This is a genomic window from Sphingomonas sp. CFBP 8765, from assembly GCF_014841445.1.
GTDB lineage: Bacteria > Pseudomonadota > Alphaproteobacteria > Sphingomonadales > Sphingomonadaceae > Sphingomonas > Sphingomonas aerolata.
Window position 1 is genome coordinate 1 of record NZ_JACYTY010000007.1, and the last position, 115,343, is coordinate 115,343.

General features: G+C 67.0%; 90 protein-coding genes, 1 tRNA gene and 2 pseudogenes (1 of these 93 running past the window's edge). 53 read left to right on the forward strand and 40 right to left on the reverse strand.

Annotated features, from left to right (window positions below; translation table 11 throughout):
• The coding region (locus tag IFT87_RS20205; RefSeq protein ID WP_206757235.1) for a hypothetical protein at positions 1-184 on the forward strand (184 nt) is incomplete at its 5' end.
• Positions 185-252: 68 nt separating this feature from the next.
• On the forward strand, positions 253-2,856 hold the full coding sequence (locus IFT87_RS16195) for a glycoside hydrolase family 3 protein (RefSeq protein ID WP_192191250.1): 2,604 nt from the start codon (positions 253-255) through the stop codon (positions 2,854-2,856).
• Between the two features lie 22 nt (positions 2,857-2,878).
• On the opposite strand, the gene IFT87_RS16200 is transcribed toward IFT87_RS16195, so the two are convergent.
• Positions 2,879-4,405 carry a hypothetical protein gene (locus IFT87_RS16200; protein ID WP_031441830.1) on the reverse strand — a complete coding sequence of 509 codons (1,527 nt, stop codon included), beginning with the start codon at positions 4,403-4,405 and terminating at the stop codon, positions 2,879-2,881.
• Between the two features lie 43 nt (positions 4,406-4,448).
• Here IFT87_RS16200 and IFT87_RS16205 point away from each other — a divergent pair, with 43 nt between their 5' ends.
• Positions 4,449-4,586 carry a hypothetical protein gene (locus IFT87_RS16205; RefSeq protein WP_192191251.1) on the forward strand — a complete coding sequence of 46 codons (138 nt, stop codon included), beginning with the start codon at positions 4,449-4,451 and terminating at the stop codon, positions 4,584-4,586.
• Between the two features lie 262 nt (positions 4,587-4,848).
• On the opposite strand, the gene IFT87_RS16210 is transcribed toward IFT87_RS16205, so the two are convergent.
• Complete coding sequence (locus IFT87_RS16210; RefSeq protein WP_156363498.1) at positions 4,849-5,019, reverse strand: hypothetical protein; 171 nt, start codon at positions 5,017-5,019, stop codon at positions 4,849-4,851.
• 274 nt (positions 5,020-5,293) lie between these two features.
• On the opposite strand from IFT87_RS16210, the gene paoA reads away from it, so the two are divergent.
• From paoA to IFT87_RS16230, 4 genes are all read left to right on the forward strand, one after another.
• Positions 5,294-5,935 (forward strand): aldehyde dehydrogenase iron-sulfur subunit PaoA, encoded by a 642-nt coding sequence (gene paoA / locus IFT87_RS16215; protein ID WP_037529025.1) that lies wholly within the window; start codon positions 5,294-5,296, stop codon positions 5,933-5,935.
• Complete coding sequence (locus tag IFT87_RS16220; protein ID WP_031441828.1) at positions 5,932-6,882, forward strand: FAD binding domain-containing protein; 951 nt, start codon at positions 5,932-5,934, stop codon at positions 6,880-6,882. The genes paoA and IFT87_RS16220 overlap by 4 nt, the downstream gene beginning before the upstream one ends.
• A gap of 5 nt (positions 6,883-6,887) precedes the next feature.
• A complete protein-coding gene (gene paoC, locus IFT87_RS16225) occupies positions 6,888-9,089 on the forward strand; it encodes an aldehyde oxidoreductase molybdenum-binding subunit PaoC (protein ID WP_031441827.1) in 2,202 nt (733 codons plus the stop codon).
• A 140-nt stretch (positions 9,090-9,229) separates the two neighbouring features.
• A complete protein-coding gene (locus tag IFT87_RS16230; protein WP_192191252.1) occupies positions 9,230-9,754 on the forward strand; it encodes a gamma carbonic anhydrase family protein in 525 nt (174 codons plus the stop codon).
• A gap of 49 nt (positions 9,755-9,803) precedes the next feature.
• Here the strand turns inward: IFT87_RS16230 and IFT87_RS16235 are convergent, their stop codons facing one another.
• Positions 9,804-12,389 (reverse strand): M1 family metallopeptidase, encoded by a 2,586-nt coding sequence (locus IFT87_RS16235; RefSeq protein ID WP_031441825.1) that lies wholly within the window; start codon positions 12,387-12,389, stop codon positions 9,804-9,806.
• Positions 12,390-12,517: 128 nt separating this feature from the next.
• Between IFT87_RS16235 and IFT87_RS16240 the strand changes: the two genes are divergently transcribed.
• On the forward strand, positions 12,518-13,492 hold the full coding sequence (locus tag IFT87_RS16240; protein WP_037529031.1) for an NAD(P)H-dependent flavin oxidoreductase: 975 nt from the start codon (positions 12,518-12,520) through the stop codon (positions 13,490-13,492).
• 36 nt (positions 13,493-13,528) lie between these two features.
• Here the strand turns inward: IFT87_RS16240 and IFT87_RS16245 are convergent, their stop codons facing one another.
• Positions 13,529-13,990, reverse strand: coding sequence for a DUF1465 family protein (locus IFT87_RS16245; RefSeq protein WP_192191253.1), 462 nt, complete (start codon positions 13,988-13,990; stop codon positions 13,529-13,531).
• Between the two features lie 168 nt (positions 13,991-14,158).
• Positions 14,159-14,356 carry a YdcH family protein gene (locus IFT87_RS16250; protein WP_031393918.1) on the reverse strand — a complete coding sequence of 66 codons (198 nt, stop codon included), beginning with the start codon at positions 14,354-14,356 and terminating at the stop codon, positions 14,159-14,161.
• Between the two features lie 221 nt (positions 14,357-14,577).
• On the opposite strand from IFT87_RS16250, the gene IFT87_RS16255 reads away from it, so the two are divergent.
• Positions 14,578-14,733, forward strand: a complete 156-nt coding sequence (locus IFT87_RS16255) for a YdcH family protein (protein WP_081874429.1) — start codon at positions 14,578-14,580, stop codon at positions 14,731-14,733.
• A 185-nt stretch (positions 14,734-14,918) separates the two neighbouring features.
• Here the strand turns inward: IFT87_RS16255 and IFT87_RS16260 are convergent, their stop codons facing one another.
• Together IFT87_RS16260 and dksA are read right to left on the reverse strand one after the other, a co-directional pair.
• Positions 14,919-15,341 carry a PilZ domain-containing protein gene (locus tag IFT87_RS16260; RefSeq protein ID WP_243845892.1) on the reverse strand — a complete coding sequence of 141 codons (423 nt, stop codon included), beginning with the start codon at positions 15,339-15,341 and terminating at the stop codon, positions 14,919-14,921.
• Between the two features lie 87 nt (positions 15,342-15,428).
• Entirely contained in the window at positions 15,429-15,890 is a 462-nt protein-coding gene (gene dksA, locus IFT87_RS16265; RefSeq protein ID WP_192191254.1) for an RNA polymerase-binding protein DksA, read from the reverse strand.
• 536 nt (positions 15,891-16,426) lie between these two features.
• On the opposite strand from dksA, the gene IFT87_RS16270 reads away from it, so the two are divergent.
• The gene (locus IFT87_RS16270; protein ID WP_192191255.1) at positions 16,427-17,314 is read left to right on the forward strand and encodes a PEP-CTERM sorting domain-containing protein; all 888 of its coding nucleotides are present in this window, start codon (positions 16,427-16,429) and stop codon (positions 17,312-17,314) included.
• A 77-nt stretch (positions 17,315-17,391) separates the two neighbouring features.
• On the opposite strand, the gene IFT87_RS16275 is transcribed toward IFT87_RS16270, so the two are convergent.
• Positions 17,392-17,832, reverse strand: a complete 441-nt coding sequence (locus IFT87_RS16275; RefSeq protein ID WP_031396300.1) for a host attachment family protein — start codon at positions 17,830-17,832, stop codon at positions 17,392-17,394.
• 97 nt (positions 17,833-17,929) lie between these two features.
• On the opposite strand from IFT87_RS16275, the gene serS reads away from it, so the two are divergent.
• The 5 genes from serS (at position 17,930) to IFT87_RS16300 (ending at position 23,043) form a co-directional block, all read left to right on the forward strand.
• Positions 17,930-19,210: a serine--tRNA ligase gene (serS, locus tag IFT87_RS16280; protein ID WP_037531572.1), complete on the forward strand. Its 1,281-nt coding sequence runs from the start codon at positions 17,930-17,932 to the stop codon at positions 19,208-19,210.
• Positions 19,210-19,974 (forward strand): 5'/3'-nucleotidase SurE, encoded by a 765-nt coding sequence (gene surE, locus IFT87_RS16285; RefSeq protein WP_037531574.1) that lies wholly within the window; start codon positions 19,210-19,212, stop codon positions 19,972-19,974. The genes serS and surE overlap by 1 nt, the downstream gene beginning before the upstream one ends.
• A complete protein-coding gene (locus IFT87_RS16290) occupies positions 19,971-21,191 on the forward strand; it encodes a peptidoglycan DD-metalloendopeptidase family protein (protein WP_342211176.1) in 1,221 nt (406 codons plus the stop codon). Before surE ends, IFT87_RS16290 begins: the two co-directional genes overlap by 4 nt.
• A 205-nt stretch (positions 21,192-21,396) precedes the next feature.
• Positions 21,397-22,620 (forward strand): tyrosine--tRNA ligase, encoded by a 1,224-nt coding sequence (gene tyrS / locus IFT87_RS16295; protein ID WP_031439642.1) that lies wholly within the window; start codon positions 21,397-21,399, stop codon positions 22,618-22,620.
• 105 nt (positions 22,621-22,725) lie between these two features.
• The gene (locus IFT87_RS16300) at positions 22,726-23,043 is read left to right on the forward strand and encodes a PilZ domain-containing protein (protein ID WP_031439643.1); all 318 of its coding nucleotides are present in this window, start codon (positions 22,726-22,728) and stop codon (positions 23,041-23,043) included.
• A 12-nt stretch (positions 23,044-23,055) separates the two neighbouring features.
• Here the strand turns inward: IFT87_RS16300 and recG are convergent, their stop codons facing one another.
• Positions 23,056-25,107, reverse strand: coding sequence for an ATP-dependent DNA helicase RecG (gene recG, locus IFT87_RS16305; RefSeq protein ID WP_037528820.1), 2,052 nt, complete (start codon positions 25,105-25,107; stop codon positions 23,056-23,058).
• Positions 25,108-25,180: 73 nt separating this feature from the next.
• Here recG and IFT87_RS16310 point away from each other — a divergent pair, with 73 nt between their 5' ends.
• Complete coding sequence (locus IFT87_RS16310; RefSeq protein WP_031395519.1) at positions 25,181-25,447, forward strand: FAD assembly factor SdhE; 267 nt, start codon at positions 25,181-25,183, stop codon at positions 25,445-25,447.
• A 128-nt stretch (positions 25,448-25,575) separates the two neighbouring features.
• Positions 25,576-29,046: a transcription-repair coupling factor gene (mfd, locus tag IFT87_RS16315; RefSeq protein WP_192191256.1), complete on the forward strand. Its 3,471-nt coding sequence runs from the start codon at positions 25,576-25,578 to the stop codon at positions 29,044-29,046.
• A 12-nt stretch (positions 29,047-29,058) separates the two neighbouring features.
• Here mfd and IFT87_RS16320 read toward each other — a convergent pair whose 3' ends face one another.
• Positions 29,059-29,481: a YybH family protein gene (locus tag IFT87_RS16320; protein ID WP_084215058.1), complete on the reverse strand. Its 423-nt coding sequence runs from the start codon at positions 29,479-29,481 to the stop codon at positions 29,059-29,061.
• Positions 29,482-29,498: 17 nt separating this feature from the next.
• Complete coding sequence (locus IFT87_RS16325; protein WP_249403399.1) at positions 29,499-31,184, reverse strand: EAL domain-containing protein; 1,686 nt, start codon at positions 31,182-31,184, stop codon at positions 29,499-29,501.
• 115 nt (positions 31,185-31,299) lie between these two features.
• Between IFT87_RS16325 and moaA the strand changes: the two genes are divergently transcribed.
• From moaA to IFT87_RS16355, 6 genes are all read left to right on the forward strand, one after another.
• Positions 31,300-32,328: a GTP 3',8-cyclase MoaA gene (gene moaA, locus IFT87_RS16330; protein WP_052149209.1), complete on the forward strand. Its 1,029-nt coding sequence runs from the start codon at positions 31,300-31,302 to the stop codon at positions 32,326-32,328.
• Positions 32,325-33,104: an NAD kinase gene (locus IFT87_RS16335; protein WP_037530723.1), complete on the forward strand. Its 780-nt coding sequence runs from the start codon at positions 32,325-32,327 to the stop codon at positions 33,102-33,104. The genes moaA and IFT87_RS16335 overlap by 4 nt, the downstream gene beginning before the upstream one ends.
• A 90-nt stretch (positions 33,105-33,194) precedes the next feature.
• Positions 33,195-33,269 (forward strand) — tRNA-Asn (locus tag IFT87_RS16340).
• A gap of 155 nt (positions 33,270-33,424) precedes the next feature.
• Positions 33,425-34,255: an aldo/keto reductase gene (locus IFT87_RS16345; protein ID WP_084215215.1), complete on the forward strand. Its 831-nt coding sequence runs from the start codon at positions 33,425-33,427 to the stop codon at positions 34,253-34,255.
• Positions 34,256-34,262: 7 nt separating this feature from the next.
• Complete coding sequence (locus tag IFT87_RS16350; protein ID WP_192191257.1) at positions 34,263-34,607, forward strand: hypothetical protein; 345 nt, start codon at positions 34,263-34,265, stop codon at positions 34,605-34,607.
• A 37-nt stretch (positions 34,608-34,644) separates the two neighbouring features.
• Positions 34,645-36,300 carry a L,D-transpeptidase family protein gene (locus tag IFT87_RS16355; protein WP_342211177.1) on the forward strand — a complete coding sequence of 552 codons (1,656 nt, stop codon included), beginning with the start codon at positions 34,645-34,647 and terminating at the stop codon, positions 36,298-36,300.
• Positions 36,301-36,313: 13 nt separating this feature from the next.
• Here the strand turns inward: IFT87_RS16355 and IFT87_RS16360 are convergent, their stop codons facing one another.
• Positions 36,314-38,143 carry a DUF885 domain-containing protein gene (locus tag IFT87_RS16360; RefSeq protein WP_192191258.1) on the reverse strand — a complete coding sequence of 610 codons (1,830 nt, stop codon included), beginning with the start codon at positions 38,141-38,143 and terminating at the stop codon, positions 36,314-36,316.
• Positions 38,144-38,253: 110 nt separating this feature from the next.
• Between IFT87_RS16360 and IFT87_RS16365 the strand changes: the two genes are divergently transcribed.
• Entirely contained in the window at positions 38,254-39,207 is a 954-nt protein-coding gene (locus IFT87_RS16365; protein WP_192191259.1) for a LacI family DNA-binding transcriptional regulator, read from the forward strand.
• Positions 39,208-39,210: 3 nt separating this feature from the next.
• On the opposite strand, the gene IFT87_RS16370 is transcribed toward IFT87_RS16365, so the two are convergent.
• Both IFT87_RS16370 and IFT87_RS16375 read right to left on the reverse strand, forming a co-directional pair.
• Complete coding sequence (locus IFT87_RS16370) at positions 39,211-40,680, reverse strand: sugar porter family MFS transporter (protein WP_197975322.1); 1,470 nt, start codon at positions 40,678-40,680, stop codon at positions 39,211-39,213.
• Positions 40,681-40,714: 34 nt separating this feature from the next.
• Positions 40,715-41,650, reverse strand: coding sequence for a DMT family transporter (locus tag IFT87_RS16375; RefSeq protein WP_197975323.1), 936 nt, complete (start codon positions 41,648-41,650; stop codon positions 40,715-40,717).
• 284 nt (positions 41,651-41,934) lie between these two features.
• Between IFT87_RS16375 and IFT87_RS16380 the strand changes: the two genes are divergently transcribed.
• From IFT87_RS16380 to IFT87_RS16400, 5 genes are all read left to right on the forward strand, one after another.
• On the forward strand, positions 41,935-42,918 hold the full coding sequence (locus tag IFT87_RS16380; protein WP_037529183.1) for a LacI family DNA-binding transcriptional regulator: 984 nt from the start codon (positions 41,935-41,937) through the stop codon (positions 42,916-42,918).
• A 125-nt stretch (positions 42,919-43,043) separates the two neighbouring features.
• On the forward strand, positions 43,044-45,578 hold the full coding sequence (locus tag IFT87_RS16385) for a TonB-dependent receptor domain-containing protein (protein ID WP_192191260.1): 2,535 nt from the start codon (positions 43,044-43,046) through the stop codon (positions 45,576-45,578).
• Positions 45,579-45,591: 13 nt separating this feature from the next.
• A complete protein-coding gene (locus IFT87_RS16390; RefSeq protein WP_192191261.1) occupies positions 45,592-47,394 on the forward strand; it encodes an alpha-amylase family glycosyl hydrolase in 1,803 nt (600 codons plus the stop codon).
• On the forward strand, positions 47,391-48,284 hold the full coding sequence (locus tag IFT87_RS16395; protein WP_037531221.1) for an ROK family protein: 894 nt from the start codon (positions 47,391-47,393) through the stop codon (positions 48,282-48,284). Before IFT87_RS16390 ends, IFT87_RS16395 begins: the two co-directional genes overlap by 4 nt.
• Entirely contained in the window at positions 48,281-49,597 is a 1,317-nt protein-coding gene (locus IFT87_RS16400) for an MFS transporter (protein ID WP_192191262.1), read from the forward strand. Before IFT87_RS16395 ends, IFT87_RS16400 begins: the two co-directional genes overlap by 4 nt.
• Before the next feature lie 15 nt (positions 49,598-49,612).
• Here IFT87_RS16400 and IFT87_RS16405 read toward each other — a convergent pair whose 3' ends face one another.
• Positions 49,613-50,731 carry an ROK family transcriptional regulator gene (locus IFT87_RS16405; protein WP_192191263.1) on the reverse strand — a complete coding sequence of 373 codons (1,119 nt, stop codon included), beginning with the start codon at positions 50,729-50,731 and terminating at the stop codon, positions 49,613-49,615.
• A gap of 117 nt (positions 50,732-50,848) precedes the next feature.
• Between IFT87_RS16405 and IFT87_RS16410 the strand changes: the two genes are divergently transcribed.
• The 5 genes from IFT87_RS16410 (at position 50,849) to IFT87_RS16430 (ending at position 59,067) form a co-directional block, all read left to right on the forward strand.
• Positions 50,849-53,413, forward strand: coding sequence for a TonB-dependent receptor (locus IFT87_RS16410; protein ID WP_192191264.1), 2,565 nt, complete (start codon positions 50,849-50,851; stop codon positions 53,411-53,413).
• On the forward strand, positions 53,410-54,639 hold the full coding sequence (locus IFT87_RS16415) for an ElyC/SanA/YdcF family protein (protein WP_192191265.1): 1,230 nt from the start codon (positions 53,410-53,412) through the stop codon (positions 54,637-54,639). The genes IFT87_RS16410 and IFT87_RS16415 overlap by 4 nt, the downstream gene beginning before the upstream one ends.
• 104 nt (positions 54,640-54,743) lie before the next feature.
• Positions 54,744-56,930 (forward strand): glycoside hydrolase domain-containing protein, encoded by a 2,187-nt coding sequence (locus IFT87_RS16420; RefSeq protein ID WP_249403400.1) that lies wholly within the window; start codon positions 54,744-54,746, stop codon positions 56,928-56,930.
• On the forward strand, positions 56,908-58,260 hold the full coding sequence (locus IFT87_RS16425) for an MFS transporter (RefSeq protein WP_192191267.1): 1,353 nt from the start codon (positions 56,908-56,910) through the stop codon (positions 58,258-58,260). Before IFT87_RS16420 ends, IFT87_RS16425 begins: the two co-directional genes overlap by 23 nt.
• Positions 58,261-58,506: 246 nt before the next feature.
• Positions 58,507-59,067, forward strand: a complete 561-nt coding sequence (locus tag IFT87_RS16430; RefSeq protein ID WP_192191268.1) for a c-type cytochrome — start codon at positions 58,507-58,509, stop codon at positions 59,065-59,067.
• A gap of 159 nt (positions 59,068-59,226) precedes the next feature.
• Here the strand turns inward: IFT87_RS16430 and IFT87_RS16435 are convergent, their stop codons facing one another.
• From IFT87_RS16435 to IFT87_RS16465, 7 genes and pseudogenes are all read right to left on the reverse strand, one after another.
• The gene (locus IFT87_RS16435) at positions 59,227-59,436 is read right to left on the reverse strand and encodes a hypothetical protein (RefSeq protein ID WP_192191361.1); all 210 of its coding nucleotides are present in this window, start codon (positions 59,434-59,436) and stop codon (positions 59,227-59,229) included.
• Between the two features lie 35 nt (positions 59,437-59,471).
• Positions 59,472-59,954: a TspO/MBR family protein gene (locus IFT87_RS16440; protein ID WP_192191269.1), complete on the reverse strand. Its 483-nt coding sequence runs from the start codon at positions 59,952-59,954 to the stop codon at positions 59,472-59,474.
• 6 nt (positions 59,955-59,960) lie between these two features.
• The gene (locus IFT87_RS21050; RefSeq protein WP_446740634.1) at positions 59,961-61,205 is read right to left on the reverse strand and encodes a geranylgeranyl diphosphate reductase; all 1,245 of its coding nucleotides are present in this window, start codon (positions 61,203-61,205) and stop codon (positions 59,961-59,963) included.
• 57 nt (positions 61,206-61,262) lie between these two features.
• A pseudogene (locus tag IFT87_RS21055) lies at positions 61,263-62,430 on the reverse strand (BCD family MFS transporter); the annotation flags it as partial.
• A 71-nt stretch (positions 62,431-62,501) separates the two neighbouring features.
• Entirely contained in the window at positions 62,502-63,410 is a 909-nt protein-coding gene (gene chlG / locus IFT87_RS16455) for a chlorophyll synthase ChlG (RefSeq protein ID WP_192191270.1), read from the reverse strand.
• 72 nt (positions 63,411-63,482) lie between these two features.
• Positions 63,483-64,913: a transcriptional regulator PpsR gene (gene ppsR, locus IFT87_RS16460; RefSeq protein ID WP_192191271.1), complete on the reverse strand. Its 1,431-nt coding sequence runs from the start codon at positions 64,911-64,913 to the stop codon at positions 63,483-63,485.
• 30 nt (positions 64,914-64,943) lie between these two features.
• Positions 64,944-65,849 (reverse strand): cobalamin B12-binding domain-containing protein, encoded by a 906-nt coding sequence (locus IFT87_RS16465; RefSeq protein WP_192191272.1) that lies wholly within the window; start codon positions 65,847-65,849, stop codon positions 64,944-64,946.
• A gap of 223 nt (positions 65,850-66,072) precedes the next feature.
• Here IFT87_RS16465 and bchF point away from each other — a divergent pair, with 223 nt between their 5' ends.
• The 4 genes and pseudogenes from bchF to IFT87_RS16485 form a co-directional block, all read left to right on the forward strand.
• Positions 66,073-66,612 carry a 2-vinyl bacteriochlorophyllide hydratase gene (gene bchF, locus IFT87_RS16470; RefSeq protein WP_192191273.1) on the forward strand — a complete coding sequence of 180 codons (540 nt, stop codon included), beginning with the start codon at positions 66,073-66,075 and terminating at the stop codon, positions 66,610-66,612.
• The gene (locus tag IFT87_RS16475) at positions 66,609-67,925 is read left to right on the forward strand and encodes a ferredoxin:protochlorophyllide reductase (ATP-dependent) subunit N (RefSeq protein ID WP_192191274.1); all 1,317 of its coding nucleotides are present in this window, start codon (positions 66,609-66,611) and stop codon (positions 67,923-67,925) included. Before bchF ends, IFT87_RS16475 begins: the two co-directional genes overlap by 4 nt.
• On the forward strand, positions 67,925-69,478 hold the full coding sequence (bchB, locus tag IFT87_RS16480) for a ferredoxin:protochlorophyllide reductase (ATP-dependent) subunit B (protein WP_192191347.1): 1,554 nt from the start codon (positions 67,925-67,927) through the stop codon (positions 69,476-69,478). The genes IFT87_RS16475 and bchB overlap by 1 nt, the downstream gene beginning before the upstream one ends.
• Positions 69,468-70,382 (forward strand): annotated as a pseudogene (locus IFT87_RS16485) (DUF3479 domain-containing protein); the annotation flags it as partial. The gene bchB and the pseudogene IFT87_RS16485, both read left to right, overlap by 11 nt.
• Before the next feature lie 262 nt (positions 70,383-70,644).
• Here IFT87_RS16485 and IFT87_RS16490 read toward each other — a convergent pair.
• Positions 70,645-71,610 carry an ATP-binding protein gene (locus tag IFT87_RS16490; protein ID WP_192191275.1) on the reverse strand — a complete coding sequence of 322 codons (966 nt, stop codon included), beginning with the start codon at positions 71,608-71,610 and terminating at the stop codon, positions 70,645-70,647.
• A gap of 47 nt (positions 71,611-71,657) precedes the next feature.
• On the opposite strand from IFT87_RS16490, the gene IFT87_RS16495 reads away from it, so the two are divergent.
• Together IFT87_RS16495 and IFT87_RS16500 are read left to right on the forward strand one after the other, a co-directional pair.
• The gene (locus tag IFT87_RS16495; protein WP_183937347.1) at positions 71,658-72,152 is read left to right on the forward strand and encodes a TspO/MBR family protein; all 495 of its coding nucleotides are present in this window, start codon (positions 71,658-71,660) and stop codon (positions 72,150-72,152) included.
• A 37-nt stretch (positions 72,153-72,189) separates the two neighbouring features.
• Entirely contained in the window at positions 72,190-72,981 is a 792-nt protein-coding gene (locus IFT87_RS16500; RefSeq protein ID WP_192191276.1) for a DUF2189 domain-containing protein, read from the forward strand.
• Between the two features lie 47 nt (positions 72,982-73,028).
• On the opposite strand, the gene IFT87_RS16505 is transcribed toward IFT87_RS16500, so the two are convergent.
• From IFT87_RS16505 to IFT87_RS16525, 5 genes are all read right to left on the reverse strand, one after another.
• Complete coding sequence (locus tag IFT87_RS16505; protein WP_192191277.1) at positions 73,029-75,371, reverse strand: GH92 family glycosyl hydrolase; 2,343 nt, start codon at positions 75,369-75,371, stop codon at positions 73,029-73,031.
• Between the two features lie 22 nt (positions 75,372-75,393).
• Positions 75,394-76,839: a glycoside hydrolase family 125 protein gene (locus IFT87_RS16510; protein WP_249403401.1), complete on the reverse strand. Its 1,446-nt coding sequence runs from the start codon at positions 76,837-76,839 to the stop codon at positions 75,394-75,396.
• A complete protein-coding gene (locus tag IFT87_RS16515; RefSeq protein ID WP_192191348.1) occupies positions 76,836-79,121 on the reverse strand; it encodes a GH92 family glycosyl hydrolase in 2,286 nt (761 codons plus the stop codon). Before IFT87_RS16515 ends, IFT87_RS16510 begins: the two co-directional genes overlap by 4 nt.
• A 68-nt stretch (positions 79,122-79,189) precedes the next feature.
• Complete coding sequence (locus IFT87_RS16520; protein ID WP_342211180.1) at positions 79,190-80,332, reverse strand: glycoside hydrolase family 43 protein; 1,143 nt, start codon at positions 80,330-80,332, stop codon at positions 79,190-79,192.
• Between the two features lie 29 nt (positions 80,333-80,361).
• The gene (locus IFT87_RS16525; protein WP_192191280.1) at positions 80,362-83,442 is read right to left on the reverse strand and encodes a TonB-dependent receptor; all 3,081 of its coding nucleotides are present in this window, start codon (positions 83,440-83,442) and stop codon (positions 80,362-80,364) included.
• A gap of 404 nt (positions 83,443-83,846) precedes the next feature.
• Between IFT87_RS16525 and IFT87_RS16530 the strand changes: the two genes are divergently transcribed.
• Positions 83,847-86,195 carry a GH92 family glycosyl hydrolase gene (locus IFT87_RS16530; protein ID WP_249403402.1) on the forward strand — a complete coding sequence of 783 codons (2,349 nt, stop codon included), beginning with the start codon at positions 83,847-83,849 and terminating at the stop codon, positions 86,193-86,195.
• Here IFT87_RS16530 and rsgA read toward each other — a convergent pair.
• The 3 genes from rsgA to IFT87_RS16545 all read right to left on the reverse strand — a co-directional run bounded on the left by rsgA (position 86,192) and on the right by IFT87_RS16545 (position 88,611).
• Complete coding sequence (gene rsgA, locus IFT87_RS16535; protein WP_037533030.1) at positions 86,192-87,190, reverse strand: ribosome small subunit-dependent GTPase A; 999 nt, start codon at positions 87,188-87,190, stop codon at positions 86,192-86,194. The genes IFT87_RS16530 and rsgA overlap by 4 nt on opposite strands.
• Positions 87,191-87,385: 195 nt before the next feature.
• Positions 87,386-88,078 (reverse strand): VIT1/CCC1 transporter family protein, encoded by a 693-nt coding sequence (locus tag IFT87_RS16540; RefSeq protein ID WP_192191281.1) that lies wholly within the window; start codon positions 88,076-88,078, stop codon positions 87,386-87,388.
• On the reverse strand, positions 88,075-88,611 hold the full coding sequence (locus IFT87_RS16545; RefSeq protein ID WP_052149385.1) for a DUF3833 family protein: 537 nt from the start codon (positions 88,609-88,611) through the stop codon (positions 88,075-88,077). The genes IFT87_RS16540 and IFT87_RS16545 overlap by 4 nt, the downstream gene beginning before the upstream one ends.
• Positions 88,612-88,885: 274 nt before the next feature.
• Here IFT87_RS16545 and IFT87_RS16550 point away from each other — a divergent pair, with 274 nt between their 5' ends.
• The 6 genes from IFT87_RS16550 (at position 88,886) to IFT87_RS16575 (ending at position 98,989) form a co-directional block, all read left to right on the forward strand.
• Positions 88,886-89,356, forward strand: a complete 471-nt coding sequence (locus IFT87_RS16550; protein ID WP_197975324.1) for an RNA polymerase sigma factor — start codon at positions 88,886-88,888, stop codon at positions 89,354-89,356.
• Positions 89,356-90,378, forward strand: coding sequence for a FecR family protein (locus tag IFT87_RS16555; RefSeq protein WP_042466348.1), 1,023 nt, complete (start codon positions 89,356-89,358; stop codon positions 90,376-90,378). The genes IFT87_RS16550 and IFT87_RS16555 overlap by 1 nt, the downstream gene beginning before the upstream one ends.
• Before the next feature lie 139 nt (positions 90,379-90,517).
• Positions 90,518-93,736 carry a TonB-dependent receptor gene (locus tag IFT87_RS16560; protein ID WP_031439197.1) on the forward strand — a complete coding sequence of 1,073 codons (3,219 nt, stop codon included), beginning with the start codon at positions 90,518-90,520 and terminating at the stop codon, positions 93,734-93,736.
• 57 nt (positions 93,737-93,793) lie between these two features.
• A complete protein-coding gene (locus IFT87_RS16565; RefSeq protein ID WP_192191282.1) occupies positions 93,794-96,355 on the forward strand; it encodes a glycoside hydrolase family 95 protein in 2,562 nt (853 codons plus the stop codon).
• Positions 96,356-96,378: 23 nt separating this feature from the next.
• Positions 96,379-98,304 (forward strand): alpha-L-fucosidase, encoded by a 1,926-nt coding sequence (locus IFT87_RS16570; RefSeq protein WP_192191283.1) that lies wholly within the window; start codon positions 96,379-96,381, stop codon positions 98,302-98,304.
• A gap of 127 nt (positions 98,305-98,431) precedes the next feature.
• Positions 98,432-98,989 carry a hypothetical protein gene (locus IFT87_RS16575; protein WP_192191284.1) on the forward strand — a complete coding sequence of 186 codons (558 nt, stop codon included), beginning with the start codon at positions 98,432-98,434 and terminating at the stop codon, positions 98,987-98,989.
• A 98-nt stretch (positions 98,990-99,087) separates the two neighbouring features.
• Here IFT87_RS16575 and IFT87_RS16580 read toward each other — a convergent pair whose 3' ends face one another.
• Together IFT87_RS16580 and IFT87_RS16585 are read right to left on the reverse strand one after the other, a co-directional pair.
• Positions 99,088-99,354, reverse strand: coding sequence for a hypothetical protein (locus IFT87_RS16580; RefSeq protein WP_031439200.1), 267 nt, complete (start codon positions 99,352-99,354; stop codon positions 99,088-99,090).
• A 63-nt stretch (positions 99,355-99,417) separates the two neighbouring features.
• Positions 99,418-99,933, reverse strand: a complete 516-nt coding sequence (locus IFT87_RS16585) for a YciE/YciF ferroxidase family protein (protein ID WP_031393879.1) — start codon at positions 99,931-99,933, stop codon at positions 99,418-99,420.
• Positions 99,934-100,157: 224 nt separating this feature from the next.
• On the opposite strand from IFT87_RS16585, the gene IFT87_RS16590 reads away from it, so the two are divergent.
• Positions 100,158-100,967 (forward strand): SirB1 family protein, encoded by an 810-nt coding sequence (locus tag IFT87_RS16590; protein WP_192191285.1) that lies wholly within the window; start codon positions 100,158-100,160, stop codon positions 100,965-100,967.
• An 83-nt stretch (positions 100,968-101,050) separates the two neighbouring features.
• Here the strand turns inward: IFT87_RS16590 and IFT87_RS16595 are convergent, their stop codons facing one another.
• The 3 genes from IFT87_RS16595 to IFT87_RS16605 form a co-directional block, all read right to left on the reverse strand.
• Entirely contained in the window at positions 101,051-101,413 is a 363-nt protein-coding gene (locus IFT87_RS16595) for a hypothetical protein (protein WP_192191286.1), read from the reverse strand.
• Positions 101,414-101,599: 186 nt separating this feature from the next.
• The gene (locus IFT87_RS16600; protein ID WP_052149332.1) at positions 101,600-102,118 is read right to left on the reverse strand and encodes a general stress protein; all 519 of its coding nucleotides are present in this window, start codon (positions 102,116-102,118) and stop codon (positions 101,600-101,602) included.
• A gap of 161 nt (positions 102,119-102,279) precedes the next feature.
• On the reverse strand, positions 102,280-102,846 hold the full coding sequence (locus IFT87_RS16605; protein ID WP_192191287.1) for a hypothetical protein: 567 nt from the start codon (positions 102,844-102,846) through the stop codon (positions 102,280-102,282).
• A 480-nt stretch (positions 102,847-103,326) separates the two neighbouring features.
• Here IFT87_RS16605 and IFT87_RS16610 point away from each other — a divergent pair, with 480 nt between their 5' ends.
• From IFT87_RS16610 to IFT87_RS16620, 3 genes are all read left to right on the forward strand, one after another.
• The gene (locus IFT87_RS16610; RefSeq protein WP_192191288.1) at positions 103,327-105,252 is read left to right on the forward strand and encodes a S9 family peptidase; all 1,926 of its coding nucleotides are present in this window, start codon (positions 103,327-103,329) and stop codon (positions 105,250-105,252) included.
• A 664-nt stretch (positions 105,253-105,916) separates the two neighbouring features.
• Entirely contained in the window at positions 105,917-107,422 is a 1,506-nt protein-coding gene (locus tag IFT87_RS16615) for an MASE1 domain-containing protein (RefSeq protein ID WP_192191289.1), read from the forward strand.
• On the forward strand, positions 107,353-107,718 hold the full coding sequence (locus tag IFT87_RS16620) for a GGDEF domain-containing protein (RefSeq protein WP_192191290.1): 366 nt from the start codon (positions 107,353-107,355) through the stop codon (positions 107,716-107,718). Before IFT87_RS16615 ends, IFT87_RS16620 begins: the two co-directional genes overlap by 70 nt.
• A gap of 889 nt (positions 107,719-108,607) precedes the next feature.
• Here the strand turns inward: IFT87_RS16620 and IFT87_RS16625 are convergent.
• The 3 genes from IFT87_RS16625 to IFT87_RS16635 form a co-directional block, all read right to left on the reverse strand.
• Positions 108,608-110,074: a S41 family peptidase gene (locus IFT87_RS16625; RefSeq protein WP_037527874.1), complete on the reverse strand. Its 1,467-nt coding sequence runs from the start codon at positions 110,072-110,074 to the stop codon at positions 108,608-108,610.
• Positions 110,075-110,156: 82 nt separating this feature from the next.
• A complete protein-coding gene (locus IFT87_RS16630; protein ID WP_197975325.1) occupies positions 110,157-111,254 on the reverse strand; it encodes a helix-turn-helix domain-containing protein in 1,098 nt (365 codons plus the stop codon).
• Positions 111,255-111,659: 405 nt separating this feature from the next.
• Entirely contained in the window at positions 111,660-112,388 is a 729-nt protein-coding gene (locus IFT87_RS16635) for a glycine-rich domain-containing protein (RefSeq protein ID WP_192191291.1), read from the reverse strand.
• A 177-nt stretch (positions 112,389-112,565) separates the two neighbouring features.
• Here IFT87_RS16635 and IFT87_RS21060 point away from each other — a divergent pair, with 177 nt between their 5' ends.
• Positions 112,566-112,766 (forward strand): DUF938 domain-containing protein, encoded by a 201-nt coding sequence (locus IFT87_RS21060; protein WP_426291239.1) that lies wholly within the window; start codon positions 112,566-112,568, stop codon positions 112,764-112,766.
• Positions 112,767-113,121: 355 nt separating this feature from the next.
• Here the strand turns inward: IFT87_RS21060 and IFT87_RS16645 are convergent, their stop codons facing one another.
• Positions 113,122-114,015, reverse strand: a complete 894-nt coding sequence (locus IFT87_RS16645) for a Gfo/Idh/MocA family protein (RefSeq protein WP_037529740.1) — start codon at positions 114,013-114,015, stop codon at positions 113,122-113,124.
• A gap of 252 nt (positions 114,016-114,267) precedes the next feature.
• On the opposite strand from IFT87_RS16645, the gene IFT87_RS16650 reads away from it, so the two are divergent.
• Positions 114,268-115,343, forward strand: partial view of a TonB-dependent receptor gene (locus IFT87_RS16650; RefSeq protein ID WP_197975326.1) — the 5' end (the start) only. It continues 1,207 nt past the right edge of the window; only the first 1,076 of its 2,283 coding nucleotides appear in the window; its start codon is at positions 114,268-114,270; its stop codon lies beyond the right edge, outside the window.

The following is a 115,343-nucleotide window of genomic DNA, read 5'->3' on the forward strand; positions in this document are numbered from 1 at the left end:
AATCCCGTCAAACGCAAATTTCACTTTTATGGCAATTTTTGCGAACTGGCGCGTTCTGCGCCCCCGTGACGCTTATAGCCGGCTTTCCGAACGGTGGCAGACAGCACCGGAGTTCGGATGTGAGCTCGATCCTTCACTTGCTTGTAACGTAAATGATTTGCCCGACGCCCCGCTGCGGCGATAGCAGGGTGGCAATGCCCGGGGGCGTCGGCATCAGTCGGAGAGCTTCGAACCGGGATCAGGGAGATAAAGATGTCGACGGGTTTCTCATCGGTGACGATCGCACTGCTGCTACAGACCGCGGCCGCGCCGATCGCGTCGCGACCGCCGGCCTCGCCGCCCCCTGCCCCTGCCCCGACATCTGCCCCAATATCTGCCGCGCCGGGCGGGAGCCAGACATCCACGCCGCTTTCGGCGGTCGCGAATCCAGATCTCTGGCCGACCGCCAAGGCCATGCCTTTGCGCGACGCGAAGATCGAAGCGCGGCTCGACGCGATCGTCGCGCGCATGTCGATCGAGGACAAGGTCGGCCAGCTGATCCAGGTCGACATCGCCAGCATCACCCCCGCCGACCTGCGCACCTACAAGCTCGGCTCGATTCTTAACGGGGGCAATTCGGGGCCGAACGGCGACGATCTTGCGCCGCCGATCGAGTGGCTGAAGCTCGCGGATGCCTTTTACGATGCGTCGATGGCGCGAAGCGACGGTCGGCCCGCCATTCCGGTGATCTGGGGCACCGACGCGGTGCACGGCAACAACAACATCCCCGGTGCGACGCTCTTCCCGCACAATATCGGCCTCGGTGCGACGCGCGACCGTGACCTGATGCGCGAGATCGGCCATGTGACCGCGATCGAGACCGCCGCAGCCGGGATCGACTGGACCTTCGCGCCGACGCTCGCGGTGGTTCGCGACGATCGCTGGGGCCGCACCTATGAAAGCTATTCGGAAGAGCCTGCGGTCCAGGCCGATTACGCCGGCGCGGTGATCGAGGGCGTGCAGGGCAAGGTCGGTACCAGGGATTTCCTTGCCCCCGACCGCGTGATCGCGACGACCAAGCATTTCCTCGGCGACGGCGGCACCGGCGGGCGCGACCAGGGCGATGCGCTGATCCCCGAAACGGCGTTGCGCGACATCCATCTCGGTGGCTACCCCGCCGCGATCGAGGCCGGCACCCAGTCGGTGATGGCGAGCTTCTCGAGCTGGAACGGCGCCAAGATGCACGGCAACAAGAGCCTGCTGACCGGCGTGCTCAAGGACCGGCTCCATTTCGACGGCTTCGTCGTCGGTGACTGGAACGGCCACGGCCAAGTCGAGGGCTGTTCGAACGAGAGCTGCGCCGCTGCGATCAACGCGGGGCTCGACATGTTCATGTATTCGGGCAGCGGCTGGAAGACGCTCTACGCCAACACGCTGAAACAGGCGCAGTCGGGCGAGATCTCCGCCGCTCGGCTCGACGACGCGGTCCGCCGCATCCTCCGCGTCAAGCTGCGCGCCGGCACATTTGATCGCGGTCGCCCGTCGTCACGCGCGCTCGCGGGCAAGATGGAGCGGATCGGCGCGGCCGACCATCGTGCGATCGCACGGCGGGCGGTGCGCGAATCGCTGGTACTGCTCAAGAACCAAGGCGGGCTGTTGCCGCTCAAGCCCTCGGCCAACATCCTGGTCGCGGGCGGCGGTGCCGACGATATCGCGCAACAGGCGGGCGGCTGGTCGCTGACCTGGCAGGGTAGCGGCCTCACCAATGCGAACTTCCCCAATGCCCAGTCGATCTGGTCGGGCATCGACGCGGCGGTCAAGGCGGCGGGCGGCACCGCGACGCTGTCGGCGAACGGCGGCTTCGCGAAGAAACCCGATGCGGCGATCGTCGTGTTCGGCGAACAGCCCTATGCCGAGTTCAAGGGCGACCGCCCGACGCTCGACTATAGCCCCGACGACAAGGCCGATCTCGCGCTGCTGCGCAAGCTCAAGGCGGCGGGCGTGCCGGTGGTGGCGGTATTCCTCTCCGGCCGGCCGCTCTGGGTGAACGCCGAGCTCAACGCCGCCGATGCGTTCGTCGCGGCGTTCCTGCCGGGCAGCGAGGGCGGCGGCGTCGCCGACGTGCTGTTCCGCACCAAGGACGGGCGCATCGCGAACGACTTTCGCGGCAAGCTCAGCTTCTCCTGGCCCAAACGCCCCGATCAATATGTGCTCAACCGCGCGGACCCCGGCTATGATCCGCTGTTCGCCTATGGCTATGGGTTGAGCTACGCGAAGCCGGGCACCGTCCCGAAGCTCGACGAGACGCGCCCCGCCGGACTCGCCGTGGCATCGAGCGGCATCGTGTTCGGCAAGGGTCGCGTCCCCGAAGGCTGGTCGCTCGTCCTCGCCGAACAGGGACAGTCGAAGGTCCGCCTCCTTGGCGTCAATGCGACGACGACGAACCGGCGGCTCACCGCCTCGGCGGTCGACCGCCGCCGCCAGGAGGATGCACGCAGCCTCGTCTGGTCGGGCGGTGCGGCCGAGGCACGCATCGAGGCGGATCGTCCGCTCGATCTCACGCGGGAGAGCAATGGCGAGTTGAGCCTCGTCGTCGACCTGCGCGTCGATCGCGCCGCCAGCGCACCCGTCACGATCGGCATGGTCAGCCATGACGGTGCCGTGGTGAGCGTCCCGATCACCAGGACGCTCGCGACCGGTACGCCGGGCGAATGGCGCCAGGTCGTCGTGCCGCTGCAATGCTTTGCCAAGCGCGGTGTCGACATGGCGGATGTCACCGCACCCTTCGTGCTCGCGACCGACGGCGCGCTTGGGGTGTCGGTATCCGACGTGAGGATCGATTCGGCGCCGGTGCCGATGACCCAGTGCGGCGACTGAGGTCGATCGGCGTCGCGGCCGCCTAGACGGCGTTCGCGTCCAGCGGCGTCGTCCGCGGTTGGAGGCGGAACGGATCGAACCCCTGCGGCAGCCCGACGCTGACGGGATTCGGCAGGATCCGCCCTACCCGCGTCGCCGCGGCGACGACGTCGGGCGCGGTCCGGACCGCGTCGTCGACCGGGTCCGTCAACCGGTCGAGCGGCGTCGTCGTTGCGGAGCCGGTCGGCTGGACATAGCGCAGCGCCCAGTCGCGGGTCGTCTCGTCAGCGAGCCGGCGGATGACGAGCGCGCGCGCCGCGGCCTGGTCGCCCCGACAGACATACATCTGCATCGCGGCGCCCGGCACCAGCGCTTCGTCCAACAGCACCTCTGCGGTGACGGGTTCGGCGGCAGCGCTCTGTCCAGTCCGGGCGAGCGCACAGGCCTGCCAGGCTTTGACGAGCAGGACGGACGCGCGGTTGACGTTGCTCCCGTATCGTTTCGCCCGATCGAGAAAGACGTCGGCGCGCGTGAGGACCTGCGGCCAGTCGGTCTCCATCGCCGCCAGCTGCAGATAGGCGCCGTCGAGATTGAGGCCATTGCCCTGGTCGTCGGCCGGCACGGTCGTCGCGACCCTGGCCAGCAATGCCTGCGCCTCGTCATAGCGCCCCTGATGCGCCAGCGCCCTGGCGACGATCGGCGCGAGGAACACGCCCTCGCCCCGCGGCGCGCCCGCGGCACGCGCCTCCACTGGCACCGCCGCTCCGGTGTCGATCCCGTCGAACATTGGCAGGAACAGGCCGAGCACCGCGGGATACGCCTCGAGGCGGGAAAGGCGACGCGCATAGGGCGTAGCGGTGTCGAAATCGGCAGCCGCCGCCCAGTCGCCGCGCAGCTCGTCGAGGTAGCGCCGCGACTGGGCAGCGAGATCGGCCCCGGCCCATTCCGCGATCCGCGGCCAGAGCGGCGCATAGCGTCGGTCGATATAGAGTGTGAGCAGATCGTCCGGATCGCCGATCGTCGTGACGAGGTTTGCCGCCTCGTCAGTCGATGCGCCTGTCGACATCCGCATCGCCTCGCGCGTGCGGGACAAGGCTGCGGTCGAGCGTTCGGGCGCGAGCCCCGAACTGAAGCCGATCTCGCCAAGCCGGGCGTTGAGCCGGTCTGCCCGGCTCCGGTCGCCGATCTCGGTCAAACGCCCCGTCAACGCCATGACGACGTAGCGGTCGAAATGCCGCGTCATCTCCGGCGCAAGCCGGCTGGCCTGGAGGAGGAGATCCGCGGCGCGCTGCGGCGAACCGGAAAACGTATAGATTCCCGTCGCGACGAGTTTCGGCCGCGGATCATCCGGCAGAAGCCGCAGCGCCTCCTCGATCGCCGCGACCGCGGGGCCGGTCGCCTGCGCGCTTGCGAGAACACCGGCCCGCACCGTCTGCACCATGCCGCGCAGCGGCGTCGGCCGCGGCAGTTTGGCAAGGACCGCATCGAGCCGGGCGATGTCGGGCGATCGTCCGGCAATCGCCGACGCTGCCTCCGCCATCACCTCGCGATCTGCGGGATCGGTCGTCATCGCTAGGGGATCTGCGACCTGGGCGCGAGCCACCCCTGGGGTCATGCCAAAAGCCATCGTCACGGCGACCGCGGTCAGCGCCATTTTAGATCTGAAAACCGGTCTCATGCTGTTCCCCTCTGCACAGATCCGAGCACAGGGGGCGCAGACTGTCCATCGCTCCACCTCCGACTTTTTTTGACGTCGAGTCGCGGCACCGATGAAAGCGCGAGGATGCGGACTGCGCGCGCGCTGCGGCAACCGGCAGCGCGTACAGTCAGGGCGAGCGACGCTGTTCACGGATCGCCGCCGTTATCGGCCGCCTTAACTGGCATCGGCCGCGCGCGAGCGGATCGAACGCCGAGACGGATCATGCCCGGACGGTCCAGCTGGCGATCCTCTAGAACGGGACCTTTCCCCGGCGCCACGACTGACGTGGTTTCGACTCGCCGAGCGCCAGCCCCTCAGGCGGGGTCCGCGCTGCCCTGTTCGGTGATCGGATGGAGCGCGGCGCGCACGTTGACCGACGTCAGCTCCTGTTCGATCCAGTCGACACAATCGCTGATCTTCGCCCCGACCAGCGCGTTGCCGCCCTCGTCAGCGATGCGCAACGCCTCCTCAAGGAGGAAAGCCATCGACCTCAGTCGAGCAACCGTCTGCGCGTAACTCTGCATCGCTCAATCCCTTGATCGTGATCATGACGATATCAGAATTGCGTGCGATTTGAAGGGTCAATGACGGTGTCGGATTGGGACTTTTGGCTTAGACCGTCAATTATCTCGGTCCCGCCCTATGGCGCGGCAGCCGCCTGATACCTATTTTTTCCGAGTTAGGGCGGATTCCGGCGTGGCGACGCAACCGGTTCCGTGGCGATCCGTTCGTTAGCGGATCAGGGAGCTTTAGATCTTTATGAACAGCAATGACGGATTTCCCGTATCGCGCCGTGGCGTGATCGCGGGTGGCGTAGCGACCGCGACCCTGACCGGGACCCCGGTGGGTGCGCAGGTGGCGGCACCGCAACAGACCCCGCCGACGACGATGCCGGTGACGCTCAAGGTCAATGGCCGCAATACCCTGATCGAGGTCGATACGCGGACGACCCTGCTCGACGCGCTGCGCGAGACGATGAAGCTGACGGGCACGAAGAAGGGCTGCGATCACGGCCAGTGCGGCGCCTGCACGGTCATCGTCGAAGGCCGGCGGATCAACAGCTGTCTGACGCTCGCAGTGATGCACGAGGGCGACTCGATCACCACGATTGAGGGTCTGGGCACGCCGGAGAAGCTGCACGCGATGCAGGCCGCCTTCGTCAAGCATGACGGCTATCAGTGCGGCTATTGCACGCCAGGCCAGATCTGCTCCGCGGTCGCGACGCTCAACGAGATCAAGGAAGGCATCCCCAGCCATGCCACCGGCGACATCGCCGCCAAGCCGAAGGTGACGACCGCCGAACTTCAGGAGCGGATGAGCGGCAATATCTGTCGCTGTGGCGCCTATTCGAACATCATCGACGCGATCCACGACGTCGCCGGCACGGAGCGCATGGCATGAAGGCCTTTACCTTCGAACGCGCCAAGACCGCGAGCGCCGCCGCGGCAGCGGCGGTCCGTACGCCTGGCGCCAAGTTCATCGCGGGCGGGACCAACCTGCTCGACCTGATGAAGCTGCAGATCGAGACGCCGCAGCATCTGATCGACGTCAACGGCCTCGATCTCGATACGATCGCACCAACCAGCGACGGCGGCCTGCGGATCGGTGCGCTGGTTCGCAACACCGACCTCGCCGCCGACGCCCGCGTCCGCAAGGACTACGGCGTGCTCAGCCGGGCACTCGTGTCAGGCGCGTCCGGCCAGTTGCGCAACAAGGCGACCACCGCGGGCAATCTGCTGCAACGGACCCGCTGCCCCTATTTCTACGATACCACCAAGCCCTGCAACAAACGCCAGCCGGGCAGCGGCTGCGCGGCGATCGGCGGCTTCAACCGCAATCTCGCGGTCATGGGGACCAGCGATGCGTGCATCGCGACGCACCCGAGCGACATGGCGGTCGCGATGCGAGTGCTCGATGCGACCGTAGAGACGGTCAATTCGGCCGGCCAGACACGCGCCATCCCGATCGCCGACTTCCACCGGCTGCCGGGCACGACGCCGCATATCGAGACCGCGCTCGCCGCGGGTGAGCTGATCACCGCGGTCACGTTGCCAAAGCCGATTGGCGGCACGCACATCTACCAGAAGGTGCGTGACCGTGCCTCCTACGCGTTCGCTTTGGTGTCGGTCGCGGCGGTCATCCAGCCCGATGGCCGCGGGCGCCTTGCCTTTGGCGGCCTCGCGCACAAGCCGTGGCGGGTCGAAGCTGCCGAGGCGCAACTGCCCAAGGGCGCCAAGGCCACGGCCGCGGCCGTTCTGGCTGGTGCCCGCACGACGTCGCAAAATGCATTCAAGCTGCCGCTGATCGAACGCACGATCCACGCAGTGCTCGAAGAAGCGAAGGCCTGATCGCCATGAAGTTCGACACTCCCGCAACGACCAACCCGATCGACCGCATGAAGGTCGTCGGCCAACCGGTCGACCGCATCGACGGCAAGCGCAAGACCACCGGAACCGCGCGCTATGCCTATGAACGCAACGACGCCGCACCGAGCGCGGTCTATGGCTATATCGTCGGCGCGGCGATCGCCAAGGGCCGGATCGAGCGGATCGATTTCGCCGAAGCCAAGGCTGCACCAGGCGTCCTCGCCGTCGTCACGCATGAAAATGCCGGTACGGTGGCCAAGGCGCAGGCGCATACCGCCCGCATGCTCGCGGGCCCCGACGTCCAGCATTTCGATCAGGCGGTCGCGATCGTGGTCGCATCGACATTCGAACAGGCGCGCGCAGCGGCGAAGCTGGTCCGCGTCACCTATGCCCGCAGCGCCGGGAAATTCGACCTCGCCGCGGAGAAATCCGCCGCGGTGAAGCCGAAGGACGGCAAGCCCGATACCGCGATCGGCGACTTCGCCGGCGCCTTTGCCAAGGCCCCGGTCAAGCTCGACCAGACCTATACCACGCCCGATCAGAGCCATGCGATGATGGAGCCGCACGCGACGACCGCTGCGTGGACGGGGTCGAAGCTGACGCTGTGGACCTCGAACCAGATGCTCAACTGGGCGGTGCGCGACATGAGCGAGACGCTCGGCATTCCCAAGGAGGACATCCACGTCTTGTCGCCCTTCGTCGGCGGCGGCTTCGGGTCGAAGCTCTGGATCCGCAGCGATGCGGTGATGGCCGCGCTCGCCTCGCGGGCGATCGGCGGCAAGCCGGTCAAGGTCGCGCTGACCCGTCCGCAGATCATGAACAACACCACGCACCGTCCGGCGACGATCCAGCGGCTCCGGATCGGCGCGCGCAAGGACGGCACGATCACCGCGATCGCGCATGAAAGCTGGTCGGGCGATCTCCCCGGTGGCGGACCCGAGACCGCGCCGAACGTCACCCGGCTGCTCTATGCGGGCGCGAACCGGATGACCGCGACGCGGCTCGCGACGCTCGACCTTCCTGAGGGCAACGCGATGCGCGCCCCCGGCGAGGCGGTCGGGCTGCTCGCGCTCGAGGCGGCGATGGACGAGCTTGCCGAGACGCTGAAAATGGATCCGGTCCAGCTGCGCATCGTCAACGATACGCAGGTCGATCCCGAATCGCCCAAGCGCGCCTTCTCGCACCGCGATCTCGTCGGCTGTCTCAGGACGGGCGCGGAGCGGTTCGGCTGGAACAAGCGCAATCCCGTGCCGGGCCAGGTCCGCGAAGGCCGCTGGCTCATCGGCATGGGCATGGCGTCCGCCTTCCGCGACAATGTCACGATGAAGTCCGGCGCGCGCGTCGGGATCGACAAGAAAGGCGTCGTCACCGTCGCCACCGACATGACCGACATCGGCACCGGCAGCTACACGATCATCGCGCAGACCGCGGCCGAGATGATGGGCGTGCCGCTCGACAAGGTGATCGTCCTGCTCGGTGACAGCAGCTTCCCCGTCTCGTCCGGTTCGGGCGGCCAATGGGGCGGCAACAGCTCGACCGCGGGCGTCTATGCGGCCTGTTCGGCACTGCGCGACAGCGTCGCACGCAAGCTCGGCTTCGACCCGACCGACATCGTCTTCGAGGACGGCAAGGTGAAGTCGGGCAACCGCAGCGTATCGCTCGCCGAGGCGGCGGGCGATGCGGGCCTGTCGGCGGAGGACTCGATCGAGTTCGGCGATCTGACCAAGACTTATGCGCAGTCGACCTTCGGCGCCCATTTCGTCGAGGTCGCGGTTGATTCGGCGACCGGCGAGGTTCGGGTACGCCGGATGAGCGGTGCGTTTGCCGCCGGGCGAATCCTTAACCCCAAGTCGGCGCGCAGCCAGGTCATCGGCGCGATGACCATGGGCGTCGGTGCGGCGCTGATGGAAGACGCGGTCGTCGACAAAAGGTTCGGCTATTTCGTCAATCACGACATGGCCGAATATCATGTCCCGGTGCATGCCGACGTCCCCTATCAGGACGTGTTCTTCATGGACGAGACCGACGCCAAGTCGTCGCCGATGAAGGCCAAGGGCGTCGGCGAGCTCGGCATCTGCGGCGTCGGCGCCGCGGTCGCGAATGCGGTCTACAATGCCTGCGGCGTCCGGATCCGCGAATATCCGCTGACGCTCGACAAGGTGATCAAGGGCATGCCGCCCGTCGCCTGAAATACCGTCGCCTGACGGCCTGTCCTGCCGCCCTTGCAGACGATCCCGCCGTATCGCAGACATCGAACCGATGATCTGCGGTGCGGCGGTGTCGTTTCGGGCTTCGTCGCAGCCCGCGGGTTCGACGGAGAGACCTTGCGATGCCGCTTTATGCCCTGGGCGACAAACGCCCCACCTGCCACCCGACCGCCTGGGTCGCGCCAAGCGCCGATCTGATCGCCGATGTCCAGCTGGGCGAGGCGGCGAGCGTGTGGTTCGGTGCGGTCGTCCGCGCGGACAATACGCCGATCGTCATCGGCGCGCGCAGCAACATCCAGGAGGGCGCGATGCTCCATTCGGATCCCGGCGCGCCGCTTCGGATCGGCGAGGATTGCACGATCGGCCATCACGCCATCCTCCACGGCTGCACGGTCGGCGACCGGTCGCTGATCGGCATGGGGGCGATCCTGCTCAACCATGCGGTGATCCCGGATGACTGCATCGTCGGCGCCGGCGCGCTCGTCACCGAGGGCAAGACCTTTCCCGCGGGCAGCCTGATCATCGGCAGCCCGGCGCGTGCGGTCCGGCAGCTCGATGAACAGGCGATCGCGGCGCTCCGCATTTCCGCCCAGCATTATGTCGAGAAGGCCCGCGCCTGCGCAACCGGACTGACCCGTATCGACTAGCCATGCGCGCCGGACCCCGGGACATCGCCCGGGAAACGGCGCCGTTGTGTCAGCCGGCGACCCACTTGGTGACGGCGGGACGCAGCTGGTCGGCGGCGGCCTTGCGGACCGCGATCGTCGACAGCGACCGCGTCACGCCGCCTCGCGACGAGGCGGGCAGATATTTGTCCGCAAAGGCGCTGATCTTGCCCGGCATCGCCGGATCGTTCGAGCCCGCGCCGAGCCCGACGATATAACCCGATCGCGTGCTCGCCTCGAGGAAGCTCTCGACCAGCTCACGGTTCGCGACTGCCCAGTCGAACGCCAGGTCGGGATGCGCCCCCGCGACGGCGCGGAGCAGCCCGGCCTTTTGCGGCGCGGAGATTGTGTCGGTCTTGAGCAGCGCGAGCGCCCGCCCCGCAGTTGCGGGGTCGCGCGCGGCCCCGAGCAGCGTCACGAACCGGTTCTTGGCAACCGGGCTCTTCTCCGCCTTGGCGAGCGCAAGCAGCGCGTCCCATTCCGCCGGGGTCGCGTTGACGGCATAGGTCGACAGGATCGGCTGGCGGATCGCCGGCGGGATCGCGGTCGGATCGGTCGCCAGCGCCGCGACATAGCGCCGCGCACGGTCCGCGACGCCCGTATCGCCATTGGTGCCGAGCCGCCCGACCAGCGTCTCGCGCAAATTGCTCGTCAGCGGCGATTCGCCCGGTTTAGCCTCGAAGCCGATCCGCGCGAGCACGGGGCCAAGGATCGCGACCGACCGCGCGCGCAGCGGCGCCTCGAGCGGGGTGTCGTCGTACAGCCCGGTGATCCGGCCGAGCGCGCCTGCGACCGACGACCATTCGAGCGGATCGGCGTCCGGCCCGACCTTGTCCATCACCGCGAAATAACGCGACAGGTCCTGATAGCCGCCCGCCGCCAGTGCGAAATCATCGCCCAGCGTGCCCAGCCGGTCGGCGAGGTCTAGTCTGGCATAGTCGCGGACGATCGCGGCATGGCCCGCATCGTCGTACATCACGCGGGTATAGCTGCCCTTGCCGCGGTTGAGGACGACCGTACCGCATCCCCGGATCGTGACTCGCGACGGCGCTGCGCCCGTGACGATCGTCGCCGTCTGCGCACCGCCGAGATTGCCCACGACCAGCGGCACGTGCCAGGTCTGCGGCGTCTTCGATGCCGCATCCAGCCCGAACCGGCCCTGCGTCAGCATGGCGGTGGTAACGCCGCCGTTGCAGGTCGCGCCCGTCATCGTCACCAGCGGCACGCCGCCCTGCAAGGTGAAGTCGTGCGCGATCTCTGCGACCGGCTTGCCCGCGGCTGCGGACAATTCGGCCCAGAGCTGTTCGGTGACCGTGTTGCCGTATTTATACTTGGCCATGTAGCTGCGGATGCCCTTGCGGAACACGTCGGGGCCGAGCGTCGATTCGAGCATGCCAATCACGGCCTGCCCCTTCGAATAGGTGATGCCGTCGAACGCTTCGCCAATCTGGTCGACGGTCTCGACCTTGCGGATGATCGGGTGCGTCGCGGACGTTGCGTCGATCCCCATCGCCCCCTCGCGCTCGCCCGACACCGCGGCCGCCTCGGATTTCCACGCTGGCACGAGTACGCCGCTCGACTTGCCCTCCATCCACGAGGCGAACCCCTCGTTCAGCCACAGATCGTCCCACCACGCCATGGTGACGAGGTCGCCGAACCACTGGTGCGCCATTTCATGCGCGACAACGGTATAAATGCGCTGCTTCGCGCTTTCGGTCGCGCGCTTCGGGTCGAACAGCAATTCGTTCTCGAAATAGAAGATCGCGCCCCAATTCTCCATCGCGCCGAAAAACTGGCTCGATCCCGGCCCCGCGATCATGTCCATCTTGGGCAGCGGATAGGGCTGGCCGAAATAGTCGTTGTAATAGGCAAGCAGGTCCTTCGCGGCGGCGAGCGCATAGTCGCCCTGATCGACGACTCCCTTGCGGCTGATGATGCCGATCTCGGTCTTGCCCGCCATCAGCGTCTTGCGCTCCATGTCCCCCATGCCGAGGAACAGCAGATAACTCGACATCAGCGGCGTCTCGCCGAACTTGTAGAGCTGCGTGCCGTCCGCCTGCTTCGTGATCGCCGTGGCAGGCATGTTCGAGAAGGCCAGCTGAGCGCCCGGCGCGACCGCGGACAGGCGGAACTTCGCCTTGAACGCGGGCTCGTCCCACATCGGTGCGAACCGGCGCGCGTCGGGGGCCTCGAACTGGGTCGCGAGCATCCGCGACGACGACCCGTCGGCATTGGCATAGTCGATCGCGAACAGCCCGGACGCGGACTGGTTGATCTTGCCCGTCCAGGCAAAGGCCAGGCTGTGCCGCCCGACGCTCACCGCCGCGGGCAGCGTCACCGTAAGCAGCTGTGCTGCGGCGTCCGCCTTTACGGTGGCGGGGCGGCCGTCGAACGTCGCCGACGTGATGTTCAAATCCGCCGCGTTCAACTGGATCGTCCGGGTCGCCTGCTTGACGTCGATGGTCACCGTCTCGGTCCCGCTGAACGTCATCGCCTTCGCATCCGGGCGTACCTGGATATCGTACAGGATCGGCACGACACTGCGCGGCAACTGCCCTGCGGCAAGCGCGGGCGCAGACACGGACAGCGCCAGCAAGGCGGCAACGGCAAACTTCATGGCGGCACATCTCCGGAACATTCTATGCCGACCGCTCTAAGCATTTGCGGTCACATGGCAATCACACGTGACTGCCGCTCTAACCAGAGTGCTGGCGCAGCCGTTTCGGCTGCGCTATGAAACGCGCCATGACCGTACCCGCTATTCTAAAGAGCCTGCGCCTGCCCGTGATCGGGTCGCCGCTGTTCATCATTTCCGGACCCGATCTGGTGATCGCCCAGTGCAAGGCGGGCATCGTCGGATCCTTCCCGGCGCTCAATGCGCGACCGCAGGCGATGCTCGACGAATGGCTCCACCGGATCACCGAGGAACTGAGCGCGCACAACCGCGCCAATCCCGACCGTCCGGCGGCACCGTTCGCCGTCAATCAGATCGTCCACAAGTCGAACGACCGGCTCGAACGCGATCTCGAAACCTGTGCCAAATGGCAGGTGCCGATCGTGATCACCTCGCTCGGCGCGCGTGAGGATCTGAACACCGCGGTGCATGGCTGGGGCGGGATCACGCTGCACGACGTCATCGACGACCGGTTCGCGCGCAAGGCGATCGAAAAGGGTGCCGATGGCCTGATCGCTGTCGCCGCGGGCGCCGGCGGCCATGCCGGACGACTGTCGCCCTTTGCGATCATCCAGGAGATTCGCCAGTGGTTCGACGGTCCGCTCGCGCTGTCGGGCGCGATCGCGACCGGCGACGCGGTGCTCGCGGCGCAGGCAATGGGGGCGAACTTCGGCTATATCGGCTCGCCCTTCATCGCGACCGTCGAGGCGAATGCCGACCAGGCCTATAAGGACGGCATCGTCGCGGGGCGCGCGGCGGACATCGTCTATTCGAACCTGTTCACCGGCGTGCACGGCAATTACCTGCGCGCGTCGATCGTCGCGGCGGGGATGGATCCCGATGCGCTGCCCGAGGGTGATCTGAAGACGATGAACTTCGGGGCCGGCGCCAATGCCGAGGGTGGATCGAAGCCCAAGGCGTGGAAGGATATCTGGGGATCGGGCCAGGGGATCGGCGCGGTCACCGCGGTCGAGAGCGTCGCCGACCGGGTCGACCGGCTCGAGCGCGAATATCGCGCGGCACGCACCCGGCTCGGCCTCGCCTAGGCCGGGCCCGCATAGCGGGACGCCCCGCCAGCGGCGCTAGAGCACGCGGGCGAGGCGATCCTGCATCGACAAGGCGGGGCTCGCGGCGGGCCGTGGCGCATCGAGCGCGGCGTCGAGCAGCGCGACGCGCCGGTGTAGGTGCATGCTCGCGGTGATCAACGCCCTCGCGCTGGGCGGAAACGCCGCCAGCATCGCGTCATCGGTCACCGGCGCCTCGCCGAGCCGCCGCGCCGGATCCAGCGCCTCGCCCCGCGTGAGTTCACCCGCCTGGACCGCGCGCTGCGTCAGCAACCACGCGAGGACATGGAGCAACCGGGTCGTGACCTTGAGCGATTCACAGCTCAGGCTGACGCGGACGAGCGGTTCGAGCCCGTCCCGGTCGGTCCGTCCCGTATCGTCGAAATAGTTCCGCGCCTCTTCGGCCAGCCGCATCGCCTCACGGTACAGTGCACCGATCATGCGGTCTTGCAGGGGCAGTTCGGGCGGTCGTCCAATCATTCTGCTCGACTGCCATAGCCGCAACGCCGCGCCCATCGCGAAAACGCACCGATGCGCCGGGATGTGTCCCGAAACGCGCCGCTCCGATCGACCGCTTGATCAATATTATGTCGTGATTTGAAGGCGCTGTCCGAAATCACGCCCCGCATTCGTGCCTGCCCGGACGTATCAGGCGATGATGTCGGGGATCAACTGGTCCTCGAACGCGGCGATTTCGTCGCGCAACCGCAGCTTGCGCTTCTTGAGCCGGGCGATCTGCAATTGGTCGGGAACGGTGAGTGACCAGAGCGCGGCGATCGCCGAATCGAGGTCGCGATGCTCGGTCCGGATTTCGTCCAGCCGGACCCTGATCTGTGCCTCGTCCACCATCATGCCCTTCGCCCACCCCTGCTACGCGGTCCTTAGCAAATGCATGGCATTGCGCGAGCACCAAAAACTACCCGGCGCGCGCCGTCGGGGGCCACAGGACTCGGCCCGTCGCACGCGACGGCTCGCCCGGTCGATTCACCAATCTTCGTTAAAGACTTTTTGGTGGGGCGATGGTTTACTCGGGACCCCAACACGAATGCAGAAGGAGTTTTTCCACCATGCAAACGACGCACCAGGCTGCGCTGGAAACCAAGCATCAAATGCTCGACCGCCGGATTTCCGAAGAGGTACACCGGCCCATGCCCGACGCGCTGGCGCTCGCAGGATTGAAGAAGCAGAAGCTTCGCCTGAAGGAAGAACTCGCCAACCTTTAGACCCCACGCCGTTCGTGGCGGCGGGCGATCGGCCTGTCGTCACGCGGTTCCGGCTTTTCCGATTCCTTCCCCCTCGGGAAAGCCGGACTGGCGGGGTGCCGGCCACGCCACCACCGCCTCTTCAGTCAGCCCCTCTATTCAACCGTCACCGACAACCTAACGCTGCCCCGCTCTACCGGACGACGTCACCGCGATCGCGGCTCCCGGAACACGATCGGCTTGGCGAAGGTCGGCGTCGTCTGCCCCTGCCCGACCGACTTGCGCGCCTTCATCGGGTCGATCGTCTCGTCGAGCGCGATTCCCAGACGGCCCTGCGTGCACCACGCCACCCGTCCGGTAACTTCACCAATCCCGCGCAGGTCGATCGTGACCGGCGTATCGACGGCGAGCGGCCGATCGAACTCGATCATCAGCCCGCCTTCGGACAGGTTGCGGACCCGCACCTCGTACACACCCGCACCGTCGGCATAGCTGAACCGAGCGATCATCAGCAGACTGTCACGGACCGGCCGGTTCTGGCCCAGGTCTGCGCTATCCTCGACGGACTCCCCGGCGCCGGCCCCTGCCGCACCCTCGGCGCCCAACGACCCTTGGTTTCTCATGTCCATCCGTGTTCCTGTGTCCCGACGTCGAGATATGCGTCGCATATATCAGAAGGCGGACCACGTGCCTATGCGCTGTTCGCCGCCCCGGTATCAGTCCTCGCGGGAGATTTTTTCGTTGCGCTCGTGGCGTTCCTGCGCCTCCACGGTCATCGTCGCGATCGGCCGCGCCTCGAGGCGTGCCAGGCTGATCGGTTCGCCCGTGACTTCGCAATAGCCATATTCGCCATCGTCGATGCGGCGGATCGCCGCCTCGATCTTCGAGACGAGCTTGCGCTGGCGATCCCGGGTCCGCAGTTCGATCGACCAGTCGGTTTCGCTCGACGCCCGGTCGGTCAGATCCGCCTCGCGCAGCGAATCGATCTGGAGCTGCGATAAGGTTTCCTGCGATTCCCGCAGGATAGCGTCCTTCCATTGCTGCAGCTTTTGCCGGAAATAGGCCTGCTGACGCAGGCTCATGAACGGCTCGTCGGCCGTCGGTCGATAGCCATCGGCATCATTGGCTGCTGCAAGATTGGTACCGTGCTCGTCTACGCGATTCATTACCGTTGCCATACCACTCTCCCTCTGGCCGGTCGGCGCGAAAAGCCGCGTCTCGAAGCCACCCCCAAATGGTGAAAGGGCCTATAGTCTTACGTGTTCCGGACCACAAGCGAGCAGACTTGCGCTTGGATCGATAATGAAGACACATTCTTGCGTACCGATGCATCCGGGTTACACCGCCCGCCGACGGCCTAAGCGAGTCCCGCGAACGGGCCCGTCGCCATGATCCTGGATGCGACAACTGTCCCGCCACGGCACGGTCTGCGTATTGAGCGCCCCGCCCGTCGCGATATTGTAAGAATGACCACCAGATCACGTCATGGGCGCTTGCGCTTAACGCTTTGTTTTGCGCTTTGTGCGAACACGGCGTCCGAGTGCCGTGAACGCGATCCGACGTCGTCTGCGCGTCGGCAACGAGAGAGACTTTGAGTATGTCGGTGCGGATGGCCTTGGCCAAATTATGCGCGTGTGCCTGCGGAGGCGCGATCATCGGAGGCGGCGCCGTCCATGTCGCCGAGCGTCCGAAGCGCGCGATCCAGACCAAGACGATGACCAAGCGCGTTGTCCCCCGCCAGATCGGCGCCGTCGCCCGTCCCCGCATCCGTCGCGTCGTCACCACACGCACCACCGCCTGCGCGCCAGCCATGGTGACGGTCGCCAACGCGCCCCCGGTCCCCGTGGGGTTCGCCGACCCGTTCGTGGGCGGCGCCGGCAGCCCGACCGCCGTGCCGGTAAACAGCGGCGGCGGCTTTTTCGGCGGCGGTGGCCCGGGTGGCGGCTTTGGCGGCGGCGGCTTTGGCGGCGGTTTCTTCGGCGGCGGCGGCTCTGGCGGCAGCATCGTCATCTCGTCGACCTCAAGCGGAGGCTCGTCGAGCACGAGCGGCGGTTCATCGAGCACGAGTGGCGGCTCGACCTCGAGCGGTGGCGTCAGCACCACCTCGTCGACCGGCGGATCGTCGTCCAGCACCGGCGGCGCGTCGGTGTCGAGCACCTCGTCGTCCGCCAGCGGCGGGAGCAGCGGTAACGTATCGTCCTCGTCGAGCGGTAACGTATCGTCGTCGTCCAGCGGTAACGTGTCCTCCTCGTCCAGTGGCAACGTATCGTCGTCGTCGAGCGGGAACATCTCCTCCTCGTCAAGCGGCAACGTTTCGTCGTCGACCAGCACCAGCTCGGGCGGCAACGTGTCGTCGACCAGCAGCGGATCAAGTTCGACCTCGTCGTCGAGCTATGGATCGAGCAGCGCAGGCTGGAGCAGCAACGGCGGCTGGAGCTCGAACGGCGGCTGGCATGGCTCGAATGGCGGCGGCAATGGCAGCACCGGCTCGAGCGGCGGGCCACCCGCCCCCGTTCCGGCACCCCCGATGGTGCTGCTGTTCGGCGCTGCGGCCGCGGCCCTCGTTGCCCGCCGGCGGTTCGCGAAGCGCGCCGCCGACTGATCCTGCATAAATCTCGGACATGAAAAAAGGCCCGCAACAACGGGTTGCGGGCCTTTTCAACTATCGCGTGGCAACGATCAGGCGTTCTTGAGCGCCGTCTCGATGTCGGCAATCGGATGCCCGGTGAGATCCTTTGCGAGCTCACCCGCGAGCCTGCTGCTGACCGCCTTGTGATAATGTTTGCGCATCTCCCCCAGCGTCCTAGGCGGCGCGACGATGACGAGCGAATCGAAATCGTTCTTCAACGCACGCGTCTTGAGCAGCTCGGCCGCGTCGGCCGCGAACCGGTCTTCCTCGATCTGATGGAAATCGGTGGGTTCGACCGAGCTCTGCGCGGCACCCTGCGGGGACGAGGCGCGGCCGGCCGAGTCGGTCGCCTGGTCACGCGTCGCGGGGTTCTCCTGCTCGACCGCCTCTTCGACGACGAGGTTCGGAAAGGCGGCATCGCCCTCATTGCGCAGGAACAGCATCTTGCGGCCATCGGCGACCATGACGACGGACTTGTGCGGAAGATCCACGGGCTTTCTCCTCTTTGATCTGTGCCTCTGCCCTCCCCAACGTCCCGCAGGCGCACCGGGTTGCGCGCGCTTGCCGGCCTCGGCATAGCCTAGCGCCATGCATGATATCCGTCTGATCCGTGAAAACCCCGCCGCGTTCGACGCAGCTCTCGCCCGCCGCGGCGCTGCCCCCGCCAGCGATCGGCTCGTCGCCCTCGACGAGCGCCGCCGTACGACGATCGCCGAAGCGCAGGCCGCGCAGACCCGCCGCAACGAGCTGTCCAAGGCGATCGGCCAGGCCAAGGCGCAGAAGGACGAACCGCGCGCGCAGGCGTTGATGGCGGAAGTTGCCGCGCTGAAGGCCGCGCTGCCGACGCTCGAGGCCGACGAGGCGGCGCTGACCGCCGAGCTCGATGCGGCGCTCGCGGCGATCCCCAATCTGCCCGCATCGGACGTCCCTGCGGGCGTCGACGAGAGCGGGAATGTGCTCGTCCATGCACGCGGGACGAAGCCCGACTTCGCCTTCGCCCCGCGCGAGCATGACGTCGTCGGCCCGGCGATCGGGCTCGATTTCGAGACGGGCGTTGCGATGTCCGGTGCGCGTTTCACGCTGGTCCGCGGCCCCGCCGCCCGGCTGCAACGCGCGCTCGGTCAGTTCATGCTCGACCGGCTGACGCGCGATCACGGTTTCGAGGAAGTCGCGCCGCCGCTGCTGGTGCGCGACGAGGCGGTGTTCGGCACGGGCCAGCTGCCCAAGTTTGCCGAGGACCTGTTCCGCACCACCGACGGCCGCTGGCTGATCCCGACCGCAGAGGTCAGCCTGACCAACATCGTGCGCGAACGGATCCTGACCGACGGCGAACTGCCGCTCCGCTTTGCGGCGCTGACGCCGTGTTTCCGCTCGGAGGCCGGGTCGGCCGGTCGCGACACCCGCGGCTATATCCGCCAGCACCAGTTCGACAAGGTCGAGATGGTCGCGATCGTCACGCCGGATGAGTCGGAGGCCGAGCACGAGCGGATGACGCAGTGCGCCGAGGGCGTGCTCGACGCGTTGCAGCTTCCGTTCAGGCGGATGCTCCTATGCGGTGGCGATATGGGCTTCACCGCGGCGCGCACCTATGATCTGGAAGTCTGGCTCCCCGGCCAGGCGCAGTATCGCGAGATCTCCAGCATCTCGACCTGTACCGATTTCCAGGCGCGTCGCATGAACGCGCGCTATCGCCCCGAGGGGGAGAAGGCGACTCGGTTCGTCCACACGCTCAACGGTTCCAGCCTCGCGGTCGGTCGCACGCTCGTCGCGGTGATCGAGAATTATCAGCAGGCGGATGGCGCGGTCGCGGTACCAACCGCGCTCCAGCCCTATCTGGGCGGCCTCACCCTGCTCGAGCCCGCTGCCTGATGCGGATCCTGCTGACCAATGACGACGGTTATCATGCGCGCGGGCTGAAGGTGCTCGAGGCGATCGCCGCGACGCTGTCCGACGATGTCTGGGTGGTGGCGCCGGCGGAGGAACAGTCGGGCGCGGGCCATTCGCTGACGCTGTCGCGACCGCTGCGCGTGCGCAAGTTCGCCGAGAAGCGCTATGCCGTCGCTGGCACGCCGACCGATGCGGTGATGATGGCGCTTGCCCGCATCATGAAGGACAGCCCCCCCGACCTAATCCTCTCGGGGGTCAATCGCGGCGCCAACCTCGCCGAGGACGTGACCTATTCGGGCACCGTCTCCGCCGCGATGGAGGGTGCGCTGGCCGGGGTCCGGTCGATCGCGCTGAGCCAGGTCTATAGCCGCGAAGGCATGGGCGATTCGGTCCCGTTCGAGGTCGCCGCCGCCTGGGGCGAACGCGTCCTGCGCCCGCTGCTCGACGCGCCGCTCGCCCCCCGGACGCTCGTCAACGTCAACTTCCCCGTCGGTGCGGCCGATGCGGTGCGCGGCATTCGCGTCGTCGGCCAGGGCCTGCGCGACTATGGCCGGTTGCAGATCGTCACCAACACCGACCCGCGCGGCTATGAGTATCACTGGTTCGCGCTGAGCGGCGCGGTCGAGACGCCGCTTCACTCGACCGATCTGGAGGCGATTGCGGACGGCTATATTTCGGTCACACCGCTGCATCTCGATCTGACGCATGCCGAGTCGCTGGACATGCTGGGACGCGCCTACGCGTGACGCGCGCCGCCGCGATCCTGGGCGCGGCGCTGGCTCTCGCCGGGTGCATCCCGAGCGTCGACACGCCGGTCCGGTCCGACCGCGGGCCGCCGCCACAGTCGCTCGAACGGATCCAGCGCCTCCCACCCGCCGACCCGCAGGACCGCTCCGCGAACGACGCGCGCGATCGCAGCATCGCCGCCCGATCCGACACCTATGACGCTCCGCCGCGTCGGCGCACCTATCCGCGCCGCGTGGAGCGGCAGGACGCCAGCCCTGCCCCCTCACCCGTCCGGCGCGCCGATCGCACCCCCGTGCCCGTCTCGACGCTGCCGGCGCCGCGCCCCGCCTGGGAGGAGCGCCCGGTCGCAGCGGATGCGCAACGCGTCGATCAATCACTCTATACGGTCCGCCCCGGCGATACGCTGCTCGCCATCGCCGAACGCTCGGGGGCGAGCAGCGAGGCGATCGCACGCGCCAACGCGATCGAACCGCCCTTCACGATCCAGGCGGGACAGCGACTGACCATCCCGGCAGGCCGCTATCACCTGGTCCGGCGCGGCGAGACCGGAATCGCGATCGCCCGCGCCTATGGGGTCGCCTGGTCGCGCATCGTCACCGTCAACGCGCTGCTCGAACCCTATGTGCTGCGTGCGGGCCAGCGCATCGTCATCCCCGACACCGAAGGCGGCACCAGCCTTGCCGATCGGGCGGCGGCGTTCACGCTCGACGTCGACGACATCCTGACCGGCGGCGAGCCTGCGCTTGCGAGCAACCAGGCGCCGGTCCGCCCGACCCCGACCCCGCGACGCGTCCTGCCGCCAAGCGCGGTCGTCACCGCCCCGGTACGGCTCGCGGGCGGCGGTTTCCTCTGGCCGGTCGATGGCCGCGTCGTGAAGCGGTTCGGTCACGGCGCCAGCGGCGAACGCAACGACGGCATCAAGATCGCCATTCCCGTTTCGACCCCGATCCGCGCCACCGCCGACGGCGTCGTCGCCTATGTCGGCGACGGCATTGCCGCGCTTGGCGGGCTGGTGATCGTCAAGCATGGCGGCGGCTGGACCAGCGTCTATGGCCATGCCTCGAAACTCCTGGTCCAGCGCGGCCAGAGCGTGAAGCGCGGCCAGACGATCGCGCTCTCAGGCGACACCGGATTCGCCGACCGGCCCGAACTCCATTTCGAACTCCGCAAGGGCCGCACCCCGGTCGACCCGTCGTCGCAACTGCCGCGGATGTAATCGGCGCGTACGTTGCCACGGACTTACCGTGCCAAAATCCGTCATCCTGACGAAAGTCAGGATCCAGAGCCATGAGCGCCAGGACCTGTAACCCTGGATCCTGACTTTCGTCAGGATGACGGTTGAGAATGCGATGACGTCGGGCCGTGACGACGACCGCGCAGCCGGGATGACGGACCGCACAACCGCTGCTAGTGGCTCCTCCATGACCTACCAGTCCGACCTGCTCACCACGCTGACCGCGCGCGGTTATGTCCACCAGATGACCGACGCCGCCGCGCTCGACGCGCTCGCGGGCAAGCAGGTCGTACCTGGCTATATCGGCTTCGACCCGACCGCGCCGTCGCTGCACGTCGGCAGCCTCGTCCAAATCATGCTGCTCCGCCGGCTTCAGCAGACCGGCCACAAGCCAATCGTCCTGATGGGCGGCGGCACCGGCAAAATCGGCGATCCGAGCTTCAAGGACGAGGCGCGCAAGCTGCTCGGCGAAGACGGCATCAAGGCCAACGTTGCCTCGATCCGCCGCATCTTCGAACGCTTCCTGACGTTCGGCGACGGCCCCACGGACGCGGTGATGCTCGACAATGCCGAGTGGCTCGACGCGCTCGAATATATCCCGTTCCTGCGCGACGTCGGCCAGCATTTCTCGGTCAACCGGATGCTCGCCTTCGATTCGGTGAAGCTCCGCCTCGACCGCGAACAGTCGCTGAGCTTCCTCGAATTCAACTACATGATCCTCCAGGCCTACGACTTTCTCGAACTGTCGCGCCGCGCCGGATGCCGGCTGCAGATGGGCGGCTCGGACCAGTGGGGCAACATCGTCAACGGCATCGAGCTCTCGCGCCGGATGGACAGCACCGAAGTGTACGGCGTCACCACCCCGCTGATCACGACCGCGGACGGCGGCAAGATGGGCAAGACGATGTCGGGCGCGGTCTGGCTGCACGAGGATCAGCTGCCGCATTTCGATTACTGGCAGTTCTGGCGCAACACCGACGACCGCGACGTCGGCCGGTTCCTGCGGCTGTTCACCGACCTGCCGCTCGACGAGATCGCGCGTCTCGAGGCGCTCGAAGGCGCGGAGATCAACGCCGCGAAGGTCGTGCTCGCCAACGAGGCAACCGCGATGTGCCGCGGCCGCGACGCCGCCGAGCAGGCGGCCGAGACCGCGCGCAAGACCTTCGCGGAAGGCGCGTCGGGCGACGCCCTGCCGAGCCTGACCTGCACCGGGACCGGCATCGGCGTCGTCGAGGCGCTGGTCGGGCTCGGCTTCGTCGCATCGAATGGCGAGGCGCGACGCAAGATCGGCGAAGGCGCGGTACGCGTCGACGGCGAACCGCTGCGCGACCCCGCCGCCACGATCCCCGTCGCCGCGCCGGTCCGCCTCAGCCTCGGCAAGAAGCGTCACGGAATGCTGCTGCCCGGCTGACCCGCCGGACCGGCACGGTCATGAACACTGCGTTAGGGATGCTTGGTGGCACGGGCTTCATGATGTCGGCCTAGCCCTCGACCGGGGCACAGCGGGGACTGACCAATGCCGAACCAAGCGACGTCTAGGCACGAGACGCGGTCTGAGCCGCGCGACGAAGTGATGCACCGCACGCGTGCGGCAGACAGCGCAGGCACCGAATTGAGGCTTACGTTGGTCAACGTCTCGCCAAGCGGCCTCATGGCGCGTTGCGACGGCGATCTGGACGCCGGCGAGCGGCTCCACGTCCGCATGCCGATCGTCGGTGACATCCTTGCGCACGTCCGCTGGTCGCTCGGCGGACGGATCGGCTGCGCGTTCGACCGGACGATCCCGCCCAAGGCCTATTACGGCATGCTCGCGGCGATGCTCCGGACCGGCTGACCGGACCGCCCGTCAGCCCGATCGCAGCAACGCGACCCCGGCATCGCGGTCGAACAGGTACAGCGCGGTGCGTGCCGCCTGCCCCCGCGGTCCCTCCAGCCCGCCGTCGCGATCGATCAGCAGCCGCGCATCGTCATGCGCGCATTGCAGCAGGTCGGCCATCATGTCGGGCGTCGCGAGCCGGAACGCCATCTCGCCCGACTGCTTCGTGCCGAGCAGTTCGCCCGCGCCGCGCAACCGCAGATCCTCCTCGGCGATCCGGAACCCGTCATTGGTCTCGCGCATCAAAGCCAGCCGCGCGCGCGACGTCTCGCTGAGCGAGCTCCCACGCATCAGCAGGCAGATCGACCGCCCGCTCCCGCGCCCGACCCGACCGCGCAGCTGGTGGAGCTGCGCCAGGCCGAAGCGGTCGGCATGCTCGATCACGATCAGCGTCGCATTGGGCACGTCGACGCCGACCTCGATCACCGTCGTAGCGACCAGCACGGCGGTGCGCGCGGCGGAGAATTCGGCCATCACCGCGTCCTTCTCGGCGGGCTTCATCCGGCCATGGACGAGCGCCACCTTGTCGCCGAACCGCGCACGCAGCGTCTCCGCGCGCATCTCCGCGGCCGCGAGGTCGCTCTTCTCGCTCTCCTCGACCAGCGGACACACCCAATAGGCCTGCCCGCCGTCGGCGAGATGCCGGCCGAGCGCATTGACCACGTCGTCGAGCCGATCCTCCGAAATCACCCGTGTCTCGATCGGCTGGCGGCCCGGCGGCATCTCGTCGAGCCGGCTGACGTCCATTTCGCCATATTGCGCCAGCGTCAGCGTGCGCGGGATCGGCGTCGCGGTCATCGCCAGCAGATGCGGCGGCGCGATCCCCTTGGCCTGGAGCGTCATCCGTTGCGCGACGCCGAACCGATGCTGCTCGTCGACCACCACCAGCGCAAGGTCCTTATAGGCGACCGCATCCTGGAAGATCGCGTGCGTGCCGACGAGGATATCGATCTCGCCGCTCGCCAGCGCCATCAGCGTCGCCTCTCGCACGCGCCCCTTGTCGCGCCCGGTCAGCACGCCGACCTCGATCGGCAGCCCGGCGAGCGTCTTCCTGAGCGTCTCGTAATGCTGGCGCGCGAGAATCTCGGTTGGTGCGAGCATCGCCGCCTGCGCCCCCGCCTCGACCGCGATCAGCATCGCCATCGCCGCGACCAAAGTCTTGCCGGAGCCGACATCACCCTGCAGCAGCCGCAGCATCGGCGCGGTCTGCGCAAGATCACCCTCGATCTCCCCCACCGTCCGCGATTGCGCGCCGGTCAGCGTGTAGGGCAGCTTTAGCATGCCCCGCAGCCGCCCGTCGCCATGCAGCGCACGCCCCCGCCGCTTGCGGGTATCAGCCCGGACGAGCGTCATCGCGAGCTGGTTGGCGAACACCTCGTCATAGGCCAGCCGCTCGCGCGCCTTGGCATCCGACGGGTCGGCGTGGATCCGCGCGAGCGATTCGTGCCAGCCCGGCCATTCGCGTTTCGCCTTCAGCCCCGGCTCGATCCACTCGGCCAGATCGGGCGCCCGCGCGACCGCCTGCGTCGTCAGCGCCGCCAGCCGCCGCGATGTCAGCCCCTCCGACAGCGGATAGATCGGCTCGCGCTCGCGCAACTCCTCGTCCTGCTCGACGATATCGGGATGGACGATCTGCAGTTCCTGGCCATATTCGTCGAGCCGCCCCGACACGCGCTTCGCCTCGCCGATCGGGAGGAGCTTCTTCGCCCAGCCCGAACTGCCGCCGAAAAAGACGAGGCTGACATAGTTGCCATGCTCGTCGGTCGCCTGCACCCGCGTCGGGCCACGCCCCGCGCTGACGCGATACTCGCGCGCGGTCAGCGTGATGACGATGATCCGCCCGGCATCGCTCGACATCAGCTCGGTGCGGGGCACCCGATCGACATAGCCGGTCGGCAGATGGAAGGCGACGTCGACGACACGCGCGAGCCCGAGCCGGTCGAGCGGCTTGGCGAGCGCAGGCCCCACCCCTTTCAGGACGAGGGTTTCGGCGAACAGCGGATTGAGGATTTCGGGTCGCATGACTATCTGCCCCCTATAGCCCAGCCGACGCCCGCCGCCAGCGGGTCGCCGGTCAATCGGCGTTGGAGATATGATGGACCACGAAACCCGCCTCAAGCGCCTCGGCTTCCGCAGCTCGCACCGCGGCACGCGCGAAGCCGACATGATGATCGGCGGCTTCTTCGAAACCTATGGCCGCAGCTGGACGCCCGAGCAGCTCGACTGGTTCGAGGCACTGCTCGAACAGCAGGACGTCGACATCATGGGCTGGGCGATCGGCTCGATTCCCTGCCCGCCCGAATGGGACGGCCCGATGATGCAGGCGATGCGCGACATCAACTACGTCACGGTCGTGAAGTAACGCCGAGACACTGTTCCCCGGCAAAGGCCGGGGCCCAGTTGGGGGACGTCAATGATTGACGTCAAAACCTGTTTTACGATTGCCTTCCCAACTGGGCCCCGGCCTTCGCCGGGGAACGAGAAGCGAATATGCCAGATCTGAACACGATCCTCTCCGCGACCACCCCGCTCACCTTGTCGGGCGTGCCATCGGGGTTCCAGCCGTCGCTGCTCGCCGACCTCGCCCGCGCCGCGAAGACGCGCGCGGTGTTCATCGCGCCCGATGATGCGGCGATGCGCGCGATCGCCTCGACCGCGGCCTATTTCGCGCCCGATCTCGAAGTGCTGAGCTTCCCCGCCTGGGATTGCCTTCCCTACGACCGCGCCTCGCCGACCCTGCGGATCATGGCCGAGCGAGTCGCCGCGCTGCACCGCCTGCAGGCCAAGCCCAAGGGCCCGCAACTCCTGCTCACCACGGTCAACGCGGCGACCCAGCGCGTCCTGACCCCGTTCCGCGTCCGCCAGCTCGTCGCCCGCCTCGCGCCCGGCGAACGGATCGGCCGTGATACGCTCGCCACGTTGCTTCAGGCGAACGGCTATGTCCGCACCGACACCGTCCACGACCAGGGCGAATATGCGGTCCGCGGCGGGATCGTCGATCTCTACCCGTCGGGCGAGGACCATGCGCTGCGCCTCGACTTCTTCGGCGACGAGATCGAGAGCGTCCGCACCTTCGACGCCGCCGACCAGCGCACCACCGGCCGGATCGACGGCTTCGTCCTGCTCCCCGCCTCCGAAGCCTTGCTCGACGAGGAGTCGATCAAGCGCTTCCGCACGCGCTACCGCGACGCGTTCGGCGCGACCGCGACGGGCGATCCGATGTATCAGGCGATCTCGGACGGCCGCCGCATCGCCGGCATGGAGCATTGGCTGCCGCTGTTCGAGGACAAGATGGCGACGCTGTTCGACCATCTCGGCGGTGACGACGTCGTCGTCCGCGACAGCGGGGTCGGCGCCGCGGCGGAGAGCCGGTTCGAATCGATCACCGATTACTATGCGAATCGCCGGCGCGCCGAAGCCGCGCAGCCCGGCAGCTATCGCCCGCTGGGTGCGACCGCGCTCTATCTCGACGCGCCGCACTGGTCCGTCGCGCTCGACGCCGCCACCGCGCATGTCGTCACGCCTTTTCACGAGCCGACCAGCGCCACCGTGCTCGACTTCGACGTCGACGGCCCGCGCGATTTCGGCCCCGAACGCGCCGCACAGGCGAACATCTACGAAGCCGTCGCCGATCACGTCGAGAAACTACGCAAGCAGGGCCGCAAGCCGATCCTCGCCAGCTACTCGATCGGCGCACGCGAACGTCTGGGAAGCCTGCTCGCCGATCACGGACTGAAAGGCGGCAAGCACGCCGAAACCTGGCAGGAGGCGCTCGGCGTCGCGGATACCGCGAAAAGCTTCGGCGTCGCGCTGGTCGTCCTCCCGCTCGACCACGGCTTCACCGCGCCCGGTGTCGCCGTCCTCACCGAGCAGGACATGCTCGGCGACCGCCTCGTCCACCGCAAGAAGCGCAAGAAATCCGCCGACGCGTTCCTCGCCGAACTGGCGACGCTGACGCCCGGCGATCTCGTCGTCCATACCGAACACGGCATCGGCCGGTACGAGGGGCTGACCTCGATCCCCGTCGGCCAGAGCCCGCACGACTGCGTCGCACTGAGCTATGCCGGCGGCGACAAGCTCTACGTGCCGGTCGAGAATATCGACGTCCTCTCGCGCTACGGCTCGTCGGAGGAAGGCGCATCGCTCGACAAGCTGGGCGGCGAAGGCTGGCAGCGTCGCAAGTCGAAGATGAAGGAGCGGATCTGCGAGATTGCGGGCGAGCTCATCGCGACCGCCGCCGAGCGCGCGCTCCATCCCGGCGACGTGCTCGAACCCGACGCCAGCGGCTATCCCAGCTTCGTCGATCGCTTCCCCTATGAGGAGACCGAGGATCAGGACCGCGCGATCGAGGAGGTTCTCGCCGATCTGTCCGCGGGCAAGCCGATGGACCGGCTCGTCGTCGGCGATGTCGGCTTCGGCAAGACCGAGGTCGCGCTGCGCGCCGCGTTCGTCGCGGCGATGGGCGGCAAGCAGGTCGCGATCGTCTGCCCGACGACATTGCTCGCGCGCCAGCATTACAACAACTTCGTCAGCCGGTTCGAAGGCTTCCCGATGAACATGGGCCGCCTCTCGCGGCTCGTCACCGCGAGCGAGGCGAAGGCGACCAAGGAGGGGCTGGCGAACGGCACGATCGACGTCGTCATCGGCACGCACGCGCTGCTGGCGAAGAATATCGACTTCAAGCGGCTGGGCCTTGTCGTCGTCGACGAGGAGCAGCGGTTCGGCGTCACGCACAAGGAGCGGCTGAAGGCGCTCCGGGCCGACGTCCACATGCTGACGCTGACCGCGACGCCGATCCCGCGCACGCTGCAGATGGCGATGTCGGGCATCCGCGAGCTGTCGGTGATCCAGACCCCGCCGGTCGATCGCCTCGCGGTGCGCACCTACATCATGCCGTTCGACCCCGTCGTCCTGCGCGAGGCGCTGCTGCGCGAACATTATCGCGGCGGGCAGAGCTTCGTCGTCACCCCGCGCGTCGCCGACCTGCCCGAGATCGAGGAGTTCCTGCGCGAACAGGTGCCCGAGATCCGTTTCGTCGTCGCGCACGGCCAGATGTCGCCGACCGAGGTCGAGGAGCGCATGTCCGCCTTCTACGACAAAAAGTTCGAGGTGCTGGTCTCGACCACGATCATCGAGAGCGGAATCGACATCGCGTCCGCCAACACGATGATCGTCCACCGCGCCGACCGCTTCGGCCTCGCCCAGCTATACCAGCTACGCGGGCGCGTCGGCCGCTCGAAGACGCGCGCCTATGCCTATCTGGTCACCCCGCCCGAGCGGCAGATGACAGTGACCGCCGAGAAGCGGCTGAAGGTGCTGTCCGATCTCGATTCGCTCGGCGCCGGGTTCCAGCTGGCGAGCCACGATCTCGATATCCGCGGGGCCGGCAACATGCTCGGCGACGAGCAGACCGGGCACATCAAGGAGGTCGGCTTCGAACTCTACCAGGCGATGCTCGAGGAGGCGATCATGGACGCCAAGTCCGGCGGTCTCGCCTCCGCACGCCCGAAGGACTTCTCGCCGCAGATCACGGTCGACGCACCGATCCTCATCCCCGAGGAGTATGTCCCCGATCTAGACCTCCGCATGGGGCTGTATCGCCGCCTGAACGAGCTCGAGGAGGGTCAGGAGATCGAGGCGTTCGCCGCCGAGATGATCGATCGCTTCGGCCCGCTGCCCGACGCGACCGAGAACCTGATCAAGGTCATCGAGATAAAGCTGAACGCGAAACGTGCCTGCGTGTCGAAGATCGACGTCGGTCCGCGCGGCGTGCTCGTGTCGTTCCACAACGACACCCCGCCCAATATCGACAAGCTGCTCGCCTATGTCGAACGGCTCAACGGCGTCGCGCGGCTGCGGCCCGACAGCAAGCTGGTGCTCCAGCGCGCCTGGGGCGATCCCAAGGCACGGCTGCACGGCGCGCTGCAATTGTCGAAGGGGCTGGCAAAGGCGGCGGGCTGAGCGCCGCCGCGCTCAGCTGCTGTGATCGGCGACGATCTTCCATGCGTCGCCGCGCCGCTCGAACAGCAAGGTCGTCATCCCCGTCTCGGTCGAGGTCGCGCCGGTCAGCGTCCAGCGCGCGACCAGCAGGGCGTGGGTCGGATCGATCCCGCGCAGCTCGGCCGGGACGAAGCTCAGCTGCCCCCGGGTATTGCCACCGCCCGTGAAGCTCGGCGCATAGCGCGCTGTTATCGCGGCCTTTCCGCGTACCAGACCCTTGGGCGTCACGAAGACCGCATCCTCGGCATAGACCGCGACGAACCGGGCGAGGTCGCCCGCATTCCACCCCGCCGCGCTCGCCGCCATCGCCTCCCGGATCGCCACCGACGCGGGTGCCCGGTCGGGCGCGGCCAGTACGGGCGTGACGGCCGTCGCTGCGGCAACCGCGACGATCATCGCGGATCCTGCCCGGCTCATGTCCGGGTCACCAGTTCGAGCAAGGCCGCGTCGCCGACCGGTTCGGACAGCAGGAAGCCCTGATACAGGCTGGCCCCGCACGCCGCGAGCAGCTCCAGCTGCTCGCGTGTCTCGACCCCCTCGGCGATCACGGACAGGCCCAGCGACCGCGCCATCGTGATTGCGCCGGCGACGACGACCCGGTCGCGCGGGCTGCCGCCAATGTCGTGGACCAGCGCCTTGTCGATCTTCACATAATCGAGCGGCAGGTCCTTGAGATAAGCGAGGCTCGAATAGCCCGTGCCGAAATCGTCGATCGCGACGCGGCACCCCGCCCCGCGCAATTCGGTGAGCAGCGTCGACGCGCTGGCGAGATCCGCGATCAGCCCGGTCTCGGTGATCTCCACGGTCAGGCGCCCGCGCGGAAAGCCGCTATCGTCGACCCGCGCGAGGAACAGCGTGGCGAAGCCGGGCCGCGCGATATCCGCCGCGGTGAGGTTGAGCGACACGCGCAGCGTCGCCAGCGCCTCGGGCCATGCCAGCGCGCGTGCCAGGACCAGCCGCTGGATATGGTCGGACAGCGCGATCCCCAGATCGGCGCGGTCCGCGGCCGCAAACAGCGCATCCGCGCCCAGCGGCCCGAGCTTGCGGTGATCCCAGCGCGCGAGCGCCTCGACGCCCGTGATCCGTCCGCTCGCAATCTCGACCTGCGGCTGGAAGCGGATGTCGATCTCGTCGAGCTCGATCGCGTGGTGCAGGTCGATCGCCAGCGCATCGAGCGACATGTCGTGCGCCGCCGATGCGATCTGCAGCATCGCGCCGTCGCTGGTCTTGGCCTTGGCGAGCGCACCGAACGCGCGCCGCATCAGAGTCGCGGCACCGTCCGCCGGATCGCTGGGATCCCCCGGCTGGTGGCTCGCGACACCGAACCGGCAGCCGAGCACCGCCAGCGCGTTGGCGACCGCGAACGGCCGCGCCAGCGCCTCGTCGAGCGCGGCGATCAGCGCGGCGATGTCCGCGGCCCCGGCCCCGACCACGAGCGCGAGATCCGCGCCGCCGAGACGCGCGACGCGCGCCGCGCCCGCCATCGCCTCGGCCGCGACCGCCTCCGCCCGCTCGACGGCGACCTCGATCAGCGAATCGACCGCGGGCCGACCATGCGCGGCGTTGACGATGTCGAGCCGCGACAGCGAGACGAGCACGACGGAAACCGGCTGTGCGTCGCCGATCCGCGCCGCGATCCACTGCTGCGCCAGGTTCGGATCGCGGCCGAAGCGTGCGCCGGCCATCGCGTCGCGGCGGTCGACGATGCCCGGCCTGCCTGGCGCGCGCGTCACATGACGCGCCGCGAAGCGCAGCGACTGGATCAGTTCGCCGTCGCTCGCCGGATCGATCAGGAAATGCGTAGCCCCCAGCTCGAACACGCGGTCGAGCGCCGTACAGTCGCGGCGCGACAGCACGAACAGCAGCGCCCCGCCATCCTCGGCGACCCGGGGGGCGATCGTCTGCGCCGCCGCCAGCCCCTGCGCGATCGCCCCGCGCGCATCGATCAGCACGACCGGTGCGCCGCTTTCGACATAGGCCGGGTCGATACCGCTGGCGGTTGCAGTGACCACCGCATCCCAGCCGCAAGCCACCGCAATATCAGCGATCTCCGCGAAGTGACGGAACGAGCATGCGAACAGCATCGTTCTGTTCAGCATGTCCTTTGTATCCAGTGTGGCCGGTGTCATCGCCGACAACCTAGCCACCCCATCGCCCGTCGCCAATCCTGGAACGCACTTGCCGCTCGACACTGCACCACCTAGCTCTGTTGCTATGGCGTCTCACTCCCCTTCGAGCCACTCCGCAACCGTCGATCGTCCGCTGGTCGATCGGCATCAGCGGACGATCAAATATCTGCGGATATCGGTCACCGACCGCTGCGATCTGCGGTGCCGCTATTGCATGTCCGAGGCGATGACCTTCCTGCCGCGCGCCAAGCTGTTGAGCCTCGAAGAGATCGCGATCATCGCCGAGCGGTTCATCGCGCGCGGCGTGACCAAGATCCGCCTATCGGGCGGCGAGCCGCTCGTCCGCCGCGACGTCGGCGATCTCGTCAAGCGACTGGGTGGCAATCTCGGCCGCGGGCTTGAGGAGCTGACGATGACCACCAACGGCACGCGGCTGGCGGAGCATGCGCCGGCGATGGTCGATGCGGGCATCCGACGCGTCAATGTCAGCATGGACAGCCGCGATCCCGAAAGATTCCGCTACATCACCCGGCACGGCGACGTCGCGCAGGTGATCGGCGGCATCATGGCAGCGCGCGATGCGGGGCTCGCGATCAAGATCAATATGGTCGCGCTCAAGGGCTTCAACGAGGACGAGATCGCACCGATGCTCGCCTGGTGCCGCGACGAGGGCTTCGACCTGTCCCTGATCGAGACGATGCCGCTCGGCGCGATCGACGAGGATCGCACCGATCGCTTCCTCCCGCTAACCGGCGTGTTCCGCGATCTCGAGACCCGGTTCCGGCTCGAACGGGACGCGTACAAGACCGGCGGGCCGGCACGCTACTGGAACGTCGACGGTACCGGGACGCGTCTTGGGCTCATCTCGCCGCTGACCGCCAATTTCTGCGAAGGCTGCAACCGCGTCCGCCTCACCACCGAGGGCAAACTGTATCTGTGCCTCGGGCATGACGATCAGGTCGACCTCAAGGGTGCGCTGCGCGACGGCGGCATCGCCGGGCTCGACGAGGCGATCGACGCTGGCCTCTACGCCAAACCCAAGCGGCACGACTTCCGCATCGGCGAGGGCGAGGGCCCCGCTGTCGCGCGTCACATGAGCGTCACCGGCGGGTGACCGACTATGTCCGCCGGGCGCTGGTAGCCTCCGCCACCCCGCCGGCACAGGCCGCCGCCGCCCAGCTTGCCGATCTGGGCGACTGGGTCGAGCCCGAGGAGGCGGATGTCGTCATCGCGCTCGGCGGTGACGGGTTCATGTTGCAGACGCTCCATGCGATGCTCGAACGGCGCAAGCCCGCGGTCCCGGTCTTCGGAATGAACCTGGGTACCGTCGGCTTCCTGATGAACGAGTGGCGGCATCACGGCCTCGAAGACCGGCTTTCGCGCGCCAAGCCCTTCAAGGTCACGCCGCTCAGCATGACCGCGACCGGGCTCGACGGACGCACCCTCACCCTCCCCGCGATCAACGAGGTCTCGCTGCTTCGCGAGACGCGTCAGACCGCCAAGCTCGAGGTGACGGTCAACGACCGCGTCGTGCTCGCCGAACTGGCCTGTGACGGCATCCTCGTCGCGACCCCCGCGGGATCGACCGCCTACAACCTGTCCGCGCAGGGCCCGATCCTGCCGCTCGGTTCGGGCATGGTCGCGCTGACGCCGATCAGCCCGTTCCGCCCGCGGCGCTGGCGCGGTGCGATCCTGCCCGACAAGGCCCGGATCGGCATCCGCGTGCTCGACCCCGGCAAGCGCCCCGTCTCCGCGGTCGCCGACCAGCGCGAGATCCGCGACGTGGCACAGGTCGACATCTGCATGGACCGTGCACGCGAGCTTACCCTGCTCTTCGATCCCGAGCACGCGCTCGACGACCGCATCACGATGGAACAGTTCGCAGCATAGCCCCGACCCCGGCGCAATTTGTTGCGGAAATCGACAAAAACCGGGTTGCATCGTCCAACTGGCCGTTTATAGAGCCGCCTCCGGCAACGTTCCCTGATAGCTCAGCGGTAGAGCTCTCGACTGTTAATCGAGTGGCCGTAGGTTCGAATCCTACTCAGGGAGCCATTTTCAAGCCGCGAAATCTCGCTTCTGTCGAGACGTCCCGCGTCAGACCGCGGCAAGATCCCCCGATACACTATTTGCAATATAACCCTCGCGGCACGCATCCCGCGCGTCCGACCGGCGTTGACCCCTGACGACCAGAGCGATTGGGGCAGACGATGAAATCGGTGATTCTCCCGGGCGGCGAGACGGTGCCAGCCCTGGGCCAGGGAAGCTGGATGATGGGCGAGCGCGCCGATCGTCGCGAGGCCGAGACCGCAGCGTTGCGCGCAGGCGTCGAGTGCGGGATGACGCTGATCGACACGGCGGAGATGTATGGCGACGGCGCCGCCGAGACGCTGATCGGTGATGCGCTCCACGATGTCCGCGACACGCTGTTCCTCGTCAGCAAGGCCTATCCCCAAAACGCCTCGCGCGACCGCCTCACGGCCGCGTGTGAGGCGAGCCTTGGGCGGCTGAGGACCGACCGGCTCGACCTGTATCTGCTGCACTGGCGTGGGTCGGTACCGCTCGCCGAGACGGTCGAGGCGATGGAACGGCTCAAGACCGCGGGCAAGATCCGCCATTGGGGCGTCAGCAATCTCGATACCCAGGACATGGCCGAACTGCATGCGGCGGGCGGACAGGACTGCGCGACCGACCAGATCCTGTACAATTTGACGCGGCGTGGTCCCGAGCATGACCTCCTCCCCTGGCTCGACCGTCACGACATTCCCGTCATGGCCTATAGTCCGGTCGAACAGGGCCGGCTCCTCGCCGATCCGGCACTGGCGCGGATCGCGCGCGACATCGGCGCGACGCCCGCGCAGGTCGCGCTCGCCTGGGTGCTGCAACGTCCCGCGACGATTGCAATCCCGAAGGCCGCGAGCGTGGCGCATGTCAGCGAAAACCGGGCAGCCGCCGATCTCGTGCTGTCGGCCGAGGATCTTGCCGCGCTCGACACGGCGTTTCCCCGCCCGCGGTCGCCACAACCGCTCGAGATGCTCTGAGCGCGGCATGGCCGGCAGCACGCCCCCCAAGGCCTATCCGGCGACCCCCGACGGCCGCTATTTCGTCGTCCGCGGCCGATTGTGGCGGTGCGCGGATCCGTCGCTGCCCGAAGCCGATCGTGCCGAGTTGGTGCGGGCACTGATGGCGGCGCGACGCGCGGTCGGCTTGGCCCGACGTCGGGACGATGCCGACGCGGTCGCCGCTGCACGTGCTGACGTCGACGCGGCCAAGCATGCGCTGGGCGAACGCGGCCCGGTCTGGTGGCATGACGGGTCGCCCGACTATAATCGCCACATGGCCGCCAACACCCCCTATGCGGCATGGTTCGCGGGAATCTCGCCGTCGATCTGAGCCGATGCGGCGACTGGTACGTTGAACAGGGATGACAGTGAAGACCCTGCGAGCCCGGCTCGCGTCCGGCGCGATGCCGCTTGCACTCCTCCTGACGAACGGCGCCGCCGGTGCCCAGCCCGCCCAGACAGCGCCGAGACGCGCGGTGCCCCCTGCCAAGCCGAGCGCTGCAGCCGCTGCGATCGGCGGCGTCGTCATCAGCCGGCAGGCGGTGACGGACGCGACCGTCCGCGCGGTCTACACCAAGGCGAAGTGGCGGGCGCTCTGGTCGGATGCAGACGTCGCGGCGCTCAACACTGCGCTCGGCGACCGCAGCCGTCACGGGCTCGATCACGTCGCCTTCCTGCCCGACCTGCCCGCCGACGCGGCCCCGGCGGATATCGACGTCGCCCGCACGCGTGTCGCGCTCGCCTATGCCGGTGCACTGGCAAGGGGCCGTGTCGATCCGGCGACGCTGCATCAGGTCTATACCCTGCCGCGACCCAGCGTCGACCTCGCCACCGGGCTGGTCGCCGCGATCGCGCGGCACAAGGTCGACGACTGGCTTGAAAGCTTGGCGCCGCAGGATGCCGACTATCGCCTGCTGTCCGATGCCTATCGCGTCTTCAGCGAGAAGGCGCTCACCGCACCAGCCGGCCCCGCACCGCTCGAGGCGCCCGCCCAGACGGGCGCTGCCGCGCTGATCCGCGTCGGCACCCGCGATCCGCGCGTTGCGACGATCGTCGAACAGCTGGTCGAGAGCGGTTATCTCCTGACGCCCGGCCCCGGCCCCGTCACCGCGCCGACGCTGGCGCAATCCGCCTCGACCATCGCCGGCCTCCAGCCGGCCACCCCGTCTAGCGCCCCGGTCTATACGCAGGCAATCGCCGACGCGATGAAGGGGCTGCAGACCGATTACGGCATCGCCGCGGACGGGATCGTCGGGCCGGAGACTCTGAAGGTCCTCAATCTCGGACCAGGTGATCGCGCGCGCGCGCTCGCGGTGGCGCTGGAGCGGCGGCGCTGGCTCGAACGGACGCCCCCGGCGACGCGGATCGACGTCAACACCGCCGCCTCGCAACTGCGCTACTACCGCGATGGCGTGCTCGTCGATCAGCGCAAGGTGATCGTCGGCGAACCCGGTCGCGAGACGCCGGCCTTGTCCTCACCGATCTATCGCCTCGTCGCCAACCCGACCTGGACCGTGCCGAAGTCGATCCAGAACGGCGAGATGGCCAATGTCGACGACGCCTATCTGCAGGAGCACAACATGGTCCTGCGCGACGGCTGGATCGTCCAGCAGCCCGGCCCGAGCAATGCGCTCGGCCTCGTCAAGTTCGACATGGCGAACGACCAGGCGATCTATCTGCACGACACGTCCGCCCCCGGGCTGTTCGACCGCAGCCAGCGGCATCTGAGCCATGGCTGCGTCCGCGTCGAGGATGCGATCGGCTTCGCGCAGATGCTCGCCGACGACCAGGGCGTTACCGAGGCATGGCAGACCGCGCAGGCGTCGGGCGAGATGCAGTTTGTCCCGCTGCCGCGCCGCATCCCGGTGCGGCTGCTGTACGAGAATGTCTATGTCGGCGACGCCGGCAAGGTCGCCTTCCGTACCGAACCCTATGGCTGGAACGATCCCGTCGCCGAACAACTCGGTTTCGAGCGATCGGCGGCGCGGCGTGCCGAGGCCCGCGACATCGATATCGGCCCGTGAGCGTGAGGCGCGACTAGCCCCTGCGCGCGGCGATGTACCGCGTGACATTGCCGGTCAGCACGTCGAGCGGGACGTTGCCGCCAGCCAGCACCGCCTGGTTGAAGTCCCGCACGTCGAACCGGGTACCCAATTCGGCCTTGGCGCGGGTCCGCTGCGCGACGATCTCGGTCTGGCCGATCTTGTAGCCACAGGCCTGACCCGGCCAGGCGCAATAGCGCTCGACCTCGCTCACCGCGTTGCTCATCGGCAGTCCGGTCGCGGCGACGAATTCGCGCAACGCCTGCTCGCGCGTCCAGCCCATCGCATGGATCCCGGTGTCGACCACCAGCCGCACCGCGCGCCAAGACAGCCCCATGAAATAACCGAGCCGCCCCGCCGCATCGCCGTCATAGAGCCCGAGCTCGTCGGCGAGCTGTTCGGCGTAGAGCGCCCAGCCCTCGGTATAGGCGTTGAACGCCAGCACCGATCGGATCAGCGGCAGCTGCTGCGCATATTCCCCCTGCCAGACATGCCCGGGAATGCCCTCGTGGAACACCAGATCGGGGATCGTGACGCGGTTGTGGATCGTGGGATCGCCCAGATTCACCCAGATCTTGCCCGGGATCGATCCGTCGAGCGCGCCCGGCCCGCCATAGGCGGCGGGCGCCCCCGCCTCCTGCGCGAGCGGCATCCGCCGGATCTCGAGCCTGGCGGTCACCAGCGTGCGGAACGCCTTGGGCAGGCGCGGCCGGATCGCATCGATCCGGCCCTGCATATAGGCGACGATCTGCTTCCTACCGGCATCGTCGTTGGGGAAGGCGATGTCCGGCCGACGCTGCAATTCGGCCGCGCGCTCCGCCACGGTCCCCTTGGTCAGCCCGAAGCCCTTGAGGATCCTGTCCATCTGCGCCTGAAGCTCGACGAGCTGCGCACGCCCCAGCGCATGGATCTCCGCCGGGCTCCGTCGCGTCGTCGTCCCCGCACGCAGCCCCCAGCCATACCAGGCCGCGCCATGCGGGCGCGATCCCAGCCCGGCGACGTCAGTTGCGACCGCGCGCTGCGCGGTGAGTTCGGCGATCTGCCGCTCGAGCGCGGGGATGACCGCATCGCGGACGATCTGCGTAGAACGCCGGGTCCAGTCACCGGGGATCGCCTGCGTCTTGCGCGCGAGCGGCCCGATCAGTGGACCATCGACCGCTGCCGCCTCGGCCAGCGTGCGTCGCATCCCGGCCAGCGTCTTGTCGAGCAGGAAGCTGGGCGGCACCAAGCCCTGCTCGCGCGCGGTGCGCACCCTGCCCGTCTCGTCATCGAGCTGTTTCGCCATCGCCGCCACGCGCGCGAGATAGGCCTCGGCATCCGCCGCCGTGCGCAGCGGCTGATCGCCGTCGAGCAGCTGCGGCACGTCCAGCCACGCGCCGACATTCTGGATGACGGCATAGGGCGTGTTGCGCCAGTCGCCGATCGTCGCGACGCCGTAGGGCAGCGCCAATCCGTCCAGCGCGGTCTGGAACGCGCTCTGCGTCACGGCGATGCTGGTCAGCGTCGCCTGGTCGATCCCGTCGCGCGGCAACCGGCCGAGCGCAGCCAGCCCGTCGGTCAGGACGCGTCGCCGCGCGGCGATGCCCGCCGGCGACCGGTCGTCGAGCTGCCCCCGCAACGCCGCATGCGCGCCGGTGTCGAGGCCGAGCCCGGTCGCCTTGCCGGGATCGAGCGTCAGCAACTGCCACGCGAGCCGGTCGAGCAAGGTCGCCGCGTCGGCGGATGCCGGCGAGCGGCTGGCAGTCTGTGCGGAGACGGGTGCGGCGGCGAGCGTGGCCGCGATGCCGATAAGCGCGTCGCGGCGGCGGAACAGGGGTTGGTTCATCCGCGAAACATGGACTCGCCATCCGCCGCGGTCAAACGCGCCGCCCTGCCATCACGGTGGACAAACACCCGCCGCCGCCTAGAGGTCGGCGGGGAAAAGGGCTGAGGCACGTGACGATCGGACTGAAGGACATCGCTGCACGCGCCGGCGTCTCGATCGCGACGGTGTCGCGCGTCCTGTCGGGCAAGCCCGTCCGCCCCGCCTATCGCAGCCGCGTCGACGACGCGCTAGCCGCGCTCGACTATCGCCCCAATCTGGCGGCGCGGCGGCTGCGTTCGACGCGCGCGAGCGTGATCGGGCTGATCGTGCCCGATATCGGCAACCCCTTCTTCGTCGCCTTCGTCCAGGCGGTCGAGGGCTATGCCTGGCGCGAGGGGCTGCGCGTCATCCTGTGCAACAGTGGCGAGGATCCCGCGCGAGAACGCCACTACCTGCAGCTGCTCGAGGACGAGCGCGTATCGGGCATCATCCTCGCCCCGACCCGGGCCGGCGGCGTGGCCGACACCGCGACGCCGCTCGTGCTGGTCGATCGCGTCGAGGGAACGCCGCAGGTCGACAGCGTCAAGCTCGACAATGCCGGCGCGGCGGGCGCGCTGGTCGACGCGCTGCACGCATCCGGCTGTCGGCGGATCGTCGGCCTGTTCGGCGAGCGCGGCAGCACCGCGGTCGACCGCCGTCACGGCTATGCGGCGGCGCTCGACCGCCACGCGCTTCCAGCCCGGATCATCGACGTCCCGCACGAGCCCGCGGCGCGCGCGGCCTGCGTGCGGACCGCGCTCGCCGACACCGCCTGCGACGCGGTGCTGGTCGGCGACACGTTCCTGATGCTCGAGGCGGCGGTCGTGTTGCGCGCCCGACCCGATCCGCAGGCATCGCCCGTCCGGCTCGCAGGGTTCGACGACGCCGCCTGGCTGCGCCTGCTCGACGCCGCGCCGATCGTCGTCGAGCAGCCGGTCGACGAGATGGCGCATGCCGCGCTGGCGCTGCTCGTCGAACGGATGAGTGGTGCGCAGCGCGACGCTGTCCGGCTAGTCTTCAACGGGACGATCGTCAGCCCCGCCTGAGCTTCAGGCGGCGGCGGCGATCGCGGTGTGGCCGCGCGTCGGGCGGAACCGGCCGCTGCGCAGCGCGGTCTCGATATCCTCGAGGCTCGCGCCCGCGGTTTCCGGCACGAACAGCAGCACGAACACGAACGACGCCAGATTGACCCCGGCATAGACCCACATCGTTGAACCCAGCCCGATCGCATGGACCAGCGACAGCGCGGTGCCCGTGACGATCAGGTTGCTGCCCCACAGCATCGCCGCGTGCAGCGCGGTCGCGGGGCCGCGCATCGCCAGCGGAAACATCTCCGCACCCAGCAGCCAGCCGCACACCTGGATGCCACCCGAATTGAAGAGCATGAACGCCAGCAGGAAGCCGATCGTCAGCCAGCCCTGCCACCCGCCATGCGCGCCGCTGGCGAACATGATGCCAAGCCCGATCAGGCTGACGACCGATCCCGGGATCATCACCAGCATCAGCCGCCGTCGCCCGATCCGGTCGACGAACAGACAGCCGAGCAATGTCATCACCGCATAAACGATCGCGACGCCGAGGCTGGCGAGCAGCGCCGACTCCTTGCCGAAGCCGACCCCCGACAGGAAGGTCGGCGCATAATAGATCATCATCTCCAGCCCGCCGCACTGGGTGAAGAACGCGACGCCCAGCGCCGCGATCAGCGCAGGCCGTGCCCAGGCCTGGCGAATGCCGCGCCAGCCGCTATCGGCCGGATCCGCGTCGGTCGTCGCATCGCGGATCTGGGTGACTTCATGGCGAATCTCGCGGCGTGTGGTCCGCACGCGGCGCAGCACGTCGATCGCCGCGTGGATGCCGATATTCTCCGCGGCCCAGCGCGGGCTGCGCGGCATGAACGCCATCGCGACGAAGACGATCGCGGCGGGGATCGCGGCGACCGCGACCATCGTCCGCCAGCTCCAGACGTCGTGCAGGCCGAACCCGACGATGCTGGCGAGCAGGATGCCGACGCCGATGGCGACGTTGAACATCGTCACCAGATTGCCGCGACGATGCTGCGGCGCGAGTTCGGAGATGTACATCGGCACGACCTGGGTCGATCCGCCGACCGCCATGCCCAGGAACACCCGCGCGGTGATCAGCGCGCCGACGCTCGGCGCCATCGCACAGGCGATCGCACCCAGCGTGAACAGCGCGCTGACCCCCATCACCGACAGCTTGCGGCCGATCCGTTCGGACAGCCAGCTCGTCGCCAGCGCACCGATCACCGCGCCCGCCAGGATCGCCGCGGTGACGATCTCCTGCATGCGGTGATCCAGCCCGAACTCGTCGGTGATCGACAGCAGCGCCCCCGATATGATCCCCGTGTCATAGCCATAGAGCGCCCCGCATACCGCGGCGACGAACGCTGCGGTTCGCAGCACCCGGCCGCCATTGGCATAGGGTTCGGGAATTCTCGGCTCGTTGCGCGCCGTCAGGCTGCGCCGCGTCAGGGATGGGGCGATGCTGTGATCTGTCAAAACGTGGAGGACTCCGTGGTTGTCGAAAGGCTGTTCAGCGGGGGCGCAGCGCGAAGCGGCGACGCCAGGACGGCAGGCGGATCTGCTCGCGCGCCCAGGTCAGCAGACCGGCGCCGATGATGACGGCGATGCCGGCAAAGGTCGGCAGGTCGACGCTCTGGTGAAACACGGTGTAACTGAGCGCGACCGCCCAGATCATCTGGCTGTATTGCGGTGGTGCGATCCGGCTGACCGCGACGCGTTGCGCCGCCAGCATCAGCAGCGCCTGGCCGAGGATCGCGAGCAGGCCATAACCGGCGAGCAGGACCATCTCGGCCCCGTCCGGCCAGCGAAACGCCTGCAGCCACAGCAGCGCCGCGCCGTTGATCACCAGCGGCCCGATCAGCCCCGCACCGAGCATCGACACACGCTTCTCGCCCGCACCACCGGCTCGAAACAGCACGATGACGATCGCGCTCGACAATGCGCACAGCATCGCCGCGCCATGGCCCAGATCGAACGCGCGCAGCCCCGGACGCAGCACCATCAGCACGCCGACGAACCCGATCGCCACCGCCGCCCAGCGCCAGGCACCGACCTGTTCCTTCAGGAACAGCATCGACAGCAACGTCACCAGCATCGGCATCAGGAAGATCAGCGCGAATGCCTCGGGCATCGGCAGCCGCGTGAAGGCGACGACGCTCGACAGGCCGCTGATCGACGATCCGATTGCGCGCGCCAGCCATAGCGAGCGTCGCGTCGCGCTGAACACGTCAAGCAGACGATCGCCCGGCGTGCGCACGAAGGGCAAGGCGACCAGGCCGAGCAGCGCACCGGTGAACGTCACCTGGAACGGGCTGAACGCGCCTTCGAGCAGCCGTACCGACGCGTCGCTGAACGCGAAGGCCGCATAAGCCAGGAACGCCAGCGGCACGCCGCCGATGGCTGCCAGACGCGCGCCATGGCTCTGAATGGTAAGATCGATGCTCAATTGCGTCTCTCGGGCTGGCGTGGACGGTGACGACTCTCCGGAGCCGCGGGCACGAGCGAACGCCGCCACCGCCCCGACGTCACCTTATGGCGGGGCGGCAAACAGCTCTGTCTCTTTGCGTATCCCGCTCCTACCGACAGCAGGTGCAGGACGCAACAGAAAACGTTTTCTGTTTTGACCCCGCACGTCTTGGCTCCTGCGCTTCGGCCGCGCGCAATTGCGGCTTGGCGCGGCTGACGGTACGACCGGGCGATCACCCGTGACGATGAGGATATCCTATCGCAATGAAGCTCGCCGATCTGGCCGTGCTCGCCGGCGTTTCGACTGCAACCGTGTCACGCGCTTTGGCCGGGCATTCGTCCGTCAATGCGCAGACCCGCGCACGCATCCAGGCGCTGGCGCAGGAACATGACGTCCGTCCCAACCAGCTCGCGCGCAACCTGCGGCTGAAGAGCACCGGCGCGATCGGACTCGTCCTGCCGCTCGGCCATGCCCGCACGCAGCATCTCACCGATCCGTTCTTCCTGACCTTGCTCGGGCTGCTCGCCGATCTGCTGGTCGAGCGCGGCTATGACATCCTGTTGTCGCGGGTCATCCCCGACGGCGACGACTGGCTCGACCGGCTGGTCGACAGCGGCCGCATCGACGGCCTGCTCCTCGTCGGCCAGTCCGACCAGGGGGCGGTGATCGAACGCGTGTCGCACCGCTATGCGCCGCTGGTCGTGTGGGGCGCGTACCGGGCGGACCAGAACCATCTGACGATCGGCTCCGACAATATCGCGGGGGGCCGACTCGCGGGCCGCCGCATGATCGACCAGGGCCGGTCGCGGCTGATGTTCGTCGGCGACCCCGCCCCGCCCGAATTCGCCGATCGCTACGCGGGATTCGCCGCCGCCGCTGCGGAGGCGGGGCTCGCCTGCGAGCTGCTCGAAACGCCGATGACCCCGGAGGCCGTGCACACGGCGTTGGCACAGCGGCTCGCCGCCGCGCCGCCCCCCGACGGCATCTTCGCCGCGTCCGACGTCGCCGCAATGAGCGTGCTGCGCGCGCTCGCCGAAGCCGGGATCGACGTCCCCGCCACCACCGCGGTGATCGGCTATGACGACGTCACCTTGGCCGCGCACACGTCACCCGCGCTCACGACCATCCGCCAGGATCTCGCCGAGGGCGCCGCGCTGATGGTCGATCGCCTGATGCAGCGGATCGCGGGCCATGCGACCGGGTCCGCGATCGTCACCCCCGTCCTGATCGAACGCCAGTCCGCCTGAACCGCTCCGCCTGAGCTACATTCAACGTTTCGCAATCGATTGCATAACACGTCTTGCAATCGATTGCGAAAAGCGTATGAGGCGATTCTGGGCTTCATAGAAAGCCACCGCGCAGGGAGGATATCATGAAAGCACGTTACGTTTTGCTCGCCGGAATCGCCGCCACGTCCTTCGCGACGGTGGCCGCAGCGCAGACCACGCCAGTCCCGGACGCGCCCGTTCAGGCCGCACCCGCGCCGGGCGAGCAGCCCGCCGACACCGCCGCGACGCCAGCGCCGATCGCCGGCCAGGACGACATCGTCGTCACTGCGGTCGCGCGCGGCACCAACCGCCTCAACACCTCGATCACGACCAGCTCGATCGGCTCGGACGCGCTGATCCAGCTCGCGCCACGTACCTCGGGCGAGCTGCTGCGCAACCTGCCCGGCATTCGCGTCGAAGCTTCGGGCGGTGACGGCAACGCCAACATCTCGGTCCGCGGCTTGCCGGTCGCGTCGGGCGGCTCGAAGTTCCTCCAGCTCCAGGAAGACGGTCTCCCGATCCTCGAATTCGGCGACATCACCTTCGGCAATGCCGACATCTTCCTGCGCGCCGATTTCAACGTCCGCACGGTCGAGTCGGTCCGCGGCGGCTCCGCCTCGACCTTCGCGTCCAACTCGCCGGGCGGCGTGATCAACTTCATCTCGAAGACCGGCGAACAGGAAGGCGGCGCGTTCCAGCTGTCGAGCGGGCTCGACTACCGCGAATTCCGCGTCGATTTCGACCAGGGCGGCAAGCTCTCGGACAGCGTCACCTATCATGTCGGCGGCTTCTACCGGATCGGCGACGGCCAGCGCGAAGTCGGCTTCGACGGCGTCAAGGGCGGCCAGCTCAAGGCGAACATTACCAAGTCGTTCGACAATGGCGGCTATGTCCGGCTCTACGGCAAGTATCTCGACGACCGCGCGATCGGCTATCTCCCCAACCCGGTCCGCGTCACGGGCAGCAACAGCGACCCCGATTACAGCAGCATCGCCAATTTCTCGATCAACAACGGGACGCTGCACAGCGCCAACATCCGTACCGCGCAGACGCTCGACGGCAACAACCGGCTGACCACGCGCTCGATCCGTGACGGCCAGCACCCGGTCGTCTATTCGGCGGGCCTCGAGACGCAGATCCCGCTCGCGGACGACTGGAACATCGTCGAGCGGTTCCGCTACGCCGACATCTCGGGCGGCTTCACCTCGCCCTTCCCCGCCAGCGTCGATTCGGCGCAGTCGATCGCCAACGGCATCGGCGGCGCGGGCGCCCAGCTCTTCTACGCCAGCGGCGCGCAGGCGGGTCAGCGCATCGGCGACCCCGCCTCGCTCAACGGCAACGGCCTGCTCGCCAACATCGTGCTGTTCGACGTCGACCTGAAGAGCCTCAATAACATCACCAACGACATCCGCCTGAACGGCTCGCTGCCGTTCGCCGGCGGGTCGCTCGCGGTCACCGGCGGCTTCTATGCCTCGCGGCAGGACATCAAGAGCGACTGGCTGTGGACCTCGTCCGTTCAGACCGTCGCGGACAATGGCCGCTCGGAACTCGTCGACGTCCGCACCGCGGCGGGCGTGCCCGTCACGCAGAACGGCGTCCCCGGCTATTCGGCGAGCTTCTTCGGCAATTGCTGCCGCCGCTCCTATGACCTCGACTACACGACCTACGCACCGTTCGCGCAGCTCGGGCTCGAGCTCGGCCGGTTCAACATCGACGGGTCGCTGCGCTATGATTTCGGTCGCGCGCGCGGCAGCGTCGCCGGCTCCGATCTCGGCGCCGCCTTCGGCAGCGGCATCACGACGTTCGACATCAACGGCGACGGCGTGATCTCGGCCGCCGAGCGTCAGGTCGCGGTGATCCCCAACGCCCGCTCGCCGCTCGACTATAACTATGATTACCTGTCCTATTCGGGTGGCGTGAACTTCCGCCTGACCGACAGCACCGCGGTGTTCGGTCGCTACAGCCGCGGCGGGCGTGCCAATGCCGATCGCCTGTTGTTCGGCCCCTCGATCAACACCGCGACGGGCGGGCTGACCGACCAGGGCGCAGCGGTCGATTTCGTCCGCCAGCTCGAGGGCGGGTTCAAGTTCCGCCAGGGCGGCGTCTCGCTCTACGCCACCGGCTTCTGGGCGCGCACCGAGGAACAGAATTTCGAGGCGACGACGCAGCGCTTCTTCAACCGCGAATATGACGCCAAGGGCGTCGAGATCGAGGGCCGGATCGCACGCGGACCCTTCTCGCTCTCGGCCGGCGGCACCTATACCGATGCCGAGATCACCCGCGACGTGCTCAACCCCGGGGTCGAGGGCAACCGTCCGCGTCGCCAGGCCAAGTTCATCTATCAGGCGACGCCACAGGTCGATTTCGACCGCGTGACGATCGGCGCGAACGTGATCGGCACGACCGACAGCTATGCGCAGGACAACAACGTCCTCAAGATGCCGGGCTATACGCAGGTCAACGCGTTCGTCTCGATCCGCCCGGCGGACAATGTGACCGTGTCGGTTAACGGCAACAACCTGTTCGACGTGAAGGGCATCACCGAGGCCGAGGAGGGTGCGATCCCGACCAACGGCATCGTCCGCGCCCGGTCGATCACCGGTCGCACGATCTCCGCCGCCGTCCGCTTCGGCTTCTGATCGGCCGACCCAGGTGCGCGTATCCTCCCCCACCGAGCGTCGCCTCGCGGCGCTCGGTCCCCGCCTGCGCCGCCAGCTCGAACGCCTGTATGGCAGTACCGGGCTGGCGATCTGGCCGCGGCTCGAGGCGATCCTGCGCGAGCGGGCCGCCGAACGCCCCGCCGCGATGGCTGCCCTCGACGAGGCGCGGCTCGCCGACCCCGACTGGTTCGTCGCGCCCGACATGCTCGGCTATTCGACCTATGTCGACCGGTTCGCCGGGACGGTCGAGGGTCTGATCGGGCATGTCGACCATCTCGAATCGCTCGGTGTCCGCTATCTCCACCTGCTCGCGCTGTTGAAGGCGCGCGAGGGCGACAGCGATGGCGGCTTCGCGGTCGCCGACTATCTGTCGGTCGAGCCACGACTGGGGACGATGGCCGATGTCGAGCGGCTCGCCGCACGGCTGCGCGAGGGGCGGATCAGCCTGTGCGTCGATCTCGCGCTCAACCATACCGCCGACGATCATGCCTGGGCGCAGGCGGCCCGCGACGGCGATCCGCATTATCGCGCCTTCTACCACGTCCTTGGCGACGACGAGGCGCAGGCCTATGAGGCCGATCTGCTGCAGGTCTTCCCGACCACCGCACCGGGCAATTTCACGCATGTCCCGGCGATGGGCGGACAGGTCTGGACGACCTTCTACCCGTTCCAGTGGGACCTGAACTGGGCCAATCCGGAGGTCATGCTCGCGATCGTCGACACGATGCTGCGGCTCGCCAATCACGGGTTCGAGGCGTTCCGGCTCGACTCGATCGCGTTCCTCTGGAAGCAGCTCGGTACCGACTGCCGCAACCGGCCGCAGGCGCATTACATCGTCCGCGCACTGCGCGCCGCGCTCGACATCGTCGCCCCCGCGACCTTGCTCAAGGCCGAGGCGATCGTCCCGACCGCGCTGGTCCCGCCCTATTTCGGCGCGGACGAGGGGTCGGACTGGGATGGCGGGTTCGAGCCCGAATGCCATCTCGTCTACAACAACTCGCTGATGGTCGCCGGCTGGGTCGGGCTCGCCGAGCAGTCGGCCGCGCTGCCCCACGCGATCGTCGCGGCGAGCGGCGGCCTGCCGCGCGGCGCGAACTGGCTTAGCTATGCGCGCTGCCACGACGATATCGGCTGGGGCGCGGTGATCGGCGACCTTGCCGGGATCGACCCGGACCCCGTCGCGCGGCTGACCATCGCGGCAAAGTTTCTCGACGGCGCAGACGGCAGCTGGGCGCGGGGCGAACCGTTCCAGTCCGATGGCTCCGTGCTGCACGGCTCGAACGGGACGATGGCGTCGCTTGCCGGGCTCGAGGCCGCGCGGACCGATGAGGAGCGCGAGCATGCGTTCCGCCGCATCGCGCTGCTCAACGCGCTGTCGATCGCCAGCGGAGGACTCGCCACGCTCTATATGGGCGACGAGGCCGGGCTGCTCAACGACCACAGCTATCGCGACGATCCCGATCGCGCGCATGAGGGGCGCTGGCTGCACCGCCCGGTGATGGACTGGGACGCGCTCGACCGCGACGCCGCCCGGCGGATCTCCGGCGACATCAGGGCGCTCCGCGCCGCGCGCATCGCCAGCGGCGGGGCCGGCGCGCCTGCGACGATCGCCACGTCGACGCCCGCGCTGCTCGGCATCGCCTGTGGCAGCGACCGCGTCTTCCTCAACTTCTCGCCCCATGCGGTCCGGGTCGGCGATCTCGCCGGCCGGCACGACCGGGTGGCGGATACCCCCATCGGAGACGACGCCATGATCGGTCCCTGGAGCGTGCTTTGGGCAGGACCCTCGGCATGACCGCCGCCCCGCCGCTGTTCGGCTGCATCGAGGCGGGGGGCACCAAGTTCGTGCTCGGCGTCGCGCGTGATCCCGACACCGTCCTCCGGACCGCACGCATACCCACCACCACGCCCGACGAGACGCTTGGCGCCGCGCTCGAATTCTTCACCGCGGCGCAAGCCGAATGGGGCGCATTCGACGCGCTCGGCATCGCCTCGTTCGGCCCCGTCGATCTTGATCGCTCGTCGCCCGGCTGGGGCCGGATCGTCGACACGCCCAAGCCGGGCTGGAGCGGCACCGACCTGGTCGGCCCGTTCGCACGCGCGCTCGACTGCCCGGTCGGGTTCGACACCGACGTCAACGGCGCGATCCTTGCCGAGAGCCTGTGGGGCGCCGCCACCGGCGCCGACATCGCGGTGTACGTCACCGTCGGCACCGGCATCGGCGGCGGTGCGCTGGTCGAGGAACGCCCGGTGCATGGCAGCCGCCACCCGGAAATGGGCCATATCCTCCCCCGCCGGCATCCCGACGACCGCGGCTTCGCCGGCACCTGCCCCTTTCACGGCGACTGCCTCGAAGGGCTGGCGAGCGGACCCGCGATCGCCGCGCGCTGGGGCGCGTCGCTGTCGGAGCTCGGCCCCGATCATCCCGCGCATGACATCGTCGCCTATTATCTCGCTCAGCTGGTCGTCGCGCAGCAGGCGCTGCTGTCGCCGCGGCGGATCGTGCTCGGCGGCGGCGTGCTCGGCACGCCCGGGCTGCTCGACCGGGTTCGCGATCACGCCGCGCGGATGTCGAACGGCTATTTCGGCACCCCCGATTATGCCACCCTGATCGTCGCGCCGGGACTTGGCGACCGTGCCGGGCTGCTCGGCGCGCTGGCACTCGCACAAAGGGCGCGTCGATGACCAAACCCCGTCTGTCGCTGATCCGCCTCATCGAGATGAATCTTGGCTTTCTCGGGCTGCAATTCTCGTTCGGCCTGCAACAGGCCAACATGGCGCCGATCTACGGCTATCTCGGCGCGGACGAGGCGAGCCTGCCGCTGCTCTGGCTCGCGGGTCCGGTGACCGGGCTGCTGATCCAGCCGCTGATTGGCGCGATGAGCGACCGGACCTCGACCCGGATCGGGCGGCGGACGCCCTATTTCCTCGTCGGCGCGGTGCTGTGCAGCCTGTGCCTGCTCGCCATGCCGTACAGCCCGACTTTGTGGGTCGCCGCCAGCCTGTTGTGGGTGCTCGACGCCGCCAATAACGTGACGATGGAGCCCTACCGCGCCTATGTCGGCGACCGGCTGCCCGATGATCAGCGCCCCGCGGGGTTCCTGACCCAGTCGGCGTTCACCGGCCTTGCGCAGACCTTGTCCTATCTCGCGCCGTCGCTGCTCGTCTGGATCGGCTTCAACAAGGATGCGGTTGACGGCAACGGCATCCCCGACATCACGCGGATCGCCTTCCTGATTGGCGCGGTGCTGTCGCTCGCGACGATCCTCTGGTCGGTCCTGCGCGTACCCGAACTGCCCCTTCCCGAGGAGGAAAAGGCGCGGCTGGCGAAGGAACCGCTGACGCTCGGCGGCACGCTGCGCGACCTCAAGACCGCGCTGGTCGAGATGCCCCGGCCGATGCGCCAGCTCGCGCTCGCCATGCTGTGCCAATGGTATGCGATGTTCGCCTATTGGCAGTTCATTACCTTCGCGGTCGCGCGCTCGCTGCACGGCACGGCCGATGCGAAGAGCGTCGCGTTCCGCGATACCGTACTGACCGTCGGCCAGCTCGGCGCCTTCTACAATGCGGTCGCGTTCGTCGCGGCGATCGCGCTGGTGCCGGTCGCCCGCCGTTTCGGTGCGAAGACGGCGCATGCCGGCTGCCTGCTCGCATCGGGCGTCGCCATGCTGGCGATCCCCGGCATCCGCGACGAGGCGGGGCTGTTCGTCGCGATGCTCGGCATCGGCATCGGCTGGGCGAGCATGATGGGCAATCCGTACGTCATGCTGATCGACATGATCCCGCCCGAACGCAACGGCGTCTATATGGGCATCTTCAACATGTTCATCGTCATCCCGATGATCATCGAGAGCCTGACCGTCCCGCTTTTCTACCAGTCGCTGCTCGGCGGTGACCCGCGCAACATCCTGTATGTGTCGGGTGCGCTGATGGTGCTCGGCGCGGCCGCGACGATGCGGGTCCGGATGCCCGCGACGGCGACGCGATCGGCGTCGTAACGGCGGGACCGGGCGTCAGCCGACCGCGGTCGCGTGGATCGGCATCAGCGCCGCGCCGATCGTCGCGGCCGCACCCTGCAGCGTCGATACCGAGATGCGCGGCGGGACGCTGCAATGGTCGCCGATATGCATCGCGCCGAAATCGATGTGGCGGACCAGCGCGTCGAGGATCGGCGTCGGCAACGGGCTCGAGATCACGAACTCACCCGGATCGATCCAGGCGATGCCCCAGTTGATGATCGGCCCGATCTGCCCCGCGGCCCGGCGCACCCACGCGTCGACGACCGGCTCATAGCCCTTGATCACACGGTCGAAGTCCACCAGCGAGTCGATCGCGCACCCCGCCTCGCGCAATGTCGACAACAGGTCGAGCGTCGAGGGGCGCGGCGCGCTGGTCGGATAGAGGCAGCCGATTTCCCCCGCGCTCGCCATCGCCCCGCGCAGGATGCGCCCCTCGACGATGATCCCCGCGCCGATCCCGTGCCCGAGCAGGATGACGACCGCGGTCGAACAGCGCCGCATCAGTCCTCCGACATAATATTCGGCGAGCGCTGCCGCGTTCGCGTCGTTCTCGATCCACACCGGGTGGCCGATATGCTCCTCGAACAACGCCTTCAGGTCGATCCCGCGCCACGCCGCCAGGCTGTCGACCGTCCAGCGCCGCGTTCCCTCGATCGACAGCGCCGCACCCGGCACGCCGATCCCGACGCCGAGCAGCCGCCGGCCGAGCAGCCGGTTAGCGATCGCCATCTCGTGCATCGCGGTCGTCACCCGCTGCGCGAACACGCGCGGATCGGGATCGTCGAACGGCGCGGACCGGTGCGCGATCACGCCGCCCGCATAATCGACCAGCGCCACCTCGAGCAGCCCGCGGTGGAGCATCGCCCCGACCCCGTATCCCGCCTCGGGCGAGATTTGCAGCGGGACCGCCGGGCGGCCGGGCGCGACCGGGGCCGCCCCCGGGCATTCCTCGATCAGCCCGTGCGCGAGCAGCGTCGCCGACAGCCGCGTGATCTTGGTCGCGCTCATTCCCAGGTCGGCGGCGAGGTCCTTGCGCGATCGTGCCCCGAAGGACCGCAGGATCTGCATCACGCGCCGCTCGTCGTCATCCAGCCTCAACCGCGACATCGCCATCCGCCCACGTCCCTTCGCCGCACCGGATAGCCGATTAGTTTATTTCGTGAAATTAATTAATTTTGTCATATTCCCCGACCAACGGCTGACATATCAATCGGGTGGGAGAAAAAAATCATGACAAAACACGGCTTGCGTTCGGGATGTGCGCTGATCGCGCTGGGGATTGCGGCACAGACGCCGGCCTGGGCGCAGACGGCGCCGTCGGCCCCCGCCGCCACCACCGCGACCGCTGCCGACCCGGCCAGCGACCCCGCCCAGGGTGATCCCGCGCAGCCCGATCCCGCCCAGGCTGAACCCGTAGCCGGCACCGACATCATCGTCACCGGCTCGGCACGCGAACAGCGTCGCTTCGACGTCTCCTATGCGGTCAACTCGCTCAGCAATGCCGATATCCAGAAGCTCGCGCCGCTCAACTTCGCCGATCTGCTCGGCAAGCTGCCGGGGTTCGCGGTCGAGAATACCGGTGGCGAGGTCCAGAACATCATCCGGCTGCGCGGTCTGCCCAGCGACGGCGGCCTCGTCACCTTCCAGCAGGACGGGCTGCCGCTGTTCCACGAGAATGACGGCAACTTCTTCCGCGGCGACAGCCTCAACCGCTTCGACCTGATGACGCAGCGCGTCGAGGTCGTGCGCGGCGGCCCCGCCCCGGTCTATGCGAGCTATGCCGCCGCGATCGTCAACAACATCACCGTCTCGGGCACCGACACGGTGCGCGGCAAGGCGCAGCTCACGCTCGGCGACACCGGCCTCTACCGAATCGACGGCTATCAGGCCGGGCCGATCGACGATTCGACCTATTACGCGATCGGCGGCTTCCTCCGCCGCCACGACGGCTATCGCGACAACGGCTTCCCCAACGACCGCGGTGGCCAGGTCCGCGCCAACATCAAGCATGACTTCTCGAACGGGTCGCTGCGCGTGTCGGGCAATTACCTGAACGACCACAACGTCTTCTACCTGCCGATCCCGACCGCCGACCCGCGCGATCCGTCCAAGTCGCTCAACCAGTATATCGACTTCTTCAGCGGCACGATGAACTCGCCCGCATTGCGCAACGCGACGATCCGCTACCGCGAGGCCGATGGCACGACGCGCAACGTCGGCGCCGATCTCGGCAATGGCCGCCACACGCAGTTCGGCAATGTCGGCGTTCAGTACGACGCCGATTACGACGGCTGGAAGGTCGCCGCCAAGGGTGGGATCAGCATCGGCAAGCTCCACTTCAACGCGCTCTATTCGACCAGCAATCCGTCCGACGCCACCGCCTTTGCGGGCAGCTATCTGACCGCCGCGCGCACCGCCTTCGGCGCGGGCGTCACCCGACTCGGCTATGCGATCGCCGGCACCGACGGCGCCGAGGTCTATGACCCCAATGCGGCTTCCGGCCTGGTCGTCCCCGCGCAGTTCCGCGACGTCACGTCGAAATTCTACTCGACCCAGGGTGATCTCAGCGTCACCCGCTCGATCGCGACCGGCTTCGGCACGCACGACCTGCGCGTCGGCGTCTATGGCAGCCTGTACGGCGAAACCAACGAGGTCGCCTATCAGGACTATCTGCTCGAGGTCCGCGGCAAGCCGCGCACGCTCGACCTGATTGCCTATAACGCCGCCGGCCAGGCGCTTGGTTCGGTGACCGACAATGGCGTGCTGCGCTACACGACCACGCTCAACCGCGGCAACACCGACGCGTCGATGTATGCCTTCTACGCCAACGACACCTGGGAACTGACCCCGGGGCTGAAGATCGACGGCGGCATCCGTCACGAACGCTACAGCTTCGACGGCTATGCCTTTGCGACGACCTCGGCCAATCTCGGCGACCCGACGACGCTCGCCGACAATGCCGTGCGCGCCTTTACCGGCCAGATCATCCGCTCCTCGCTCGCGCCCAACATCACCAACTGGACCGCGGGCATCAACTACGACGTCACCCGCCATCTTGGCGCCTATGCGCGTGCCTCGCATCTCGAAACCCCGCCCTCGACCCAGGTCACCTATCAGATCAACCCGACGATCCTGACGCCCAAGGCCAACCAGTATGAGGTCGGGCTGAAGGCGGCGTTCGGCCGGTCCTATCTCTACGTCATCGGTTTCTACACGCGCTACGACCCGCTCAACGCCTCGTTCGTTGCGCTCGACCCGGTCACCGGCCGCAACGACCAGTCGGTGCCGTTCGTCGGCAAGGCGGACATCAAGGGGATCGAGATCGACGGCAATCTCGCGCTGCCCTACGGCTTTGCGGTCACCGGCGCGGTCACGGTCAGCGATCCCAAGTACAAGAGCCTCGTCAACGCGAACGGCGCCAGCGCGGGCGATGTGGAGGGCAACCAGCTCGTCCGCGAGCCCAAGGTCTATGGCAATATCCGCCCCTCGGTCGATTTCGACATCGCGGGCAATGCGGTCCAGCTCTATGGTCGCTACGAATATGTCGGGAAACGCTATGTCGATTTCTTCAACAACACCGCGCTGCCCGCCTATGGGACCGTCGGCGCGGGGATCACGCTGACGCGCGACACCTGGCAGATGCAGGTCGTCGGCGACAACATCTTCAATGCCAAGGGCCTGACCGAGGGCAATACGCGCACCGATCAGCTCAGCGGCCAGGGCACCGCGGACGCGATCTACGGCCGCCCGATCTTCGGTCGCAACGTCCGCCTCGTGGTCAGCAAGTCTTGGTGACCGGCCTGCGGATGATCCTCGCGCTGGCGCTGGCGGGCAGCGCATCGGTGCCGCTCGGCGCGCAGGGACCGGCGCCGGCGACGACCGGGCAGGTCGGGGCAGTCGGGCAATCCCCCGACACCCCGATCGACGCGCTTTCGCAGCGCCTGTTTCCCCGGCTCGGCGCGTTACGCGCTACGCCGGGCTGGGCGCAGGCACTCGACCGCGACCCGGCGATGGGGACGCTGCAGGCCGCCCGCACCGCGCGGCGCGCGGCGTGCGGCATCGCAGCCGCCTGCACGATCGAGGCGGCGATCTGGACGACCGAGGATCGCGCCGCGCTCGTCGCGATCCTCGATCGGCTCGCGGGCACGCGCGGGCTGCCGCCGCTCGCGGCGAACGCGGATCTCGCACCGGTCGCGGCGATCGATGCCGAGCTCGACGGGCTGAACGCGGTGCTGCGCGTCTATGGGCTCGGCCATCCGTCACGCTATCCCGCGATCGACGGCCCCGTCTTCACCCCGGGGGTCCCGTATTTCGCCGACGGCATCGCGGTCGGGATCGAGTTCGCCCGCGCCGCCTCGGGCGCCGCCCCCGACACGCTCGACGGCAGCGTCGCGCTGGCGCTCGCGCTGCTCGATGGCAACGACGCGACCGCGGCGACATTGTTCGAACCGCTCGACGACCGCGAGAATGCCGGCGTCAGTGCCGCGGCCGCACGCACCGACTGGGCTGCCTTTCGCTATACCGCGCTGATCGTCCCCGGCGTCGGGCCGGAGGACAGCGCCACACGGCTCAGCCCGCGCAGCAAGCTCCACGCGCTGCTCGCCGCGCAACGCTATCGCCAGGGCCTCGCCCCGTTCATCCTCGTCTCGGGCAGCGCGGTCCACCCGCGCGGCACCCGCTTCGTCGAAGCCGTCGAGATCCGCCGCGCGCTGATCGAGCGCTACGCAATTCCCGCCGATCGCATCATCCTCGAACCCTATGCGCGGCACACGACGACCAATCTGCGCAACGCCACGCGGCGGATGGTCGCGCTCGGCATCCCGCTCGACCGGCCGACGCTGATCGTCACCGACGCGCAGCAGAGCGCCTATATCGAAAGCCCGACCTTCACCACGCGCAACACCGCCGAGCTCGGCTACATGCCCGGCACGATCGGCCGGCGGCTGTCCGTCTACGACCTCGAATTCCGCCCGTCGCGCCAGTCGCTCCGCCAGGATCCCCGCGATCCGCTCGACCCATGACCGGCCCCTCCCGGCGGCACGACCGCGCAAACACAAATCCCCCAACCCCAACCCCAACCCCAACCCCAACCCCAACCGCCACCCCGGCGAAGGCCGGGGCCCAGTTGGGGTACAACACTGATCGGGGACAACGCGCGTGCCTCCCCGCCATTCCGACCCCGTTCCGGCCGTCACGGTCGAGACACATCCTCACCCATCCGCTCCTCCTCACCCTGCTCCTAACCCCCGCCACCGCCGCATCCGCCCAGGACACACCCGCCGATCTGGTCGACCCCTTCGTCGGAACACTCGCCGATTTCGGCCAGCTCACCCCCGCCGCGGTCGCGCCGTTCGGCATGGTCCAGCTCGGCCCCGACACCAGCCCCGCCAACCACGCCGGCTATGATCACGCGGCGACCACGTTGCTCGGCTTCTCGCACACGCGCGGCGTCGGCGTCGGCTGCGGCGGTGCGGGCGGCGACCTGATGATCGCGCTACGCTACGCCGGCAGCGATGCAGTCCCTGCGCGGATCGACAAGCCCAGCGAACGCGCCCGCGCCGGCACGTACAGCCTCCGCTACGACGGCGGCATCCTTGCGGAGACGACCGCGACGCGCGGCGGCGGCGTGCTGCGCTTCACCGTACCGCGTGCAGGGACTCTCGACCTGCGGATCGACCCGCGACGCAGCTATGCCAAACGGCTGTCGGCCAACTGGGCACGCCTCGACAGCGACGACCTGCGTGCCGATCTCGTCGCGGGCACCGTCTGTGACCAGGGCGCCTATCGCCTCCACACCGCCAGCCGGATCCGGATCAACGGCCGCCTCGTGCATCGCCGGCTGAGTGTCGGCGCTGGCGATCTGGCGACGCTCCGCCTCGTCGCCCGCGCGGGGGACCGGATCGAGATCCGCACCGGCCTGTCAAGCGTCGACGGCGGCGGCGCGGCGCTGACCCGCGACACCGAACTCGGCGACCGGCCGTTCGCGACCATCGCCGCGGCGACCCGGTCCGACTGGAACCGCGTGCTCGGGCGGGTCGTGCCGACCGGCCCACGCGACCGCCGCGCGCTGTTCTACACCTCGCTCTACCGCGTCATGCAGACCCCGGTCGCGATCGACGATCCGGACGGCCGTCACCGCGACAAGACCGGCCGCATCGCCGTCTCCCCCAGGGGCACGACGCGCTATGCGAGCTGGTCGCTCTGGGACAATTACCGCACGCAGATGCCGCTGCTGGCGCTGCTCCAGCCTGAACGCGGCGCCGACATCGCCGCCTCGCTGGTCGCGCTATACGCCGGCGGCAAGCCGCAATGGTCGACCCGCGACGAACCGTTTCTAACGGTGCGCACCGAACATGCCGGGATCGCGCTGCTCGACCTGCACCGCAAGGGGATCGCGTTCGACACGGACGCGGCGCTCGCCGGCATGGTTGCGGACAGCGCCACGCTCAAGCGCGGCACCCCCGACGAACAGATCGAGGCTGCCTATGACGACTGGGCGACCGCCGAACTCGCACGCGATCTCGGCCGCACCGATCTCGCGGCGCGCTTCACCGCCAAGGCGCTGTCCTACCGCCCAATGTGGCGATCGGTGTTCCAGTCGCCCGGCGCGGACGGCGACGTCGTCAAGGCGCGCGGTCTCTACCAGGGCACGCTGTGGCAATATCGCTGGGCGCCGGTCTTCGATCTCGGCTGGATCACCCAGACGGTCGGACGCGCGCGGCTGCTGGGCGAACTCCAGACCTTTTTCGGGCAGGGCCTGTTCAACATGACGAACGAGCCCGACATCCACGTCCCCTGGATGTTCGCCGCGCTGGGCGAGCCACGGCCGACCGCGGATCTCGTCCGGACGATCCTGACCCGGCCGATCGCGCATCCCTATACCAACAGCGGCAAGCTCGCGGTGCCGTTCGTCGGTCGCAGCTTCGCGCTGGCGCCGCAGGGATTTGCCAACGGGATGGACGATGACGCGGGCGGCCTGACCGCCTGGTACGTCTTCGCGGCGCTCGGGCTCTATCCGCTCGTACCGGGAGAGCCATGGTACGTCCCGACGACGCCCGCGTTCGAACGAGTCCGTCTCGATCTCGGCAAGGGGCGCGTGCTGCTGATCCGCCGCGACGGGCCCGCCGACGGCGTCGTGCAACGGGTGACGCTGGACGGACGCGCGCTGTCGCAAACGCGGATCGATCATGCGGATCTGATGCGCGGCGGCACGCTGGTCGTCACGACGCAGGCACCGCGCTCGCAAAATGTCCCGCAACTGCAAGACAGCCGCGCTAGGGTCGCGGTCGATGGCATGCTCCACCCCCGATAACACCGCCGCCGCCGCGCCGCCCGCCACGGCGCGGATGTTCGGCTATGCGAGCGGCAATTTCGGCAAGAACCTGCTCGCGTCGACGATGGACGTCTTCCTGATGTTCACGCTGACCGAATATTGGGGGATATCGCCGCTCGCCGCCGGGCTGATCGTGATGCTCGGGCTGGTCTGGGACGGGCTGTGCAACCCGCTGCTCGGCCGCCTGCTCGACCGCGCCACCGACCGCGCGGGGCTCTACCGCCGCCTCCTCGTCATCGCCGCCCCTGTCGTCACCATCCCCTTCACCATCCTCTTCCTCCTCCCCACCCCCCAGCCCGCCTTCATAATTCCCTGGGCGATCAGCCTCGTACTAGTTTTCCGCACCGCCTATGCGACCTGCGATGTCGCGCATAATGCGCTGATGATGCGGATGACCGGACCGCGTGGTGCCGCGACGACGCTGTCGGCCTTGCGGTACATGTTCAGCTGCCTCGGCGCGCTGGCGGTCGCCGGGTCCGCCCCCGCCTTTGTCGACCCCGGGCTTGCAGGCGGTCATCGCCTTATCGTCACCACGGCCTGTGCCGCCCTCGCCTATGTCGCGACTTTGTGGCTGGCCGCCGCATCGGGGCCCGCCGCCGCCCCAGCGCCGCCGCGAACCCCGCCCATCCCGCAAACGCCGCTCCGGGTCTGGATTCTCGGCAATCGTCCGTTCTGTGCGCTGCTGGTGTTCGGTTTCGCGCAGGCGCTGACGCTGCCGGTCTTTGCGCGATCCTTCGCCTATATCGGCAAGGGGGTGATCCACGACCCCGACTGGACCGCGCGCGCGCTCACGACTCTTGCGCTGTCGCAACTCGTCATGCTGCCGGTCTGGGTCGGAGCGAGCCGGCGTGCCAGCCAGCACGGCATGCTTGCGGTCGCGCTGATCCTCGTCGCGGTCGGATCGGCGGTGTTCGCGACGGGACCGCACGGCATGATGGCGGGGATCGCGCTGTTCGGTGCGGGCAATGCCGGCGTGCAGATGATGATCTGGGCGTTGCTCGCCGACGCGATCGATCACGGCGAGCGCCGGACCGGAGTCCGGCTCGAGGCGGTGCCGGTCGCATTGCTGCTCCTGACGCTGAAGCTGGGCGGCGGGATCGGCGGTGCGCTGTTCGGTCAGGGCCTCGCCCTGGCCGGCTGGACCGGCACCGCCCCGCTCGGCGAGACCGGCGGCGGACAACTGCTGGCCATGGCGTGGGCGATGCCGGTGGCGGGGGCGGTCATCGGCATCGTGATCTTGTGTTGCAGATCCGTACCGGTGCGGGACGTTCCATCATCCTTGCAGCGCGCAGCCTGCCCAAGAGCGTGAGCAGATCCCGCGCCGGATAGCGGTCGGCCGCGTTGTCGTACATCGCCCGGCACGTCGCGATATCGAACCATCTCGCGCATTTCGCGGTCGCTATCTTCGGCGCATCCCCACGCCCTCCAAGGCCTTTCCGGGGGGCGCTCCTTACAGTTGCTGAAACAAAGTGTTGGACGGCAGATACTGTGAAGAATAATAGACAGTGTACAGCCTGGCATGCGGACCCGGCGCTTGGTCGAGAGGAGCAGGATTATGAAATCAGCATCCACGATTCGGTTTGGACATCTGGCACTTTGCGTCGCGCTCTCGGCGACGGCGCTCACCGCCTGCTCGAAAAAGGCAGCCGAGGAACCTGCCGCGGGCGAAACCGCTGCCGCCACGCCGGAGGCCGCGACCGCAAACGCCGCGGCTCCGACTGAGACTGCCGCGCCGGCGGCGACCGCATCCGCCGCCGCTCCGGCCCCTGATAACGTCGATACGCTCAGCGGCGTGAAATTCGCCGGCTACACGGGCGATGCCGCCAAGGGGAAGACCGCGTTCATCACGTGTCAGACCTGTCACGCGGTCGAGGCCGGCGTGAACAAGATCGGCCCCTCGCTGCATGAGGTGGTCGGCCGCGCCGCGGGAACGGTCGCCGGCTACACCTATTCCGCCGCCAACAAGAATAGCGGGATTACCTGGACCCCCGAAAAGCTAATCCAGTATCTGGAAAAGCCGCAACGCGTCGTCCCGGGTACCAAGATGGCGTTCCCGGGCATCCCCGATCCGCAGAAACGCGCGGACGTGATCGCCTATCTGCAAGCCGGCGGCTGAGCAAAACCGCCGCCCCTGCCCCACCGGTCCCGCTCCTGCCTGTTGCGGGACCGGGCGGGATCGGTCGCAGCTTCGCTTGACCGCATGACCATGGCCCGGTCGCCGCAGAGCAGGGTGTGAAACGCCAAGCCCGGTCCTCCACCCTGGCATGATCGACATTCAGCCTCGCGCCGTCCTTGCCAGATCGGCGAGATGGACCGGAAGCGACACGATGAGCGGCACCGCGATCCATCGCCAGTCGAGCCCGGTCAGCGCGGCGCGCAGCGCGACCAGCATCAGCATGCCCGGCGCCAGCCGGAGCGCCGCGGTCGCCATGCTCCACCCCTGCCATCGCAGCCAGAGAAGTTCGAGCGCGATAACCCCCAGCACGATATCGACCGCGTGCCCGCTGGCGAACAGCCAGGTCAGGAAAAGGGTCCATTGAGCTGGACGATCGCCAGATTGAGGTAACCTGCGAACCCCACCCACAGCAGATAGGGCAGCAGCAGCGCTGCCGCAGACCGCGAATGCCGGGCCAGGACGACGATCAGCACCAGGATCGACAGCCAGAGCACGGTTATCTCCGCGACCGCCCAGTCGGGCCGCTGCAGGCGGAAGAAGACGAGGCTCCACAGGATGTTGAGAAACCCATTGCCCGCGAACAGGCCGAGCAGCCATTCGCGCTCGCGCCACCCCGCAATCGCCCGCCACCCCGTCACGCCTGCCAGGGCCGTGCAGCTGTAGATCGCGGTCCAGGCCAGCCCATAGGCGGCGTCGGGCGGTGCCCAATGCGGCTTGAGCAGACTGGCATACCAGGATCCGGTGTCGATGATCGTCGCGCCCACCAGTGCCACCAATGTCGCGAGCAACGCCGCGATGCACACCGGAAAGATCCAGACCCTATCCATCGCGCATCAGCTCGCAGTCTGCAGCAGATGCCGCATGTCCTTGGCGAAGATCCGCGCATAGGCGAGCGGCCGCGCATAGATCAGCTGCTTGTTCATATAGGCATGCCAGGTCAGATGCTGGACGTCGCGGTCGGCGCACATCGCCACGAACCGCTCGCGGCGGCGATCGTCGCGGTACCAGAAATGCTGCATGATCGCGAGGATGCGGAACACCAGCCCATGCCCGCGCATGAACCGCCGCCGCGCCGCGCCGAGCGCCCTGGGGTCTCCGCTGGCGAGGAAGGTATCGACCGCCTCGGCGGCGAACCGCGCGGACAGCATCGCGTAATAAAGCCCCTCGCCCGAGGCCGGCGCGACCGCCCCCGCGGCATCGCCGATCACCAGCACGTCGCGGCCATTATCCCATCGCCGCAACGGGCGGAGCGGGATTGGCGCGCCCTCGCGACGCAGCGTCACGCACGTTTCGAGCCCGAGCCGCACGCGCAACCGGCTGGTCGCGTCACGCAAACCATGCCCCTTGTGCGCGCTGCCGACGCCGATGCTCGCGGTGTCGCCGTGCGGGAACAGCCAGCCGTAGAAATCGGGCGAAAATTCGGCCTGATAGAAGACGTCGCACCGGGTGCGGTCGAACGCCGCGGTGCCGGGTTGCGGCGTACGGATCACCTCGTGATAGGCGAAGACGCACGGGTTGCGCACCGCATCGTCGAACACCGCCTCGGCGACGCGCGACCGGGCGCCGTCCGCACCGATCACGCAACGCGCGCGGACGCGATGATCGCCCTCGCCATCGGTATAGCGGACCTGTGCGCCACCATCGCCGTCGCGGACGATCGCCTCGAACCGCCCGGTGCGCCGCTCAGCGCCCTGTTTGGCAGCGCGGTCGCGCAGCCACTCGTCGAACGTGTCGCGGTCGACCATGCCGACATAGCCGCCCGCGCCGCTCGGATCGACCGGCATGTCGACCGCACGCCGCGACGGCGCGATCATCCGCGCGGTTCGCGCCCGCCCGACGATCAGATGATCGGGAATCGCGAAATCACGGATCAGCCGCGGCGGGATGGCGCCGCCGCACGGCTTGATCCGGCCCGCGCGATCGAGCAGCAGCACCGATCGCCCCGCCTGCGCCAGTTCGGCAGCGGCGGTCGCCCCGGCCGGACCGCCGCCGACGACGACGCAGTCATAGGTCGTCATGCCGCCGCCGCGCGCGCGCGCGACTGGCGTCATGTCCTGCCGGCGACCAGGCCTGCGCATCGCCAGCGCTGCGGCAACGACGAAGACCAGCGCCTCGGCCAGGAAGACCAGGGTGAAGACGGTCGCGGGAGAGTCGATCCGGCTCCGCCCGAGATCGACGCCCGTCGCGCCGAGCAGCCCGCCTAGACCAAACGCGATCGCCTGCGCCGCGCCCCACACGCCCATGCGGAGTCCCGCCTGCTCCCGCCCCTCTGCCTGCCCGCGTCCCGCCAGCGCGATCATCGCGCCGATCGCCGCGACCGCAAAGACGCCATTGGCCAGGCCGAGTAGCGCGACATTGGCGGTCAGCGGCCAGCCCGGCCCGATCCGCGCCGCCAGCGCGAGCCCCGCCAGCGCCGCCGCCGACCCGAGACACCCGCCACCGATCCACCAGCGCAGCCCGCGCGTCTCCCCGCCTTCACCCCGCCCGCCGCCAAACGCCCCGCCGCCGACCCCCGCGACGATCATCCCGACGAGCACACCCCCGTGCTGCACCCCCGACAGTTGCGTCGAGGCACCCGGCGCGAGCCCGAACACCAGCCCGGCGAATGGCTCGAGGATCAGGTCCTGCATCGCATAGGCGAGCATCGAGACGAAGACGAAGAGCGCGAAGCGGCGCGCCTCGCCATCGTCCCAGATCGTCCGCAACGCCGTCGTCAGGTTAGCCGAACGATCCCCTCGCCGCGACGCTTCAACCGGCGTGGCGAGTGCCCTGGACGGTGCAGCCCCCTCGACACCGAGAAGCGCCACCACCGCCAGCGCGAAGGCGCACCCCGCGACGCCGGCCGCGACCCGGGTCAGCCGCGGCGGAAAAGGGTTCGATCAGCGTACCGGCCACTCCCGCGGTCACCGCGATCCCCGCGACCATCATGATCCACGTGATCGCCGCCGCCGCCGCGCGCCGCTCGGGCGCGACTCGGGTCGCGAGCAACGCCAGCAGTGACGTGCCCGCCGCGCCGACGCCCATGCCGATCATCGCAAACGCGGCAATCGCCAGCGCCAGCCCCCCGGGCGCGCGTGCGGCGAGCAGCGGCAGCGCACCGACCGCGAGCAAGGCGCCAAGCGCGAGCACCGCCATGCCCCCTATGATCCAGGGTGTCCGCCGCACGCCGCGATCCGAACCATGCCCCCAGACCGGTCGCGACAGCTGGACCGCATAATGCCAGGCGACCAGACCGGCGGGGAGCGCCGCGGGCAGCGCATATTCGACCACCATCACGCGGTTGAGCAGCGACGTCGCCAGCATCACGATCGCGCCGATCGCGCTCTGCACCAGTCCGATCCGCACGATACCGAGCCAGCCGAGCGGGACCGCGCTCACAACCCCGCTACCCCGCCGAGCCCGAACGCCGACGCCAGCATCCCGAGGACATAGAGCGTCGTGCCGGTCGCATTATACCACGGCGTGTTCTTGAGCGGATCGCGCAGCAGCCGCACCATCAGCGCCAATTGCCCCACCAGCAAAGCCGCGACCAGCAGCGCGACAAGCCCGTGCCCCCATAGCGCCAGCAGGCCGATCACCGCGACCTGCGGGACCGCCATGACGATACAGGCCAGCCGGGCGGCACGATTCACGCCCAGCACGACCGGCAGCGAGCGCAACCCCATCATCCGATCGCCCTCGACTGCCTTGAAATCGTTGAGCGTCATGATGCCATGTGCGCCGGCGGTGTAGAGGCCGAGTATCACCAGCACCGCAACGTCGGGCCAGCCGCCCGTCATCGCTGCCGCACCGGTAAACCAGGTCAGCCCCTCATAGGTCAGCGCGACCACTGCGGGCCCCCAGATCCCGCTCGCCTTGAACCGGAATGGCGGCGCGCTATAGGCCCATGCGCAGGCCAGCGCGACGCCGGTCGCCGCGAACACCAGCGGCCCCATCGCCGCCCCAACCGCTGCCGAGATCAGGCTGCCCGCGATCGCGATCCACAAGCCCCAACTGCCGGCGATCCGCCCCGACGGGATCGGCCGCAGCGGCTCGTTGATCGCATCGACATGGCGGTCGAACCAGTCATTGGCCGCCTGGCTCGTGCCGCAGACCAGCGGCCCCGTCAGCAGGACACCCCCGACAAGAAACGGCCAGCGATCGCCCAGCGGAACGCCCGACGACACGACCCCGCACAGGAACGCCCAGATCGGTGGAAACCAGGTGACCGGCTTAAGCAGTTCCAGCACGTCGCGAGCCGCGGGCGGCGGCATCGCGACACGGGAAGCGGACAGGCGATCCATGTCGCGAAACTAGGATCAGACACCCTTATCTGTCAACATATGTTGACACCAATGCCGATGACACTCGCGCGTTCAGCCGTCACCCGACACGAGATTGCCAAGGCCGTGGCGATGCAGCTTCGAATAGAGGCTTTGCCGACTCACGCCGAGCACTTCCGCCGCAGACGCGCGGTTGTCCGACGTATAGGCCAGCGCCGCCTCGATGCAGAGACGCTCGATCAGATCGGTGCTCTCGCGCACGATCTCCTTGAGCGACATGCGCCCCACCAGCTCGGTCAGCTGCTCGACCGATCGCGGCGTGTCGTGCGCGACCAGCGGCACTTGGCGCAGGCGACGTCCGACATGGCGGATCGTGAAGCCGAAACATTCGCTGCCACCTATCGGCGCGACCACGCCGGACACCTCGATCTCGGCCTGCGCACCCGCCGCGCCGCGCAGGATCGTCGCGACGTTGCGGACCGAACCATGTTCACGCAGCTGCGCGACGATCAGCTCGAGATCGATGCCCGGCCGACCCAGCCACGCGCCCAGCCGCGCGCCGATCAGCCGCTCGATCGACGGCATTTCGGTCAGCTCGACAAAGGCGGCGTTCGCGGTCAGCACCACCAAGTCGCGATCGACCAGCACGAACGAATCGGGCATACGCTCGACCACGTCGCCGAGCGTCGCCTCGTGCCGCCGCGCACCGACGACCGGCTCGACCGCCTCGATCCGGACGATCAGCGACGGGCTGCGCGCCTGACGGAACAGCTTCGCATCGATCCGCACGTCGATCGCGCGATCGTTCAGCCGCAGCGCAACCGGTGCGACATCGTCCGCCGCCTCCGCCGCGCCGAGATGCGCGACCAGATCGTCACGATCATGCGGGTCGACGATCGTGCTGACCGGTGCACCGACCAGCGTATCGGGGGCGGCATCGAGCAGCCGCAGCGCCGCCGGATTCGCCTCGCGGATACGGCGCGACCCGGCGTCGACGACCAGGATCGCATCGGACGCCATGTCGAACAGCATCCGGTACCGCGTCTCGGCCTGGCGCAGGCGGATATAGTCGCGTTCCAGCGCTTGTTGCGTCTGCAGCAGCCGCTGCTGCGTCGCCGCCGCGCCGCGCAGGTCGCGACCGATCGCGACGAGCCGATCGGGTGTTCCCAGCGACATCACCAGATAGCGGACCGGCACGTCGCCACCCGCCGCGGGATGCGTCACCTGTCGCCAGCGCGCGGGTTCGGGACTGCCCGCCGCCGCGAGCATCTCGGCCGCCTTGGGACGGCTTTCGACCGTCATCGTGTCCATCCAGCGTTCGCCGACCCAGCCGGCAAAGCCGTGATTGGCAAGATCACCCTGCGACACCGCCACGTCGAGGATCCGCCCATCGGCGGCAAGGATGAAGGCGACGTCGCCGACGGCCGCGAGCAGCGACGCGGCCACGCGCGCGCTCAAGGCCCCGGGCGCGGCGTCGGGGCGGGCGAAGGCCAGATGCGGGGAAGAGGCGATAGTCTTGTCCATCGACGAGCGTCGCGCTCCAATCTGCAGCAATCAATTACACGCCGTGGTCCCCCATGCGCTTTCGCGGAGAAGATCGCCGGCCAGTTTCAGCGCGAGCTTCGCATCGGACGCGGTACCATCGGCGCCGACTTTGGTGGCGAGATCCGGGTCTGCATTGAAAATCGCACCGCCGACCATGATGCAGACACGAGGATTTCGCGAAACCCCTCGCAACGCAGCAATGATCGATGCAAGTCCGGCGATATGGCAGTCGCAACTGATCGTCAATCCGATGATATCGAACCAGTCCGCCTTCGCGGCATCCAGCAACACGGGCGTTTCCGCGTCGTTGATCCGGTCCGTCAGCCAGCCGCCATGCCGAAAGACCTCGTCGAGGACGATCGTCCCGAAACTGTGATGATCGCCCTGTAACGACGCGAATAATGCCCGATGCCGGTCGCCCGGATCTGTCCGGATGCTGGGCATGCGACCGGCAATCTCGTGCACGACTTCCTGCAGCCGCCACAACCCCATCGTCACATCGACGAAATCGCAGCGATCATCATCCCAATATTCGCCGAGCAGACGCGCGGCGGGTGCAAGCAGATCGACCATGACCGTCTCGACCGAGACACCGCGGTCGAGGATCGTCTCGATATGCGCGAGCAGACGATCGGCATCGACCTGCATCACCAGCGGCGCGAAGATGCCCACCTCGACGCTGTCGATCGGGCCATCCGTGCCGATCTCGGCGGAGGGCATCGCCGCACTGGCATGCGCGGCCATCAGCCGCGGAATGATCTCGCATTCGATCAGCGCGGACAAAGGGCGATCATAGCCCCCGTCGTCGCGACGCGGCCCCGGACCAAGATCTCGGCGGCCATCGCTCCAGTCCCGACGTGCGAACGACCCGGTGCTCCACCGGAAACCGCGCGAATAGTGAGTAACCGCTGCCATTACCGGCTCTCCCCAGCCTGGTCGACACGCCAACAACTACAGACCGGGACCTGCATTTGGCAGATTAGCGGCGACTCGCAGCATATCCCACTTGCAATTGACTGACAACCGGACGGTTTTGCTGCATCGCACAACCTGTTCCAGATTGTGGACGTCCAAATAACTTGACACTTTCTGAGGGGCGGGCGTAAGGTCCGATCGGAACTTGGGCAGGCGGGGCGCGATGCGAGCGAACGACCTTTCTCCGGCAGATCGGCAGGGCGGCACGGCCGTCCGGGGCGCCCGCCGGGCAGCCGCCCCGCTCTACACGCCAGACCAGCGCGAGCGCCGCGACTCGTCGGCTTGGACGCTGGTCCAGGGGGTGCTCGCCCCGATCCAGTTCCTGATCTTCCTCGTCAGTCTGACGCTGGTCCTGCGCTATCTGGCGACGGGCGACGGCGTGGTCGCCGCGACGATATCGATCATGGTCAAGACGGGCGCGCTCTACGCGATCATGATCACCGGCGCGATCTGGGAGAAGCAGGTGTTCGGCCAATGGCTGTTCGCCCCCGCCTTCTTCTGGGAGGACGTCGTGAGCATGCTCGTGCTCGCGCTGCACACCGCCTATCTCGTCGCGCTTGCCCGCGACTTCGGCAGCGAGGCGGGGCGCATGTGGCTCGCGCTCGCGGCCTATGCGAGCTACGTCGTCAATGCCGCGCAGTTCCTGATCAAGCTGCGGGCCGCGCGGTTGCAGCGTGCACCGGCGAGCATGGCCGCGTCATGACCGCCCCGCTTTCCACCCCCCTGCCCACCGCCCCCCTGCCCACCGCCCCGCAGCTTGGCCGGACCGGATGCGACGCCGCGCCCGTGCTGCGCGAACGCGGCCAGCGCGAGGTGTTCTGCGGGCTCACCGGGATCATCTGGCTGCACCGCAAGATCCAGGATGCGTTCTTCCTCGTCGTCGGCTCGCGGACCTGCGCGCATCTGCTGCAATCGGCGGCAGGCGTGATGGTCTTTGCCGAGCCGCGCTTCGCCACCGCGATCATCGAGGAGCGCGATCTCGCGGGGATGGCGGACTGCAATGACGAGCTCGACCGCATCGTCGACCAGATGCTTCTGCGCCGGCCCGACATAAAGCTGCTGTTCCTCGTCGGCTCCTGCCCGTCGGAGGTGATCAAGCTCGACCTCTCGCGCGCCGCGGCCCGGCTGTCGGTCAAGCATGGCGGCACGACCCGGATCCTCAATTATTCGGGCAGCGGGATCGAGACGACCTTTACCGAAGGGGAGGATGCCTGCCTCGCGGCACTGGTACCCGGCCTCGCCGCCGACGCATCGGCGAAACCGAGCCTGATGATCGTCGGCGCGCTGCCCGATGTCGTCGAGGACCAGTTCCTCCGGCTGTTCGACGCGCTCGGCATCGGCCCCGTTCACAGCCTGCCCGCACGGCGCGCAGGAGGGATGCCCCCGGTCGGGCCCAACACGCGCTTCCTGCTCGCCCAGCCGTTTCTCGGCGAGACGGCGCGCGCACTCGAGGATCGCGGCGCGACCCGACTCGACGCGCTGTTCCCGTTCGGTGCCGAGGGCACGACCGACTGGCTGCACGCCGCCGCCCTGGCGTTCGGCGTCGACGCGATGCAGTTCCGGCGCACGATCGCGCCCGGCCGCGAACGCGCCAAGCGCGCGCTCGCGCATGCACGCCCGCTGCTCGAGGGACGGCGGATCAGCTTCCTCCCCGATTCCCAGCTCGAAATCCCGCTCGCGCGCTTTCTCGCGACCGAGCTCGGCATGGTCCCGGTCGAGGTCGGCACGCCCTATCTTCACCGCCGCCATCTCGCGCGCGAACTCGCACTGCTCCCCGCCGCGACGCGGCTGAGCGAGGGGCAGGATGTCGATCGCCAGCTCGACCGCGTCCGCGCGGACCGCCCCGACCTCACCGTCTGCGGCCTCGGCCTCGCCAACCCGCTCGAGGCCGAGGGGCTGACGACGAAATGGGCGATCGAGCTGGTCTTCTCGCCCGTCCATGGCTTCGACCAGGCGGGCGACCTTGCCGACCTCTTTGCGCGACCGCTGCGGCGGCGCGACCTGCTGAGGGTGTGATGCAGCTGACCGTCTGGACCTATGAGGGACCACCCCATGTCGGCGCGATGCGGATCGCGACCGCGATGGAGGACGTACATTATGTCCTGCACGCGCCGCAGGGCGACACCTATGCCGACCTGCTGTTCACGATGATCGAGCGACGCGGCAAGCGCCCGCCGGTCACCTACACGACCTTCCAGGCGCGCGATCTCGGCAAGGATACCGCGGCCTTGTTCCAGACCGCGGCGCGCGATGCCTATGCGCGCTTCACGCCGGGCGCGATGTTGGTCGGCGCCTCGTGCACCGCCGAACTGATCCAGGACGACCCCGCCGGGCTGGTCGCGGCGATGGACCTGCCCTGCCCGGTCGTGGCGCTCGAACTGCCCAGCTATCAGCGCAAGGAGAATTGGGGCGCAGCCGAGACCTTCTACCAACTGGTCCGGACCCTCGCAGCCAGCCCCGTGCCCAACCGGGCGAACGCGCGCCCGACCGCCAACATCCTCGGCCCGACCGCGCTCGGCTTCCGCCACCGCGACGACGTGATCGAAGTCCGCCGCATCCTCGATGCGCTGGGGATCGCGGTGAACGTCGTGGCGCCGCTCGGCGCGACCGCCGCGGACATCGCCCGGCTGCCCGACGCCGATTTCAACATCTGCCTCTATCCCGAGATCGCCGACACCGCCTGCCGCTGGCTCGCGCGCGAACACGGCCAGCCCGTCGTCACCACCGTGCCGATCGGCCACGGCGCGACGCGCGACTTCATCGCAGAGCTGGCGGCGCTGACCGGGATCGATCCGACGGGCGCGTGCGACCTTGGTCACCTGCCCTGGTGGAGCCGCTCGGTCGACTCGACCTATCTGACGGGCAAGCGCGTCTTCATCTTCGGCGATGCGACGCATGCGATCGCCGCCGCCCGCGTCGCGCGCGACGAACTCGGGTTCGAGGTTGTCGGGCTCGGCTGCTACAACCGCGAATTCGCGCGCGACCTGCGCACCGCCGCGGCGCTCTACGGCGTCACGCCACTGATCACCGACGACTATCTGGTCGTCGAGGAGGCGATCCAGGCGCTGCAGCCCGAACTCGTGCTCGGCACGCAGATGGAACGGCATATCGCCAAGCGGCTCCGGATCCCGTGCGCGGTGATCTCGGCCCCCGTCCATGTCCAGGATTTCCCCGCACGCTATTCGCCGCAAATGGGGTTCGAGGGCGCGAACGTGCTGTTCGACACCTGGGTCCATCCGCTGGTCATGGGGCTGGAGGAGCATCTGCTGACGATGTTCCGCGACGATTTCGAGTTCAGCGACATGGCCGGCGCGAGCCATCTCGCGCCCCTCCCGGTGGCGCCGGAGCCCGCGCCACAGCCGGTATCGCCCGATGTCGTGGCCCGCCCCGCCCCGGACGCCAGAGCCGCGCGGATCTGGTCCGCCGATGCCGAGCGCGAGCTGCTCAAGATCCCCTTCTTCGTCCGCGGCAAGGCGCGTCGCAACACCGAACGGTTCGCCGCCGAGCGCGACGTCGCGACGATCACGATCGACACGCTCTATGATGCGAAGGCCCATTATGCCCGATAGCGCCATCCGCCGCCCGGTCCCGCTGCATGTCGTGATCGTCACGCTCGACAACCATCTGTCGGGCGCCGCCGAACGCGCCGCCGCACGGTTCGCTGCGGACGATAGCGGGATCACGATCGGCTTCCACGCCGCGGCCGACTGGGATCGCGGCACCGGGTCGCTCGATCGCTGCATCGCCGATATCGGCCGCGCCGACATCGTCATTGCGACGATGCTGTTCCTCGACGACCATATCCGCGCGGTCCTCCCCGCGCTGACCGCGCGCCGCGAGGCCTGCGCCGCGATGGTCGGGCTGATGTCGGGCAGCGAGATCGTCAGGCTGACCAGGCTCGGCGACTATCGCATGGACAAGCCGGCAAGCGGTCCGCTCGCGCTGCTCAAGCGGCTGCGCGGATCGGCCAAGCCCGGCGCCTCGTCGGGCGCGGGGCAGATGCGGATGCTGCGCCGGCTGCCCAAGATCCTGCGGTTCATTCCCGGCACCGCGCAGGACGTCCGCGCCTATTTCCTGACGCTGCAATATTGGCTGGCGGGCAGCGACGACAATGTCGTCGGGATGATCCAGGCGCTTGCCGGCCGCTATGCGGGCCACGCCATCCGCGCCGCCGCGCCGCACGACTATCCCGAGGTCGGCGTCTATCACCCCGCGATCCCGGGCCGGATCGCCGACCGGGCGGACGCGCTGCCCAGGGTGGGGGGCTCGCGCGGCACGGTCGGAGTGCTGATGCTGCGCTCCTATCTGCTCGGTCGCGACACCGGTCATTATGACGGCGCGATCGCCGCATTCGAGGCGCGCGGGCTGCGCGTGATCCCCGCCTTTGCCAGCGGGCTCGACTCGCGGCCCGCGATCGAGCGCTTCTTCATGCGCGACGGCGTGCCGATCGTCGATGCGGTCGTCTCGCTCAGCCCCGCGCGCTGCACCGCGCGCCCCTGGGCCAGCGTCGCGACCAGATCCAGCCCGCCGAACAGCCGGTCGTCATCGACATGCACCGGCACCCGCCGCAGCGGCGCACCAGGCGGCAGATGCGACCGCAGCGCCGCGATCACCGCATCGCGCAGCTCGCCGCCGCCGCGCAGCGCGATGCCGCCAAGCCCGGGATCGGCGGCACAGAGCCGCGCCGCGATCAGCGCATCGGCCAGCGGAACCGGCGCCCCCGCTGCCGGCACGGTCACCCCGCCACCTCCTCCAGCGCGCGCAGGATCCGCACGGTCGACCCGGTCTCGTCGAGCACGTTGCGCCGCAACCGGTGGCGCAGCGCCATCGGCGCGATCGTCGCGACATGCGCCTGCGTCACCTCCGACACCGCCTCGAGCGCCGCGAGCGCCCGCGCCGCCCGCATCAGCGTCAGTTCGCCGCGCAACCCGTCAGCCCCCACCGCGATACACAGCCGCGACGCGAAGGCGAGCACCGCGTCGGGCAGCGCGACCATCGGCAACCCCGCCCGCCCCCGCGCGATCGCCGCCAGCGTCGCGCGCTCGTCGGCCGCCCAGTGCTCGACAAACGCCGCCGGCGACCGCTCGAACGCATCGCAGCGCCGCAGAATCTCCACGCGCTGGTCCAGATCCTGCGGGGTGCGGACCTCGACCGACAGCCCGAACCGGTCGAGCAGCTGCGGCCGCAATTCGCCCTCCTCGGGATTGCCGCTGCCGACCAGCACGAACCGTGCCGGGTGGCGGACGCTCAGCCCCTCGCGCTCGACGACATTCTCGCCCGACGCGGCGACGTCGAGCAGCAGGTCGACGATATGATCCTCGAGCAGATTGACCTCGTCGATATAGAGGAAACCGCCATTGGCCCGCGCGAGCAGCCCCGGCTCGAACGCCTTGATCCCGGCCCCCAGCGCGCGTTCGAGATCGAGCGCGCCGACCACCCGGTCCTCGGTCGCGCCGAGCGGCAGGTCGACGAACGGCACCGGCACCTGCCCGCTGCGCGGCGTCCCGTCCTGATACCCCGCCTGGTCGGCCCGCACCGGCGGCAGCAGCGCGGCGAGCGCGCGCACCGCGGTCGACTTGCCCGTGCCCCGATCGCCGAACACCATCACCCCGCCGATCCGCGCATCGACCGCGGCGATCAGCAGCGCGCGTTTCATCTCGTCCTGGCCGACGATCGCCGAAAAGGGGAAAGACACGCGCATGCCAAAGGTGTAACACGCATTGGACACTCGGCAAGATGGACAATGTAATGCTTAACCCGATTGTCGTGAGCGGCAGTGCCGCCATCGCGCTTTGCGTCGTCGGCGGCTTGATGACGCCGATCGGCCCTTGGTACCGCACGCTGCGCAAGCCGCGGTTGCAGCCGCCGAACTGGCTGTTCGGTCCCGCCTGGACGATCATCCTCGGCCTCGCCGCCTGGTCCGCGTCGATCGCCTGGACCGCCGCGCCCGACGCCGCGACGCGCGCGGAGGTGGTCACGCTGTTTGCGGTCAACGCCGTCTTCCACCTGCTGTGGAGCCCGCTCTTCTTCCGCGCCCGGCGCCCCGACTGGGCGCTGATAGAGGTCGTGTTTCTCTGGGCGTCGCTGGTCGCGCTGGTCGTCGGGCTGTGGCCCATCGACCGCTTCGCGAGCCTGTTGATCGCGCCCTATCTCTTGTGGGTCAGCTTTGCGGCCTGGCTCAACTGGGCGATCGTGCGGCTGAACCGGCCGTTCGGTCACGCCGCCCAACGATACCCCGCATGACGAGGATATACGCCACCCCCTGAACGGAGAGCAGATCATGGCCACCCATCCGCACAGTTTCATCGCGCCAGCACCCGCCATCCCCGAGATCCGCGAGATCGGCACCGCCGGCCTGCGCTGGGCCCTCGCCGAGGGGTGGAAGGACTTTCTCGCCAAGCGCGGCGACCTGATCGTGATCGGCCTGCTCTATCCGATCGTCTGTCTGGTCGCCGCGGTGGTGACGTACAACGCGCCGCTGCTCCCGCTGTTCTTCCCGCTGGTCGCAGGGCTCTCGATCCTCGGCCCCGCCGCCGCCTCGGGCTTCTACGAACTCGCGCGCCGCCGTGAAGAGGGGCGCGACTCGAGCTGGTGGCATTTCCTCGATCCGCTCAACGGACGCAGCCGCCTGCCGCTCGCGATCCTCACCGCCGGGCTCGCCGCGCTGATGGTCGGGTGGCTGGCGACGGCCTATGCGGTCTATGACCTGACCTTCGGTGCGACCGCGCCGCTGCGGATCGGCGACGTCGCGGGCCGCCTGTTCACCACGCAGGAGGGGTGGACGCTGATCCTGCTCGGCAATCTGGCGGGCGCGCCGTTCGCGATCGCCACGCTGGTCTTCGCGCTGGTCGCCTTCCCGATGGTGGTCGATCAGCCGGTCGATGCGGGCCTCGCGCTGCGCACCTCGCTCGCAGCGGCGCGGCGCAACCCGCGCGCGGTGTTCGGCTGGGGCGCGCGTGTCGCCGGGCTGCTGGTCCTCGGGCTGATCCCGCTCGCGATCGGGCTGGCGGTCGTGCTGCCCTGGCTCGGCTATGCGACCTGGCACCTCTACACGCGTCTGGTCGTCCGCTGACGAACCCCCGCGCCGCGCCCGGTTTACCCGGCGCGGCGCAGTCGCCCTCAAGCCCGCGTCGGGCGCGGTCCGGGGTGATAGGATGGCGGACGATCCGCCTTCGCCGTGCCGAACCGTGACGGCTTGTCCCCCATCACGAAGACGAGCTCGCCACCCTGGGCAAGATCCGCATGCCCGATCCAGTTCTTCGTCCAGGGTTTGCCGTTCCACCGCACCGACTGGACATAGGGTGCCTGCGGACCATTGCCCGACGCGGTGATCCGCAGCGTCTTCCCGCCGCCCAGCGCGACCTCCGCGGCATCGAACAGTGGCGAGCCGAACACATAGACCGCGCTGACCGGATCGACCGGGTAGAGGCCGAGCGCGGAGAAGATGAACCACGCGCTCGTCTGCCCGCAATCGTCGTTGCCGATCACGCCGTCGGGATCCGCCTTGTACATCTCGGTGCACAGCCGCCGGACCATCGCCTGCGTCTTCCACGGCGCACCGGCATAGGCATACATGTACGCGGCATGCTGGTCGGGTTCGTTGCCATGCGCATATTGGCCGACCAGCCCCGAAATGTCGGGCGGCGCGTTCTTGGGGAGTGTCGAGGGCGCCGCGAACAGCGCGTCGAGCTTCTTCACGAACCCGGCATCCCCGCCGAACAGGTCGATCAGCCCGTAGATGTCGTGCTGGTTGAGGAACGTCGCCTGCCAGCCATTCGCCTCGGTATAATCGCGGTGCTTGTCGGGGTTGTGGCCAAGCTGGATCGGATCATAGTCCGCCCACCAGGTCCCGTCCGCGAAGCGCGGCCGTGCAAAGCCGATCTTCGGATCGATGACGTTGCGGTAGTTGAGGCTGCGCTTGCGCAACGCCTGCGCGTCGGCGGAGGCGCCCGCTGCGTCCGCGAGCACCGCCATCGCCCAGTCGTCATACGCATATTCCTGCGTCCGGCTGACCGACTCCCAGACCTTGTCGGCGGGGATGTAGCCGAGGTCGTAATAATAGCCGCGGCCGAGCGTGCTTTCGAGATCGCGGAAGCTGCGGTCGAACGCGCGGCGGCGGATCTGCGGCCAGGCTGCGGCATAGTCCGCCTTGACGCCCTTCACGCACGCCTCGGCAAGCACCGACACCGAATGCCAGCCGATCATGCAGGCGGTCTCGACACCCTGGAGCGGCCAGACCGGCGAGCCCGCCGGGCTCTGGATCGTCTGGCGGACCAGATCGCGCGTGAACTGCGCCGCCTTGTCGGGCTGGACCAGATTGAGCAGCGGGTGCAGCGCGCGGTACGTGTCCCACATCGAATAGGTGCTGTACGCGGTGTCGCCCGCCGCCGCTGTGTGCACCTTGCGATCGAGCCCGACATAGCGGCCATCGCGGTCGGTGAAGAGCGTGGGCGACAGGAACGTATGATACAGCGCGCTCGCCATGATCGTGCGCTGATCGGGCGTGCCGCCCTCGACACGGATACAGTCGAGCTGCGTCTGCCAGGTCCGCGCCGCCGACCGGCGCACGCTGTCGAACTGCCAGCCCGGGGCCTCGCCCGCCAGCGCGGCCTTGGCGCCCGCGACGTCGACCGCGGAGATGCCCGTCTTGATCAGGATCGGTTCGCCGCCCGCCTGGTCGAAGAACAGCGCGACCTTCAGCCGGTTGCCGGTGATCGCCTTCGCGCCCGCCGGTGCCGGTTTGTCGTCGTCGCCGAAGAACTCGACGCGGTCGGGGCGGCGCGACAGCTGCATCGCGAAATGGATCCGCCGTCCCTTCGCCCAGCGGTGGACGCGGCGGCTGCCGGTCAGCATGCCGTCGGGCGACAGCGCCAGCGACGCCTCGTCGATCAGCACGCCCTTGTCCCAGACGTCGAGGATCATGTGCGCGAAGTCGATCAGAATGTGCCCCGCGCCCTGCGGGAAGGTGTAGCGGTGATGCCCCGTCCGCTCGGTCACGGTCAGCTCGGCAAGCACGCCCGATTCGAGCTTCACGCGGTAATAGCCGGGCTCGGCCAGCTCATCGGAGAAGCGCTGGCGATAGCCGTCCTGCGGCTTGTCGAGCGCACCGGGTTTCAGCTTGAGCGGCCCGCGCGTCGGGACGACGAGGACGTCGAGCATGTCGCCGATTCCCGTCCCCGACAGATGCGTGTGGCTGAACCCCATGATCGAGCCGTCATCCTGGTGATAGCCCGAGCACGCGTCCCAGCGGCTGTTGTCGGTGTCGGGGCCTAGCTGGACCATCCCGAACGGCAGCGACGGCCCGGGATAGGTGTGGCCATGGCCACCCGTGCCGATGAACAGATCGGGCTTGCCCGCGGTCGGGCGCTGGCCCTGCGCGGTGGCAGCGGCGGCGGGCAGCACGCCCGCAAGGCCGGCAAGCCCGGTGGTGGCGAGCACCTGGCGGCGGTTGGCGGTGGTCATGTGTCTCTCCCGTGGGTCCATGTCAGTAGCGCGCGGCGAGCAAGCCGGGCTTGCGCCGCTCGAGGTCGAGGATCAGCTCGCCAAACAGCCCGTTGGCCCAGGCGAACCAGCTGCGCGTGAATTTCGTCGGATCATCCTTGTGGAAGGATTCGTGCATGAAGCCCGTGCCGCCGTGCGTCGTTTTCAGCCATGTCAGGCACTGGCGGATCACGGCGTCGTCATCGCTGTTCATCGCATGCGTGACGATCGACATCGGCCAGATCATGTCGAGGCCGATATGCGGCCCGCCGATCCCCTGTGCGGCCTTGCCCGCAAAGAAATAGGGGTTGCGATCGCTCCAGGCGAGCGCGGCGGTGCGGCGGAACAGCGGGTCGGCGCGGTCCGCGGCGCCGAGCAGCGGCAGGCCCGACAGGCTCGGCACATTGGCGTCGTCCATGAAGATCGCATTGCCGAAACCGTCGACCTCATAGGCCCAGACCTCACCCCCCTGCCCGTCCGGCATCCGGCCATGCGCGCGCAGCGCCGCCTCGACCTCGGTCGCGAGCGCCTCGCTGTCCGCCGCGCCCGCGGTATCGCCGCGCGCCTCGCGCTGGACCGTCGCCAGCATGCGCAGCGCCGACACCGCGAACAGGTTGGACGGAATCAGGAAGGGGTAGAGGCACGCATCGTCCGACGGGCGGAACATCGAATGGATCAGCCCGACCTTGCGCGTCGGTGCGCCATAGCCTTCGAACATCAGCGTCTCGGTCGGCGAGACGTTCAGCCGCTGGAAATGATACGGGCCCTTGCCGTCCTTGCGCTGCTGTTCGCGGAAGGTCGCGACCGCGCGGACCATCGCCTGCGCCCACAGCGCGTCGAACGGCGTCTTGTCGTGCGTCGCGGTCCAGTAGCCGTGCGCGAGCCGCATCGGGTAGCAGAGCGAGTCGATCTCCCATTTCCGCTCGGCGACGCCCGGTTTCATCTCGGTCTGGTCGGTCCGCGCGCCCAGGTTCGATTTCGCGGTCGGATCGTCCATGAACGCGTTGGCATAGGGGTCGATCAGGATGCAGCGCGCCTGCCGTGCGATCAGCCCGACAAAGACCCGGCGCAGGCCCGCATCCTTGCGCGCGAGATGGACATAGGTCTGCATCTGCGCCGAGCTGTCGCGCAGCCACAGCGCCTCGATATCGCCGGTGATGACGAACGCGTCGGGCTTGCCGTCGACCATGCCCAGCCGGACCGTGGTGTCGAGCGTGTTGGGGTAGCAATTCTCGAACAGCCAGGCGAGTTCGGGGTCGGCGATCTTCGCCTTCACGCGCGCGATCTCGGCTTCGACCGCGGCGCTGACGAAACGACGCTCGCCACGCGGCGGTCGCCTGCTCGCCAGCGGCGCGGCGACCGCCCCGCCGGGCAGCGCGGTGGCCAGTGCGAGCGCGGCCGCGCCGGTCATCACGTCGCGGCGGCAAAGGGTGAAGCGCGCGCCGCTCATGGCTTTACCACCGGTGCGCTCATCGAGAAGGGCGCAGCACTGCTGGCCGCCCCCCATTTCCGGTTCGGCGTCGGCCCCATCACGAAACGCAACGTGCCCCCCGTCTGCAGCGCCTCGCGCGTCAGCCACGGCTTGTCGTGCGGCGTGCCGTTGAAGCTCGCCGACTGGATATAGACATTGCCCGGCCCGTTGTTCGCCGCCTCGATCGTCAGCCTCTTACCCCCCGGCATCGTCAGTTTGACGGTGCGGAACAGCGGGCTGCCGATCGCATATTGGCCGACCGCGGGCGTGACCGGATAGAAGCCGAGCGCGGAGAACACGTACCAGGCCGAGGTCTGGCCGTTGTCCTCGTCACCCGGATAGCCGTCGGGCGTGGCTGCGTAGAGCTTCTTCGTCACGTCGCGGACATGATATTGCGTCTTCCACGGCGCCCCCGCCCAGTCATAGAGATAGGGCATGTGCTGGATCGGCTGGTTGCCATGCGCGTATTGGCCCATGTCGACGATCTGCATCTCGCGGATCTCGTGGATCGTCTGCCCGTAATAGCTGTCGTCGAAGATCGGCGGCGTGGTGAAGACCGAATCGAGCCGCTTCACGAACGCGTCCTTGCCCCCCATCAGGTCGGCAAGCCCCTGCACGTCCTGCATCACCGACCAGCTGTAATGCAGCGCATTGCCCTCGGTGAACGCGTCGCCCCATTTATACGGGTTGAAGGGGGTCGACCAGCTGCCGTCCTGGTTGCGACCGCGCATCCACCCGCTCTGCGTGTCGTAGAGCTTGCGGTAATTCTGCGCCCGCGCGGCATAGAGCTTGGCATCCTCGGTCTTGCCGAGCGCACTCGCCAGCCGCGAGATCGAGAAGTCGGCGGTCGCATATTCGAGGCTGCGCGCGGCATTCTCGTTGATGCCGACGTCATAGGGCACATAGCCCAGCCGGTTGTAATATTCGACGCCCTCGCGCCCGACCGCGCCGACGACCTCGCCCTTCTTGTCGACCGGACGCCCTTGCGAGGTGGTCGCGTTCTTGACCATCGCCTCGTACAAGGTCTCGACGTCGAACCCGCGCACGCCGTTCAGATACGCGTCGGCGATCAGGTTCGCCGAGTTCGACCCGATCATCACGTCGCGGTGGCCGGGACTCGCCCATTCGGGCAGCCAGCCGGACTCCTTGTAGGTGTTGACCAGCCCCTGCATGATCTCGCTGTCGCGCTCGGGATACATCAGCGCGAAGAACGGGAAGACCGCGCGCCACGTGTCCCAGAAGCCGTTGTCGGTATAGAGAAAGCCCGGATGCACCTTGCCGTCATAGGGACTGTAATGGACCGTCTGGCCCTTGGCATCGACCTCGTGGAACATCCGCGGGAACTGCAGCATCCGGTACAGCGCTGAGTAGAAGGTGCGTCGGTTGTCGATGTCGGGATCGCTCACCTCGATCCGGTCGAACTCGCGCTGCCAGACCGCCTTCGCCTTCGCCTTGGTCTGCTCGAAGCCATCGCCGCCGATCTCGCCGCGCAAATTGCGCTCGGCCTGCTCGAGGCTGATGAACGACGACGCGACCTTGACGCCGACCTGCTCGCCCTTGCGCGTCTTGAAGCTGACGACCGCGCCGACATGATCGCCCTCGCGCACCGGCGTCGCGGCGATCTGGCCATTATCGTCCCAGGTCCGGCTGACGGTGAAGGCGTGGTCGAATTCGGCGACGAAGTAATTGTGGAAATTGCCGGGCACGCCGCCGTGATTGTTGCGGACATAGCCGGTGATCCGCCGTTTGACCGGGTCGACCGACACCATCGATCCGCCCGCATAGCCATCGAGAATGATGTGCGCGTCGTCGCTTTCGGGGAAGGTGAAGCGGAACTGCGCGGCGCGGTTGGTCGGCGCGACCTCCGCGGTCACGTCGTAATCGGCGAGATAGACCTTGTAGCTATAGGGCCGGCTCTCCTCCGCCTTGTGGCTGTACCACGAGGCGCGTTCGTCCGCCTTGACCTTCAGCGCGCCGGTCGTCGCCATCAGCGCGAACGCGGCATAATCGTTCATCCACGGGCTGGGCTGGTGCGTCTGCTTGATGCCGTTGATCTTGTTGCCGTCATAGGTGTAGCCCCAGCCGCTGCCGGGCTTGCCCGTCACCGGCGTCCAGAAGTTCATCCCCCACGGTACCGCGACCGCGGGATAGGTGTTGCCGTAGGACAGCGTATAGTCGGAATCGGTGCCCATCAGCGGGTTGACGAGGTCGACCGACGGCTGCGCCTCGGCGCTGGCCGCAGCCTGTGCCGACAGCGGCATCGGTGCGACGAGCGCGATCGACGCGACCGCCGCCACCGTGCCGCGCAGTGCGGCGATTACCCTGTGTCTCACATCGCTCTCCCAGATGAATGTTCGTCGCGCCCTGCAGCGGTTGGCCCGGGGGCCGCCCGGCCACGGATCGGCCGCGGCGCGACGCCGGTATTGGTCATGACGACGGGCTTGATCGTACCGTCGGCGGCAAAGACCATGCGGTCGACCGCGATCTGCCGGTGTTCGCCGCGATCGGTGTCGAGCGGCCGGCGGTGATAGGCGATGTACCAGTCGTCGGTGCCGGGCACGTTGACGACCGAATGATGCCCCGCGCCGCGCGCGATGCGCAGGTCCTGCGACAGGATCTTGCCCTTCGGCGTGAACGGCCCGGTCGGGCTCGGCGCGGTCGCATAGGCGACGCTATAGTCCGGCCCGGTCCACCCGCCCTCCGACCACATCAGATAATAGACGCCGTGGCGTTCGATCATGAACGACCCCTCGACATAGCCGGGGGGCGTGATCTCCTTGAACATCGTCCCGTCGGGAAACGGCAGGACGCGCTTCAGGTCCGGGCTCAGCCGGACGACGTTGCAATGCTTCCAGCCGCCGTAGAAGAGATAGACCTGCCCGTCGCGATCCCGGAATGCGAACGGATCGATCGGCTGCGCGCCGTTATGGAACGCGCCGACCAGCGGCTTGCCCAGCGCATCCCTGAACGGACCGCCGGGCGTCGCGCTGACCGCAAGCCCGATGCCGCCCAGCTCACCATCGCTCTGGATGTCGTTCGCGCTGAAGAACATGTAATAGCGCCCGTTCGCCTGGAGCACCGACGGCGCCCAGATCGCATAGGCGGCCCAGCCCGCATCCTGCACGTCGAACACGCGGCGATGCTTTGTCCAGTGCACCAGGTCCGGCGAGGAAAACGCGTCGAAGAAGGTCTGCATGCCATAGGACGGGCGGACCGTCTTCCGCAGTCGCGCCGCCTTTTGCGCAGGCGTGAAGCGGCTCGGCGTGACCGGTTTTCCGGCATGGTCGGAATAGGTCGGGTAGATCCAGTATTGCCCCGCGAACACGCGGATCTCGGGATCGGCATACCAGCCCGGCACGATCGGGTTGGACGCGGTCGCCGCTCCGCAGGCGAGCAGCCCCGCCAGCGTCAGGGCCCGGCGCAGGACGCGGGGATATCTATCAAAAAAACGGTGGCTCCGCGGAGGAGCCACCAGGGGAGAGGAAGGTTTTGGCCCCGCCATCAGAAGTTGAACGACACGCCGACATAGGCACGGCGCCCGAAGTAATTCCGATAGACGAAGCGATCCTTGGTATCGTTGCCGAGATGCTGGCTCTCTTCCGACTTGGTCAGGTTGATGATCGAGGCGGTGATGTTGAGCCGGTCGGTCAGCGCGTAGGCGGCGTTGAGATCGACCTGTTCATAGGGGCTGGTATAGACGTTCAGCCCCGACTGGAGCCCGCCGACGACCTCGCCGCGGCGGTTGTACGATGCGCGGACCAGCACCTTGCCATGCTCGTAGAAGACCGAGGCGTTCATCTGCGTCTTCGCGCTCCCGACCAGCGCGGACGAGCCGACCGACTGGCCGTCGAGCGTCACGTCGGCGACCGACGTGTCGTTATAGGTGAAGTTGACCTGCGCACCCAGCCCGAAGGACAGCGTGTGCTGCGCATAGAGCTCGACACCCTGCGACCGCGCGTTGGATCCGTTCGCGACCGTCGAATAGGGCTGGATCAGCACCTGCTCCCCCGCCACCTCGCGCGTGACGTTCAGCACCAGCGGCACGACGAAATCGGACACGTCCTTGCGGAACAGCGTCGCGCCAAGCACCGAGCCGCGATGGAAATACCATTCGATGCCGGCGTCATACTGCCATGCCGAGAACGGGTTGAGTTCCGAATTGCCGCCTCTGCCCGACCAGCCCTCGAACTCGCCGAACTGGCCGCGGTCGAACGCATATTCGGGCGAGCGATAGGTCAGCGACCGTTCGGACCCGAGATTGGCGAAGGACGGCCGTGAAATGACCTTGGCGACCGCACCGCGGACGAGCAGGTCCGGGGTGATCTCGTACGACACGTTGAAGCTCGGCAGCCAGTCCGTGTAGGTCTTGGTCTGGTCGGCGCGCGTGTTGACGATCGTCTCGCGGACGCTCAGCGGCAGGACCTGGCAATTGCCGTCCGCGCCAAGTGGCCGGTTCGGATCGAACGAACCGTTCGGCCCGTTGACGCAATAGTCTTTCAGATACTGGAGCCGGTCCGACGTGTTGCCCGACTGACGCGTATTGGCCATCCGCACACCGATATTGCCGCGCAGACCGCCGGTGCCGAAGTTCGCTTGGGCGTAACCGGCGAAGACGCGCTCGCCCAGATCATAGACGAAGTCGCGCTCGTTGACGCGGACCGCGTCGCCATAGGTCGCGTTCAGATAGCTCAGATACTTGTCGAAATTGATCCCCGGCATGACGTTGGCGTTGAACCCGCCGTTGACGTTGCCGATCGGGTTTTCATAGAAGAATTCGGGCAGTGCGACCGCGCCCGCCGCGGTATCCTGATAGCGGAGCTCGCTGGCCGCATCCGCATACCATTCGTTGCGTCCGGTCTCGCGGTGGATGCTCAGGTCACGCCATTTGCCGCCGATCTGCACCGACTTCAGGAACCCGTCGAACCGGCGCGTCAGGTCGAGCTGGAGATACCGCTGCGCCAGGTCGCTGTTCGTGAAGCTCGAATTGGTCGAACCGACGTCGATCTGCGCGATGCCGTTGCGGATGTTCTGCTGCAGGTCGGGCGAGAAGGTGAAATCGCCGATGCCGTTCGAAACGTCCCAGTTGCTCACCAGATTGCCGTTCTGCTCCTGCCCCGGCACCGTCACGCGTGGCTTCGCGGCGGCGCTGAACCGAGCGGACGGGCCGCCGCTCGACTTGGTCTTGCCGAGCTTCAGCACCGCGTCGAACCGGTCCTGGCTGTACTTGACCTCGGTTTCGAACGTGTTCGAGACCTGCTTCTCGCGGCTGTAGGTGCCCGCGATCTGCGGCGTTTCCATCGTGCACGGGGTCGCACGGAGCAGACAGCCCGTCCCCGCCGCCGGCACCGCAAAATTCGCCGACTGGAAGATCGTCCCGCTCTTGTCGAGCGTCGCGCCGGTGAAGAAGTCGTTATAGCCCCATTCGGGGATCTTGACGGTATTCGAGGTGAAGTCGCTGCTGTAGCCGAAGCGGAAATAGTTGGACGTCACCGTGACATTGTCGAACGGGCGGAACTGCGCCGTCGCCTGGATGCCATAGCGTTCGCGTTCTTGGTCGAACACTTCGGCATTGACCGTCTGCGGTGCCCAATAGCCTGAATAATGCGTGCCGTCGCGCGTGGTCGTGCCCTGCCCCGGCCAATAGGAGATCGCGTCGTTATTGGCGAACGGCTTGCCATTGACGTCGGTCGCGGGCGTCAGGACATTGCCCTGCGCGTCGCGGTCGCTCCACCACAGCCAGCTTTCCGCCTCGCTGCGCAATTCGCGGTTGGTCCGCTTCTGCCACACGCCGCCGACCAGCAGGCCGAACGTCTCGTCCTCGTTCTTCCACGACAGCTGGCCGCCGAGCTGCGGCTCGAACTTTTCGGTGGTGTCCGAATAGGTGCCCTCGGTCGAGACGAAGCCTGACCAGGCCGGGACGTCGAACGGCTTGCGCGTGTTGAGGATGATCGTGCCGCCGACACCGCCTTCTTCCAGCCGTGCCTCGGGCGACTTGTAGACCTCGGTGCTGGCGATGAAACTGGACGGCAGCAGGACATAGTTGAACGACCGCTGTGGATCGCCGCTGTCCGCGCCGGCCAGGAAGTTGCCGTTGAGCAAGGTCAGCGTCAGGTCGGACTGGAGCCCGCGGATGCTGACGCGCGCGCCTTCGCCGCCGTCGCGCGTGATGACGACGCCCGGCACGCGCTGCAGCGCGTCGGCGACGTTCTTGTCGGGGAACTTGCCGATGTCCTCGGCGGTGATGACGTCGACGAACGCATTGGCTTCGCGCTTCTGGTTCAGGCTCTTCTCGATCGAGCGGCGATAGCCGGTGACGACGATATCCTGCTCACCCGCAACGGCCGACGCGGTGTCCGCCGTCTGGCCCGAGGGCGCGGTCGCCGTCGATGCGGGCGTTACCGCGTCGGGCGTTCCGGTGTCGCCGGTCTGCGGTGTCGCGGCGGCTGCGGGCAATGGCGGCGCCACCTCCTGCGCGTGCGCCGTCCCGGCCAGTGCCGCGCTCAGGCTTGCGCCCGCGAGCAGAAACCGCAGCGCGCGGCGGCGGTGCGACGGAACGGCATATATTGTCTTGGTTGCGCTCATCAGACTTCCCCTTTTCGGCGTGCGGGACGTCCTTGCCCGCTTCACGTCACCCTGCTGATCGCGTGCCTGCCCCCGTATTCGGGTGGGACGTCCGGTTCATCGGATCATCACGGTACGTCGTCTTTGCTTGCCTATTTGCCAATTATAAAAGTAAATTGTCAAATGGATTATGCGGAGCAGATTTATGCCGTTTCGGTCTCAACATTCGCAACATTCGCCGCGGCCCCGGACTTGGCCGAACCGGCACTAATCCTGCCAGGCGGTCCGCCGACGGCGCGCCGTCTTGCCAAATCGCGCCGCAAACTGAATGCTGTCGTCTTCAACTCGGCCGGTATCAGCACCCGGCCTTGCCGCTCCGGCCCCAGACTCCGGAGCCCCTTCCCCTCCCAGACCGGGTGACCGCCATGCCAATGCTCAAGCGTCTCTGCCTCGCCGGATCAGCGCTCGCCCTGCTCGCCGTGTGCCCCGCCCCCGCCCAGACTGCGCCGCGACCTAGCGACTCGGTCGATCCGCTGATCGGCACCGGTGGTGAGGGGCATACCTTCCCCGGCGCCGTCGCCCCGTTCGGCATGGTCCAGCTCTCGCCCGACACCGACACCTCCTGCGTCCTCCGCGACTGCTATCCGCACGCCGCAGGCTATCGTTACGACGACCCGACGATCGTCGGCTTCAGCCACACCCATTTCTCCGGCGCCGGCCATTCGGATCTCGGCGACGTGCTGGTGATGCCGGTCGCCGGCGACGACGTGCCGATGGACCCGGGCACGCCCGCCGCCCCCGGCTATCGATCGCGCTTCTCGCACGCCACCGAAACCGCGAAGCCCGGCTATTACGCTGTCACGCTCGCCGATCGCGGAATCCGCGCCGAAATGACGGCCGGCTCGCGGGTCGGCGTGCACCGCTACAGCTTTCCCGCGGGCAAGGCCGCGCATCTCGTTCTCGACCTCCGCTCGTCGCTCTACAATTATCCCGGCAAGATCCTGTGGTCGGGGCTGCACCTGCGCGACGACGGTGTCCTGACCGGCTTTCGCGAAACCCGCGGATGGGCACCCGGGCGCAAGCTCTTTTTCGCGATGCGCTTCTCCGCCCCCCTGACCGGCCACGCACTCGTCAACCGCGAGACCGCCATTCCCTATAAGGGGTTCCAGGGGCCGGGCCGCGACAGCGATGCGCTCGCCGAAAAGCTCGGTCAGGCGCTCGAGGCGCGTCTCGATTTCGGCGTCCTGACGAAACCGCTCGAGGTGAAGGTCGGGATCTCAGGCGTCGACGAAGCCGGCGCGCTCGCCAATCTCGACGGTGAAGCGGGCGGCTTCGACGATATCCATACGCAGACACAGGCCGCCTGGGACACCGCGCTCGGCGCCGTCACGTTCGAGGCCGAGGCACCGATGCGCCGCATCTTCGCCACCGCGCTTTACCACAGCCTGCTCGCGCCGAGCATCTGGAGCGACCGCGACGGCCGCTATCGCGGGCCCGACGACCAGATCCACCAGGCGACCGATTTCACGGTCCGGTCGACCTTCTCGCTCTGGGACACGTTCCGCGCGGAACACCCGCTGCTTACGCTGATCCAGCCGGAAAAGACCAACACCGACATCGTCCGCTCGCTGCTTGCCAGCCAGACGCACAGCCCCGACGGCATCCTCCCGGTCTGGCAGTTCGCCGGGCGCGAGACGTGGACGATGATCGGCTATCACGCCGTACCCGTCATCGCCGATGCCTATATGAAGGGGATTGGCGGCTTCGATGCCAATGCGGCGCTGGACGCGATGGTCGCGAGCGCCGACCATGCCAGCTATGGCGGTCTCGGCGAGTATATCGCGCGGGGCTATGTGCCGATCGACAAGGAACCCGAAGCCGCCTCCAAGACCGTCGAATATGCCTATGACGACTGGACCATCGCGCGGATGGCGCGGAAACTTGGCCGGTCGGACATCGCCGCGCGCTTCGAGAAGCGGGCGGGCAACTGGCGCAACAGCTTCGACGCATCGTCGGGCTGGCTCCGCGCGCGCAAGACCGACGGCCAGTTCCGCACCCCCTTCGATCCGACCGCAATCAACTACGGCTCCGACTATACGGAGGGCAATGCGTGGCAATATAGCTGGTTCGTACCGCAGGATCAGGCGGGGCTCTTCCGCCTGCTGGGCGGCGACGCGAGGACAATCCGGAAGCTTGACGCGATGTTCGATTTCGACCTGTCGAAGATCGACTACAGCCATGCTGAGGACATCGCCGGGCTGATCGGCCAGTATATTCACGGCAACGAGCCGAGCCATCATGTCGCCTATCTCTACAGCTATGCCGGGGCGCCCTGGCGGACGCAGGAGCGGCTGGGGCAGATCGTCGCCAGCCAATATGCCGACACGCCGGCAGGATTGAGTGGCAACGACGATCTCGGGCAGATGTCTGCCTGGCTCGTCTTCACCGCGCTAGGCTTCTACCCGGTCGCACCGGGCGCGAACGAATATGTCATCGGCCGCCCCTTCCTGCCCAAGGCGACGCTGATGCTGCCCGGCGGCAAGCAGTTCGTGATCAGCACGGAAAACCTCTCGACCGCCAATCGCTACGTCCAGTCCGTCACCCTGAACGGCCGGCCCCTCACCCGCACCTATCTTCGCGATGACGAGATCCGACAGGGCGGCGACTTGCGGTTCGTGATGAGCGCCCGACCGAACCGGCAATGGGGAAAGAGTGCGTCGTCGCGCCCGTTCTCGACCTCGACCGCGGTTTCCAGCCCCCCGACGCGGCGCTAGCGAGAGCGCCGTCGGGACGTGCGTGCGGTGGCGGCGGCCTCGCCCGCTTCCAGCGCACGCCAGCGCGCAAAGCGTTCGGGCGTCAAAGTGCCCGCGTCGATCCCCGCGCGCACCGCACAGCCCGGCTCTCCGCCATGCGCGCAGTTCGAGAACCGGCAGTCCTGCGCGGCGAGGGTAAAGTCGTCGAACACTTCCGCGATGCCCGCGGCCGCGTCGGACAATTGCAGTTCGCGCATGCCCGGCAGGTCGAGCAGCCAACCGCCCTGGTCGAGCCGGTGCATCTGGCGCACCGTCGTCGTATGCCGCCCCGTCCCGTCATGTTCGCGGATCGCCTGGGTGGCGATACTGGCGGATCCGCGCAACGTATTGACGAGCGTGGACTTGCCGACGCCCGACGACCCCAGAAAGGCGACGGTCTTGCCGATACCGCACCAGGCGGCGAGCCGCGCCACAGCGTCAGGTTCGCGGCCGTCGACGGTCTCGACGATCAGCCCGGGCTCGATCGCGCGAACCGCGTCCACATAGGTCTCCGGCGTGTCCGTCAGGTCGATCTTGGTGAGGATCACGACCGCATCGACCCCGACCTCGCGTGCCAGCACCAGATAGCGCTCCAGCCGCGCGACGCTGAAATCCTGGTTGCACGACGCGACGAGGAAGACCGTGTCGACATTCGCGGCGATCATCTGCTCACCGCGCGGATCACCCGGCGCACGGCGCTTGAACAGGTTCTTTCGACCGAGCACACGCAGCGCCTGCGCCCTGTCCGCGCTGGTCAGCAGCCAGTCGCCCACGGTCGGGTGATCGTCCGACGGCGTGGCACCGGCGATATAGGGCGACAGGTCGCCGGCCCAGCCCGCCCCTGTCACGGCGATCTGGCCGCGGTGGACGGCCATGACCCTGGCGGGATGACAATAGGCGGCTTCGGCGGCCGAGATCTGGCTCTCGAAATGTGCGTCCCAGCCAAGCTGTTCCAGGGTCTGATCAGCAGAATCCATAAGGGTGCAGCAGCATCTTTCCTTGCGGGCCGATCGCCGGCCCTTCCGTCTACGATCCGGTCGTATACGCCGATAGGAGGCGGTTACCAGTCGCACCCACGATCAAAAACGCCGCTATTGGCGCCCTTTCGTCGAAGCCGCCGCGCGCACTTTCACGCGAGCCGCGGAAATCCGCACCCGGATTGGGGCCAGGTATCAAACCGCGCGACCCACGAGATGCCCGATCGCGGCCGTCGCGGCCATCGCCGCCGCACCCCAGAACAGGACGCGAAGCGCCGGGCGCCACGGGCTTGCGCCGCCTGTTCGCGCCCCGACGATGCCCAGCAGCGCGAGGAAGACCAGAGTCGCTGCCGTCACCGCTAGCAGCCGGTGTGGCGCAGGCGTCAGGATGGCCACCAGCAGCGGCGGTATCGCGCCGACGACGAAGCTGACAGCGGACGCGAATGCCGCCTGGAGCGGGCGGGCCATGACGATTTCGGAGATGCCAAGTTCGTCACGGGCATGCGCGCCGAGCGCATCATGCGCCATCAATTGCCGCGCGGCCTCGCTCGCGATCGTCGCATCGAGACCGCGCGCCACGTAGATCTGCGCGAGCTCGTAATGCTCATGCGCCCAGTCGCTGGCGAGTTCGCCATGCTCGCGCGCCAGATCGGCAGCCTCGCTGTCAGCCTGCGAACTGACCGACACATATTCGCCCGCGGCCATCGACATCGCCCCCGCGACCATCGCCGCCGCGCCGGCTACGAACACGGCGCCGGTCGTTGCGCCCGATGCGGCAACGCCCGCGATTAGGCTCGCGGTCGACACCATCCCGTCATTTGCGCCGAGCACCGCGGCACGAAGCCAGCCGCTCCGCGATACAAGATGACGTTCGCTATGCGCGCTCATGGCAGTATCCTGATGGTTTCGCCGAGTGTCGCCACCGTCATGCCGAGCTTGCGGACGATCAGCCGATTCTGCGCGACCCGGGCATCGGGCGACAGCGTCAGCCACTGATCGACCATCATGCCCCCGCGCATACGAAAGGCCAGATGCAGGCGATTGCCGACCGCCTCGCCCGTCACCGGTCCGGACGCGTCAGTCAGCGTGCCCGTGTAGCGCCCGTGCCCGAGCGGAACGATCCGCCATTGCCGATCGCGCGGCGGCTTGCCCTGCTGCTCGATATGCTGATCCAGGATCAAAGTGCCGTCGGGAGCGACGCGACCGACGCTCGCGACATGCGTCCGGACCGGCGCCCGAAATGCGATCTTGAGCACGCCCGTGCCGTCCAGCCGCCCGGCGAAGAACCGTTCGGCGACAAAGGCCGGTTGCGCGGCGATCGACGCGGTGCTCGGCCCACCCGCGCAGGCGCACGGCAGCAACGCAAGCGGCACTGCAACGAAAGTCGTCAGACGGGGAACCGGGATCATCCTCTGCTTCATCGCCATCCTCGTCGTCGCATGCGCCGCAGGGCTCTCAGTCCGCGTTCGAGCTCTCGCGCCAGGACGTTGCGTTCGGCCGTTCTCGCCGAGCTGGCAATATGTATCTACCCACCCCGCCCGCGGTACGCGCTCCTGATCGTGGATTTGCCTGACGAACCCCACCGACCAAAGCGCTCGTTTAAACTGTGCACATTGCGCGCCTGCCCGTCTATCTAGCATGATGAAGCATAGGCCTCCGGCCGGCGCGATGCCCGGACGCGATCTTTCGGCGGTCATGGAACGCATGCGGCCGGCGCTCATGGCGTTCTTCGTCCGTCGTCTCAGTGATCCCGTGCAGGCGGAAGATCTGATCCAGGATCTTTTCATCCGCATGGCGACGATGAGGGGGCCGGCCACCGACAATCCCGAAGGCTATATTTTCCAAGCAGCCGCCAACCTGTTGCGCGATCAATATCGACGTGATGCGACCAGGTACCGATATCAGCAATCACGAGCGACCGATGCTGACCTTGGCGTCGATCCGATCGACGCCGAGCGGTTGCTGTCCGCGCGGCAGAGCGTCGGGTGCGTCGCGCGCACGCTGGGCGGCCTGCCTGACCGGACTCGCCAAATTTTCATTCTCTACCGGTTGGAGGGCATGCAGCGTAAGGCGATCGCCGATGCGTTCGGCATTTCCGTGAGCGCGGTCGAGAAGCATATCGCCAATGCAATGCGTGCGCTGCTTGCCGCCATGGGAGACTCGTAATGACCGCGCCGCAATCCGATGCGGACACCGTCATCGACTGGTGCCTGCGGTTGTCCGACGGGCCCTTGTCCCCGAAGGAGCGCACCGACCTGCACGCGTGGTTGGCCGATGACCCCCGCCGAGGCGAGCATCTGGGCGCAGCGCTTGCCGCCTGGGACGCGGTTGAGGAAAATGCCGACGCTCCCGAGATGCTCGCGCTACGCCGCGAAGCGCTCGGTGCCGTACATCGCGCGGGGCAGCGTCGCTGGCTCCGGACGCCGATGGTGTCCCGACCTGTGGCTTGGGCGATCGCGGCTGTGCTGCTGCTTGCGCTGTCGCTGGGCTCGCTGGCGTGGCGCCACGGCGGCCGCGACGAATATCGCACCGCGATTGGCGAACGGCGCGTCATCGCGCTGGCCGATGGCTCGCGTCTGTCGCTCGACGCCGACAGCATGGTCACGGTCGCTTTCAGCCCGCAACGCCGCGACATCGTCCTTGAGAAGGGCCGCGCGCGCTTCAAGGTCGCAAAGGATCCGCTGCGCCCGTTCGCCGTACGCAGCGGGCGAAACGTGGTGATCGCGACCGGGACCGAGTTTTCGGTTGAAAGGCTCAGCCGCGAAGTCCGGGTCGCGCTGTTCGAGGGTCGGGTCGCGGTGTTGCGTGATACCCCCCAAGGGCAGATGAACGAGGTCGTCCGGCTGGGTGGGCACCGGCTGACCGCAGAGCGCGCGCTGACCCCGGGGCATGAGATCGGCCTGCCGGTATCGGGGTTCGTCGGATCCGTGAGCTCATCGATCGGAAACGACGGCTGGGGCGCGGAGCAGGTGAGTTTTACGTCGGAGACACTCGTCGCCGCCGCCGAACGCATGAACCGCTATGCCCAGCGCCGCCGGATCATCGTTGATCCGGGTGCCGCGGACATTCGCGTCAGCGGGGTCTTCAACAATGGCGACGTCGATGCCTTTGCCGAGGCAATTGCCACAACCTTCCCGGTTGATGCCGCTGTTAACGGCGAGACGATCCGCTTGAGCCGCAGTCGCTGAAACCAAGATAAAACGAAATTATAAGATAATTTTCGTAATGAAGTGAGTGTTCGACACCCTCGCACGTCACAAAAGTATAACAGAGGAAGAGGGGCGATCGATGATGTTAAGGGACCGACGAATTCTCGGCGTAAGCTGCGTGGCAATCGCGACGGTCATGGCGGTCTCTCCGGCACAGGCGCAGCGGGTGGTTCGCGTCGACATCAAGGCCCAGCCACTCGGCCCGGCGCTGCGGTTGCTCGGCCGCCAGATGCACGTGCAGATGGTGTTCGACGAAACCCTCCTCGCCGACCGCGTATCCCCGACGATCAGCGGATCGATGACGCCGGACGTGGCGATCGACCGGCTCTTGCAAGGCAGTGGTCTCGTCACGTCGCGAACGGGACAGGGCGTCTATGTGATCGCACGCCCCGCCGCGCTGACGCGCGTGGCGATGACGGGGTCTCAGTCACAGGTTTTGCCGCAACGCCCGGCGAACCAGCCCGACACGGAACAGGACGACACGACGGGTCCGACGCCGCCTGGTGGCGACATCGTCGTGACGGGCTCGCGCATCCGGTCGAAAAACCTCGTCGAAACCGCACCGGTGACCAGCGTCAGCCAGGCGGACATCAAGCTGCAGGCAGCCTTCAGTGTCCAGGAGGTGCTGAACCGCGTTCCGGCAATCAAGAACAACGACACCAATTTATCGAACGGCAACGGGCGCCAGCAGTTCGATTTCCACGGGCTCGGGACCAACCGGACGCTAACCCTGATCGACGGTCAGCGGATCGGTGTCACCGAGGGCATCGATGCGTCCGTCGTACCGGTCGGATTGATCGAGCGCGTCGATCTGCTGACCGGCGGCGCCTCTGCCGTCTATGGCTCGGACGCTATCGGCGGCGTGGTGAACTTCATCCTCCGCAAGGATTTCGAGGGCGTCAACGCGAACGTCAATTACGGCTTCTACAACGCCGACAACCGCGACAACATCGCGGCGCAGGCCGCGCGTGACGCAGGCTTCGCCGTGCCCAGCGGCATGGCTAATGATGGCGGCCGGTTCGACGCCAATATCAGCATGGGCAAAAATTTCGCCGGCGGTCGCGGCAACATCTCGCTGTTCGGGGCCTATAGCCAGGTCGAGCCTGTCCTTGCGTCGTCGCGGTCGTTTTCCGTCTGCCCGATCACCTTGTCGGGGCAGTCGGTCGTCTGCGCCTCACCATCCTCGGCAACGCCGGCTGGCTATTTCCAGGCGCTGTCCGGGCCGGCGCAGAATGGCTCCGTCCTCACGAACGCGGCGGGTGGCGATCGCGAGTTCGTCCCGTTCACGGGGGCCAACGGCTACAACTACAACGACAGCTTCTATTTCCAGCGCGAGAACAAGCGATACAACGGCGCCGTCTTCCTCAACTACGAGGTTTCCCCCGCGCTGCAGCTCTACGCAAACGGGCTCTATCTAAGGTCCGAGTCGCGGAGCCAGTCGGATCCGGCCACGATCCAGCCCGGCTCGATCCCCTATGACATCAACTGCGACAACCCGCTTCTATCGCAGCAGCAGGCAGGCGCGTTGTGCGGTACTGCCGCGGGGACGGCGACGAACGTCCGCACCGATGTCCGCTACCGTTTTACTGACGCGCAGTCGACGCTGTCTTCCAACGAGATCTATCGCGCGGTGGCGGGGTTTCGCGGCGATCTGGGCAGCGCATGGCATTACGACGTAGGCGGCGTCTATTCGACCACGCTCTACCGCCAGCAACAACTCGGCCGCATCGACCCCGCCAAGGTCGCCACCGCACTGCAGGTGGTCGACGTCAACGGCACGCCGACCTGCGCCGCAGTGGTCAGCGGATCCGACCCGAGCTGCGTCCCGCTCGACATTTTCTCGACCAACGGGCCCAGCGCCGCGGCCGTCGACTATCTGTCGTTCGCGCAGGGCGGCGGCGTGTTCCGCGAGCGGTATGAACAATGGGTGGGAAATGCCAACGTCACCGGCGACCTCGGCGAATATGGCATCAGAAGCCCGTTTTCGACCAAAGGCATCAACATCGCGGTTGGCGGGGAATATCGGTCGAGCGGCTATCGTTCCCGCCCCGACGCCGCCTATCAGGCTGCGTTCGGGTCGACGCCCTCGACATTGTCCAACAACGCGGTCGACCTCTACGGTGAGGTCAACGTGCCGCTGGTCAGCGATCGCCCCCTGATCCGCGACCTGAGTATCGGCGCCGCGATCCGTGGATCGAAATATTCCGGGGTCGAACGGGTGCGGTCGACGTACAAGATCGACGGCAGCTGGCGGCCGATCGAGGATCTGCTCTTCCGGGCGAGCTACAACAAGGCAACCCGCGCACCGAGCATCTACGAACTCTCGTCGAACGCCAACGCCAGTTACGGCGTGCTCGACACGAACACGCTGGGCGATCCGTGCGCAGGGACGAGCCCCGTTGCGAGCCGCGAGGTCTGCGCGAGCACCGGCGTGACCGCCGCCCAATATGGCGCGATCCAGCAATGTCCGGACTTCCTGTGCACTGTCCGCAACGGTTCCGAAGGTCTGGTGACGCCCGAAGTCGCCCACACCTACACCTACGGCCTCGTCCTGACGCCCCGCATGTTGCGCGGTTTTTCCGCGACCGCCGATTATTACAGCATCGAGATCCAGAACGGCATCGGCTATTACCGCGCGATCGACTTCCTGCAGACCTGCGCGAACACCGGCTATGATTTCTTCTGCGGACAGCTCAAGCGCAACGCTGACGGGACGCTGTTCAGCAACGCCGGAGCAGCAACGGGCTACATCAACCAGGGATACAGCAACCTTGGCCGAACGAATGCCCGCGGGTTCAACTTCTCTGCCAATTACGACACGCGGATGGGCAACTGGGCGCGGTTCTCCACCAGCTATGTCGCGACGCTGCAGACCGCCAAGGGCGGTGATCTCGGCCTCCCCGACACCGACTTCAACGTGGTCGGGCTGTTCGGGCCCTATGCCGGGCAGGGCTATCGCCGGTATCAGCACAATTTCCGGTTTACGCTCAGCTCGCCCGAAGCTGCGCAGACTCAGGCGCTGGTCTCGGTCAACTGGAGGCATAATTCGGGGCTGAAGAACTCGCGCCTTGATGGAAATCCGATCTTCGGCGAGGACGATCCGAGCGTGCCGGACGCATATAAGTATCTGCCCGCCTATGACGTGTTCGACCTGAGCGGGAGCGTCACCGTATCGCGGGCGCTGACGCTGAGACTGGTCGTCAACAACGTGCTCAACCGGGCGGCGCCAGTTCGTCCCAGCCCCCCGCTCGAGGCGGCGGAGCGCGTCAACACCTCGCCTTCGGTCTATGATGCGCTCGGCCGGTCTATCAACATCGGGGCGACCCTGGATTTCTAGGGCCGTAGCCAGGCATGGCGGCGCCACCGGACGCGTCGCCATGCGGGAAGGGAAAGCATGACGGGTCAACCACCGGGCGTCGCCGACGCATTCGCCAGCGTGTCACGTCGCCGCGTGATGGCAGCAGGGACCGGTTCCATGTTCGCCGGGCTCTTCACGGGCCTGGGCGCCGTCGAAGCCAGCGCCCCCGGCGCGGACGAGCGCCACCGGATTGCGGCGACCGAGCCCGCGAGCGAGTGGCTGCTCGGGCACCCCGTGGGTAACGGCCGGCTCGCCGCGATGATGGGCGGCGGGGTTGTGCGCGACATGCTATCGCTCAATCACGATACATTGTGGAGCGGCCAGCCCGACGTCAGCCCCGGGCATGCGGGCGGCGATAGAGACCATGCCGATCCTCGAAACCGGGCTGCGCTCGCTGCGGTGCGCCGCGCCGTGTTCGCCGATGATCCGATCAGTGCCGACCAACTGAGCCATGCTCTCCAGGGGCCGTTCAGTGCGAGCTATGCACCGATGGCGGATCTCCACCTCGAGATGGACCATCGCGAAGCCCCGCAGGACTATCGCCGGACGCTCAACCTCGATCGCGCGGTTGCATCCGTCACGTATAGCTCTGGCGGGACAGGCTTCGGCCGCGACCTGTTCGCCTCGCACCCCGATGGCGTGATCGTGCTGCGCCTTACCGCGGATCGACGCGGCATGATCAATTGCCGCCTCATGCTGACGAGCAAGCTGCGCGCGACGGCGACGGCTACCGCACAATCAGGCAGCAACCAGATCACCCTGCTCGGCAAGGCACCCACGCAGAGCGAGCCCGATTACCGCGATGTCCCCGACCCCATTCGATATTCGGATAGCCCTGGTCGGGGCATGGCGTTCGCGACGATCCTGTCGGTCGAAACCGATGGCGGCGCAATCACCGCGTCGGAGGGCGCGCTGCACATCTGCGGCGCCACAACCGCGATCGTCCGCATCGCCGCCGCCACAGGGTTTCGCCGCTTCGACCTCGCGCCCGACACCCCCGTCGCCGCGGTCCGCGCTTCGGCCGAACGCGACCTCGCGGCTGCCAGACGTCATGACTATACGACACTAGTAAAGCGTCACGTCAGCGATCATCAGGCGCTCTACCGCCGCGCCTCACTCGAACTCAACGGCACGATCGGGGACGGGGATACACCGCGTGCCGAACGCCTGTTCCAGCTCGGCCGCTATCTCCTCATCGCCAGTTCCCGTGCCGATACGATGCCCGCCAATCTCCAGGGTGTATGGAATGCCGCGGTGCGCCCGCCCTGGAGCTCGAACTACACCACCAACATCAATCTGCAGATGAACTATTGGCTCGCCGAGAGCTGCAATCTCGCAGACTGCCATCTTCCGCTGATCGATCATATCGAACGACTCGCGGTCACCGGCGCCCGCACCGCGCGGCAATTCTACGGAATGCCGGGCTGGTGTGTGCATCATAACAGCGATGTGTGGGCAATGAGCGACCCCGTCGGCGCGGGCGTCGGCGATCCCAATTGGGCAAACTGGCCGATGGCGGGCCCATGGCTGGTACAGCACGTCTGGGATCATTACCGCTTCAGCGGCGATCGCGACTTCCTCAAGACGCGCGGCTTTGCATTGATGCGAGGCTGCGCCAAATTCTGTGCAGCCTGGTTGGTTCGCGATCCACGAAGCGGCCATCTCACGACTGCCCCGTCGATCTCGCCTGAGAACCTGTTTCTGATCGCGACCGGCAAGTCCGCCGCGATATCGGCAGGCTGTACGATGGACCTCGCGCTGATCCGCGAACTGTTCAAGAATTGCATCGCGGCCATGGCGGTCATTGGCGATGTCGACGGGCTCACGGCGCGGCTCGCCGGGTTGCTGAAGCAACTCGAGCCCTATCGCACCGGCCAATATGGCCAACTTCAGGAATGGGCGACCGACTTCGCCGAGCAGGACCCGGGCCACCGACACATCTCGCATCTCTATCCGCTCTATCCCGGCGATGCGATAGACCCCGTCCGGACGCCCGCGCTCGCCCGGGCTGCACGCGCGTCGATCGCGCGCCGCGAGGCGCATGGCGGTGCCAGCACGGGCTGGAGCCGTGCCTGGGCGACCGCGGTCTGGGCCCGGCTGGGTGACGGCGCGCAGGCCGGGCGATCGCTTTCCGCGTTCATCGCCAACAGCGTCGCAGCGAACCTGCTCGACACGCATCCGGCAAAGCCACGGCCCGTATTCCAGATCGATGGCAATCTGGGCATCACTGCGGCGATCACGGAGATGCTGCTACAGAGCCGCGAAACCGAGATCGCGCTGCTGCCTGCGGTCCCCCCGCAATGGACCAGCGGTCGCGTCGTCGGGCTCCGCGCGCGGGGCGGTCACGAGGTTGCGATCGCGTGGAGCGATGGCCATGTCGACGCGACGGTAATTGCCGGCGACACGCGCCTTTCGGTCCGATTGCCGTCAGGGTTCGAACCGCTCAAGGTTGTTCAGCGGGGGGCGATCGTCCGGTTCGAGCAGGATGCACAGTCTATCACGTTCGAGACTGTGAAGGGCCGACGCTACGACGTTGCGTCACGCAGAACCGCTCCGGGCGCCGCCAGCAGCACGCCACGCGAGAGCGATGCCACATGACCCGAAACGTTCCAGGAGTCCCCATGTCGATCATCACCCGCCGCGCTATGCTTGCCTCGGGGCTCGCCTCCGGCCTGGCATCGACAGCGTCCTCGAGCGGCTGGGCGCGCAAGCCATCGCCCGGAACTTCACCCGCGTCCTGGGGAGCAACCCCCTCCCCGCGCCAGCTCGCCTGGCACGCGCGCGAGCAATATGCCTTTGTCCATTTTTCGATCAACACCTTCACCGATCGCGAATGGGGCTATGGCGACGAAGACCCCAAATTGTTCGCACCAACCGACTTCTCGGCGGATCAGATCGTCGGAGCGGCCAAGGCCGGCGGTCTGCGCGGGATCGTCCTGACCGCCAAGCATCATGACGGATTCTGTCTGTGGCCGACGATGCTGACCGAGCATTGCGTCAGGAACAGCCCGTTTCGTGATGGCAAGGGCGATGTGGTCCGCGAATTCGAGCAAGCGGCCAGGCGCGCCGGCCTAGACTTCGGCCTTTATCTGTCACCCTGGGACCGCAATCACGCCGAATATGGCCGCCCTGGCTATCTCGACTATTACCGCAAACAGATTGTCGAACTTTGTACACGCTACGGCCAGCTGTTTGAATTCTGGTTCGACGGCGCCAACGGCGGCGACGGCTATTATGGCGGCGCCCGCGAGACACGGAAGATCGACTCCGAGACCTATTATAACTGGCCGTCGATCTTCGCCTTGGTGCATCAGCATCAGCCCATGGCCTGCACCTTCGAACCGCTGGGGTCCGACGTGCGGTGGGTCGGCAACGAGGATGGTGTCGCCGGCGATCCGTGCTGGCCGACTATGGCCAACCGTAAGCCGAGCCAAGCGGACGGCAACGCCGGTCTTCGCAACGGCCCCTTATGGTGGCCCGCCGAAACCAACACCTCGATCCGCCCGGGCTGGTTCTACCACGCCGACGAGGACGCTAAGGTCAAGGATCCCAAGCGGATGCTGCAATTGTTCGACGAATCGATCGCACGCGGCACCAATCTGATCCTACATCTGCCACCCGACCGGCGCGGCCGTCTCGCCGATCCCGACGTCGCCATTCTGCAGTCATTCGGTACCGCGCAGCGTGTGACGTTCGCCGACAATCGTGCGACTGGCGCGATCGCGTCGGCCGATCACATTCGCAGGCCGGGCTTTGCGGCCGCCAATGTGCTCGATCAGGATCCTGAAAGCTATTGGTCGACCCCCGACGCCGTGCATACGCCGAGCCTTGTCCTCGACCTTCCGCCCGGCCGCAGCTTTGATCTCGTCCGGATCCGGGAGTTCCTGCCGCTGGGTGTCCGCGTCGACCGGTTTGCGATCGACATCGATCGCGGCAAGGGATGGTCGGAGATCGCATCGGGCACGTGCATCGCTGCACAGCGTGTCGTCCGCCTGCCCGCGCCCGTCGTCGCACGACGACTGCGCCTGCGGATCGTCGAGGCACAGGCGTGCCCGGCGATCATCGAAGTCGCGCTGTTCCGCCAGATCGCCCCGATCGCAGTCGCGCTGCCCGCCGCGCGTAGCCGCGATGTGCTGCAGCCCTCCGAGATATCGATCGTCTCGGCATCGGGACAGACTGCCGGCGCCGTGCTCGACAATGATTCGAACACAGTCTGGCAGGTTCCCGTTGCGTCGACTGCGGATCGGCCGACCGTCACATTCAAATTGACCACGCCTCAGCACTTGGCTGGCTTCATCCTGACGCCCTCGCGCGCGGTGATGACGGATACCGCGCCACCGAAGCGATTCTTTGTCGAGACAAGCCTCGACGGGAGGACATGGGTCAAGGCGGCTGCCGACGAGTTCTCGAACATCGCTAACGCGCTCTCGCCGCAGCGCATCGTGTTCGACACGCAGGTTGACGCCGTCTACGTCCGCATGACCTTCATCGGTCTTGCATCCCCCAGGACGCATATGGCCATCGCCGGCATCGACCTGTTTCGATAGAGGGTTGGCAGGCGCGATACGTATCCCGCCTACCGCCGACGGTTATCTCCAGATGAACGCGAGGATGTCGGCGTTGATGACATCAGCCTGCGTCGTCGCCATGCCATGCGGATAGCCCGGATAGGTCTTGAGCCTGCCTCCCATCGGATACCAGTTCCGGCAAGGGGTGCGACCTGATCATCTTCGCCATGATCACCAGCACTGGCTGGTCGGCGATGCGCGCGACCGGGCGTTGCGAGACTATTGGAAGAGCGAATCCGACTTTGTCGATGTCGATTCGACCGCCAGCAGCTTCGATCCGAGGACGGGCGAGCGACGCCTTTCGATGACGGGTAACGCGCGCATGGATTGGACCTCAGGCTGGTTTCCAACCGACGGGATGGCGATCGGCTATCGTGCTCATTTCACCCGCGACGCCGGGCTCGACGGTGACGCACCGTACGCCGTCCCCTATCCACAGCATACGCGCACGATGGACACGGTCCTGTTGCCGCAAGAACGATATCGCCAGAACAGTCGCGGGCATCGAATATCGCCGCCGTGTCACGTTAAAGGGCGGCATGTTCACCGCGAAGCGCACCCGCCGACGAGTTCGCAGCCTATGGCGTATCGCCCTGAGATGGCTCGCATCGCCGTTGCTCATGATCGCCCACCCACGCGTAGATCACAGTATCAGGACCGGTAGGACGCTCGACGCTGGAAGTGGCGGTCTTGTTCAGGACAGCAAATCTGTGTCCCCTGCCCTCAACAAGAGGCACAATTCCCGAGCTGGTCGGGGCAGTTTCAGTGCTCGTTGGAACGCCGGTCTTCGGCAGGCGTATAATAGCGCGCGATATCCGCTTCGGTGAGGGCATGACCGCTCGACTCTTCAACAAGCGCGGCGATTTCGCCATTGGTCTTCCCGGCGTTGCGCAGCTGCTCGATCTCGTCGCTTACCATGTTGATGAAGGCGGGGACCGGGAACCGTTCCTCACCCAGGCCCAGCGCATCACGCATGTGTTTTTGCGCACGCAAGGCTTCGGGAAGCGTGAACGCGATATCATCAGCCATCGAACGTGCCTTTCATGAACTAGATTTGGTCGGGGGGCATTGGGCCCCCCGACACCGAAACGCTTATGCGGTGACCGCTTCCGCTTTGACGTTCACGCTCGACGTTGCCATCGCGGTCAACTTGTCGTCGGTCGCATATTCCTCATCGAGCGTTTCTTTCAGGATCGCAGCGATATCGGCGCGGCCGAGCTGGTTCGCCCAAGCGATCAGCGTGCCATAGCGCGTGATCTCGTAATGCTCGACGGCCTGTGCCGACGCGATCAGCGCGGCATCCAGAACGGCTTTGTCCTCGATCTCGCCGGCGACTTCGTTGGCTTCCTTGATGATGCCGTCGATCGCCGGGCAGGTCACGGCCTTCGCCTTCTCGCCAAGCAGGTCAAAAATCCGCTCGAGGCGCGTGATCTGCCCTTCCGTCTCACGCAGATGGGTTTCGAAACCCTGCTTCAGGGCTGGCGCCGTTGCCTTGGCCACCATCTTCGGCAGCGCCTTGGTGATCTGGTTTTCCGCGTAATACACGTCCTGCAACTGGTGCAGGAACAGGTCGTCGAACGTCACGATGTCTTTGGAAAACAGGCCCATGATAGTATCCTCGCTAAGCAAATGGCTGCGAAGCAGACTGCTCCGGCACCGCCGCAACGCGCCGGCTCCGGGGTAAGTTTCGTTCGGTTCAGCGCAGCCTTCACGCCAGTCCGATCGGTGGCGGCGTGTTGATCCTCGACGCCGATCCGGTTGTCACTCGGCTGATCATGCCGGCAGTCAAGTCGGGCATAGGAACGATCGGAAAAGCCCCCATCTAGCGTCGCATGACCAATAGCATTCTTCATCTCGGGCTTATGGAAGACGGGGAGATCGAGCTAGATCTGGCCGCCCTGGAACTCGCAGCGCTCGATCATCCCGGTATCGATCTAGACGACTATATCGACGAGCTCACTGGCATAGAATTGGCCCTGCGCGCTGCTGACGACAACGCAGCAGCCAGCGTCGCTCAGGCCCAGGCCCTGCGCAGCGTCATGGTCGAGGATTTCGGCTTCTCCGGCGACCGCACGCACTACGACGATCCCCAGAACGCGGACCTGATCGCTGTTGTCGATCGACGGCTCGGTCTGCCGATCAGTCTGTCGATCCTCTATGTGGCAATGGCCCGACGCCTTGGATGGTCGGCGACGCCGCTCAATACCCCCGGCCACGTCCTGGTCCGCCTTGGCGACGCACCGGATGCGCTGATCATCGATCCCTTCAATGACGGTCGCATCGTCGCCCCCGAACAGGTGGAAGCCTTGTTGGAGCAGATGACGGGCCAGACGCGGCTTTCCGACGGGATGCCGCCACTGTCGAACCGATCAGCGCTTGTTCGACTGCTGCTCAACCAGGCGACCCGTGCCGAGCAGGCCGGCAATCCCGCGCGCGCGCTAGTCCTGTACGACCGCATGACGATCGTGGCGCCCACGCACGCCCATGGTTGGTGGGAGCGAGCCAGACTTCAGCTGGTCGAAGGAGATGTTGCCGGCGCCCGCAACAGCCTCAGCGCGATGCTCGAGATTTCCCGGGACGACGATTTGCGCCTGCAGGTATCGGCAGCGCTCGATGCCCTTCCCCGACCAACGCCCTCGTGAACGTCGCGGGGGACTGGCTCTACCCCAGGCGCCCTTTGGGAAGGCCTCTGCCCGAGAGAAGATCGTCGAGCTCTGGGATCCCTTTAGCTCGCCGGCTTTGCGATCCCTGGTAGCTTCGCCGCGCGAAGCTTGCTCAGCAGATCGCGTGATTCCACGGGGGCCGCCTGTTTGAACAGGCTGAAAAGCGCGCCGTCGTCCATGCCGCTGATGTCAAACCCGATCGACAAGGCAATGGGCTGACGGAGACGAGCGCCGGGCTGCGCCTCAAGGACCAATACGAACCACTGCATGCCAACGGGGGGGTGTCCGATATTTTCGGCGAACTCCCCTGCAACCGCTTGGCGTATCCGGATGCGTCGATCTGGATTATTGTTGAACCAGGCCGCGTCCCCGTGCGTGGCCACCTCTGCGATGCGGTCGTCAATCGAGCGGGGTGTACTGATCATCATGAGGTCCTGACATACGCCATTGCGGGGCGGCCTGTAGCGAGCCCGGTCGCATTGGCAAATGGCGCGATGCGCACACAGGTTCGGCTCAGGCGCCGCGATACTTGCCTTCGATGCTACCCAATGCCGAGACGGGGCGCCCCCTTAGGAACGCCCCGTCTCTTCGAGCCAGCAAATCAGAGAGGATTACGCCGACGCGACCTTGGCACGCGTCGATGTGTGACCGCCGGAGCGATACAGCACATCGGCTGCGTCCTCGGGAGCGACCCCTGCCCCGGCGGTATCGACCGACACGAACACGCCACCTTCGTTGATGCGCCCCTCATAATAGCTGGCATCGACCCGGCTGACGCCATGGTCCGTCATGACTTTTTCCAGCCCCCCGACGGCGCCACCGAGCGCCGCACCGACGACGGCTGCACCGGGGATCGCTGCCGACGCGATCGCGCCCGCTGCAACGAGAGGGCCGACGCCGGGTATTGCGAGCGCCGCGATACCGAGCAGGGTCCCGATACCAGCGCCGGCTGCGACCTTGCCGACAAACTCCTGCGTGTCGCCGTTGCCGTCTGTGGTCGTGTTCTTGCCATTGTGCTGCGCCACGACCGAAATCGCGCTGTCGCTAATGCCCGCAGCGCGCAGCTCTGAAACGGCGCGCTCTGCATCGGCGTGATTGTCGAAAACGGCTGATACGAGGGTCGTGCTCATGATGATTCCTGTCGACAGTTCGGTTGCTCACGGATCTAGAAGCCGTGTCGAAGGATGATCGTTCCGGATATTGAGGGTTAGCGAAGCGGTAACCATGAATAGCAGCGTCGCGACACAGGACGCTGTGAGCGGGATAGACCATGCCCGTAGGCAGCTGCGACTTAAGTGTCGCTTTTTCCCTTTCGCCATTGTCGCATCGCGGCGTCATATCGTTGACGCTCGGCTTCGACTGCAGCCTCTGCCGCGCCGACGTCTGCGCGGTGTTGCTCTTCAAGCTCACGTCGCTCGCGGGCCAGCTTGGCCTCCCGGTCCGCCAACCCCTTCATCCTGCCGCCGTAATCGGCCGTCACCGTTTCCAGCGCAGCTTCCGCCGCCTCGAGCTTCGCGCCGCTCGGCTTCGGTTTCGGTGCAGACTTCGGTTTTTGCGGCTGTTTGGACGTTTCGGGGCGCGCCGAAACATCTCCCCGCGCTGTCCGCAGTTCGAGGGCCGGCATGGCCTTGATCTGCTCCGCAGTCGTGCCGCGAGAATGCTTCACGACCAGGCCTGGCGAGGCCAAAGGCTCAGCGGTCAGCGCGGGGTCTGTGACGAGCTCTGCTATGCCTCGCGCGAACAGGTCGCGCTCGCTGCCCCAGGCCTCGAGGGCAGCCTTCTGGCTCGTTGCGGCGACATAGGCATCATTGAAGCCAGCGGCCGTCCTGTAAACCTTCAGCTTTTGCGCACGAGCCATGCGATTTGATACCGCGCTATGTGCTGAAATAGAAGTTGGCGCCGGTCGCCCTTCCGGTACCGACGCCAAAGCCCACCTCCGGGCTTACCGGACATTGAATCTCGCTCGGCTGTTTGTGGCATCGTCGGTCCGATCACGACCTGCCTAGATATATTAACGAGAAGCGCCGCCATGGCTACGCATTCCATCGATGCTGAAGTTAGCAGGTAACTGTGTCGGCTTGCGTCGAGAAGCGGCTGGAACTGCGATAAAGACCATTTTTTTTGGCTCAAGCTGTAGGCGACGCTTGCGATCATCGAGCGTTCTATTGTTGAGACGCAAATCGCACTCCCTGCGATGGACGCGAGATGTTCGCCGATCGGCTGAGGATAGAATCGGGGCGATAAATCACGATGTCGATCACGCGAGACCGCTAGCAATTCAGCCGACCCGCTGTACCCGCCCTTGACCTAACGGTGCCCGGCGACCGACAACCGGCGAATGATCAAGCCTCTCGTCGCAACCGTCGCGCTGTTCGCGCTCGCTACCGGAACCGCAGCGCAGACCGTGCCGACGCAGCAGGTCGGCAGCGCCACGCTCTCTGGCGTGCCCAGTATCCCCGTTGAGGTGCGCGAGGCGGTGCAGCGCTATCAGAATAGTCGGGCGGCACAGTTCGAGGATTGGCTGCCGGACGGCTCGATACTGATCGCGACGCGCTTTGGCGCGACGCAGCAATTGCATCACGTCGCAACCCCCGGTGGCGCACGCACACAGGTCACGTTCGGCGCGGAGCCGATTGCTGCTGCGACGACGATCCCCCGCAGCGATCGATTCGTGATGACGCGCGACACGGGCGGGGACGAATGGTTTCAACTTTATACGCGCAGCCTTACTGGTGTAGCGACGCCGGTGACCGAGGCCGGCACGCGCAATCAATCACCGGTTTTCAGCAAGGACGGCGCGCTGATGGCATGGGCGCGGGCGACCAAGGGAAGCGCCGCTTATGCAATCCTTGGGGTCGATCCAAAGACGGGCGGCAACCCGCGCAGGCTTTACCAGTCCGACGGCGCGGTGGCACCCGCCGATATCGCGCCCGACGCCGCGCGGCTGATATTTGTGCGCAGCCTTTCCAACCGTGAGGACCAGCTGTTCGAGCTGGATCTCAAGACCGGCAAGGCGGGCCGCATCGCGCCGAAGGCTGACGCTGCCGTCTATGCCGACCCACGCTATCTGCCGGGCGGACGGAAGCTGATCGCCATCTCCGATTCCGGCAGCGACACGCGCCGACTGGTCGAGATCGATATCGCCAGCGGCGCGCAGACGGTCCTGACGCCGAACCTGAAATGGGACGTCGAGAGCTTCGATCTGACGGATGACGGGCGCGTGCTCGCCTATTCCGTGAACGAGGACGGCTTCTCGCGCGTGGTAGTGCAGGATCGGGTCACCCGCCGCGCGCTACCGCAACCCGTGCTGCCGCGCGGCGTCCTGACCGCGCTCAGATTTTCGCCTGACGGCAGGAATCTGGCGGTTGGCCTGACCTCGGCCGCTTCCGCCGGCGACGTGTGGAGCTGGGGCGTGACCGGAGGCGGCCTGACACGCTGGACCGAGTCGGAGCTGGGCGAACTCGATCCCGCCACGCTTGCCGAGCCCGAGCTGGTGCGCTTCAAGTCCTTCGACGGCCTGTCTGTCCCGGCGTTCGTCTATCGGCCCAAGGGCTTGCCGGCAGGCACGCGGACGCCGGTGATCATCGACGTCCATGGGGGGCCGGAGGCGCAGACGCGCCCGATCTGGAACTATGGCGCGCAATATTTTGCCGATGTGTTGAAGGCGACGGTGATCCTTCCCAACGTCCGCGGCAGCGACGGCTATGGCAAGCGCTACCTCAACCTTGACAATGGCGTGAAGCGCGAGGACTCGGTCAAGGATATCGGCGCCCTGCTCGACTGGATCGACACGCAGCCGGGCCTCGATGCAGGCCGTGTCGCGGTTTATGGTCAGTCCTATGGCGGCTATATGAGCCTTGCCGTCATGACGCATTATTCGGACCGGCTGGTCGGCGGGGTCGAGCGCTACGGGATCAGCAACTGGAACACGTTCCTCCAGAACACCGAGGCCTATCGTCGCGACAATCGCCGCGCGGAATATGGCGACGAGCGCGATCCGGCGATGCGCGCGGTACTAACGCGGGTGTCGCCGTTCACGAATGTCGCGCGGATCACCAAGCCAATGTTGGTGATGCAGGGTGCCAACGACCCGCGTGTGCCCCAATCGGAATCGGACCAGATCGTGGCGCGCCTGCGCGCAAACGGCAACGACACTTGGTATGTGGTGTTCGCCGACGAAGGGCACGGCTTTCTGAAAAAGCCGAACAACGATCTGCGGCGCGAGGTGGAAACCGTATTCTTGAGGCGTCTGTTTGAGCGGTAACGTTGGGGGGATAGGCTTGGGAGGAATGTGCCCGCGCGCCTTTGCGATGTTGACCCACAGGCAGACTTTGATGCCGCTGCTTCAGCTGCTTGCGCTCAGACATCGCTTTAGGTTGGCGCGCCGTGCTCCTCCGTCGCTTGCGGTACGAACACCGAGAACGCCAGCGTGACGCCTGCGATCATAGGGATGCCCCGGAACGTCAGGGGCCGGCCGTGCGCTAGCCCTGCCCGGCTCGTCACTGCGCTTGCCGCCGCCCCCTGGCCCACGAGCATCTGCTAAATCTGCTGCAGCGCCCCAGCGTGTCCGTGGGCGAGGCTGGCATTGGGCACGGTGCCCAGCACCGCCGCCCCAAGCGTGATGCCAGATTTCGGGCAAACAATTTGGAGGCCGTCGTGGCCCCACGCTCTGCGAAACCCACGCTGCCCTGGATCAGCTTGCGGCGCTGAAGATCCGCGGCGGCAGGGTTCTCCGCCGCAATCTTCACATAACGCCGCGTTGGCATCCTCAAGGGCGGGTATGCCGATCAGACGGCCTGCTCTGTTTCGCATGGCGCCGGCCAAACCTCGCTATCGGCGATGAAGCCAAATTTGGAGCAGGCTTCACAACCGATTGAAAATACACCAGTCCTTATGATCCGTTAACCGTCGCCTCCTACATTTTGCGCATGAACCGAATAGCCCACCGTGTAACCGAGCTCACACGTTTTGCAGCGCTACCGATCGCCACAGGCGTTGGTTACTATCTGGCGGCCTTCGCATCCCTCTACCTCACCCGCGGTGCTGACGGGATCGCGATGCTGTGGCCGCCCAGCGGCATTCTGTTCGCAGCCTTACTGGTCGAACCTCGGAATCGCATCGCGTGGCATTTAGGCGCCGCAGCAATGGCCAGTCTCGCTGCCAACCTCGGCGGCGGGAATGGCGTCCTGCTTTCGATCGGTTTCACGCTCGCTAACGTGTCCGAGTCCGGATTTGCGGCATGGCTTTTACGAAACCGAACGCGGCGTCGTGATTCATTCACCGATCCAAAGGGCTTGGTCTGGTTCTGCATCGCCGCAGCGGCCGCGGCAGCGTTGAGCGCGACGATCGCCGCCTGTGCGGCAATGGCTGTCGGGATCAGCTTCTGGCTTTCGTGGTTCACGACTGATCTGCTGGGAATTTTAATCGTTGCCCCGCTCATCCTGATCGCAGGCCGAGCCTTCTATCGCAAAAGGTTTCGCGATGGCCTGGCAGCAGCCCCGCAAGCCGTCGCGATATTTCTGCTCGTGGCTAGCGTGTCGATCATTGCCTTCTCGCAGGTCAACTACTCGCTGCTTTTCCTGCCGATGCTGGCAGTCCTTCTGGCGGCGTTGCGAATGGGACCGTTTGGCGCCGCCGGAAGTGTGTTGATCGTTGCGACGGCCAGCTCACTCGCCCATATTTTCGGCTCTGATCCGCAGGCAATCGCCGATGGTCAGGCGTATGCACGTAGCATCTTTCTGCAATTCTATCTGCTGGCCCTGTTCGCGGCCGCCCTGCCGATTGCCGCCTTGCTTGCGACTAGACAACAGCTGATCGATAGCAACGCGAACAAGCTGCGGTTGCTTGAGCTTGCCGAAGGTGCGGCTCATGTCGGTCATTGGCATCTCGATTTGTTGACGCAACTCATAACATGGTCGGACGAAGTCTTTCGCATTCATGGTGTGGAGAACCGCGTTCCGCCGTCACTCGACACCGCGATAGACGCCTATCATCCTGACGATAGGGATGCGGTTTCGGCACATATCGGGCGCTCCCTCGAACACTGCGTAGGTTTTGAATTCACCGCTCGCATCGTCCGCCCCGACGGGGAGGTACGCCATGTGTTTTCGAAGGGTGAGATTGACCGAAACGGCGTCAATGAGTCGGTTGGCCTGTTCGGCATTATCCAGGACATCACGACCCAGGTTGCGCACGAAGCCGAGATGGAACGGGCCCGCATTCGTGCTGAGACTGCCGCCCGCAACGCGATAATTCTGGCCGAGACGGACCAGCTTACCGGAATTGCAAACCGGCGCCGTACCAGCTTCGTGCTTGAGCAGACGTTGCTGCTCGCCCGCGAACCGGGCACCCAATGTCCGTCGCGATGTTCGATATTGATCACTTCAAGCGCATCAATGACACCTATGGACATCACACAGGCGACGAGGTGCTGAAGAGGGTGGCAGCAGGCGCTGCCGCGGAACTGCGCAGCGGCGATACCATTGGCCGCTTCGGCGGTGAAGAATTCGTGATCGTGTTACCGGACGCCGCAGCGGATGCGGCAAGCAAGGTCGCCGAACGGGTGCGTCATGCGATCGGCACGGACAACTGTACGCCGGGCGTCACGGTGAGCATTGGCGTGGCAGAAATGGCGCCTGGGGAGAGTTGCGATGCGCTGCTGAGACGCGCCGATGACGCGCTGTATGTCGCGAAGAACGAGGGTCGCAACAGGATGCGGCTGGCCGCCTAGCGAAAGTCGTCCGTAGACGCAGCCGTACTTTCAATGTCTGTCTCAATTGCGCATTCGCGAATGGCCTGTCGGCGACAAGAAACGGGAGAGATGGCGCTTAACGAATGGCCGTTATGGGTTGCCCGTATAGCCACTCTGAACGTCCGGTATTGGGCGCTAGCTACCGGTCCGCTTTGCAGCTGGTAAAATCCAATAGATGACACTCAGATCAGCCTACCCGCTTCCCACAATCGCTGCTAATTCATGTTCCAAGTTTGACCGCTTCTCGGTTTTCATGGCGCATGCTGGTAGGTGCCTGCTCACCGTCGTCGCGAGCAGCCGGACCAGTTCCGGCTGCATAAATGCAAAACTGTTCATTACGTCAAACAAATCGCGCGCTTGTCTGCCAGAGCCACCCGGATTTGAAGCTGGAGCTTGCTCCGATGCGCCTTCCTCATAACGAAGATCAGGTCGACCCGGCTGACCATTTCAGCCTTGAGCGAGTTCTCAGCGTCATGGTTAGGACGCGCGTCGGGTCCGAACGCGGTGGCGGCTCTCCCACCGATCGGTCCTGCGACTTCTAGAAACGGCTTAAGCTTGCGTCTCTCCCGATCGGAACGCCTGGCCCGTCCGTCAGAAGCGCAGCCAAGGCACCCTCAAGGTAGGTAAGCGCGGCGTCATCCAGCGCCTAGGCGATGAGTTCGGCCCCGTCCTCGTCGAGGCAGAGATCGGGGGGTCTGATCGGATCTCGCAATCATGCTGATGAAGGTAGTTAAGACCTCTATCTTGGTCGACCTCCCGACGACTACGGCAGCGGTGCGCCAGACCCGGACATTCGCAGTGGTTCCCGCTTACCAGCTCCGGTCGTTCGTTCATCCCGAACGCAAGCGCTCGGAGCCGCGGCCATTCGTCACGCAAGTGCGCGGATCAACTGGCCATCCGTGCCCTTCGCGATGTCTGCCCGCGTGATCGGGATTGCTATGTCCGGCTTCACACCCCGGTCGGGTTGCGGGGTCGTCGGAAACCGGCCGATCAGCGGCAGGTCGGCTTCCAGCCCGGTCGCAGGCAGTCGCACGAAGTAGAAGCAGCCACCGTTGATCCCGCGCCGGTTGCCGCCGGTCGTCTCACCGATCAGCGTTGCAAGGCGATTACGGCGGACGAAATCGGCGAACTGGAACGTCGCCGAACTGTTTTGCGGGCCGATCAGAACGCGCACGTCGCCCTCATAGCGTGTACCGCGCGGTCTGATCGGGTCCACCCGGTCGCCTTGCGCATCGAACCGGAGGAACCGGTCGCTGATCCTGGTCGCATTCTCTCCCAGATGGTCGAAACTGCGGTCCCACGTGTCGAGCACAGGCCGCAGGTCCTCGGGCACGGTGCGGTAGCGGACGAGCCTCTGGACCTCCTCGAACGGCGTCTCGCGGTTCACCAGCCGTTCGGCAAGCGCGTTACCGCAGTCGAGCCCCCCCTCGTTCGCGCGCAGATCGACGACCAATCGCGGCACCCGCTCGGCGACCAGCCGGTCGACCGCCTGATCGAGCCAGCCGCGCCAATCCCACTTGCTGTCGTAGAGACCCCAGCTCGGCATCGACAGAAGCGCGGCGTCGCCGCGCCGCTCGATCGTCCAGACCGGCGTGTCGCCGCTCGCATCGACGCCGGCGTGCGCGGTGGTACGGCGCTGCGCCAGCGAGACGCCGGCAACGGTCGCGGTACGTCGCCGTCCGGAGGGGTCTTCCACCGTCAGCTGATAGCGGTCCTGCCCGAACAGCATCGAGAAGAAGATGTCGAAGGTTTCGTAGCGGTCGTCTCCTTGGACCGAGAGAAGGCGGCGACGCTTGGCATCGTTGTGCCCATCCGCACGCGCGAGCGGCATGAGCGCGGCGAGAATGGCGCTCGCGGATCGGCCGTTGACCGCCAGGATGCGGCTTCCCGGCGAGATCCCCGTGGCGAATGGATCGGCCGTGACGACCATCGCGTCGCCGATCCAGAGGAAGTCGAACGGCAACCGATCCGCTGCTCCGAACAACGCGACGGCGATCTCGCGTCGCTGGTTGTAGAAATTGGCATAGCTATGGCCGCAGCGCACGGTCGCGAGAAAGCGCGACAGCGTGAGGTAGAACGCCCGTAGCGTCATGGGGATGGCCGCCGCCTGGTCCAGCGCTGTGAAGCGGGCATCGATCTCCCGGGGCGTATTGTAACGGTGGATGCCGGGGTGGAGCTCGGCATATGCCCTGCGCAGTAACGCGACGTCCTCGCGCATCGCCGCGGCGCGGAGGAGCGTCGGACTGGATGAGGTCCGGGCGAGCAGCGGCGAGGCTGCAAAGGTGGCGCCGAGGCCGCCGAGCACGGTGCGGCGGGACGGTGGCGATGCGGTCATGTCGGCTCCGACGTTATGGATACCCCCTTCAAGCATGGCCGAGCGCGTACGCGTCGCCTCATCATCGCCCATGCCATGCGATTTATCGTTTGTGAGACGCCCGATACGCACTCGGTGAGCGACCATAGCGCCGCTGGAAGGCGCGGTTGAAGCTTGCCTTCGACGAGAACCCGGCGTCGAGCGCGATCGCCAAGACTGGCCGGGAATCATCCGCCGCCAGTGCCGCGGCCACGTCCTCGCAGCGAAGACCGTTGACGAAGTCCGAAAAGCCGACGCCCAGCCCCTCATTGAGTGCGCGCGACACATAGGTCTCGTTGGTCGCGAGCAGGCTCGCCAGCCGCCGCAGCGTCAGCGCGTCGTCGCGATACCACCCGTTATCGCGGATCCGCGTCGCCCATTCCTCCCCTTGCGCCTGCCAGTTTCGAACGGCGGGTGATCGCACCTCCGGATGCTCCAGTGTGTCGAGCGCCGGAAACGGCAACGCGAGATACCGCCATCCTGCGATCCCGAGATACAATGCGAACCCCGCGATCGCGGCGTAGAGCGGCATCAGCCCCCTATAGCCGAGCGGCTTCACCGCATCGACCAGCAGCCAGCCCGCCCAGACGATCGCCAGCAACGGATAGGCGACGGCGGTGCGGCTGAGCCACGCCGTCGCGAACCGCGCGTCGTCGCTGCGCTTTTGCGACAGAGCGTCGCGGTAGCCGTGCAACAGCCGGATCGTCCACGCGCCATAGACGACGAAGCTGATCGCGAGCAGCGATGCGACGATCGCATTGCCGGTCGTGAAAGCAAGATCCGCCCAGTAATGCTTCAGCGGCGTCGGCAGGAGGAAGGCGGCAGCCTGATAGGCGAACTGGATCGCGCCCGGCAGCAGGTGTCGCCATGCCGCGGGCGACCAGCGGCCGGTGACGAGAGCATAAGCGTGAAGATAGAGGAGCGGCGGGACCAGCAGCGCGTTCGAGAAAGGCGCGAAGGTCAGCCACCACCAGCGATCGTAAAAGCCGGCAAACCCGATCAGCCAGGGCACGAAGACGCCGGTCATGACGATCAGCAGCGCGGCGAGCGCGCGCGCCGCCAGCCGGTTGTGGAACGACGCCGACAAGCCGACCGCCAGCGGAAGCAGAATTGCCGCTGCCACCGTGAGGACAGCCGTGCGCCAGCCAAAGACCAGATCCATGACGGTCAGCGTAGCTTAGCCGACACCCAAAGCTAGAGATCCCATTTCGGAAGGAGGCCAGTCGCCTCACCTGCGCACATCCGAGCACCCCCTCAGCGCTTGCACAGCTTAAAACTTGCGGCTCACGGCCGCTCGAAAGACGGGATGGCAAAGACCCAGAACCACTCGTGCAGCAGTGTCTTTGAGCAGGCCGAAAGCGGACGTCCGTTCACCTCTGCCGCTCGTGAGCGAATATCAGGACGCAGTGCGCGTGGCGGCAAATCCCGTGGGCCCCACTCCGGAGCAAAGGTAGTGCGAACAGCTTTACAGTATTCGGGTTGGTGCTGGCGTGCACCGCCGTCGACGCGCATGTCTCGCTTGGCGGCGGTGCGCCCCTCCTCGTCGCCCGTTGCAAGACGGGGTGGGTCATGAGCACCCCCCGCCGCACCCGCCATCTCCGCTACCGCATCCGTCCAACCCGCAAGCGCCACCGTCGAAGTTCAGATCGAAACGACGACCAGTTCTGCCGGCCTTTAGTCGCGCGCCCTGGATCCATGTGACGATCGCGACGGCAAGGAGGAAAACGGCAACCAGCGCCACCATATCTTGAACGATCAGGACGACCAGGCCGGCGCAAATGAACCCGACCAACGTCGCCTCTTCCGCGCCCAGAAGCATCTTTCTGGTCCGGTCGATCCGCTGGAAATTTCCCGAGAATCGTTCGCAGGGATCGGGCCAAACATCTGCGGGCGGCGCAGCACCAAAGGTGTCCCGGTATAAATTGAGCGTACGCACATACCGGTCACGATAGTGCTCGCATTGCTCGGGGCCACCCGATGTCGGCTCGTGATGAATATCGCGCGCGACGATATCGCGGCAGAGGCCGTGCCAATAATCGCGGGTATAAGCCAGATGCAGATGCCACGCCTGATCAACCGCGTCCGACGGCGTAAGCTGCTCATCGCTGATCGCGACCAGCGCGAGGAAGCGACGATATTCCGTCGCGACCCGGTCTGCAAACGACCCGGTCCATCCGTTCTCTGTGGCCAGCCTCCCTTTGAAGCTGAGGGCTGCACCGGGCTGGCCGATGCTCAGGGTCTCGATCCTCCCAATGAGGATCCTTCGCGCCATATGCGCGGGGCTGTTCGGTTCCATACCCCATTAAATTAGTATGATATTGTTGCAGGATTGTGACGCCGATGGCGACCAAGCGATCCGGATGCCGCCGCCCGCACCTCGATCGTTGCGTGATGCTCTGGGGTAGACAATGTCCGACCGCCACTCGGCCTCGACACTGCCGTTGCAGGCTGAGCGATCGTAAGCGCGGCGCCGATATCGTGCATCAACATGGTCCATTTCAGCCTGTGGTCGACGACGCTCGGGTCACTCGCCGGGGCGGCCCGCCTGTTGCGAGCGGGCGATCCATTGTTCCTGCACGACCCCTTTCACCGTGCAGATCAGCCGACCGGGCCGTCCAACGAAACGTTCAACGCTTCCCCGAAGACACGCAGCCCGCTCTGGGACTTACGTTAGCTCGAGACAGTGATCGTAGCTGCTGACGTGTCCACGCTGGCTCGTGTCGTCCAAATGCCGGCCAATAACCCTTGGGTCGTTCTGCAACGCAATTCGCTACAGACCGGGCCCATGGCAGTCCGAGGGGCTACCGCCACGCACGACCTTCTTTCGCCTACGACCCACAAGCTGACGTCGCAGGGCATTCCCCCCCCCGCCGAGCTGCGGACACTCATTCAATGAGGTTTCCGGCTAAGCCACTGCATGCCATTTAGGCGGTTGTCGGCACTGGCGTACATGAAGTGGGGGCGACCTTGTCGGTGCGGTGCGGGCTGTGCGCCGACGCCTTCGAATTACGGAACGCCTGTCCGAGACTTCACGCCTCCGTGTGACGGACGATGGCCTCGCAAACTTCATGCGTTGCGAGAATAGCGGCTGCATCGACCGGCCTTCGCTCACGCGCCGCAAGCAGGAAGTCGTCGCACATCGCCGCAAAGCCGCGCTGCTCTCCTACCGAGATCCAGTCGCCTCGTCGATGTAAGCGCTGTGTCCCGCTTGTCTCGACGCGATCAGCAAGGTTCAGCACGGTATGACGGGCCCCACCGCCAATGAGGTCCAGGCGTTCCTCGTCGAGCCCACTGTTACGATGCATCGTGCCGATAGCGGTAAACCCGTCGCCTGCCAGCGTGAGGGTGATCGTGTGGAGCATGCCGTCTACGACATGGGTTTCGATGTTGCGTCGGCGGACCGGTCCTGGGGCCAGGAACAGCAGCGTATCGACGACATGGATGAAGTCATCAAAGACGACCTTCCGCGGTTCGTTGGGTTGCCGGCAGCGGTGCTTTTCGAGGATGATGAGGTTCGCGTCGATGCCTCGCAATGCGACATAATCTGGCGCAAACCGCCGGTTGAAGCCGACCATAAGCGGAACGACACGGTCCGTGGCCAAGGCGACAAGCGCTTCGACGTCGCCGAGATTATCGGCGAGCGGCTTATCGACGAAGGTCGGGACGCCTCTCTCAACAAGGAGCCTGACGAGCTCGCCGTGTGCCTGCGTGGACGCGTGGACGAAGGCGGCGTCGAACGATGTGGTGGAAAGCGCATCTGCAGCGCTGGTGTGCCGATGCCCGATACGAAACGAGCGGCCGACCTCGTCGAGGACGCCCGCATCGCGCGTCGCCAGGTGAATGTCGAGATCAGCTCGCGTCGACAGAACCGGAAGATATGCTTTGCGAGCGATGTCACCCAGCCCGATGAGAAGCACGCGCATATCTATTCCCCGGTCCGGCACGATCGCCGCGTCTGCCGGGCCGCAATAGCTTCACGATTGCGCTCCCCGCAACCAATCGTCGGGGATGACCGCGACCGCAACTGGGGCAAAGATGTCGCGGTGCGCAGCAAAAATGCATCGCCGCCGATCGTGTCTCTTGCCGCACGTTGCAGTGATGTTACCGGTCGGGGTCGGATCCGGGTCACACGGATCGACGCAGGAGGATGTTCGAAGCCCAAGGGGGGACCATCCATGATTCGCTTGCCCGTTCGTACGTCTGCCATCGCCCGGCTGCTGGCCGCCAGCGCGCCGTTATTCGTCTGTGCCACACCCGCCGTCGCGCAGGACCAGGCGCCGACGGGGCAAGCCGTCGGCGATCCGGCCGGCGAACAGGGCGTCGGCGACATCGTCGTCACGGCGACCCGCCGTCGGGAATCGGCGAAGGACGTGCCGCTCGCGGTCACCGCGATCAGCGGTGAGAAACTCGACGTGCTCAACTCGAGCGGGCTCGATATCCGGTTCCTCGCCGGTCGTACGCCGAGCCTCCAGGTGGAATCGTCGTTCGGCCGCACCTTCCCGCGCTTCTACATCCGCGGGCTCGGCAATACCGATTTCGATCCGAACGCCGCACAGCCGGTGTCGGTGGTGTATGACGACGTCGCGCTCGAAAATCCGATGCTGAAATCCTTCCCGGTGTTCGACCTGCAAAGCGTCGAAGTGCTGCGCGGGCCGCAGGGCACGTTATTCGGGCGCAACACGCCAGCCGGCGTCGTGAAGATCAATTCCGCCAAGCCGGATCCGGACAAGGTCTCGGGCTACGCGACTGGATCGTGGGCGACCTACAACACGATCAACGGCGAGGCGGCGCTGAACCTGCCGATCGGCAACGGCTTCGCCTTCCGCGCCTCAGGTATCATTCAGTCGCGTGACGACTGGGTCACCAACGATTCCGCGACGGGCAATGCCGATCGCAAGCTCGAAGGGTATCGCGATGTCGCCGGCCGCTTCCAGCTCGGCTATACCAACGGCGACTTCAACGCCTTGCTGAACGTCCACGTCCGTGACCTCACGGGCTCGCCGCGCATTTTCCGCGCCGGGCTGTTCAAACCCGGCACCAACGACTTCAACACCGGCTTCGACCCCAAGCACGTCACGCTCGACGGCTATACCATCCAGAGCTTGACGCAATGGGGCACGAACCTGCGGCTCGACTATCATCTCGACGGCATCGGCACCTTCTATTCGGTCACCGGCTATGAACAGGCCAAGGTCGAGAGCACCGGTGATGTCGATGGCGGCAACAGCTACCCGTTCACGGGCGGCACGAT

Coding starts and splice junctions, on each gene's coding strand:
- serS (WP_037531572.1), top strand. CDS start 17,930: ATGCATGATATCCGTCTGATCCGTGAAAACCCCGCCGCGTTCGACGCA.
- rsgA (WP_037533030.1), bottom strand. CDS start 87,190: ATGGATTCTGCTGATCAGACCCTGGAACAGCTTGGCTGGGACGCACAT.
- IFT87_RS16310 (WP_031395519.1), top strand. CDS start 25,181: ATGGACCACGAAACCCGCCTCAAGCGCCTCGGCTTCCGCAGCTCGCAC.
- moaA (WP_052149209.1), top strand. CDS start 31,300: ATGGCGTCTCACTCCCCTTCGAGCCACTCCGCAACCGTCGATCGTCCG.
- bchB (WP_192191347.1), top strand. CDS start 67,925: ATGCAGCTGACCGTCTGGACCTATGAGGGACCACCCCATGTCGGCGCG.
- IFT87_RS21050 (WP_446740634.1), bottom strand. CDS start 61,205: ATGCGCAGGCCTGGTCGCCGGCAGGACATGACGCCAGTCGCGCGCGCG.
- IFT87_RS16590 (WP_192191285.1), top strand. CDS start 100,158: ATGACCAATAGCATTCTTCATCTCGGGCTTATGGAAGACGGGGAGATC.
- IFT87_RS16495 (WP_183937347.1), top strand. CDS start 71,658: ATGCTTAACCCGATTGTCGTGAGCGGCAGTGCCGCCATCGCGCTTTGC.
- IFT87_RS16615 (WP_192191289.1), top strand. CDS start 105,917: ATGAACCGAATAGCCCACCGTGTAACCGAGCTCACACGTTTTGCAGCG.
- IFT87_RS16625 (WP_037527874.1), bottom strand. CDS start 110,074: ATGACCGCATCGCCACCGTCCCGCCGCACCGTGCTCGGCGGCCTCGGC.
- IFT87_RS16195 (WP_192191250.1), top strand. CDS start 253: ATGTCGACGGGTTTCTCATCGGTGACGATCGCACTGCTGCTACAGACC.
- IFT87_RS16345 (WP_084215215.1), top strand. CDS start 33,425: ATGAAATCGGTGATTCTCCCGGGCGGCGAGACGGTGCCAGCCCTGGGC.
- paoA (WP_037529025.1), top strand. CDS start 5,294: ATGAACAGCAATGACGGATTTCCCGTATCGCGCCGTGGCGTGATCGCG.
- IFT87_RS16400 (WP_192191262.1), top strand. CDS start 48,281: ATGACCAAACCCCGTCTGTCGCTGATCCGCCTCATCGAGATGAATCTT.
- IFT87_RS16505 (WP_192191277.1), bottom strand. CDS start 75,371: ATGACCACCGCCAACCGCCGCCAGGTGCTCGCCACCACCGGGCTTGCC.
- IFT87_RS16395 (WP_037531221.1), top strand. CDS start 47,391: ATGACCGCCGCCCCGCCGCTGTTCGGCTGCATCGAGGCGGGGGGCACC.
- IFT87_RS16545 (WP_052149385.1), bottom strand. CDS start 88,611: ATGAAGCAGAGGATGATCCCGGTTCCCCGTCTGACGACTTTCGTTGCA.
- IFT87_RS16425 (WP_192191267.1), top strand. CDS start 56,908: ATGGCATGCTCCACCCCCGATAACACCGCCGCCGCCGCGCCGCCCGCC.
- IFT87_RS16245 (WP_192191253.1), bottom strand. CDS start 13,990: ATGATTGGACGACCGCCCGAACTGCCCCTGCAAGACCGCATGATCGGT.
- IFT87_RS16500 (WP_192191276.1), top strand. CDS start 72,190: ATGGCCACCCATCCGCACAGTTTCATCGCGCCAGCACCCGCCATCCCC.
- IFT87_RS16320 (WP_084215058.1), bottom strand. CDS start 29,481: ATGATCGTCGCGGTTGCCGCAGCGACGGCCGTCACGCCCGTACTGGCC.
- IFT87_RS16410 (WP_192191264.1), top strand. CDS start 50,849: ATGACAAAACACGGCTTGCGTTCGGGATGTGCGCTGATCGCGCTGGGG.
- IFT87_RS16255 (WP_081874429.1), top strand. CDS start 14,578: ATGCAAACGACGCACCAGGCTGCGCTGGAAACCAAGCATCAAATGCTC.
- IFT87_RS16565 (WP_192191282.1), top strand. CDS start 93,794: ATGACGGGTCAACCACCGGGCGTCGCCGACGCATTCGCCAGCGTGTCA.
- IFT87_RS16380 (WP_037529183.1), top strand. CDS start 41,935: ATGAAGCTCGCCGATCTGGCCGTGCTCGCCGGCGTTTCGACTGCAACC.
- bchF (WP_192191273.1), top strand. CDS start 66,073: ATGCGAGCGAACGACCTTTCTCCGGCAGATCGGCAGGGCGGCACGGCC.
- IFT87_RS16325 (WP_249403399.1), bottom strand. CDS start 31,184: ATGCTGAACAGAACGATGCTGTTCGCATGCTCGTTCCGTCACTTCGCG.
- IFT87_RS16600 (WP_052149332.1), bottom strand. CDS start 102,118: ATGAGCACGACCCTCGTATCAGCCGTTTTCGACAATCACGCCGATGCA.
- IFT87_RS16405 (WP_192191263.1), bottom strand. CDS start 50,731: ATGGCGATGTCGCGGTTGAGGCTGGATGACGACGAGCGGCGCGTGATG.
- IFT87_RS16260 (WP_243845892.1), bottom strand. CDS start 15,341: ATGGACATGAGAAACCAAGGGTCGTTGGGCGCCGAGGGTGCGGCAGGG.
- IFT87_RS16570 (WP_192191283.1), top strand. CDS start 96,379: ATGTCGATCATCACCCGCCGCGCTATGCTTGCCTCGGGGCTCGCCTCC.
- surE (WP_037531574.1), top strand. CDS start 19,210: ATGCGGATCCTGCTGACCAATGACGACGGTTATCATGCGCGCGGGCTG.
- IFT87_RS16580 (WP_031439200.1), bottom strand. CDS start 99,354: ATGGCTGATGATATCGCGTTCACGCTTCCCGAAGCCTTGCGTGCGCAA.
- IFT87_RS16605 (WP_192191287.1), bottom strand. CDS start 102,846: ATGGCTCGTGCGCAAAAGCTGAAGGTTTACAGGACGGCCGCTGGCTTC.
- IFT87_RS16385 (WP_192191260.1), top strand. CDS start 43,044: ATGAAAGCACGTTACGTTTTGCTCGCCGGAATCGCCGCCACGTCCTTC.
- IFT87_RS16235 (WP_031441825.1), bottom strand. CDS start 12,389: ATGAAGTTTGCCGTTGCCGCCTTGCTGGCGCTGTCCGTGTCTGCGCCC.
- IFT87_RS16200 (WP_031441830.1), bottom strand. CDS start 4,405: ATGACGACCGATCCCGCAGATCGCGAGGTGATGGCGGAGGCAGCGTCG.
- IFT87_RS16465 (WP_192191272.1), bottom strand. CDS start 65,849: ATGGCAGCGGTTACTCACTATTCGCGCGGTTTCCGGTGGAGCACCGGG.
- dksA (WP_192191254.1), bottom strand. CDS start 15,890: ATGGCAACGGTAATGAATCGCGTAGACGAGCACGGTACCAATCTTGCA.
- ppsR (WP_192191271.1), bottom strand. CDS start 64,913: ATGGACAAGACTATCGCCTCTTCCCCGCATCTGGCCTTCGCCCGCCCC.
- IFT87_RS16595 (WP_192191286.1), bottom strand. CDS start 101,413: ATGATCAGTACACCCCGCTCGATTGACGACCGCATCGCAGAGGTGGCC.
- mfd (WP_192191256.1), top strand. CDS start 25,576: ATGCCAGATCTGAACACGATCCTCTCCGCGACCACCCCGCTCACCTTG.
- IFT87_RS16525 (WP_192191280.1), bottom strand. CDS start 83,442: ATGAGCGCAACCAAGACAATATATGCCGTTCCGTCGCACCGCCGCCGC.
- IFT87_RS16210 (WP_156363498.1), bottom strand. CDS start 5,019: ATGGCTTTCCTCCTTGAGGAGGCGTTGCGCATCGCTGACGAGGGCGGC.
- IFT87_RS16350 (WP_192191257.1), top strand. CDS start 34,263: ATGGCCGGCAGCACGCCCCCCAAGGCCTATCCGGCGACCCCCGACGGC.
- IFT87_RS16510 (WP_249403401.1), bottom strand. CDS start 76,839: ATGAGCGGCGCGCGCTTCACCCTTTGCCGCCGCGACGTGATGACCGGC.
- IFT87_RS16585 (WP_031393879.1), bottom strand. CDS start 99,933: ATGGGCCTGTTTTCCAAAGACATCGTGACGTTCGACGACCTGTTCCTG.
- recG (WP_037528820.1), bottom strand. CDS start 25,107: ATGCGACCCGAAATCCTCAATCCGCTGTTCGCCGAAACCCTCGTCCTG.
- IFT87_RS16620 (WP_192191290.1), top strand. CDS start 107,353: ATGTTCGATATTGATCACTTCAAGCGCATCAATGACACCTATGGACAT.
- IFT87_RS16300 (WP_031439643.1), top strand. CDS start 22,726: ATGCCGAACCAAGCGACGTCTAGGCACGAGACGCGGTCTGAGCCGCGC.
- IFT87_RS16515 (WP_192191348.1), bottom strand. CDS start 79,121: ATGCCGCTGTCGGCACAGGCTGCGGCCAGCGCCGAGGCGCAGCCGTCG.
- IFT87_RS16430 (WP_192191268.1), top strand. CDS start 58,507: ATGAAATCAGCATCCACGATTCGGTTTGGACATCTGGCACTTTGCGTC.
- IFT87_RS16240 (WP_037529031.1), top strand. CDS start 12,518: ATGACCGTACCCGCTATTCTAAAGAGCCTGCGCCTGCCCGTGATCGGG.
- IFT87_RS16645 (WP_037529740.1), bottom strand. CDS start 114,015: ATGCGCGTGCTTCTCATCGGGCTGGGTGACATCGCTCGCAAAGCATAT.
- IFT87_RS16530 (WP_249403402.1), top strand. CDS start 83,847: ATGCCAATGCTCAAGCGTCTCTGCCTCGCCGGATCAGCGCTCGCCCTG.
- IFT87_RS16360 (WP_192191258.1), bottom strand. CDS start 38,143: ATGAACCAACCCCTGTTCCGCCGCCGCGACGCGCTTATCGGCATCGCG.
- IFT87_RS16440 (WP_192191269.1), bottom strand. CDS start 59,954: ATGGATAGGGTCTGGATCTTTCCGGTGTGCATCGCGGCGTTGCTCGCG.
- IFT87_RS16230 (WP_192191252.1), top strand. CDS start 9,230: ATGCCGCTTTATGCCCTGGGCGACAAACGCCCCACCTGCCACCCGACC.
- IFT87_RS16635 (WP_192191291.1), bottom strand. CDS start 112,388: ATGGAACCGAACAGCCCCGCGCATATGGCGCGAAGGATCCTCATTGGG.
- IFT87_RS16550 (WP_197975324.1), top strand. CDS start 88,886: ATGGAACGCATGCGGCCGGCGCTCATGGCGTTCTTCGTCCGTCGTCTC.
- IFT87_RS16220 (WP_031441828.1), top strand. CDS start 5,932: ATGAAGGCCTTTACCTTCGAACGCGCCAAGACCGCGAGCGCCGCCGCG.
- IFT87_RS16490 (WP_192191275.1), bottom strand. CDS start 71,610: ATGCGCGTGTCTTTCCCCTTTTCGGCGATCGTCGGCCAGGACGAGATG.
- IFT87_RS16610 (WP_192191288.1), top strand. CDS start 103,327: ATGATCAAGCCTCTCGTCGCAACCGTCGCGCTGTTCGCGCTCGCTACC.
- tyrS (WP_031439642.1), top strand. CDS start 21,397: ATGACCTACCAGTCCGACCTGCTCACCACGCTGACCGCGCGCGGTTAT.
- IFT87_RS16540 (WP_192191281.1), bottom strand. CDS start 88,078: ATGAGCGCGCATAGCGAACGTCATCTTGTATCGCGGAGCGGCTGGCTT.
- IFT87_RS16270 (WP_192191255.1), top strand. CDS start 16,427: ATGACCAAGCGCGTTGTCCCCCGCCAGATCGGCGCCGTCGCCCGTCCC.
- paoC (WP_031441827.1), top strand. CDS start 6,888: ATGAAGTTCGACACTCCCGCAACGACCAACCCGATCGACCGCATGAAG.
- IFT87_RS16475 (WP_192191274.1), top strand. CDS start 66,609: ATGACCGCCCCGCTTTCCACCCCCCTGCCCACCGCCCCCCTGCCCACC.
- chlG (WP_192191270.1), bottom strand. CDS start 63,410: ATGGATCGCCTGTCCGCTTCCCGTGTCGCGATGCCGCCGCCCGCGGCT.
- IFT87_RS16630 (WP_197975325.1), bottom strand. CDS start 111,254: ATGGATCTGGTCTTTGGCTGGCGCACGGCTGTCCTCACGGTGGCAGCG.
- IFT87_RS16555 (WP_042466348.1), top strand. CDS start 89,356: ATGACCGCGCCGCAATCCGATGCGGACACCGTCATCGACTGGTGCCTG.
- IFT87_RS16205 (WP_192191251.1), top strand. CDS start 4,449: ATGCCAAAAGCCATCGTCACGGCGACCGCGGTCAGCGCCATTTTAGAT.